Source organism: Brevundimonas diminuta 3F5N (assembly GCF_900163625.1).
GTDB classification, from domain to species: Bacteria; Pseudomonadota; Alphaproteobacteria; order Caulobacterales; family Caulobacteraceae; genus Brevundimonas; species Brevundimonas diminuta_A.
Genome location: NZ_FUIE01000045.1, coordinates 1 through 89,994 on the forward strand (window position 1 = coordinate 1; position 89,994 = coordinate 89,994).

Annotated in this window: 78 protein-coding genes and 1 tRNA gene; 43 read left to right on the forward strand and 36 right to left on the reverse strand. The window is 65.9% G+C overall.

The genetic code is table 11. The annotated features are described in order from the left end of the window. The 10 genes from FM111_RS08510 to FM111_RS08555 all read right to left on the reverse strand — a co-directional run. A partial coding sequence (locus FM111_RS08510) for a FliI/YscN family ATPase (protein WP_087140534.1) occupies positions 1–1,090 on the reverse strand: 1,090 nt, incomplete at its 3' end. Next, the gene (locus tag FM111_RS08515) at positions 1,087–1,698 is read right to left on the reverse strand and encodes a FliH/SctL family protein (protein WP_087140535.1); all 612 of its coding nucleotides are present in this window, start codon (positions 1,696–1,698) and stop codon (positions 1,087–1,089) included. The genes FM111_RS08510 and FM111_RS08515, both read right to left, overlap by 4 nt. Continuing rightward, on the reverse strand, positions 1,695–2,231 hold the full coding sequence (locus FM111_RS08520; RefSeq protein WP_087140536.1) for a hypothetical protein: 537 nt from the start codon (positions 2,229–2,231) through the stop codon (positions 1,695–1,697). Before FM111_RS08520 ends, FM111_RS08515 begins: the two co-directional genes overlap by 4 nt. After that, the gene (gene sctJ, locus FM111_RS08525; RefSeq protein WP_087140537.1) at positions 2,228–2,950 is read right to left on the reverse strand and encodes a type III secretion system inner membrane ring lipoprotein SctJ; all 723 of its coding nucleotides are present in this window, start codon (positions 2,948–2,950) and stop codon (positions 2,228–2,230) included. Before sctJ ends, FM111_RS08520 begins: the two co-directional genes overlap by 4 nt. Before the next feature lie 11 nt (positions 2,951–2,961). Next, positions 2,962–3,360, reverse strand: coding sequence for a hypothetical protein (locus tag FM111_RS08530; RefSeq protein ID WP_087140538.1), 399 nt, complete (start codon positions 3,358–3,360; stop codon positions 2,962–2,964). A 26-nt stretch (positions 3,361–3,386) separates the two neighbouring features. Beyond that, complete coding sequence (locus FM111_RS08535; RefSeq protein WP_112999251.1) at positions 3,387–3,695, reverse strand: hypothetical protein; 309 nt, start codon at positions 3,693–3,695, stop codon at positions 3,387–3,389. A 24-nt stretch (positions 3,696–3,719) separates the two neighbouring features. Continuing rightward, complete coding sequence (locus FM111_RS08540; RefSeq protein ID WP_087140539.1) at positions 3,720–4,877, reverse strand: SctD/MshK family protein; 1,158 nt, start codon at positions 4,875–4,877, stop codon at positions 3,720–3,722. Positions 4,878–4,883: 6 nt separating this feature from the next. After that, a complete protein-coding gene (sctC, locus tag FM111_RS08545) occupies positions 4,884–6,803 on the reverse strand; it encodes a type III secretion system outer membrane ring subunit SctC (protein ID WP_087140540.1) in 1,920 nt (639 codons plus the stop codon). Positions 6,804–6,818: 15 nt separating this feature from the next. Further along, a complete protein-coding gene (locus FM111_RS08550; RefSeq protein ID WP_087140541.1) occupies positions 6,819–8,843 on the reverse strand; it encodes a flagellar biosynthesis protein FlhA in 2,025 nt (674 codons plus the stop codon). 53 nt (positions 8,844–8,896) lie between these two features. Beyond that, positions 8,897–9,391, reverse strand: coding sequence for a lytic transglycosylase domain-containing protein (locus FM111_RS08555; protein ID WP_179205059.1), 495 nt, complete (start codon positions 9,389–9,391; stop codon positions 8,897–8,899). A 491-nt stretch (positions 9,392–9,882) separates the two neighbouring features. Between FM111_RS08555 and FM111_RS08560 the strand changes: the two genes are divergently transcribed. From FM111_RS08560 to FM111_RS08600, 9 genes are all read left to right on the forward strand, one after another. Further along, positions 9,883–11,094, forward strand: coding sequence for an EscU/YscU/HrcU family type III secretion system export apparatus switch protein (locus tag FM111_RS08560; RefSeq protein WP_087140543.1), 1,212 nt, complete (start codon positions 9,883–9,885; stop codon positions 11,092–11,094). Beyond that, positions 11,091–11,489 (forward strand): flagellar biosynthetic protein FliO, encoded by a 399-nt coding sequence (locus tag FM111_RS08565; protein WP_087140544.1) that lies wholly within the window; start codon positions 11,091–11,093, stop codon positions 11,487–11,489. Before FM111_RS08560 ends, FM111_RS08565 begins: the two co-directional genes overlap by 4 nt. A gap of 88 nt (positions 11,490–11,577) precedes the next feature. Beyond that, positions 11,578–12,240: a hypothetical protein gene (locus FM111_RS08570; protein ID WP_087140545.1), complete on the forward strand. Its 663-nt coding sequence runs from the start codon at positions 11,578–11,580 to the stop codon at positions 12,238–12,240. A 97-nt stretch (positions 12,241–12,337) separates the two neighbouring features. Continuing rightward, positions 12,338–13,096, forward strand: a complete 759-nt coding sequence (locus tag FM111_RS08575; protein ID WP_087140546.1) for a DUF6683 family protein — start codon at positions 12,338–12,340, stop codon at positions 13,094–13,096. A 276-nt stretch (positions 13,097–13,372) separates the two neighbouring features. Beyond that, positions 13,373–14,401: an Ldh family oxidoreductase gene (locus FM111_RS08580; RefSeq protein WP_087140547.1), complete on the forward strand. Its 1,029-nt coding sequence runs from the start codon at positions 13,373–13,375 to the stop codon at positions 14,399–14,401. A 49-nt stretch (positions 14,402–14,450) separates the two neighbouring features. Next, positions 14,451–15,890, forward strand: a complete 1,440-nt coding sequence (locus FM111_RS08585; protein WP_087140548.1) for an aldehyde dehydrogenase family protein — start codon at positions 14,451–14,453, stop codon at positions 15,888–15,890. 73 nt (positions 15,891–15,963) lie between these two features. Beyond that, the gene (locus FM111_RS08590) at positions 15,964–16,893 is read left to right on the forward strand and encodes a dihydrodipicolinate synthase family protein (RefSeq protein WP_087140549.1); all 930 of its coding nucleotides are present in this window, start codon (positions 15,964–15,966) and stop codon (positions 16,891–16,893) included. Positions 16,894–16,905: 12 nt separating this feature from the next. Further along, the gene (locus FM111_RS08595) at positions 16,906–17,904 is read left to right on the forward strand and encodes a 4-hydroxyproline epimerase (protein ID WP_087140550.1); all 999 of its coding nucleotides are present in this window, start codon (positions 16,906–16,908) and stop codon (positions 17,902–17,904) included. A gap of 83 nt (positions 17,905–17,987) precedes the next feature. Continuing rightward, positions 17,988–18,674, forward strand: coding sequence for a GntR family transcriptional regulator (locus tag FM111_RS08600; protein ID WP_087140551.1), 687 nt, complete (start codon positions 17,988–17,990; stop codon positions 18,672–18,674). A gap of 10 nt (positions 18,675–18,684) precedes the next feature. Here FM111_RS08600 and FM111_RS08605 read toward each other — a convergent pair whose 3' ends face one another. Both FM111_RS08605 and FM111_RS08610 read right to left on the reverse strand, forming a co-directional pair. Then, entirely contained in the window at positions 18,685–19,572 is an 888-nt protein-coding gene (locus FM111_RS08605; protein WP_087140552.1) for a sulfite exporter TauE/SafE family protein, read from the reverse strand. Positions 19,573–19,675: 103 nt separating this feature from the next. Next, positions 19,676–20,485 (reverse strand): AraC family transcriptional regulator, encoded by an 810-nt coding sequence (locus FM111_RS08610; RefSeq protein ID WP_087140553.1) that lies wholly within the window; start codon positions 20,483–20,485, stop codon positions 19,676–19,678. A gap of 115 nt (positions 20,486–20,600) precedes the next feature. Between FM111_RS08610 and FM111_RS08615 the strand changes: the two genes are divergently transcribed. Next, positions 20,601–21,782, forward strand: a complete 1,182-nt coding sequence (locus FM111_RS08615; protein ID WP_087140554.1) for an MFS transporter — start codon at positions 20,601–20,603, stop codon at positions 21,780–21,782. 6 nt (positions 21,783–21,788) lie between these two features. Here FM111_RS08615 and FM111_RS08620 read toward each other — a convergent pair whose 3' ends face one another. Beyond that, on the reverse strand, positions 21,789–22,436 hold the full coding sequence (locus FM111_RS08620) for an HAD-IB family hydrolase (RefSeq protein ID WP_087140555.1): 648 nt from the start codon (positions 22,434–22,436) through the stop codon (positions 21,789–21,791). Positions 22,437–22,632: 196 nt separating this feature from the next. Between FM111_RS08620 and clpX the strand changes: the two genes are divergently transcribed. The 5 genes from clpX (at position 22,633) to FM111_RS08645 (ending at position 28,997) form a co-directional block, all read left to right on the forward strand. After that, the gene (clpX, locus tag FM111_RS08625; RefSeq protein WP_087140556.1) at positions 22,633–23,901 is read left to right on the forward strand and encodes an ATP-dependent Clp protease ATP-binding subunit ClpX; all 1,269 of its coding nucleotides are present in this window, start codon (positions 22,633–22,635) and stop codon (positions 23,899–23,901) included. Positions 23,902–24,177: 276 nt separating this feature from the next. Next, positions 24,178–26,577: an endopeptidase La gene (gene lon, locus FM111_RS08630; RefSeq protein ID WP_087140557.1), complete on the forward strand. Its 2,400-nt coding sequence runs from the start codon at positions 24,178–24,180 to the stop codon at positions 26,575–26,577. A 119-nt stretch (positions 26,578–26,696) separates the two neighbouring features. Further along, positions 26,697–26,972, forward strand: a complete 276-nt coding sequence (locus FM111_RS08635) for an HU family DNA-binding protein (RefSeq protein ID WP_087140558.1) — start codon at positions 26,697–26,699, stop codon at positions 26,970–26,972. Between the two features lie 46 nt (positions 26,973–27,018). Then, positions 27,019–27,095: transfer RNA gene (locus tag FM111_RS08640), tRNA-Val, on the forward strand. Between the two features lie 333 nt (positions 27,096–27,428). Further along, positions 27,429–28,997 carry a tyrosine-type recombinase/integrase gene (locus tag FM111_RS08645; protein WP_087140559.1) on the forward strand — a complete coding sequence of 523 codons (1,569 nt, stop codon included), beginning with the start codon at positions 27,429–27,431 and terminating at the stop codon, positions 28,995–28,997. A 33-nt stretch (positions 28,998–29,030) separates the two neighbouring features. Here the strand turns inward: FM111_RS08645 and FM111_RS16190 are convergent, their stop codons facing one another. Continuing rightward, a complete protein-coding gene (locus FM111_RS16190; RefSeq protein ID WP_143276068.1) occupies positions 29,031–29,852 on the reverse strand; it encodes a CC0125/CC1285 family lipoprotein in 822 nt (273 codons plus the stop codon). 240 nt (positions 29,853–30,092) lie between these two features. On the opposite strand from FM111_RS16190, the gene FM111_RS08650 reads away from it, so the two are divergent. From FM111_RS08650 to FM111_RS08670, 4 genes are all read left to right on the forward strand, one after another. Continuing rightward, positions 30,093–31,589: an MFS transporter gene (locus FM111_RS08650; RefSeq protein ID WP_087140560.1), complete on the forward strand. Its 1,497-nt coding sequence runs from the start codon at positions 30,093–30,095 to the stop codon at positions 31,587–31,589. 89 nt (positions 31,590–31,678) lie between these two features. Next, on the forward strand, positions 31,679–33,670 hold the full coding sequence (locus FM111_RS16535; RefSeq protein ID WP_256968164.1) for a hypothetical protein: 1,992 nt from the start codon (positions 31,679–31,681) through the stop codon (positions 33,668–33,670). A 49-nt stretch (positions 33,671–33,719) separates the two neighbouring features. Next, positions 33,720–34,799 carry a DNA polymerase IV gene (dinB, locus tag FM111_RS08660; RefSeq protein WP_087140561.1) on the forward strand — a complete coding sequence of 360 codons (1,080 nt, stop codon included), beginning with the start codon at positions 33,720–33,722 and terminating at the stop codon, positions 34,797–34,799. 202 nt (positions 34,800–35,001) lie between these two features. Beyond that, complete coding sequence (locus FM111_RS08670; protein WP_143276069.1) at positions 35,002–36,270, forward strand: hypothetical protein; 1,269 nt, start codon at positions 35,002–35,004, stop codon at positions 36,268–36,270. 65 nt (positions 36,271–36,335) lie between these two features. On the opposite strand, the gene FM111_RS08675 is transcribed toward FM111_RS08670, so the two are convergent. Both FM111_RS08675 and FM111_RS08680 read right to left on the reverse strand, forming a co-directional pair. Continuing rightward, positions 36,336–37,664 (reverse strand): type II toxin-antitoxin system HipA family toxin, encoded by a 1,329-nt coding sequence (locus tag FM111_RS08675; protein WP_087140564.1) that lies wholly within the window; start codon positions 37,662–37,664, stop codon positions 36,336–36,338. Continuing rightward, positions 37,664–37,915 (reverse strand): helix-turn-helix domain-containing protein, encoded by a 252-nt coding sequence (locus FM111_RS08680; RefSeq protein ID WP_087140565.1) that lies wholly within the window; start codon positions 37,913–37,915, stop codon positions 37,664–37,666. The genes FM111_RS08675 and FM111_RS08680 overlap by 1 nt, the downstream gene beginning before the upstream one ends. Before the next feature lie 176 nt (positions 37,916–38,091). Between FM111_RS08680 and FM111_RS08685 the strand changes: the two genes are divergently transcribed. From FM111_RS08685 to queE, 3 genes are all read left to right on the forward strand, one after another. After that, positions 38,092–38,418, forward strand: a complete 327-nt coding sequence (locus tag FM111_RS08685; RefSeq protein ID WP_087140566.1) for a hypothetical protein — start codon at positions 38,092–38,094, stop codon at positions 38,416–38,418. A 43-nt stretch (positions 38,419–38,461) separates the two neighbouring features. Then, complete coding sequence (locus FM111_RS08690) at positions 38,462–39,124, forward strand: hypothetical protein (protein ID WP_143276070.1); 663 nt, start codon at positions 38,462–38,464, stop codon at positions 39,122–39,124. A 97-nt stretch (positions 39,125–39,221) separates the two neighbouring features. Further along, positions 39,222–39,857 (forward strand): 7-carboxy-7-deazaguanine synthase, encoded by a 636-nt coding sequence (queE, locus tag FM111_RS08695; protein WP_087140568.1) that lies wholly within the window; start codon positions 39,222–39,224, stop codon positions 39,855–39,857. A 145-nt stretch (positions 39,858–40,002) separates the two neighbouring features. Here the strand turns inward: queE and FM111_RS08700 are convergent, their stop codons facing one another. Together FM111_RS08700 and FM111_RS08705 are read right to left on the reverse strand one after the other, a co-directional pair. Next, on the reverse strand, positions 40,003–40,770 hold the full coding sequence (locus FM111_RS08700; RefSeq protein ID WP_179205061.1) for a hypothetical protein: 768 nt from the start codon (positions 40,768–40,770) through the stop codon (positions 40,003–40,005). A 151-nt stretch (positions 40,771–40,921) separates the two neighbouring features. Continuing rightward, positions 40,922–42,343 carry a hypothetical protein gene (locus FM111_RS08705; RefSeq protein WP_087140570.1) on the reverse strand — a complete coding sequence of 474 codons (1,422 nt, stop codon included), beginning with the start codon at positions 42,341–42,343 and terminating at the stop codon, positions 40,922–40,924. Positions 42,344–42,800: 457 nt separating this feature from the next. On the opposite strand from FM111_RS08705, the gene FM111_RS08710 reads away from it, so the two are divergent. Then, positions 42,801–42,995 (forward strand): hypothetical protein, encoded by a 195-nt coding sequence (locus FM111_RS08710; protein WP_087140571.1) that lies wholly within the window; start codon positions 42,801–42,803, stop codon positions 42,993–42,995. A gap of 18 nt (positions 42,996–43,013) precedes the next feature. Here the strand turns inward: FM111_RS08710 and FM111_RS08715 are convergent, their stop codons facing one another. Both FM111_RS08715 and FM111_RS16370 read right to left on the reverse strand, forming a co-directional pair. Continuing rightward, complete coding sequence (locus tag FM111_RS08715) at positions 43,014–43,922, reverse strand: TerB family tellurite resistance protein (protein WP_179205062.1); 909 nt, start codon at positions 43,920–43,922, stop codon at positions 43,014–43,016. After that, complete coding sequence (locus tag FM111_RS16370; protein ID WP_179205063.1) at positions 43,919–44,299, reverse strand: hypothetical protein; 381 nt, start codon at positions 44,297–44,299, stop codon at positions 43,919–43,921. The genes FM111_RS08715 and FM111_RS16370 overlap by 4 nt, the downstream gene beginning before the upstream one ends. A gap of 194 nt (positions 44,300–44,493) precedes the next feature. Here FM111_RS16370 and FM111_RS08720 point away from each other — a divergent pair, with 194 nt between their 5' ends. Together FM111_RS08720 and FM111_RS08725 are read left to right on the forward strand one after the other, a co-directional pair. Next, positions 44,494–44,952, forward strand: a complete 459-nt coding sequence (locus FM111_RS08720; protein WP_143276071.1) for a hypothetical protein — start codon at positions 44,494–44,496, stop codon at positions 44,950–44,952. A 35-nt stretch (positions 44,953–44,987) separates the two neighbouring features. Next, positions 44,988–45,449, forward strand: coding sequence for a hypothetical protein (locus tag FM111_RS08725; protein ID WP_143276072.1), 462 nt, complete (start codon positions 44,988–44,990; stop codon positions 45,447–45,449). A 46-nt stretch (positions 45,450–45,495) separates the two neighbouring features. On the opposite strand, the gene FM111_RS08730 is transcribed toward FM111_RS08725, so the two are convergent. Next, positions 45,496–46,320 carry a hypothetical protein gene (locus FM111_RS08730; protein WP_087140575.1) on the reverse strand — a complete coding sequence of 275 codons (825 nt, stop codon included), beginning with the start codon at positions 46,318–46,320 and terminating at the stop codon, positions 45,496–45,498. Between the two features lie 253 nt (positions 46,321–46,573). On the opposite strand from FM111_RS08730, the gene FM111_RS08735 reads away from it, so the two are divergent. The 8 genes from FM111_RS08735 to FM111_RS08765 all read left to right on the forward strand — a co-directional run bounded on the left by FM111_RS08735 (position 46,574) and on the right by FM111_RS08765 (position 53,280). Next, positions 46,574–48,103, forward strand: coding sequence for a DUF2779 domain-containing protein (locus FM111_RS08735; RefSeq protein WP_087140576.1), 1,530 nt, complete (start codon positions 46,574–46,576; stop codon positions 48,101–48,103). A 92-nt stretch (positions 48,104–48,195) separates the two neighbouring features. Beyond that, entirely contained in the window at positions 48,196–49,134 is a 939-nt protein-coding gene (locus FM111_RS08740; RefSeq protein ID WP_087140577.1) for a CsgG/HfaB family protein, read from the forward strand. Next, positions 49,134–49,439: a hypothetical protein gene (locus tag FM111_RS08745; RefSeq protein ID WP_087140578.1), complete on the forward strand. Its 306-nt coding sequence runs from the start codon at positions 49,134–49,136 to the stop codon at positions 49,437–49,439. The genes FM111_RS08740 and FM111_RS08745 overlap by 1 nt, the downstream gene beginning before the upstream one ends. Then, a complete protein-coding gene (locus FM111_RS08750; protein ID WP_087140579.1) occupies positions 49,436–49,801 on the forward strand; it encodes a DUF4810 domain-containing protein in 366 nt (121 codons plus the stop codon). Before FM111_RS08745 ends, FM111_RS08750 begins: the two co-directional genes overlap by 4 nt. Continuing rightward, positions 49,801–50,481 (forward strand): DUF799 domain-containing protein, encoded by a 681-nt coding sequence (locus FM111_RS08755; protein ID WP_087140580.1) that lies wholly within the window; start codon positions 49,801–49,803, stop codon positions 50,479–50,481. Before FM111_RS08750 ends, FM111_RS08755 begins: the two co-directional genes overlap by 1 nt. A 122-nt stretch (positions 50,482–50,603) precedes the next feature. Then, entirely contained in the window at positions 50,604–51,791 is a 1,188-nt protein-coding gene (locus FM111_RS08760) for a PDDEXK-like family protein (RefSeq protein WP_087140581.1), read from the forward strand. A 69-nt stretch (positions 51,792–51,860) separates the two neighbouring features. Then, positions 51,861–52,499, forward strand: coding sequence for a hypothetical protein (locus FM111_RS16195; RefSeq protein WP_143276073.1), 639 nt, complete (start codon positions 51,861–51,863; stop codon positions 52,497–52,499). Between the two features lie 106 nt (positions 52,500–52,605). Continuing rightward, the gene (locus tag FM111_RS08765) at positions 52,606–53,280 is read left to right on the forward strand and encodes a thermonuclease family protein (protein ID WP_087140607.1); all 675 of its coding nucleotides are present in this window, start codon (positions 52,606–52,608) and stop codon (positions 53,278–53,280) included. Positions 53,281–53,547: 267 nt separating this feature from the next. Here the strand turns inward: FM111_RS08765 and FM111_RS08770 are convergent, their stop codons facing one another. The 5 genes from FM111_RS08770 to FM111_RS08790 all read right to left on the reverse strand — a co-directional run bounded on the left by FM111_RS08770 (position 53,548) and on the right by FM111_RS08790 (position 59,462). Then, a complete protein-coding gene (locus tag FM111_RS08770) occupies positions 53,548–54,222 on the reverse strand; it encodes a hypothetical protein (RefSeq protein WP_143276074.1) in 675 nt (224 codons plus the stop codon). A gap of 24 nt (positions 54,223–54,246) precedes the next feature. Next, positions 54,247–56,274: a hypothetical protein gene (locus FM111_RS08775; protein WP_087140583.1), complete on the reverse strand. Its 2,028-nt coding sequence runs from the start codon at positions 56,272–56,274 to the stop codon at positions 54,247–54,249. Then, positions 56,274–57,809: a hypothetical protein gene (locus tag FM111_RS08780; RefSeq protein ID WP_087140584.1), complete on the reverse strand. Its 1,536-nt coding sequence runs from the start codon at positions 57,807–57,809 to the stop codon at positions 56,274–56,276. Before FM111_RS08780 ends, FM111_RS08775 begins: the two co-directional genes overlap by 1 nt. A 9-nt stretch (positions 57,810–57,818) precedes the next feature. Next, positions 57,819–58,343 (reverse strand): hypothetical protein, encoded by a 525-nt coding sequence (locus tag FM111_RS08785; RefSeq protein ID WP_087140585.1) that lies wholly within the window; start codon positions 58,341–58,343, stop codon positions 57,819–57,821. Positions 58,344–58,637: 294 nt separating this feature from the next. Next, positions 58,638–59,462 carry a hypothetical protein gene (locus FM111_RS08790; RefSeq protein WP_087140586.1) on the reverse strand — a complete coding sequence of 275 codons (825 nt, stop codon included), beginning with the start codon at positions 59,460–59,462 and terminating at the stop codon, positions 58,638–58,640. Positions 59,463–59,718: 256 nt separating this feature from the next. On the opposite strand from FM111_RS08790, the gene FM111_RS08795 reads away from it, so the two are divergent. Both FM111_RS08795 and FM111_RS08800 read left to right on the forward strand, forming a co-directional pair. Continuing rightward, on the forward strand, positions 59,719–62,028 hold the full coding sequence (locus FM111_RS08795) for a hypothetical protein (protein WP_143276075.1): 2,310 nt from the start codon (positions 59,719–59,721) through the stop codon (positions 62,026–62,028). Further along, the gene (locus FM111_RS08800; protein WP_087140588.1) at positions 62,025–68,378 is read left to right on the forward strand and encodes an AAA domain-containing protein; all 6,354 of its coding nucleotides are present in this window, start codon (positions 62,025–62,027) and stop codon (positions 68,376–68,378) included. The genes FM111_RS08795 and FM111_RS08800 overlap by 4 nt, the downstream gene beginning before the upstream one ends. Here FM111_RS08800 and FM111_RS08805 read toward each other — a convergent pair. From FM111_RS08805 to FM111_RS08850, 10 genes are all read right to left on the reverse strand, one after another. Further along, entirely contained in the window at positions 68,375–69,070 is a 696-nt protein-coding gene (locus FM111_RS08805) for a hypothetical protein (protein WP_087140589.1), read from the reverse strand. The genes FM111_RS08800 and FM111_RS08805 overlap by 4 nt on opposite strands. Next, the gene (locus tag FM111_RS08810) at positions 69,067–72,318 is read right to left on the reverse strand and encodes a hypothetical protein (RefSeq protein ID WP_087140590.1); all 3,252 of its coding nucleotides are present in this window, start codon (positions 72,316–72,318) and stop codon (positions 69,067–69,069) included. The genes FM111_RS08805 and FM111_RS08810 overlap by 4 nt, the downstream gene beginning before the upstream one ends. Next, a complete protein-coding gene (locus tag FM111_RS08815; RefSeq protein ID WP_087140591.1) occupies positions 72,311–73,192 on the reverse strand; it encodes a hypothetical protein in 882 nt (293 codons plus the stop codon). Before FM111_RS08815 ends, FM111_RS08810 begins: the two co-directional genes overlap by 8 nt. Further along, on the reverse strand, positions 73,189–75,678 hold the full coding sequence (locus tag FM111_RS08820; protein WP_087140592.1) for a DEAD/DEAH box helicase: 2,490 nt from the start codon (positions 75,676–75,678) through the stop codon (positions 73,189–73,191). The genes FM111_RS08815 and FM111_RS08820 overlap by 4 nt, the downstream gene beginning before the upstream one ends. A 170-nt stretch (positions 75,679–75,848) precedes the next feature. After that, entirely contained in the window at positions 75,849–76,541 is a 693-nt protein-coding gene (gene queC, locus FM111_RS08825; protein WP_087140593.1) for a 7-cyano-7-deazaguanine synthase QueC, read from the reverse strand. Further along, positions 76,538–76,909, reverse strand: coding sequence for a 6-pyruvoyl trahydropterin synthase family protein (locus FM111_RS08830; protein ID WP_087140594.1), 372 nt, complete (start codon positions 76,907–76,909; stop codon positions 76,538–76,540). Before FM111_RS08830 ends, queC begins: the two co-directional genes overlap by 4 nt. Before the next feature lie 50 nt (positions 76,910–76,959). Then, positions 76,960–78,063: a DGQHR domain-containing protein DpdB gene (dbpB, locus tag FM111_RS08835; RefSeq protein ID WP_087140595.1), complete on the reverse strand. Its 1,104-nt coding sequence runs from the start codon at positions 78,061–78,063 to the stop codon at positions 76,960–76,962. Beyond that, a complete protein-coding gene (gene dpdA / locus FM111_RS08840) occupies positions 78,060–79,346 on the reverse strand; it encodes a tRNA-guanine transglycosylase DpdA (RefSeq protein WP_087140596.1) in 1,287 nt (428 codons plus the stop codon). The genes dbpB (FM111_RS08835) and dpdA overlap by 4 nt, the downstream gene beginning before the upstream one ends. After that, positions 79,343–80,443, reverse strand: coding sequence for a DGQHR domain-containing protein DpdB (gene dbpB, locus FM111_RS08845; RefSeq protein WP_087140597.1), 1,101 nt, complete (start codon positions 80,441–80,443; stop codon positions 79,343–79,345). The genes dpdA and dbpB (FM111_RS08845) overlap by 4 nt, the downstream gene beginning before the upstream one ends. Then, positions 80,440–81,354 (reverse strand): hypothetical protein, encoded by a 915-nt coding sequence (locus FM111_RS08850; RefSeq protein ID WP_143276076.1) that lies wholly within the window; start codon positions 81,352–81,354, stop codon positions 80,440–80,442. Before FM111_RS08850 ends, dbpB (FM111_RS08845) begins: the two co-directional genes overlap by 4 nt. 236 nt (positions 81,355–81,590) lie before the next feature. On the opposite strand from FM111_RS08850, the gene FM111_RS08855 reads away from it, so the two are divergent. From FM111_RS08855 to FM111_RS08890, 8 genes are all read left to right on the forward strand, one after another. Further along, a complete protein-coding gene (locus FM111_RS08855; RefSeq protein ID WP_087140599.1) occupies positions 81,591–82,259 on the forward strand; it encodes a JAB domain-containing protein in 669 nt (222 codons plus the stop codon). Positions 82,260–82,267: 8 nt separating this feature from the next. Next, entirely contained in the window at positions 82,268–83,227 is a 960-nt protein-coding gene (locus tag FM111_RS08860) for a toprim domain-containing protein (protein ID WP_256968165.1), read from the forward strand. A 28-nt stretch (positions 83,228–83,255) separates the two neighbouring features. Beyond that, positions 83,256–85,469 carry a ParB/RepB/Spo0J family partition protein gene (locus FM111_RS08865; protein WP_087140600.1) on the forward strand — a complete coding sequence of 738 codons (2,214 nt, stop codon included), beginning with the start codon at positions 83,256–83,258 and terminating at the stop codon, positions 85,467–85,469. A gap of 122 nt (positions 85,470–85,591) precedes the next feature. Further along, entirely contained in the window at positions 85,592–86,002 is a 411-nt protein-coding gene (locus FM111_RS08870; RefSeq protein ID WP_087140601.1) for a hypothetical protein, read from the forward strand. Between the two features lie 32 nt (positions 86,003–86,034). Further along, entirely contained in the window at positions 86,035–86,451 is a 417-nt protein-coding gene (locus FM111_RS08875) for a single-stranded DNA-binding protein (protein WP_087140602.1), read from the forward strand. A 123-nt stretch (positions 86,452–86,574) separates the two neighbouring features. After that, the gene (locus FM111_RS08880; RefSeq protein WP_143276077.1) at positions 86,575–87,078 is read left to right on the forward strand and encodes a GcrA family cell cycle regulator; all 504 of its coding nucleotides are present in this window, start codon (positions 86,575–86,577) and stop codon (positions 87,076–87,078) included. A gap of 306 nt (positions 87,079–87,384) precedes the next feature. Continuing rightward, positions 87,385–88,332: a DUF2493 domain-containing protein gene (locus FM111_RS08885; protein WP_087140604.1), complete on the forward strand. Its 948-nt coding sequence runs from the start codon at positions 87,385–87,387 to the stop codon at positions 88,330–88,332. Positions 88,333–88,879: 547 nt separating this feature from the next. Beyond that, positions 88,880–89,899: a DUF3363 domain-containing protein gene (locus FM111_RS08890; RefSeq protein ID WP_256968166.1), complete on the forward strand. Its 1,020-nt coding sequence runs from the start codon at positions 88,880–88,882 to the stop codon at positions 89,897–89,899. The last annotated feature ends 95 nt before the right edge of the window (positions 89,900–89,994 follow it).

The window sequence follows — 89,994 nt, forward strand, 5'->3', positions numbered from 1 at the left end:
CGCGCGGGAAGACGCGGCTCAGGCTCGTCAGCGGATCGATGGCCGGATAGTGGTTCGCCTGCGCCAGCTTGCGCGACAGATAGACGTGGCCGTCCAGGATGGAACGGACCTCCTCGCCGATGGGGTCGCCGCCTTCCTCGTCCTCGATCAGCACGGTGTAGAAGGCGGTGATGGAGCCGCCCTCGATCGCGCCCGCCCGTTCGAACAGTCGAGGAAGTTCGGCGAAGACCGACGGCGGAAAGCCGCGCCGCACGGCCGGTTCGCCGACCGACAGGCCGATCTCGCGCAGCGCGCGGGCGAAGCGGGTGACGGAGTCCATCTGCAGCATGACGCGCAGGCCCTGGGCGCGGAAGCCTTCGGCGATGGCGGTGGCGGCGTGGGCGGCGCGGACGCGCTCCATCGCCGGGCGGTCGGAGGTGGCGACCACCACGACCGAGCGGGCCAGACCTTCCGGCCCCAGGCTGTCGTCGAGAAACTCGCGCACCTCGCGCCCGCGCTCGCCGATCAGGGCGATAACGTTGACGTCGGCGGCGCAGTGGCGGGCGAACATTCCCATCAGGGTCGACTTGCCGCCGCCGGCCATGGCGAAGACGCCGACCCTTTGCCCCACGCCGACGCTCAGCAGCGTATCGACCGCGCGCACGCCGGTCGGGAACAGGGCGCTGATCGGCGGCCGGGCCAGCGGATTGGGCGCGTCGGCATAGACGTCGCGCATGGCGACCGGCCCCGCGATGGGGCCGAGGCCGTCCAGCGGGCGGCCGAAGGCGTCGATGACCCGGCCCAGCAGGCCGGGGCCGCTGGGGACTTCGGTCCGGTCGTCGGCGGCGATGACCTCGGCTTCGGGGCCGAGGCCGTTCAGGCTGGTCAGGGGCGTCAGTATGGCCGCGCCGTCGCTCAGGCCCACGACCTCGGCCTTGACCACGGGGCCGCCGGCGGGATCGCGGATCTCGACCTGCTGGCCGATGCGGGCGTTCAGCCCGGTGGCGCGCACCGTGGTGCCGAAAGCCTGAACCACCCGCCCGCGCCGGTCCAGGGTGCGGGCGCGGCGCAGGGCGTCGTGCAGGCGCAGTTCGACGGCGTCGTTGCTCATGCGGCGCGCCCTCGCTCAAAGGCGCGCTCCAGGGCGGCGAGCTGGACTTCAAGCCCGGCGTGGCTGCGTCCGGCTGCGGTTTCGATGACGCAGTCGCCGGGGGCCAGGGCGTCGTCGGGCCGCACCTCGATCGCCGCGCCGATGGGCCACAGCCGGGTCGAGACGGCGCCGACGCCGTCGGGCGCGACGTGAACCACGACCGGCGCCTCGGGCAGGACGTCCTTCACCGCGCGCTCGGCCAGGGCCGCCAGCACGGCCTCGGGCGCCAGTTCGGCGGCGATGCGGCGCACCACGTCCAGCGCGAGGCGTCCGGCGGTCTCGCGCAGACGCTCGCGTTCGGCCTCCATCTCGCGGTGCAGACGGGCGGCGCGTTCGGCGACGTCGCGGGCGGCGGCGGTCAGCCCGGCCTCATAGCCGGCGGCGTAGCCGTCGGCGCGGCCCGCTTCGCCCTCAGAAGCGCGATGGGCTTCGACTTCGGCCAGCCGCGTCTGGGCCTGGGCCAGAAGGTCGAGGGCCGTCTCGACGACGGCGCGCTCCTCGCGGCGAATAACGGGGCGGTCGGTCAGCAGGGCCGCGTCGGGCGCGGCGGCGATCAGGTGAAAGCTCATGCGGCGACCCCGCAGATTGTCAGGGCCTGACGGCGCGCGGCCTGGGCCTGGTCTGCGTCGAGGCGCAGCAGGGACGGGGCCAGGCCGTCAGCCAGCCGTCGGGCCGTCTCGCCCGTCAGACCGGCCAGCAGGGCGGCGGTGCCCAGACCTTCCAGCGCGTCGGCGTCCAGCGCGCTGACCGGCGGCGTCTCGAGCCGCTGGGCAGGGGGCAGTGCCAGAACGGCGTCCAGCGCGTCTTCGCCGATGCTGCGCCCGACGACGCCGAGCATCCGTCCGTCGATGCTGGCCGCCAGCCGTTCGGCCAGCAGCACGGCGCCGCAGGTCGCGGCCAGACGGCGGCGCTCGTTCAGGGGCAGGGCGGACCAGGCGGGCGCCTTGAGGATGGCGGCGTAGTCCATCGGCGCGCGCGGCGGCGTCAGGCGGTGCGCCAAGGCACGAGCGCGCGGCGAACGCGCAGCATCATCCGCGCCGTCCAGGGCGCGGGCCCGGCGCCACAGGGCGGCGCGTTCGGTCCTGGCGGCGCCCGACGTCAAGCCTCGCCTCGCTTGACGTCTGCCTTGGCGCGCGGTTTGGGCCGCCGATAGAGGCCGTAGATGCCCAGCCCCGCCGCGCCCAGGATCAGAACGCCCAGCGGCAGGCTGAGCTGGGTGACGGCCGGCGCCTGCGGCTGGGTCAGGACTTCGGACGCCGGGAAGGCGACGACCGTGACTTTGTCGTAGGGCAGCCCCTCGATCGAGTTGACCACCAGGGCCTTGATCGAGCCGGTCTGGGCCGAGATGTCGTAGTCGGGCCGGTGCTTGATGAAGACCGAAGCGGAGGAGGGCGGCTTCTCCTGCGCCAGCGGGTCGCTTTCCGGCACGGCGATATGGACGCGCGCCTGCACCACCCCATCGATGGAGGAGATGGTCTGACCCAACTCCTGCTGCAGCGCGTACATCATGCGCATGCGCTGCTCCATCGGCGAGGAGACGAAGCCTTCCTTCTGGAAGACCTCGCCCATGCTGGCGAAGTTCTGGCGCGGATAGCCGCGATCATGCAGCAGGGCGACCGCGCGGGAGAAGTCGCCGCGGTCCGCCTTCAGCACCCAGTTGTCGCCGTCGCGGGTCTTGGAGGCGTCCAGCCCCTGAGCCTTGAGCACGGCGACCATTTCATTGGCGTCGCGTTCCGTCAGGCCGCCGTAAAGCTCCTGCTGGCCGCAGGCGGCGAGCAGGAGGGCCGCGCCCGCGAGGGCGGCGAGCGATCGGATTCGCATGACCGCCTCCCTCAGGACTGTTGCCGGAACAGCTGCTGCAGGCCGTCCGAGGTGCGGTTGGCCATGTTGGAGGTGAGCTGGCAGTTGAACATGAACTCGTGCGCGCGGACGGTCATCATGACCATCTCGCCCGGCGTCATGCCGCCGGCCTTGCCCTCGGCGGCCTGGGCCAGGGCGGCGAGGTCCGAAGCCTGGCCGTTCACCTGTTCCAGGGCGCCCATCATGGTCTTCATGACGCCGTTGGGCTCGGTCGGGGCCGCCGGGGCTGACAGGGGCGTGACGTGCAGCAGGTTCTGAAACTGCACCGCCTGGCTGAGGGTGGCGTTGTAACCGACGTCGATCTGCTGCGTCTGGGGTTGCAGCATCTCGGGCGGCATGACCGCTGCGGCGGCCGAAGCTTCGAAGGACATGAGCCCCTCCTGTTGAAATGAAGGGCTCAGTTCTTGCGAGCCATGGTCTCCAGCGCCTTGCCGACGGAGTCGGTCGAGGTGGAGGAGGAGTTGGCCATGAAGTTCATGCGCATCGACTCGGCGGTCAGCATGGCCATGGTCGAGGGCTTGTCCTCGCCGCCCGGCCCGATCTGTTCGGACAGTTCGACGATGCGGCCGGCCTGGGCGTCCAGGGTCTGGCCCCAGGAATGGGCCATGGCCTCGAACCATGAGCCGGGACGAGCCTTGTCGCGTTCGCTGTTCAGGCCGGGCGAGACGGCCAGCATGCCGAGGCCGTTCAGACTTTGGGATGACATGAGTATTCTCCTTTTGGGCTGGGGTTAGAAGTTGAGTTCGGAACGGGAGCCGTTGCGCTCGACCAGGACGCGGGTGTCCTCGATCGAGACGATGCGGTGGCCGGTGGGCAGGACGGCGCCGGGGAAGTAGCGGGCGCCGTCGGCGGTGGTGACGTGGCCGCGCTCGCCGCCGATCACCGACACCACCCGCTTGCCGCCGCCCTGCTGAATGTCTTCGAAGCGGCCGCCCTCGTCGGCGCCGGGCAACATGCTGACGTCGATGCGGCTCAGGCCCTTGATCTCGCCCATGGCCAGCCGCTCCAGGCGGGCGGCCTCGTCGGGGTCGCTGCCGGTGACGTCCAGGCGCACCATGCCCGCGCCGACCGAGCGCGCGGCCGCCTTCACCCCGTTTGCGAGGTAGAGCTCCTCGACCTGACGGGCGATGCCGTCGTGGGTCTGAAGCTCCAGGCGGGGTCGCCATTCGCGGGCGGCCAGGATGCGTTGCAGACGCACGCGTTCGGCGTCCGAGGCCAGCATCCCCTCGATGCGCAGGTCGCCGGCTTCAGTCTTGGTGACGACCAGCTTGTCGAAGCCTTCCTCTGACAGGACGGCCTGGACCTTGGCGGGCTTGGGCTGCGACTTGGGCCAGGCGGGGACGCCTGAGCTGATAGCGAACAGGGCCGAGATGGTGACGACGGCGATCAGCAAAATCGGAACGAACTTGGCCGAGCGCGACACCAGGGCGTTGGTGTTGTTCAGCAGGTATTGCCAGTTGCGGCCGTCGTTGACCGAGTCTGCGTCCTCATCACCGTCATCATCCGGCAAGGGGCGGGCGGCGGCCAGGATGCGTTCGGCTTCGCTCCAGCGCGGGCTTTCGGCCTCGCCGATGGCGACGGCGTTGTCGCCGATCAGCAGCGGCAGATAGAGGGGCAGGATGGCCTGGGCCGGGGCGGTCAGCTCATGCCCCAGCAAGGTCACGGACCCGGACGTCAGGTCCAGGTCGGCGGCGTCCGCCCGCGCCTTCAGCGTCAGCCGCACCCCCTCGGCGCTGGCGTCGCGCAGCACGATGTCGGCGTCCAGGTCATGGCCCACGGCGATGACGCGGCCCCGTTCCAACGGCGCCGAGGCGCCGCGCACGCGCCCGGCCATGACGCGAAGGACCAGGCTTTCGATCTCGGGTGCGGCGACGGCGTCGGCGGGCATGGCGGATCAGTCCTTGGCCGGTTCATAGGGGGTGAAACCGGGCGGCGGCGCTTCACGCACGGCGACGACCGGCGTGGCGGCCGGGGCGGGCAGGGGATCGTTCGGCGCCGAGCCCTGGTTGAAGCCCATGCGTGGCCCGCCCTTGGGCAGGGCCGGGGCGGCGGGCAGGGGCTGGGCTTCCGGCGAGCCGGGGTCGGCGCCGAAGTCCAGGCGCGGCGCGGGCGTCTCCTCGCCGATGGACGCCAGGCGCGGGGTGATCAGGAACAGGCGCTCGATCCGTCCGGTTGACCGTTCCGAGCGCCGGAACAGCAGGCCCAGCGCCGGGATATCGCCCAGCACCGGCACCTTGGTCACGGCGTTGACGTCCTGCTGCACCACCATGCCGCCCAGCAGCAGGCTCTGGCCTTCAAGGATCATGGCCTGGGTGTTCAGGGCCGCGCGCTGCACGACCGGAATATCATCGACGTCGGCGTCGGTCAGGGATCCGTCCTCGATCTGGATCTGCATCCGGATGCGGGTCTGGTTCTGGTCGCGCAGGACGTGGGGCGTGACCTTCAGCGTGGTCCCGGCGGTGACGTTGTAGAGGTCGACGTCTCGCTCGCCCTCCAGGCCGACGTAGAAGCTGCGGGTGTTCTCGAACAGGGCCTGGACGTTCGACAGGGTGACGATCTGCGGCCGCGAGACGATGCGGGCGACGCCCTCGTCCTCCATCGCCGTGATGCGCGAAACGAAGTAGTCGCCGTTGCCGATGATGGTCGAGATGGCCAATCCGTTGTTGCGCGGGGTGATGTCCTGACCCCGGCGCAGGCGGTCGTCGTTGCGGGTGCCGTCGCCGAACAACACCCCGCCGCGTCCGTCGTCAAAGCGCCAGGTGATGCCCAGCTGGCGGGCGCGGGTGGTGTCGATGTCGATGATGGTGGCCTGGATTTCGAGAAGCTGCGGCTCCTTGTCCAGGGCGGCGATCAGCGCCTCATAGGCCCCCATGCGCTCGGCCGTGTCGCGCACGATGACGGCGTTCAGCCGCGTGTCGGCCTGGATGCGCGCATGCTGGACCGGCGCGCCGCCCGCCATCTGTTCGTCGGCCAGCGCCAGACCGAGCGTGTCCGGCGTCGGAGTGAAACCGCCTTCGGCGTAGCTGGCGTCCATCAGGCCATTTTGCGCCGCGCCTTGCGAGGCCAGACCCTGACCGCGCAGGCCGCCGACGCGCGGCGAGCGGCGCGTCTCGATGCGGCGAGCGACGGCGCCGTTCGGGTCGTTGCTGACCATGGCGCGCAGGATGGAGGCGACGCCTGGAATGGTGACTTCGCTCTGGGCCGTCTCGAAGGTCACGTCGTCAGCCCAGGCGTAGCGCAGGGTGAAGACGCGGTATTCATAGGTCGGCTGGGCGGCTTCGGCGCGGGCGCCGGGGCCGGCGCGGGCGATCTCGTCGATCTGCTGGATGAAGCGGCGGGTGCCGTTGGCGACCAGCATCTGTCCGGCGGGCTGCAGGGTGTTGCGGCTGTCCAGCAGGCCCATTTCCTGGGCCGTGGCGCGCACGCGGCGCAGCATCTGCGGCGAGGCGGGGATCGACTGGCTGGTCAGCTCGGAGGTCTGATAGATGTAGACCGCCCCCCCGTCGTAATAGGCCACCAGATCGAAGGCGTCCGCCACCTGGCTGAAGATGGTCGAGGCCGGACCGCTGAAGGCGCCGTTCACCGTGCCGCGCAGATTGGGGCTGATGATCACCGGCATGCCTAGCTGGCCGAAGAAGCTTTGCAGGAACTGACCCACCGGCTGTTCGCGCGGGGCGATCTGCAGGGTCTGGTTGCCGATCGGCGGGTCGCCCGCCGCAGCGGGCGCGGACAGTCCGAGCAGCGTGGCCAGGGAGGCCATGGCCAGGAGGGCGGTCTTGAAGCTCTTGCGGGCGGTCGGCGTCTTGATCGTCATGCAGGGTCCGTCGTTTCAGGCCGCAGCGGCCGTGGAGGCGGGGGGAGCGGAAGGGGCGGTCGGCGTCGCGGCGGCGGGCGCATCGACGTCAGGCAGGGCGACCCGACCGACGATCTCGAGCTTCAGGCTGGGCAGCAGCTCGTGGAACGACAGGGCGGGCGTATCGAACAACTCGGGCTCGACCAGCTTGCGGATGTGACGGCGCAGGTCGATGGCGGCCAGCACGGCGTCGGCGTCCGTGTCGCGCACGGTCTTCTGCACCGCCTCGATGATCTGGCGGGCCATGTCCGGCTCCAGCGCCAGTTGCTGACCGGCGCCGCCGACGCGGATGGATTCGCGCAGGTGCTTTTCCAGCGCGGGCTCCAGCACGGCGGCCTTCAGCACGCCGTCAGGGGCGTAGCGGTGGCTGATCTGGCGACGCAGGGCCACGCGGGCGAACTCGGTCAGGGCCAGAGGATCCTTCTCGCGCTGACCGGCGTCGGCCAGGGATTCCAGGATGTCGCGCAGGTTGCGCAGCGGCACCTCTTCCTCGGCCAGGCGGCGCATGATCTCGGCGATGCGGGCCAGGGGCAGGGCGCGGGCGACCTCCTTGACCACTTCGGGATAGCTCTCGCCCGCGCGGTTCAGCAGGATCGAAGCTTCCTGAATGCCGATGAACATCCCCGCGTTGCGGCGCAGCAGTCCGCGCACCCCGGCCAGGGTCGCATCCAGAGCGTCCTCGACCGGGCCGGGATCGCCCGCGCCCAAGGGCGCCTCGAACGCCATCAGCCGCCAGCGGTCCGCCGCCTCAGCCGGGCCGTAGCGCACCGTCACGCGCGGCAGGGCCACGCCCAGCGAGGCTTCGAACTCGTCCAGCAGGGTCTCCAGGACGGCGGTCAGTCGCTCGGGATCGGTCGCACGCAGGGCGCGGCCGTCGATCTCCAGCAGCAGAGGCGTCATGGCGGCGCCTTCGGTCGGCCGTGTCTGGGTCGAGGCGATCGGCCCTTCGGTCTCTGCGGACGAGCGGCCGGTCAGAGCCCTCATCTTGCGCCCGGCGGACTTGCGCCAGCGCGGCTCGATCATGATGGAGGCGGTCATGGCCGCCGCGCCCAGCAGCAGGAACACAATGGTCGGAAAGCCGGGCACCAGGGCCAGCAGCCAGCACATGCCGCCCGCGACCAGGAAGACCTTGGGCTGGGCCGACAGCTGACGGTGCATCGAGGCGCCCAGGTGGGCGTCGGTCTCGGAATCGCCGCCGCGCGTCACCAGCAGACCCGCCGACATGGCCGCCAGCAGGGCCGGGATCTGCATCACCATGCCGTCGCCGATGGTCAGGATGGAGTATTTCTGGACCGCCGCGCCGAAATCCATGCCGTTCTGCAACATGCCCACGGCCAGGCCGCCCAGCAGGTTGATCACCACGATGATGATCCCGGCGATGGCGTCGCCCTTCACGAACTTCATCGCGCCGTCGAGATTGCCGTTCAGCTTGCTCTCCATCTCGAGCAGGCGGCGACGGCGCTTGGCCTCGTCCTTGTCGATCAGGCCCGAGCGCAGGTCGGAATCGATCGACAGCTGCTTGCCCGGCATGGCGTCCAGGCTGAAGCGGGCGGCGACCTCGGCCACGCGCTCGGCGCCCTTGGCGATGACGATGAACTGCACGACGGTGATGATCAGGAAGACCACCAGGCCGACGACCAGATTGCCGCCCGCCACCATGTTGCCGAAGGTGTTGATGATCGCCCCGGCGTGGCCTTCCAGCAGGATCATCCGCGTCGTCGCGATCGACAGGGCCAGCCGGAACAGGGTCGTGATCAGCAGCAGGCTAGGGAAGACCGAGATGTCGACGATCGAGGCGATGTAGATCGACACCAGCAGCATCACCACGCCCGCGCTGATGTTGATGGCCACCAGGGCGTCGATCGCCAGCGACGGCAGGGGCATGATCATCATGGCGATGATCGCCGCCACGCCCGCCACCAGGAACAGGTCCGAGTAGCGGCCGACTCCTCCGCCGTTGTGGCGCAGACTCAGCAGTTTCAGCGGGCTGGCGAAGGACATGGACGCGCTTTGAGGCTGCCGGCGGATCAGGCCGAACGGGAGATCGGTGAGAACTATCGGAAGGAGGAACGGCGGGCGGTGAGGAGCTGGTCGTAGCGAGCCATGACCTTGCGGACGTAGTCCTGGGTCTCGCGGTAGGGCGGGATATTGCGGCCGTAACGCTGCACGGCGCCTTCGCCGGCGTTGTAGGCGGCCAGCACCAGGCGCAGGTCGTTGCCGAACATGCCCTGCAGGGTTTTCAGGTAGCGCGAGGCGGCGCGGATGTTGGTCTCCGGCTCGTGCAGCCGCATCTCGTCGGCGACGCCGAAACGGCGGCCGGTGGCGGGCATCACCTGCATCAGACCGCGCGCGCCGACGGGTGATCGGGCGTTGGGATTGTCGGCGGATTCCACGCTGATGATCGCCTGCAACAGGGCGGGGTCGATGTCGTGTTCGCGCGCCGCTGCTGTGATCAGATCGCCGTGCGGCGGCCTGCTGCGATGCGGTCCCGCGTCGGCCGTGAAACTTCCCGACCTGTAAAAAACAACGGTTTCCGAGGAACCGATCACCTCGGTCGGCGACTCATTGTCGTAGATCAGTAGTTGCTGGGCCGCCCGCGCCTCTCGCTGGGCGTGTGTCGAACAAGGCCCTGATCCGAGCGCTCCGCTTCCCAGCGCCAGGGAAAACTGGCTGACGGAAGCCGCTGAAGCGACCAGCTGCGACGAGGTAGCGCTACAGTCTTCCGCAATTGCGGAATGATTCCATGCAGTAATTATAAGTATTACTGTGCTTGTTACCGAGCAAAATTGTCTCACTTCGCATTTCGCCCGAAGCTATGTGAATTTCGATCTTGTGTGACAGCGATATTATTGCTCATGAATGTTGTCAACGAGATCGGGAATGAAAATTTCTGCCAGTAGGGTTAATCCTAGCTTGTTTTTATTCTGAAGTGGTCAGGGTGCGGATAAGGAATAAGCTTGACCATAAGCTGTGCCGTTTCTGTATTCGGCAAAGCTTGTTTCTGATGTTTTTCATACCTGTTCGATGAGGCGGAGCGCGCGTGGCGGAGAAGAACGACGGCGGCGACAAGACAGAACGGCCGACACCGAAACGGCTTCAGGACGCGCGCAAGAAAGGTGATGTCGCCAAGAGCAAGGACGTCGGCTCCACGGCCGTGCTGCTGGCCTGGCTGCTGGTCGGCCTGATGCTGGCGGGGGCGGTGTTCGAGAACTTCGCCGCTCTGTTCGACGACGTATTCCGCGTGATGGATCAGCCGTTCGGCGACGCCTTCGAACAGGTCGCCTGGTCGGCGGCGCGGCGGTTCGTCTATCTGACGGCGCTGTTGCTGCTGCCGGTGGCCCTGTTCGCGTCGCTGATGGAGTTTTTGCAGACGGGGCCGGTCTTCACCCTCGAAAAGATGACGCCCAAGCTGGATCATCTGAACCCCGGCGAGGGGCTGAAGCGGATGTTCAACACCGACAACCTGTTCGAGGTGGCCAAGTCGCTGGTGAAGACGGCTCTGCTGCTGGGGCTGGCGGGGCTGATCCTGTTCGGTCAGTTCGACCGCATCCTGCGTCTGCCCGCCGCCCAGCCGGGCGAGGTGCTGGGCGCGTTCGGCGCAGCGGGATTTCATCTGCTGGGCTGGACGCTGGTGGTGTTCGTCTTCGTCGCGATCCTGGATTCGGCCTATCAGCGCTTCAGCTTCATGAAGCGGCTGCGGATGAGCCGACGCGACATCCGCCAGGAAGCCAAGGACATGGAGGGCGACCCTACGGTCAAGGCGCGGCGCCGTGAGCTGGCTCAGGAGTGGGCGCAGTCCAGCGCCGTCGGATCGGTGCGTGGCGCCGCCGCCCTGGTGGTCAACCCGACCCACATCGCCGTGTCCCTGGCCTATGATCCCGGCGAACATGTCGTGCCCGTGGTGGCAGGCAAGGGCGACGGCCTGATCGCCCGCGCCATGCGCGGCATGGCCGAGCGCGAAGGGGTGCCGATCATCCGCAACGTTCCCCTGGCCCGCGCCCTGCACGAACAGGTGCCGGTCGAGGCTGTGGTGCCCGAAGACATGTTCGCCGCCGTCGCCGAAGTGATCCTGACGGCGCGGCGCCTGCGCGACGAAGCGGCGCGCGGCGAGGCGCTCAGCCCAGTCGACCTGACGGACGAAGGCGAAGGGCAGGGCGACGACGCCGAGTCCGAATCCGCTTCCGCCCGCTGCGCCCCCCTCTTTCCCGCCATGCCGGACGACGGCGTGGCTTCCGCCTCGGAGACCCGATGACGCCGTTCGCCTTGCTGATGGACTTCCTGACCGTTCTGGTCGCCCTGGCCCTGGTGCTGGGTTTGGCCTTCTTCTCGATCCGCATGTTGAAGAAGGTCCAGAGCGGCGCGCCCAGCGGCGATGAGATCCGCTTCATCCGCTCGCTGCCGCTGGGAACGCGCGAGCGGGCGACGGTGGTGGTCTGGCGCGACGAGGTGCTGCTGCTGGGCGTAACGGCGGGCGGGATCAGCGTCCTGGACCGGCGCGCTCGCACGGCGGAGGAAATCGCCGAGGACGCCGCCCGCGCCGAAGCCGCGCGGGCCCAGACGGCGGCTGTCGCCTCCCGTGTTCCGCCGCGCCTGCGCCGCTGGCTAGGGAAGTCCCTAGCTGGGGAACGGCCTGACTACCGAGGATAGGGGACGGGTGGTTTCGTGAGGTCGTCGGGTTTTCGGGCGAGGCGCCTGGCCGGCGAACCGGAAACGCACACTTATTCGGAGAAAGATCATGTTCGGCATCGGCGGCGGCGGCTTCAACATCGGCAGCCTCATCAGCCAGGCGGCCCTGGCGGTTGCGACCGGCGGCACCTCGGCGCTGGTCCAGGCGGCTCTGACTCAGGTCGTGTCGTCCATCGGCCAGCAGGTTCTGCAGCAGGTCGGTCAGGCTCTGGGTCTGCCGCAGTCGGTGATCGATCTGTCGATCGGCGCTTTCGCGGCGGCGACGGGCAATACGGGCGGCGCCTTCCAGAGCATCGGCGAATCTGCAGCCGGTCTGGCTCAGGCCACCGGCGGCGGCGCCTTCGAGGCCGGCGGCATCGAGCGTCAGATGAACGACATCGTTCAGGATCTGGTCGACAAGACCCTGGAGAAGGCCCGCACCGGCGGCCGCGATGAAGAAGGCAACGCCGTTCCCGGCGGTCTGAACGGCAAGAGCTTCATGCTGCGTCTGGCCCTGGCTCTGGGCAGCGTCCTGGACGCCAAGATGGAGCGCATGGCCGAGATCGGCGAGAAGATCGACGCCGAAAGCCAGAAGAAGAAGCCCAAGATGGGCAGCCTGTCCGCCGAAATGACGGCTGTCGGCAAGGAGTTGGACTTCGTGTCCCAGGCCCTGAACAACGCCCTGAAGTCGATCGGCGAATCCGCTTCGACCCTGGCTCGCAAGCAGGGCTAAGGCCGAAAAGGCTGATTTGTGGGACGGCGGGCGAAACTTTCGCCCGCCGTTGTGCTTTTGAGGAATGAGCGTTTTTCAGAGTGATGGAGAGGCGGAGATGAGCGGCAAGCAGGTGTTTCTGGCGGGAGCGGTCGCAGCGGTTCTGCTCTGTGCGTCTCAGACTCAGGCTCAGGACTACGCCTTCCAGGGCTTCGCGACGGCGGACGCGATGAACCAGATGCACGCCGCCATGCGCGACAACATGATGGAGTCGTCGTCTGATGCACGCCCCTCGTCGCGAGGCGGGGTCGCTGCGGGCGCGGCGGCATCGGAACGTCGCGCCGCCGCGTCCGGCCGCACGACCTATCAGTCGTCGCCAGCGGTCACGCAGCGCGTCAAGCGCCAGTTCGCGGACTTCGTGAGTTCGACGGGCGGGGACGGCCCGGGGATTGCGGCGGCGATGGATCAGCAGGACTTCTTCGCCCGTTGGGGGCGGCACGTCGCACAATACGGCCTGCGTCGCGGCGACGTTGCGGACGCCATGACCGCCTACTGGATGCTGAACTGGCAGATCGCCAACGACGTGCGAACCGTGAGCAGGTCTCAGGTTCAGGGCGTGCAGGCTCAGGTTCGAAACATTATGGGCGGCAACCCGACCTTCAGCGGCCTAAACAACGCCCAGAAGCAGGAAATGGCTGAAGTCCTGATCCTGAATTTCATCGTTCAGAGCGTCGCCTATGAAGACGCCATGCGGGACAATGACGCGACGATGCAGCGTCGTTTGCAGAGCGCGGCGACGACGCGGTTTCGCAATGAGATGAACGTGGATCTGCGCCAATTGCGTTTGGGCGGCAGCGGGTTCACAGCCGCTTCTTGAAAGGGGCAGGGCGAGAGCCCGGAGGCCAATCCTTCAACTGAACCGCCGGCGACGCCTATGGGCGCGCTGGTTTTCGGCGCCGCGGGGGCGGGCGCCGGTCTGACCGCTTTGGCGCTTTGGGCCATGAGGCGGCGGCGAGGTCGACAATAACATGAGCGAACTCTCCTAGGCGTCGGTCGACGATGTGGAGCGATGAAGCTGATCTGAACTGATCGGCCTTGATGTTTCTCGCGCATCCCGGCAACATCGTATACGATTCAAGGTCGGGAGAGCGGTGTGAGCGTGTTTGAGGCCCAGGAGACGGTCGCCCTGTCGATTGACGAGGTGTTCGCCCTGTCGCGGCGGGTGCTGACGGGGGCGGGGCTGTCGGTCGCGCACGCCGAGGCGGTGGCCCGCGTCATCACGGCGGGCGAGCGGGACGAGTGCGCCTCGCATGGGCTTTACCGGCTGCCGGGCTGCGTCATGACGATCCGCTCGGGCAAGCTGTCGCTGGATGCGGAGCCGGTGATCGAGGATGCGTCGCCCGCTCTGGTGCGGGCCGATGCGCGTCATGCCTATTCTCTGCTGGCGTTCGAGCGCGCGGCGCCGCTGTTGGCGCAGAAGGCCAAGGCGGTCGGTGTGGCGGCGCTGGTCATCAACAACTGCTTCCATTTCTCCGCCCTGTGGCCCGAGATTGAGCAGTTGACGGAAATGGGCGTGGCCGCGCTGGCCATGACGCCCAGCCATTCATGGGTGGCGCCGGCGGGCGGTAACAAGGGGCTGTTGGGCACCAATCCGATCGCCTTCGGCTGGCCGCGTCCGGGGCCGTATCCTTATGTCTTCGACTTCGCCACCAGCGCGATCGCGCGCGGAGACATGGCGCTGCACGACATCGCTGGAAAGCCGATCCCCGAGGGGTGGGGCGTGGACGCCGAAGGGCAGCCGACGACGAATGCGCGGGCGGCGCTGGACGGGGCCATGCTGACCTTCGGCGGACATAAAGGCTCGGCCCTGTCGACGATGATCGAGCTGATGGCGGGGCCGTTGATCGGCGATCTGACCAGCCGCGAGTCGATGGCCTTTGACGACGGCGCCAAAGCGGCGCCCATGCATGGCGAGCTGATCCTGGCCTTTGATCCGGCCATCATGGGGGGCGGCGACGTCGAGGCGAACGCCGCGCGGGCTGAGGCCCTGTTCGCGGCCTTCGCCGATCAGGGCGCGCGTCTGCCGTCGCAGCGGCGCTATGAAGCGCGGACGCGCAGTCTGAAGCATGGGGTGCGCACGCCCAAGGTGCTTTATGATCAGATTCAGGCCCTGGGCTTCTGACTTCTTTCCTATCTTCTGACGATACCGACGCACGGACGAAAGACACGCTATGACCGCGACCATCGAACTGAGCCACTGGATCAACGGCGAGCGCCGGGGGGCCGGAACGGTCGAGAGCCTGAACCCGTCCGACACGCGCGAGGTCGTGGCGTTGACGCCCGAGGGCGGCGCGGCCGAGGTCGATGAGGCGGTGGCGGCGGCCTCGGCGGCGTTCGACGGCTGGGCGGGCGCCTCGCCCGAGGTGCGCTCGGACGTGCTGGACCGGGCCGGGACGCTGCTGATGGAGCGGCGCGAGGCGGTCGGCCGCCTGCTGTCGCGCGAAGAGGGCAAGACCCTGGCCGAGGGCGTCGGCGAGACGGCGCGCGCCGCCCGCATCCTGAAGTTCTTCGCCGGCGAGGCCCTGCGCCTGCACGGCCAGAACCTGGCCTCGACCCGGCCTGGCGTCGAAATCCAGACCTATCGCCAGCCGGTCGGCGTGTTCGGACTGATCACGCCGTGGAACTTCCCCATCGCCATTCCGGCGTGGAAGGCGGCGCCGGCGCTGGCCTTCGGCAATACGGTGGTGATCAAGCCCGCCAGCCATACGCCTGCGACGGCCGAGGCCCTGGTGGCCATCCTGCATGAGGCGGGGCTGCCCAAGGGCGTGCTGAACCTGGTCATCGGCGGCGGCCGGGTGGGGCAGGCCATCGTCGACCACAAGGATGTGGCGGGCGTCAGCTTCACCGGCTCGCAAGGGGTCGGCGCGGGCGTCGTCGCCGGGGCCGCGGCGCGTCAGGCGCGGGTGCAACTGGAAATGGGCGGCAAGAACCCGCTGATCGTGCTGGACGATGCCGATCTGGAGCGGGCGGTGAACATCGCGCTGGACGGCAGCTTCTTCGCCACGGGGCAGCGTTGCACGGCTTCCAGCCGCCTGATCGTGCAGGATGGCATCCACGACCGCTTCGTGGCGGTTCTGGCCGAAAAGGTCGCCGCCCTGCGCGTCGGCAATGCGCTGGATCCCAATACGCAGGTCGGCCCGGCCGTCAGCGAGGCCCAGCGTGAGACCTCCTATCGCTACATCGACATCGCTGCGTCCGAGGGCGGGCGCGTCGCCACCGGCGGCGGTCGTCTGAACCGCGAGGCGCCCGGCTGGTATGTCGAACCGACCCTGATCGTCGACACCGATCCGGCCATGCGCATCAACAATGAAGAGGTGTTCGGTCCGGTCGCCTCGACCATCCGGGTCAAGGATTATGAAGAGGCGCTGGCCGTCGCCAATGGCGTCGAGTTCGGCCTGTCGGCGGGCATCGTCACCCAGTCGCTGAAGCACGCGCGTGATTTCCAGCGCCGCGCCAAGGCGGGCATGACCATGGTCAATCTGGCCACCGCGGGGGTCGATTATCATGTGCCGTTCGGCGGCACGAAGGCCTCGTCCTACGGCCCGCGCGAGCAGGGCTTTGCGGCGGCCGATTTCTTCACCCTGACCAAGACCAGTTACAGCGCCGGATAGGCGAACTTCGCTTGACTTAACTCCAGATCAGATATCGTATACGAAAATAAATCTGCTTTAGGAGGAGTAGCGTATGGCTGGGGCGAAGTTGGACTGGACTGGGGTGATCCCGGCGGCGACCACGCAATTCGATGAGGCGCTGGCGGTCGACCTGGACGCCACCCAGAAGGTGCTGGACGGTCTGATCAAGGACGGCGTCGACGGCATCATCGTCATGGGCACGGTCGGCGAGAACAACTCGCTGGAGCCGGAAGAGAAGCGCGCCGTGCTGAAGGCGGCGGTTGAAGTCGCCGACGGCCGCGTGCCGATCATCACCGGGGTCAGCGAACTGACCACGGCGCGGGCCGAACGCTACGCCAAGGACGCCGAGAATATCGGCATCGACGCCCTGATGGTGCTGCCCGCCATGGTCTATGTGCCGACGCAGGCGGAGCTGGAGGCGCACTTCCGCGCCGTGGCGGCGGCCAGCGGCCTGCCCAACATGCTCTACAACAACCCGCTGATGTATCGGCAGACGCTGAACAACGACGACCTGCGTCGTCTGTCGGACGTGCCGAACATCGTGGCCCTGAAGGAAAGCGCCCCGGATTCGCGGCGCATCACCGACATCTTCAACGAACTGGGCGACCGCTATTCGGTCATGGTCGGCCTGGACGATGTGGCGCTGGAAGGCCTGATCCTGGGCGCCAAGGGCTGGGTCTCGGGCCTGACCAACGCCTTCCCTGAAGAGTCGGTCGCCCTGGTCAAGGCGGTCAAGGACGGCGACATCGCCCGCGCGCTGGAGATCTATCGCTGGTTCATGCCCCTGCTGCACCTGGATTCGGTTTCGGATCTGGTTCAGTCGATCAAGCTGTCTGAAATGATCATGGGCCGGGGCAGCGAGCGGGTTCGTATGCCGCGCATGCCGCTGGCGGGCGCCCGTCGGGCCGAGGTCATCGCCATGGTCGAGAAGGCGGCGGAAACGCGCCCGATCGGCTCGGGCAAGGCCGTGAAGATCGTCTGATCGGGAAACTGAATGCGCGACGTCTTCTTCTGCATTGACGGTCATACCGCCGGCAACCCGGTTCGCCTGGTCGCCGGCGGCGCGCCCCTGTTGTCAGGGGCCAGCATGGCCGAGCGGCGGCTGGATTTCCTCAGCCGCTATGACTGGATCCGCACCTCATTGTGCTTCGAGCCTCGCGGCCACGACATGATGAGCGGCGGCTTCCTGTATCCGCCGACCCTGCCGGACGCGGACGCGGGCATATTGTTTATCGAGACCAGCGGCTGCCTGCCCATGTGCGGCCACGGGACCATCGGCATGATCACCTTCGGCATCGAGCACGGCCTGATCCGGCCACGCACGCCGGGGCGGCTGAAGGTCGAGGTTCCGGCGGGCGTTCTCGACATCGCCTATGAGACTGAGGGCGACAGCGTGACCTCGGTGCGCATCCGCAACGTCCCGGCCTATCTGGCGGCGGAGGGGATTGAGATTGACGTGCCGGGCCTCGGTCCGCTGAGCGTCGATGTCTCCTACGGCGGCAACTACTACGCCATCGTCGAGCCGCAGGGCGCCTACACCGGATTGGATGATCTGGGCGCCAGCCGCATCATCGAACTGAGCGGCCTGGTGCGCGAGCGGGTGCGGGCGGCCTTCCATCCGGTCCACCCGGACGAGCCCTCGATCAACGGCGTCAGCCACGTCCTGTGGGCCGACAGGTCGAAGGGGCAGGGCGCCGACGGCCGCAACGCCGTCTTCTATGGCGACAAGGCTATCGACCGCAGTCCGTGCGGCACCGGCACCTCGGCGCGGCTGGCCCATCTGCACGCCAAGGGGCGGTTGAAGGTCGGCGACGCCTTCGTCCACGAAAGCTATATCGGCAGCCGCTTTATCGGCCGGGTCGAGGACGAGGCGACGGTTGGCGGCCACAAGGCGATCGTGCCCTCGATCGAAGGCTCGGCGATCGCCACGGGCTTCAACACCATCTGGGTGGATCGACGCGATCCCTTCTGGGCCGGCTTCCAGGTGGTGTGACGTATTCCACATCGTAATTGCGGACATTGCGAGTTATGGCTGGGCCGGGCGACCGGCCCAGCCTTTTCCATTTGATGAACCGCATGGCCGCAGCCCCGCTTGAAGTCCGTACGCTGTCCGACCGCCTGATGGAGGTGGTGCGCGACATGATCCTGTCCGGTGCGATCGCGCCTGAGGTGCCGATCCGGCAGGACGCGCTGGCGGCTGATCTGAACGTCTCCAAGATTCCCCTGCGCGAGGCCCTGGTGCGGCTGGAGCAGGACGGCCTGGTGGTGTCGCACGCCAACCGGGGCTTCTTTGTGCGCGGCATGAGTGCGGCCGAGGCTGAGGAAATCTATGAACTGCGCCTGAAGCTGGAGCCGGAAGCGGCGGCCCAGGCCTGCCTCATTGCTGACGAGTCTCAGCGCGCCACGGCTCAGCGCGTGCTGGCCGAACTGGACGCGGCGGCTGCGGCCCGCCTGCCCAGCGTCGGGCCGTTGAATCGCGCCTTCCACATGGCCCTGGTTCAGCCGGGCCAGCGGGTGCTGACGGCCGAGATCACCGCCCGCCTGCACGTCATGGCGGACCGCTACGTCCGCAAGCACCTGGAGCACAAGGGCCGTCACGTGACGGCCGAGGCCGAGCACCGCGAGATCCTGCAGGCATGGCTGGACCGGGACGCCGACGCCGTGCGTCGCCTGGCGAACGCGCACCTGGAACACACCCTGCGCGACCTGCGCGAGGAGTTCGAGCTGGAGGCGGCCGAAGCCGCCGGGCGCAAGGCCTCCTGAGCGAAGAAGCTCAGGTTTCCTTGACGTCTGCAGGTGCGGCGGCGGGCTGCGTCGATTTGAACGCGGTCGTCAGCAGGCTGGCGGCGGCGTAGAGGACCACGACCACCACGCCCCAGCGCAGCACCGTCAGCGGCAGGGAGGTGATGACGAAGGCGGCCAGCAGCACGGCCGGTATCCCGCCGATCGCCATGCCCAGCACCAGGCGCAGGTCGATGCGCTCGCTTCGGATGAAGCGCAGGCTCGATACCGGCATCAGGAAGGCGCAGGCGCCCATCATGATGGGAAAGGCCGCCGTCGGGTTCATGCCCATCAGGCTGAGCATGATCAGGGACGGCGCATAGAGGCCGATGCCGAAGCTCATCAGCGCGCCCATGACCAGATGCGCCAGCACGGCGACGATGAACAGATTTCCCTCCAGAGACACCGCCTCGCCGCCAGCGGGCATCAGGTTCAGATTGGTCATGGCGTAGAGGGCGGCGGCGATCAGCAGGGCCGCGCCGACCACCGTCTGCACCGCCCGCACAGGCAGGCGCAGCACGATGGGCGCGCCGATCACCGCGCCCAGGATCGAGGCGCCGATACAGGCGATCAACAGCACCGGATCGACCTGGATCAGCTTCATGAAGACCAGGCCCTGCATCACTGTCGGCAGGCAGTGACCCGCGTTCAGCACGGCGGGCAGGAAGCTGTCGGGGACCAGCTTGCGGAACCGCAGCCAGGCCGTCGTCGGCGCAAATGACCCTATGCCCAGGGCGTCGAAGAAGTTGGCGACGGCACCGATGGCCACGCCCTCGGCCTTGGGTCTGAGCTCACCGCGCGCCCTGGCCGTGCGGACCAGTTGCACGGCGTAATAGGCGGCCAGCAGCGCCAGCACCGTCAATAGAACGGCTACGATCATGTTTCCCTCCCCCGAGGTCTCGCCGCTCTTGCCGGACGGTCCGAGCCTAAGGAAAACATGCCTGTAAATCAGATACAATATACGTTGAAAGCTTTGTCCGTGCTCAGGCCTGATCCAGCGGGCGCCGGTCGGCCTGCGCGATATATCTGGCGGGGGGCTTACCCATGACGGTCTTGAACATGGTGATGAAGGCGCTGGCGGATTCGTAGCCTAGGTCATAGGCGACGCTCTGGACCGAGGCGCCGGATGACAGTCGCTGCAAGGCCAGGACGATCTGCAATTGTTGGCGCCAGCGGCTGAAGTTCATGGCCGTCTCGCGCACGACCAAACGGGTCAGGGTGCGTTCGCTCATGGCGACGCGGCGCGCCCATTCGCCCACGGTGGATCGGTCGCCGGGGTTCTCGATCAGCGCCTCGGCGATGCGGCGCAAGGCGGGGGAGGCGGGGATCGGCAGATGCAGGGCTGCGATTTCCGTCCGCCGCAGCTCTTCCAGAACGACCTGGGCGATCCGGTCCAGATGGCTGTCGGGCGCATAGTCGGGCGTGGGCTGGCGGGCGAGGTGGCGGATCAGCTCGATCAGCATGGGGCTGAGCGACAGGGTGCAGCATCGGTCGGGCAGGCCGGGCACGTCCGGCTCGACGAACACCATGCAGACGCGGCCGTTGGCGGTGACGCGGTTGCTGTGCGGCGTGCCGCCGGGCGCCCAGACGCCGCCGCCCAGGGGCGCCATCCACAGGCCGTCCTGCGTCCGGCACATGACTCCGCCCTGCAGCGCGACGACCAGCTGGGCCTTGCGATGAGTGTGCAGGGGCAGTTCGACGTCATGGGCCGATCCGCCCAGGCTGACGGCGATGGCGTCCTGAGGAAAGGCGTCGGGATCGAAGCTCTGGAAGCAGGCGTGCAGCGAGGTCATGGCGGTCTGACCGATAATCGAAACTTCATGCCTGAATATCCGAAGTTCGCCGATCGCTCCATCGCTAGTGTGGACTGGCCTTTCTCCCCGAGGCGTCTCTCCCTGGCGGCCTGTCATGACTTCGCGTTCCTCACTGCATCCATTCTGGGTCATCGCCGGCGTTCTGTTGGTGGCGGGCACCCTGCGCGGAACTTTCACCGGGGCGGGGCCGCTGCTCGGCGATATCGGCCAGGCGTTCGGTCTGGGGGCGAGCCAGGCGGGGTTCCTGATCACCCTGCCGCTGCTGGCCTTCTTCGTCGTCTCGCCGTTCGCGGCGCGGCTGGCCAGGGCTGTAGGGCTGGAACGAGCGATCTTCCTGGCGCTGGCGGCCATGATCGCAGGCGTGGCGATTCGGTCCGCCGGACCGTTGTGGACGCTCTATCTAGGGTCGTTCGTGCTCGGGGCGGGCATCGCCATCGGCAACACCCTGCTGCCCAGCCTGTTGAAGCGGGACTTTCCCGATCAGATCACCAAGCTGACGACCCTTTACGCCATCACCATGGGCGTGGCCTCAGCCGGGGCGTCGGCCGTCATGACGCCGCTGGCGCAGGCGTTCGACTGGCGGCTGGCGCTGGCGGCGTTGGTCGTATTGCCGACGGCGGCGGCTCTGGTCTGGATTCCGCAGTTGCGTCGTCGGTCTGCGCCGGGGGCTGCGCCAGGGGCCGAGGCGGCGGCGGGCGTAAGCGGCGTTTCGGTGTGGCGGTCGGGCCTGGCGTGGCAGGTGACGCTCTTCTTCGGCGTGAACTCCTTCGTCTACTACGCGGTGGCGGCCTGGCTGCCGTCGATCCTGACGAGCGCGGGGGCGTCGGCGGAAGCGGCGGGCGGCCTGCACGGGGTGATGCAGCTGGGCACGGCGGCGCCGGGTCTGGTTCTGGTCCCCCTAGTCCGCCGGTTGAAGGATCAGCGGGCGCTGGCGGCGGGCTTCTCCCTGTTGGGTCTCGTGTCCTTGACGGGCCTGTACGTCGCGCCGGGACTGGCGATGATCTGGGTCGCCCTGTTCGGGTTCGCCATCGGCGGCGCCTTCATCCTGGCTCTGGCCTTCATCGGTCTGCGGAGCCGTTCGGCCGAGCAGACCGCGCAGCTTTCAGGCATGACCCAGTCGGTGGGCTATCTGATGTCCGCCTGCGCGCCCGTTTCTATTGGAGCCCTGCATGACGCGGTCGGCGCCTGGGCTCCGGTCCTGGCGGTATGCGGCGCCCTGTGCATCCTGATGGTCGCGCTGGGGCTGGGCGCCGGGCGTGATCGCCAGCTCGCCTAGGCTCGCTCAGGGCCGAGCGGTGAAGACGCGGTAGCCCTTTTCCTCCGCCGCCGCGATCATCTGGGCGTCGCCCGAGGTGTCGCCATAGGCGGCGGCCAGCTGCATGTCGGCGCCGTAGGCGGCGCGCAGGCGGTGCATCTTCTCCTCGCCCCGGCAATTGCCGCCGACGAAGGTTCCCAGCACGCGGTCCTGGTCGTCGAAGGCCAGGCGGGTGCCGATCAGGTTCTCGGCGCCCAGTTTGCGGGCGAAGGGGGCGACCGTGGTTTCAGGCGAGGCGGTGACGATGACGCGGTGGGCGCCGCGACGGCCCCAGTCTTCCCATGTCGCCAGGGCGTCCGGGCGCATGAAGCGCGGCCAGATGTCTGTGGCGAAGCGTTCGGCTTCGGCTTCCAGCGCCTTGCGGTCGGCGTCCATCAGGAACTCGCGCACCGAGGCGACCTTGATCCGGCCGCGATCCTTGTCGCTCAGATAGGCGAAGACGGCCGGGATCAGCCGCGCCAGGCCCTGAACCCAGCGCAGGGGACCGGCCCGCCACTTCAGGAACTCGGTGAAGCTGTCGCGAATCGTCAGGGTGCCGTCGAAATCGAAGGCGACGATGGCCTGGCCGGGGGCAGGGGACTGGTGAAAGGCTTTTTCGCTTCCCATGTCAGACATTAGCCGTGATCCCCATATTATCTGTCCTGTCCGATCCCCGAAGCACGCTGCGGCGCCGCAACGGGGTTGTGGCGGAACGTGTGATGGGTGATTGTCATTTTTTGAAGACCTTCGATGATAGATTCCTTGGATCGATCGTGAAGGAAGCGCCTTTCGTCCCAATGTCGGGGCGGATCGCGGATAGTGAGAAGGGTCTATGACCAAAGCCGCCGGCACAGACGCCAAAAGCACGCTCTACTGCTCGTTCTGCGGCAAGAGCCAGCACGAAGTCCGCAAACTGATCGCCGGACCGACCGTTTTCATCTGCGATGAATGCGTCGAACTGTGCATGGACATCATCCGCGAAGAGCACAAAATCGCGTTTAAGACCTCCAAGGACGGCGTACCCACGCCCAAGGAGATCCGCGACGTCCTCGACGATTATGTGATCGGGCAAAGCCACGCCAAGAAGGTGCTGAGCGTCGCCGTTCATAACCACTACAAGCGCCTGAACCACGCGACGAAGAACAACGACGTCGAGCTGGCCAAGTCGAACATCATGCTGATCGGGCCGACCGGCTCGGGCAAGACGCTGCTGGCCCAGACGCTGGCGCGGATCATCGACGTGCCGTTCACCATGGCCGACGCCACGACCCTGACCGAAGCCGGTTATGTGGGCGAGGATGTCGAGAACATCATCCTGAAGCTGCTTCAGGCGTCGGACTACAACGTCGAGCGGGCCCAGCGCGGCATCGTCTACATCGACGAAATCGACAAGATCTCGCGCAAGTCGGACAACCCGTCGATCACCCGCGACGTGTCGGGCGAAGGCGTGCAGCAGGCCCTGCTGAAGATCATGGAAGGCACCGTCGCCTCCGTGCCTCCGCAAGGCGGCCGCAAGCATCCGCAGCAGGAGTTCCTGCAGGTCGACACCGCCAACATCCTGTTCATCGTCGGCGGCGCCTTCGCCGGCCTTGAAAAGGTGATCTCGGCGCGTGGGGCGGGGGCTTCCATCGGCTTCGGCGCCAAGGTCAAAGAGATCGACGAGCGCCGCACGGGCGACATCCTCAAGGGCGTCGAGCCGGACGATCTGATGCGCTTCGGCCTGATCCCCGAGTTCATCGGCCGTCTGCCTGTCTTGGCGACGCTGGAAGACCTGGACGAAGCGGCGCTGATCACCATCCTGACCGAGCCGAAGAACGCTCTGGTCAAGCAGTACAAGCGACTGTTTGAGATGGAGAATGTCACCCTGACCTTCACCGACGACGCCCTGTCGGCGGTGGCCAAGAAGGCGATCACCCGCAAGACCGGCGCCCGCGGCCTGCGCTCCATTCTGGAAGGCGTGCTGCTGGAGACCATGTTCGAACTGCCCACCTTCGAGGGCGTCGAAGAGGTCGTGGTCAACGCCGAGGTGATTGACGGCAAGGCGCAGCCGCTGCTGATCTATTCGGAAACCAAGAAGAAGACCGCCGACGGCGCCGCCTGACGCCACGGTCTGATCCAAGCGAAAAAGGGGCGGCTCGCCACGGGCCGCCCCTTCATCGTTTCAGGATCGGCTAAACAGCTCGTCTGAAATCACACGCTTTTTCACGCTTCTGTGGGCCGCCGCCCCGTTACGCTTGAACCGCGTCCAGACAGAACCACATACTCACACGAAAGCCGCTGAAAAATAGCGGGTCGAGTCGAGACGAGGCGGCAGTAACGCCAAGTCGGATCGGTTCGGCGGGTCTGAGATTCACGAAGGCCCCGGAAAGTACGCATCATGACCGAGAGCAAAATCCTCCCTGTCCTGCCGCTGAGAGACATCGTCGTCTTTCCGCACATGGTCGTGCCCCTGTTTGTCGGGCGCGAGAAGTCCGTGCGCGCCCTCGACGAGATCATGAAGGGCGAGAAGCAGATCCTGCTCGCTACGCAGAAGAACTCTGTCGACGACGATCCGGCGACGGACGCCATCTATTCGACCGGCGTGCTGGCGACGGTGCTGCAACTGCTGAAGCTGCCCGACGGCACCGTGAAGGTGCTGGTCGAGGGCAAGTCGCGCGCGCGCCTGACCCGCTTCACCGACCGTGAGGACTATTACGAAGCCGAAGCCGTCGAGATCGACGACGAGGCCGGCGATCCGTCGCAGAGCGAAGCCCTGCTGCGCGCCGTGATCGAACAGTTCGAAAACTATGTGAAGCTGAACAAGAAGGTCCCGCCTGAGGCCCTCAGCGCCATCCCTCAGATCACCGATCCGTCCAAGCTGGCGGACTCGGTCGCCGCCCACCTGTCGGTCAAGATCGCCGACAAGCAGGCCCTGCTCGAAACCGTGGTCATCCCGACCCGGCTGGAGAAGGTCTATGGCCTGATGGAAGGCGAGATCAGCGTCCTGCAGGTCGAAAAGAAAATCCGCAGCCGCGTGAAGCGGCAGATGGAGAAGACCCAGCGCGAGTATTATCTGAACGAGCAGATGAAGGCGATCCAGCGCGAGCTGGGCGAGACCGACGACGCTCGTGACGAACTGCTGGAGCTGGAAAAGCGCATCAAGAAGACGCGCCTGTCCAAGGAGGCCCGCATCAAGGCCGAGGCGGAGTTGAAGAAGCTGCGCAACATGTCGCCGATGTCGGCGGAATCGACCGTGGTGCGCAACTATCTCGACTGGTTGCTGTCGATCCCGTGGTCCAAGACCAAGCCCAAGGCCATCGACCTGCAGAAGGCCGAGGACATCCTCGAAGAGGATCACTACGGCCTGGAGAAGGTCAAGGAACGGATCATCGAGTATCTGGCCGTGCAGGCGCGCACCGGCAGCCTGAAGGGCCCGATCCTGTGCCTGGTCGGCCCTCCCGGCGTCGGCAAGACCTCGCTGGCTCAGTCCATCGCCAAGGCGACAGGGCGTGAATACGTCCGCATGTCGCTGGGCGGCGTGCGCGACGAGGCCGAGATCCGCGGCCACCGCCGGACCTACATCGGCTCCATGCCCGGCAAGATCATCCAGTCGATGAAGAAGGCCAAGACGACCAACGCCTTCGTTCTGCTGGACGAGATCGACAAGCTGGGCGCCGACTGGCGCGGCGACCCGTCTTCGGCCCTGCTGGAAGTGCTGGACCCGGCCCAGAACTCGACCTTCGGCGACCACTATCTGGAGGTCGATTACGACCTGTCGCCGGTGATGTTCGTCACCACGGCCAACAGCCTGAACATGCCCCAGCCCCTGCTGGACCGCATGGAGATCATCCGCGTCTCTGGCTACACCGAGGACGAGAAGGTCGAGATCGCCAAGCGCCACGTCCTGCCCAAACAGCTCAAGGACCATGGCCTGAAGGACAGCGAACTGATCGTCCCCGACGATACGATCCGCGACCTGATCCGCTACTATACTCGCGAAGCCGGCGTGCGTTCGCTGGAGCGCGCCCTGGGCGGTCTGGCCCGCAAGGCGGTGCGCGAGATGGCCAAGACCAAGACCGCTTCGATCACCGTGGATGCAGCCAAGCTGGCCGAATACGCGGGCGTGAAGAAGTTCCGCTACGGCGAGACGGATTCGGAAGATCAGGTCGGCATCGTCACCGGCCTGGCCTGGACCGAGTTCGGCGGCGACATCCTGACCATCGAGGCCCTGAAGATGCCGGGCCGCGGCCGCATGACCGTGACGGGCAACCTGAAGGACGTCATGAAGGAGTCGATCTCGGCGGCGGCGTCCTACGTCCGCAGCCGCGCCCTCAGCATCGGCGTCAAGCCGCCGGTGTTCGAGAAGACCGACATCCACGTCCACGTTCCGGACGGCGCCACGCCCAAGGACGGTCCCTCGGCCGGCGTGGCCATGACGGTGGCCATGGTGTCGGTCCTGACCGGCATTCCGATCCGCAAGGATATCGCCATGACCGGCGAGATCACGCTGCGTGGCCGGGTCACGGCCATTGGCGGCCTGAAGGAGAAGCTGCTGGCGGCCCTGCGCTCGGGCGTGAAGACCGTGCTGATCCCGCAGGAGAACGAGAAAGACCTGGAGGACGTGCCGGAAAACGTGAAGGCGGCCCTCGAGATCGTGCCGATCTCCACTGCCGACGAGGCGCTGAAGTGGGCCCTGACGGGCACGCCGACTCCCGTCGAGTGGGACGAGGCGGCCGAGCCCATGTCGCCGACGCCTCCGGCGCCGACGGCGGGCGAGGGAGCCAGCGTCAGCCACTGACGCCCGCTCTCTGACCAGATGAAGGAAGGCGGTTCGGGGCGACCCGGACCGCCTTCTTTTTGACCTTCATGTCGACAGGGCGTTAAGTGCGCGCTTCGTTCGCGCGGGGAGGTGCAGACATGACCAAGACGGAACTGATCGGGCGGATGGCCGAGGCGGCGGGCATAAGCCGCGACCAGGCCAAGCTGGCGCTGGAAGCCTTCACCGATCAGGTGACGGGCTCTCTGGTTCAGGGGCGCGACGTGCGCCTGGTCGGCTTCGGCAGCTTCGTCGTCGTGGACCGCAAGGCAGGCGTGGCCCGAAACCCCCAGACCGGCCAGGAGATCGCCCGCCCGGCCTCGCGCACCGCGCGCTTTCGTCCCGGCGAAGGTTTGAAAAGCGCCTTGAACGGCTGACCGCCACAGGGCATGAAGCCTGTCCCGACGATGAGTCGGATGATGTGGGCGGCTAGCTCAGCTGGTCAGAGCATCTCGTTTACACCGAGAGGGTCGGCGGTTCGAACCCGTCGCCGCCTACCAAATTTTCCGAATAAAATCATAATCTTAAAAATGCTCTACGCTCCGTGTGCGGAGCATTTTCTACTTAGTTTTGGCGTTCTGGGGCGATTCTGGGGCAGTTTGCGCGGTGATTGACGGCCGCCATGGCGCGTGCAGCGTCATGAAATGTGCGGATTGCGTCAAAGGGCCGCAATGAGCTTTCCAGGGCTTTTCAGGGCGTTTCACCTGGCCTGACCGCGTCTGGAAAACCGGTTGTATCGACCGGTCAACCCGGGCTCGGATCCGCGATGCGCTCTGCAGCACGCGGTTATCCGGTGCTAGAATCAATGGTCGTTGATTTGCAGCGATGAGCGCATGGAGCGCGACTTGGCGGCGGGCACCCTCACGACGGATCGACAAATCTCGAGTCTGAAGCCGGGATCGACAGCCTATGAGCGAGCGGTCAGCGGAAGTCAGGGCCTGTTCGTTCGCGTGGCTCCCACCGGGACCAAGCAATTCCAGTACCGGTACATCGCGACAGGGGGCGCGCGCCGACGCCTGGTCCTGGGATTCTATCCCGGACTATCGCTCGCCAAGGCCAGAGCGGCTGGCGCTGCGGCGAGGATGGCCGTTCTGGAAGGGACCGATCCTGTAGGGGAACGGGCCCTGGTTCGGGATCGAATGCGGACGGGCGAGACCCTGGACGAACTTGCCGAGGCCTACTGGGCGGCTGCCGCCGTGGGTCTTCATGGAGGTCGCCGTCGTCCCAAGCGGGCGATTTCAATCCAAAGGGAAAGACACACCTGGAAGAGGCATGTGAAGGGGCCATTGGGCGGACGCGTCTTTGCCGACATCCGTCGCGCCGACATCAAGGTCTTTATGCGGGACCTGGTTGTGGATGGCCGCTTTGCGCCCGCGACGATAGCGACCGTGGGCGGGATTCTTCATGCCGTCCTAGGCTTTGCGGTTCTGGAGGAGCGGATCGAGGTCAATCCGGCGACCGGCCTCTCACGACCTCTGGCGTTGACCTCGCGAGAGCGGATGTTCGACGATGGGGCTTTGAAGGCGATATGGGACGTAGCGGTTCTGGCCTCCCAACCCCGAGGGCCGAACGAGAAGACCTCTGGAATTTATGCGCGCCTCGACCCTGCCATGGGGCTGGCGATTCAGTTCCTGATGCTCACCCTGACGCGGCGTAGCGAAATCGCCGGCGCTCGGAAGGTGGAGGTGGACCGAGCGGCGGGGCTCTGGATCATCCCCTCGGAGCGAGCCAAGGCGCGACATCCGCATGTGGTCCCCTTGGGCGCACAGTGCTTGGAGGTGCTCGACAAGGCTTGGGCTCTTGATCCGGATAGTCCTTTCATCTTCCCATCTCCGCGCTCGCCGGATCAGCATCTTGACCCCCAAGCCATTACTCGGGCGATTGCGAGGACCTGCGCTCGAAAAAAGCTGCCCTTGGGGTCGCCTCATGACGTCAGGCGGTCCGGGGCGACGACCCTGACGGGGCGTTACGGGGTCACGCGCTTCATTGTCGGCCTTGTCCTTGGGCATACCCCGAGTGATGGGGCGGCGGTCACAGGGGTTTACGACCGGCACACCTATGTTCCAGAAAAGCGGAAGGCGTTGGAGCTATGGGCGGGCCATCTCTGCGGAGAGACGGTCTCGGACTCGGTGAAAGCGGTGTCTGTCGATGCCGAGGAGAGACCGACGGCCACTGCGGTTCTGGATGAGCTTGCTGTTTATGTGGGGGCGGCCAAGTCCCGTGCTCTCGCTTTGTGCGAGGTCGGGGATCTTCATTCGGCGGTGTTAAGCCTGTGCATGGACCTTTCGCGCCGTCCCGAGACGGCTAGCAGCCATTTGGAAATTCTCGCGCGTGGCGGGCTTGATCTGGCGATTTCCGGCTCGAGAGAAGGCGTGGAGGCTTGGGTGAATGGATTTCGGTGAGCCGAAGGCGGCGGCTCACCGAACCGCCTTGCTCTATTGGCCTCGAGCCGGGCGCCAGCCTTGGGGTGTTTCCACCCAGACATCGTCGGCGTTTGCCGATGACTGCGTCTGGGGCGCATATCCCTGCTGAGGGGAGTCGATCTGAACCGGCGATATGCGTGGGTAGACCGCCAGGGGCGCCGGTTGCGAAGCGGGTGCGCTCGTGGCGAAGGTCCGAGTTGGAATCGGAACGACAGGGCGTTGAGCGGCAGGCTCGTAGGAGGCGCGAGGCGCAAGATTGGGGGGAGGGAGCAGGTCGACAGGCGCGGATGCAACGGCCTGGGGCATGCTTGCGCAGGCCTGTTGGTGAACGACTTGTCGTTTCGACCGGGTGACCCGGGATCCGGTGTAGGTGATGACGTCCTGCGCGGAAAACAGATCCGGCGACGGACGGTAGCCGGCTGAAGGATTGACCCCCTGGATGTAGAGGTCGACGCCGGGTTGGACGAAGGTGAACTCTTGGCCTGGGCTATAGACCGTCGACATGGAGCCCGAGCCGCGTCCGCCATTGTAGCTGGAGGACCAGTTCGTCGTGCTTGAACTGGGCGAAATCCAATTGCTCGTCGTGGTGCGATTGTCTGAATCGACGATTCTGAAGTGGCTGAAGCAAGCCGCTGCAGCAGCTTCTGCGGCCTGCAGGAGGGCGTAGTCCGCCGCCACGGTCTTGTCGGTGAAATGGTTTGCGCGTGACTTGATGCGGAAGGTATCAGCGCTCATTCGTTCAGCGGCGACCCCGCCTGAAAAACCCATCTCGCCGTAGGCCGTCGCGCACCCAGACAGGGCGAGTGCGGAAATCGCTGAAATTAGGATACGCATCTTGGCTCCCTCCGAGTGACTTTGCAGTCTTCGTAAGCTGGACCGTTAAAGGACGCTCTAAGCGGTACAGTTAACGGACTGGTCCATTCAGCGGTGAGAAGAGCGGAAGCCTGAGGCGCGTCGGCGGAGTGTCCGCTTTCGTAGCCGGCAGGCAGCATCAGTTTGGGTTGTGAAGCCCAATGAGAGATATTGATGCTCTTGGGGTTTGGCCTGGCGTCAGGCTTCTAGCGGAGCGCTGTCATGTCCATTCGCGGCCCCTGCGACGCTGGTCAGGTTCAGAGCGCCCTTGCGCCCGTCCAAACTCTTAGCGCCGCACGCAAGCGTTGGGTTCTGATCGCCACGGTTCTGGGCTCCAGCCTGACCTTCATCGACGGCTCGGCGCTGGGCGTGGCCCTACCGACCATCCAGCACGATCTGGGAGCGGGTCCGGCCGCCGCACAGTGGATCTCCAACGCCTATCTGCTGATGCTCGGCGCGCTGGTGCTCATCGGTGGCGCGGCGGGCGACAGGTTCGGACGCCGTCGGGTTTTTCTGATCGGCGTGAGCATTTTCGCCCTCGCCTCGATTGCCTGCGGTCTGGCGCCGACCGTCGAGATCCTGATCGGCGGTCGAGCCTTGCAGGGCATCGGGGCGGCGTTGCTGACGCCTGGCGCTCTGGCTCTCATCGGTTCGGCCTTCCCGCCGGAGGAGCGCGGCAAGGCTTTCGGAACCTGGGCGGGGGCCGGAGCGCTTTTTGGGATGGTCGGGCCGCTTGTCGGCGGCTGGCTGTCAGACCATGCAGGCTGGCGCTTCATCTTCTGGATCAATGTTCCGCTGGCGGCCCTGACGATGGCGGTCGGCGTGCGGGCCCTGCTCGAGAGCAGGGATGGCGACGCGCGCGGGCTCGACGGGCTGGGGGGGCTTCTGGCCATGACCGGCCTCGCCGCCCTGACGTGGAGCCTGATCTCCGCGCCGGATCGGGGCTGGGACGATCCAGCCGTCGTCATCGGGCTGATCTGCGGCGGCGGGGCCCTGGCCGCCTTCCTGCGGGCCGAGGCCCGCGAACGCTATCCCATGATGCCGCTCGCCCTGTTCCGCTCGCCGGTCTTCAGCGGCATGAACCTGCTGACCCTGTTGCTCTATTTTGCGCTGGGCGGGGCGATGTTCTTCCTGCCCTTCGACCTGATCCGGGTCCAGGGCTTCAGCGCCACGATGGCGGGGGCGGCCATGTTGCCCTTTGCGGTGATCATGGGGCTGTTCTCGGGACTGGCGGGACGCCTCGCCGACCGGTTCGGGGCGCGGTTGTCGCTGGCTGTCGGGCCTGGCCTCGCGGGGATCGGCCTGGGCCTGCTCGCCCTGCCCGGGCCAGGTGCGGGCTATGTGGATGGACCTCTGGCGGGAATGACCGTGCTGGCGATCGGCATGACCCTCGCGGTCGGGCCGCTGACCGCGGCGGTGATGGGGGCGGTCGAGCCGGCGCGCGCCGGGGTGGCCTCTGGCGTGAACAACGCCATGGCGCGCATAGCGGGCCTGCTGGCCGTCGCCTTGCTGGGCGCGCTGATGTCATCGGTCTTCGTCGACCGCGTGGGCGGCACCGACGCCCGGATATTGCTCGGAGAGGTGATGGCGGGCGGAACGTCACCTTCAGGCGCCGTCGAAGCCTTCCACGCGTCTTTCCGCGTCGTGATGCTAACCTGTTCAGCTTGCGCGGTAGCGGCCGGAATAGTCGGAGGCCTGACCGGGCCGAAGCGGCGCTAGTCGAGGCTGGGGGGCAGGCGAGGTCAAGTCCTGTGCGCTGCAATAGATAGCGGTCTATCCAAACGCCATCTGGGCAGGTCTTCGGTTTGATGCCGGCGAATATTCCTGCCTGCGTTAGGGATGGGCGCCTTCCAAACCGTCTCTCCACTGACCGCCTGAAGGCGGTGTTTTCAGTGGAGTTTTTTGTGCCTCGTTCAAACCTTGTAGGTCCCTCGCCAGTTGGCGCGTCGGTTCAGAGAAAAAGGGGCCGCCCGGCGCTGCCCATCGTCACCCATCCCGTCAGCCTGTGGGAGGTTCATGAAGAGCCACGGGATTTTCACGCCGCGCTGGATCTGCAGATCCGTCGACATGGCGAAAACTCTCATCGTCTGCACCGGGCGATCATGGCCGCCGGCGGATTGACGGACCGGACCACCTTGGCGGCCTGGCGGCGCGGTTTGAAGGTCCCGCAGACGCCCGCGAGCCTGAAGGTCCTCGACATCATCGAGCATCGCTATCGGCTGGAAGTCGGCTATCTGCGGTCGCGGCTGCAACGGCGGCGCGCGCTCTCAGGTCTGGTTCCGCCGGAGGTGCGACATGCGGAATCGCGTCGTCTGGCCTGGCACCTCCCAGACGACTTCGATGAGAGGTCAGCGGAGGAACAGGAGGAAATCCTGGCCTGGGTGCGTTCGACCATCCTGTCCGGCGGCACCGCCTATCATCGCTATCATTCGACCGTGTCGAAGCATCGGTTCGCGCTTCGCTTTGATGGAAGCGGGCCTGCCGAACTGGCGGCCCCCGCGCCTTTGAAGGCTGAGATGAACGCCCTTCTGCGTTTCAAGTCGGCGACGCTCACGGATATCGGCTACCAGCGCTCAGGCGTCTGGGGCGCGGAGACTGCGGCCCAGCGGGAGGAGCATTTGGCTCTGCTGTTCGGCGCCCTGGCCGCCCCGCCTGACGACGAGGTCAGCGGGTTGGGCGTGCCCCGGGAGGACCTGACCTTCGGGCTGCTCGTCCTGCCGGCAGTTTGGGACTGGTATGTGCAGTGGCGCGAGCGGCGCCGGGGCTTCTTCACCGGCTGGGAGAGCGAGATGCTTCTGCTGGGCGCGGCCTTCTCGCGCGGCCAGACGGGGTGGCTGAGGCAGAGCCCGTGGCTGGCGGAGCGGCTTCGTCCCGTTCAGGGCATCGTCGCGCAGGAGGAAATCGATCGGATCCGTGAGGATTGGGACAGCGCCTGCGAGCAGGTCCATCGCCATGCCCTGGCCAGGTCCAAGGAGATCGAGCGGGTCGCACGGGTTCACCGGGATCCGTTCGAGCCCATCCTGCCCATTCTCGAAGCGGCGAGCCCAGTCGGCGAGTATCGCAAGATCACGGAGGAAATCCTGCGCCGCATGCCGGAAGAGAGGCGCTATCCCCGGGCCGCCGCCGAGGCGGTCCGGTCCTTCCTTATGTTAAGGCTGGGTCTGCACCTCGGCGTCCGGCAGAAGAACCTGCGGCAACTCCAACTGCGTCCGCGGGGGAGCCCGCCGACGCCCGAGAGGGAACTGGAGGTCCGGCGGTGCGGCGAACTGCGCTGGAGCGAGAGGGAAGGCGGCTGGGAGGTCTTCATTCCCTGCGTGGCCTTCAAGAACTCCGGCTCGGCCTACTTTTCCAAACGCCCGTTCCGGCTTCTGTTGCCGGACCTCGGCGGATTGTATCGCTGGATCGACGCCTATGTGGGACGCCATCGACCGGCCTTGCTGAACGGCTCGCGCGATCCAGGCGCCTTCTTCGTCAAGACCGTGAAGACCTCGAGCCGCGACGCCGCCTACAACCAGCACACCTTTTACAGCGCCTGGCGTCAGGTGATCCAGCGGTACGGGATCTACAACCCCTACACGGGGAGGGGGGCGATCCCGGGCCTGCTTCCCCACGGGCCGCACAATGTGAGGGACGTCCTGGCGACCCACGTGCTGAAGCTGACCGGGTCCTACGAGCAGGCCAGCTACGCCATCCAGGACACGCCGGCCACGGTCGCCGACCACTACGGTCGCTTTCTCCCGCAGGACAAGGCGGCGCTGGCGGCCCAGGTCCTGAACCGGGTCTGGGAGGCGGCCGCATGACAAAGTAGACGTGTTTCTATTTTGTTCTCTTTTTGCTAGGCGTGGGTCCATGGACATCGCCGCGCCGCGCAAGATCATCCATGTGGATATGGACGCCTTCTTCGCCTCGGTGGAGCAGAGGGATGATCCCGCCCTGCGCGGCCGCCCCGTCGCCGTAGGCCACGCCGCTTCGCGCGGCGTGGTCGCCGCGGCCAGCTATGAGGCGCGGAGGTTCGGCGTGCGGTCGGCCATGCCCTCGAGCACCGCCTTGCGGAAGTGCCCGGAACTGATCTTTACGCCGCCCCGGTTCGAGGTCTATCGCGCCGTCTCGGCGCAGATCCACGCCATCTTCGCCGACTATACGAACCTGATCGAACCCCTGTCCCTCGACGAAGCCTATCTCGACGTGACCGCCAATATCCGGGGTCTGCCGACGGCCTCGGCGATGGCGGAGGAGATACGCGCGCGCATCCTCGAGGCGACGGGTCTGACGGCGTCGGCCGGAGTTTCCTACAACAAGTTCCTGGCCAAGCTGGCCTCGGACCAGCGCAAGCCGAACGGCCAGTTTGTCCTGCCGCCGGGACGAGGAGAGGCCTTTGTCCAGGACCTGCCGGTCAAGCGCTTTCATGGCGTCGGCCCGGTGACGGCGGAGAAGATGAATCGCCTGGGCATCGAGATCGGCGCTGACCTGAAGCGTCAGTCCCTGGCCTTCCTGCAGCATCACTTCGGCAAGTCCGGCGCCTGGTACCATGGCGTGGCGCGGGGAGAGGATCATCGCCCGGTCAATCCAGATCGCGAGCGCAAGTCTAGCGGTTCAGAGACCACCTTTGCCCAGGATCTCGTCGAGCCGGAGGCGATCGAGGCCGGGGTCGAGGAAATGGCCGACGAGGTCTGGGCCTGGTGCGAGAAGGCCGGCTCGCTGGGCCGGACCGTGACGGTGAAGGTCAAATGGGCGGACTTCCAGCAATCGACCCGCAGCCGGTCCTTCAATGAGCCGGTCGCCTCGAAGGTCCGCCTCCGGGAGGTCAGCCGCCTGTTGGTGCGTTCGCTCTATCCGCCGACCAGGGGAGTGCGTCTGGTCGGGGTCACAATCTCCAATCTCGAGAAGGCGACGGCTCAGCCCACCGTCGGCGAACTGGGCCTGTCATGACGGCGGTTCAGACCAACCTTTGCGGTTATGCATGGCGCTGGCGGCTGCAGAGCGAGGTTCTGCCCCTGCTTCTTCGGCGTTTTCCCCTTTCTAGGCGGTCTATCGCAAGCGCCGCCCACCCCTTAGGTCCTCGCTTGTCGTCGCAAGCGTGTGGCGAAGAGGGCGAGGTCTCTTCGCTAGATCTTCTCATCTCGGCCCGGTCATGAAATCCATCAAGCGATCCGAACTGTATGCGCGCGTCTGGTCGACGCCGATGAACCGCTTGGCGCTCGAACTCGGCGTCTCCGCGACCCGATTGGTCGATGACTGCCGGCGCAACTCTGTTCCGACGCCGCGCGCCGGGTATTGGTCCAAGCTGGCGCATGGCGCAGCAGCGACAACCCCCGCCTTACCTGAGGGGGAGGACGTCGATATCGCCCTCGAAGGCCCGCGGCCGAGGACCGCCGTCGTCAAGCCGCCGAAGCCCCTCAAGCCTGAGCGTTTGCCCGTTTCGAACTGGAAGGAGGCGTCGCCGAGCACACCGGAGTCTGAACCCGTTCCGGCTGCTGAGCCTGTCTTGAAGGCTCCATCGGCCGACGCTCACCGGAAGACCATCAAGACCATCACGAGTCTGCTGTCGGAGCGCGGTGAGGGCCTGCGACAGGTTTCGGGCGCTGGCCGCTTCAGGGTGACGGCGAGCGCCGCATTAATCGGTCGAGCGGAGACCATCCTCAGCCAACTGGTTCATGGCGTGGAGGGGATCGGAGGAAAGGTGGTCGAAGGCGAACGGGGATTTTGTCTTTCGCTCGACCATGAGGTTCTAGGCTTTGAGCTTGTCGAGCAGACTGATCGGTTCGCTTATCGCCTGACCGAGGCGGACTTGGCGAAGAAGGCGGCCTGGCATGTTCGGGTCGCCGCCGCCCGACGTACGGGCGGGTGGGTGTCATCCTATGACGCGCCCAAGTTTCCCGACTGGGACCATCGGCCCAACGGCAAGATGTCTCTGAAGCTCGACGATGCGGCGGGCTATCTCGGCGTCCGCAAGACCTTCTCCGACCGCAAGTCCCAGCGGGTCGAAGATCTGCTCCCCCTGATCGTCGAGACGCTCCAGGCCTATGTGGCGGCGGTGGCGGATCGCAAGGCCGAACAGGAGCGGCGACGGATCGAGGCGGAGGAAGCCGAGCAGGTGAGGCGCAAGGCGCAGAAGCGGGCCGAACTCGAGGCTAAACGGTTCGAGTTTCTTGACCGCCAATTGGCGCGGATTGAGAAGGCCGACCGCATCGACGCCTTTTTGCGAAGTCTGCCTGATGACATGGAAGACGACTCCGTGCGTCGTTTTCGGGATTGGGCTTCCGTGCAGAGCGAGCAGTTGCGGCAGGCCGTCGGTCCAGAAGCCCTGGCTCGAAAAATCGCAGCCACGGACCTGATGAACGACGAAGCCGTCATCTCATCCTGGATCGATGTGGAAACCGGGCAGTACGGGCAAGTTTGATCCGCGACCGACCGGCTTCAGTTGCGTTTTGCTCGAGGCAGATGCGGCCAGGGTTCAGACGAGGTTCAGAGCGCCTCGAAAGCCGTCTGGAGCCTCTCGATACGGGCGTTGATCGCGCCCATGACCGTCGTGTGGATGTCGGTGTGGAAGTCAGGCGGCATGGCGGCCAGGGCCGTGTTCGGCGCCGTGGCTGCGCCCGCGAAAATTTCATCGACGGCTTGGCGAATGATCGTCGAACCGAGACCTGCGGCCTGGGCGGTTTCCACGAAATGGCGACCGTGGACATCCAGGATTTTGTAGTGGGGCGTGGCCCCTGCCGACATGGCCAGCTTGTACTGGGCATGGGAGATTTGCTTGGCGTTGAAGGCCTGCTGGACGGTCAGGACATCGTAGAAGGGCGTCAGGACAAAGCGCCCGCCTGGACGCAGGGCGAGGCTGAAATTCTTGCCGTGGCCGTCGGTCGCGCCGATCAGCCAGAACAGTATTTGGCTCTTCAGGAAGTCGGTTTGGTCGCGCAGCGGATCGTCGGAGCCTTGCAGGAGTTTTAGGATGTCCACCGCGCCGGGGCCGCCCTGGTTTTGGTATTTCCGACCGGGCGGAATGGACAGGGCCTGGCAGCAGTCTTCCTGCGGCAGGCGGATCAACTGGTCAGGGCCGCGCCAGAGACGGTCGAAGCGCTCGACAACCAGAACCTTCTTCGCGCCGAAGGTCGCGATCTGGGTGTTCGCCGTCTTGAGACCGAAGGCCCGGAGAAGTTGGAGGCAATAGTGTTCGTTATCGACGCTGTTGGACATGTCGACGAGGCCGGAGGCCGTCGGGATCTCTCCGATCTGCGGCTTGAGGATGTGGGTCGTCGCCGTGGCGCGCAGCGGCCGTTTCCACTGCCCCTCATGGAACAACAGGGCGGTCTTCTCCTGGGCGCCGGCCACCGAAATGCGGAAGTCGTTGTCCTGGTCCATGCCGAGCGGCGCGCGCGCGAGATTGGCCAGAAGCGCCTCGATATCGGCCTCGCTGATAGGCTCGGCCTCTATGGGCGTCATGGCGTCGAGGTCGACGCCCTCGGGGAGGACTTGCAGGGCGCCGACGCAGTCCCTGCCGATCTCGGCCAGCAGGCTGTAGGCGTCGGTTCCTGCAGCCCCGGTGCGTTCGGCGACCCGTCGGCGGACGTCGGCGTTGTCGGGCAGGAGATTGTCGAACATCGCCGTCACCGTCTCGCCCCTATAGGCGGTCGGGCGAACGGGCATGGAAAGCGAAATCGGGAAGTGCGGCGGCCAGTCCAGCCAGGCCGGATCATATTGGAAGGTGACGGCGCCGCCGGCTTCCTTATCCAGTCGCCCGACCCGCCGGTTGTTGATCATGACCGCCAGGGGAGCGTGAGCCTTGCGACGTCCCATTAGAACAGGTCCGCGAGGTCGGCGGCTGAACGGGTCGATCGCGGCCCGAGGGTCAGTTCCAGGTCGAGGGCGGCCATCAGGGCGCAGATGGCCGCGATCTTGGCGCTCTCATGTCCGGTCTCGATCTTGGAGATCATCTCCTGGCGGATGCCCGATAGCTGGGCGAGTTCGGTCTGGCTCAGGCCTTTCTGTTTGCGAAAACGTTGGATCAGGCCGCCGATTTGGCCTGGTGAGCGGGCGATGGGGTTCATGGTCGGTCGCCTCTATGTCCGGAGTTGCATAACCTTCTTGTATGCCAAAATGAGCATAAAGTAAAAATATACCGTAAAGCGCATAAATTCGCTTTATGTTCCTTGCGGCATAGAAGGTTTCATTCCGAATCGCTGATAAGGTTTGGGATTGCGCGGTTCATTCAAGGACGGAAACCATGGCCAAGCCTGTGGGGCGTCGAGGCTCTTGGTTCGCCGACTGGAAGGGCGAAAGCCTGCCTTGCGTGCATGAATGCTGGTGTCGGCCCGGCAAGGGGACGCTCTCCTATCTGGATCCTCATGTCGGCGACGATCCGAAGTGGTCGCCCTTCATCGCGGCCATCCGGTCAGGCGAGAAGGTCATTCTGACCCGAGATGAACTGGGGGCCGACGGGCAACCGTTCCGCCGTCTGTCCTATATCGCGACCTATGGAGTGAAGGACGTCCAGGTCGAGGGGACGAACCTCGCCTTCCAGTTCGTCGAGCGTCTCGACAATTTCACCTGATGCGGGCGCAACGGGTGACGCTCGAAGGCGGATGGTTTTGATTATGTCTTTCGACGCCAAGGGCCCGGACACAGGCGACGCCCCCGGCAGGGAAGAGATCGCCTTGTTCGCCGCAAGCCTGCCTCGCCTACATGATGCGGCTTTGCATTTGATCCAGGGCCGCAAGACCTCGCCCGTCGGCGTTTGCGTGGCGTTGGCCCGATCCGTGGGGGCCGTCGACCTGACAGCCGAGGCGGGGCAGGACTTTCGGCGACGGTTCAACGGCTTCTACGGCGTCCGCCGGAACGGGGCCTGGCGGGAGGCCTTCTACAGCGCATTCGAAGCCATGAAGGCCGAAACGGGCTCAGCGGACATCTTCTTTGACGGGATGCTGGCTGCTGTGTTTGACCGAACGGGGCGGACCGAAGCCTCCTTTGTCAGCAAGGCCGTGGCGGTCCTTCGGCCAGAGAGCCCGATAATCGACAGCGTGGTCCGAGCTCGATTGGCGAAGCGAATAAGCGCTCCGCCGTTCGGCGGCGGTCTGGAGAATGCGTCGGCCTACTACCGATGGCTTTCCGACGTATTCGAGAGCCTCGGACGTACCGAGGAGGCCGGCGCCTGGTCAGTCGTTTTCGACGAGGCGTTCGCCGATGTCCCGGGAGCCGCGTCCCTGCATATCCATCGAAAGCTGGACTTTCTGATCTGGGGCGGCACAAGCGTCGATTAGGGAGCCGATGGCGCCTATATCCTGCGGCAAGGCCCTGTCGCCTTGTTGGGCATGACCAAAGGGGCGAAGGCGTGATGGAAGGCTGTCGGATGGCGCGATGACATATGCGGTCAAAGAGGCTTTCCTGACGGTGCAGGGCGAGGGCGGGCAAGCAGGCCGCTCTGCCGTGTTTCTGCGCTTTGCAGGCTGCAACCTATGGAATGGGCTGGAGCGGGACCGGGCGAGCGCGGTCTGTTCCTTTTGCGATACGGATTTCGTCGGCGTTGACGGGGACGGCGGCGGCAAGTTTAAGGACGCCGAAGCCTTGTCAGACCATGTCGCCTCCTTGTGGAGAGGCCGCGTGGGCGATCCCAAGCTCGTGGTCTGCACCGGCGGGGAGCCGCTCCTGCAGCTGGATCCCGTCTTGATCGCGGCGCTGAAGAGGCAGGGCTTCGATATCGCGGTGGAGACGAACGGCACGGTGGCGGCGCCCGACGGCATCGACTGGATCTGCGTCAGTCCCAAGGCCGACGCGCCGGTCGTGCAGAAATCGGGGCAGGAGTTGAAGCTGGTCTTCCCCCAGGCCAAGGCCATGCCTGATCGGTTCGAGGGGCTCGATTTCGAACGCTTCTGGCTGCAGCCCATGGACGGGCCGGACCAGGTCGCGAATACGGCGGCGGCGATCGAATACTGCCTGACGCGCCCCCAGTGGCGGCTCAGTGTCCAGACCCACAAATACATAGGCGTTCGCTGAGGAACGGCTGGCTGACCGGCGGAAGGCCCTGCCTGTTCGGCGGAGCATAAAAAGGACAGGAGGGAGTCCCTTGGGGCTCAACCTCCTGCCGAGTTTGTGGTCAGGAAAATCATGAAAACCTGACCAGGTGGGGCGGGCTTCTGGATCAGGCGTCCAGTGCGGCGACCTGGCGCAGAAGCGTCGTTCGCGCCGCGTCGATCTTGTCGGCGTTGGTCTTCACCGAGAGTTGGTCGCGGGATTTACGGCCAAGGAAGTAAGCGATGCGCTCGGCGTTGGCGCCGCTGGGATGGGGCAGGCCGCTCAGAACCCGTCGGCTGTCCAGGGCGCCGCGCGCTGCGAGGTGTTGAAGGCTAGCTTCGGCGTGACCGCCCAGGGGAACCCAGATCGCCTTGGGCAGGGCCGCCGCTTCTTCAGCCAGATGGGTTTCGATCAGGGATCGAAGCGCCGGTTGGGCGAGGGGGCTAGGCGCGCCGGAGTAGTTGTCGCCATTGGCCAGGTAGACGGGATAGCGCAGGGCCGAGGTGAAGTGGACGAGATCGCTGTCGGCGATGAAGAAATCCTGGGCCGATCTGCGTCCGAATTTTTGAGGAACGCCCACGGCGTCGAGCATGGCCACGAGGGCGTTTCTCATCGCGCCGCTGAAGCTCGCCGTTGATTTGGCGATCTTGAGGGCCTCGTCCTGGCTCTTGCCGGACGCCAGGGCCTTTTGAAGCGCTTCGATCGCATTGGCCGCCTGGGTGCGTCCCGGGGTCAGGCCGACCAGAACCAGTTCCGCGGAGCGATTGATGAAGTCGAACGGCGCATAGGTGATGGAGAAGGCGTCGTGGTTGCTGATGGTCAGGTCGGGAGGGGGCCCTCCCTGGCGATAGGCGGTCAGGTCGATGGCGCGAGCGGCGTCGATAAGGGTCTGCACGAAAAGGGTCTCCGGGTGGGTGTCGGCGCAAGGCGGAGCGGGCGTCGAACGAAGCGTAGCGACAGCCAGTTGGGGAAATGCAGGGCAGGGTGGGAGCCTCGTCGCCCGGTGTTCGAGCGGCGCAACGAGGCTCAAAGGGCTCTGGCGGGTGTCAGGAGGCCGTGGTCAGGTGATCCAGGACGTCTTGAAGTTCGCCAAGGCTCGCTGGTCGAAACGCCAGCAGTTCTTCGTTCTTGAAGGAGGGGATGGAGTTCAGGTTGCTGTTTCGGCCGGAAGGCGCGCTGTCCACGAGACGAGCGCGGGCCACCAGGCTGGGCGAGGTCTCGCCGTCCTGGCGCGCCACATAGATGACGGGCGGACCCTTCCTGGACTCGACCGCGATCGCCTTGCCGGTCCTCAGGTTATGGAAGCGGAAGAGCTTGCGGCTGTGGCCGATCGCAAGGGGTCGAAAGCGGGCGTCGCCTTCGATAAGGTTGACCACGTCCGCCGTGGGGCCCTCGACGCTCAGGTCGGACGGCTCCAGGGCTCTGGCGAGTTGGGCCTCGATCTCGCTGCGGGGAATGCGAACCCAGGCGTCCTCGCACGCCAGGGGGCCCAGGGCGGCGTGGGCCCGCGGGTGCCGGAAGCGGGGCGTGCGCATCTGGCCCAGTCGCTTCAACGCCTCCCAGTAGTCGCTGACGGATTCGGAACGGGCGCCGATCAAATAGCCGTCCTCAAACCGGACGTCGGGGCTGAAGGGCTTGCGTTCGGCATGCAGGCTGGCTGCGGCGACGGGCACGAGAACGAAATCCTCGATCTCGTCCTCGAGGCCGGCTTCTCCGACGGGCTCGGGCAGGGCCCACATCGACGGGAAATAGTCGGGGGCCTGCTCGTGCAGCCAGGCGATGGCAGAGGTTGCCGAAATCAGCCGATCGGGTCCGACCTCGAGGGACTTGCCGCCTGACTTGCCGAGCGCTTCCGCAATCAGGTTCTGTACCGTCTTGCGGACCCGCTCATAGGTCCCGGTCGAGGCCGAGCCGGGGGTCTTGGCAAGGGCGGACAGGGCGGCGAGCTGATCGCCGGTGATGGGGCGATTGTTGTCGAGCGCCCAGCGCGCATTGGCGCTCTTGGTGATGAGGCGGAAGAAGTCGAGAGGGTGAACCGTGGGAGAGACGCCCTTGTCGATCTGATTGGCGCGTTTCAGCCATCCCTCGATCCAGACCTTCATCGTCTCGGCGGAGGTGTCAGGGCTTGAGGGCTCCACCATCCCGCTCGACGCATAGCAGTAGAGGAGGTGGGCGAAGGCGCCCAGTTCGAAGTGCAGGTTGTCGATCTGGCTGAGGCTGTTCCTGAAGAAGACAAGAGGGGCTTGGCCCTGGGTTTGTTCGAGGCGCTCTGCGCCGGTTCCATAGGCCTGTTCCCAGGCGCAGGAATCCAGTTCGCGCAGAGCTTCGCAGACATGCGCCGCGGCATCGGCCGTCAGCAGGGACGACATGGCCTCATACTGGCTGGCCAGGGCGTCCAGCAGTTCGTGAGTGTGGTCGCTCACGTCGTGCTGTTCCACCCAGGCGTCGAAGATGTTGTGGTCGATCATGTCCAAACTCAAAACTTGTGGGAGAGATGCGCTCCCTGATGTGGACTCTTATGTCGATTGTCCATTTTTCTTTCAATAAGGAATATCGCTTTCCTTGGTTTGGATATTTTGTGCTTCGCGCCATTCCTGGTTAGCGTAATCCATATAAAACAAAGGGTTGAATGGACGTTTGGACGCTGTGCGGGTGAGGCGCCATCGCTGGTGGTGAGGGATAAGAGGAGATTTGATGGGGCTTTGACCGTCGGTATCGGTCGAGCGCCCCATGCGAGGGAATGGGAGGCTTTGAGGAACCTTGGTTTTTAAGTCTCGCCCAGGCCGCAGGATTGTGTCCCTATGCGGGGGCTGGTTCTCTCATGGATCAGCAAGCAGCCCGGCGAGCGGACCGCGCCCACGCCCCCCGTACGGCCAGTTCCCTGCCGGGCTGTTCTTTCTTCGTCAGGCTCGACCAGGACGGCGGATGGACGGATACACCTTCTACACCCTGCCCGTGTCGGCGAGCGGGCGCGCTTTCAGCCCGGCGACCCTGCCTTCCGACGAGATCGCCATTGCGCGCGCGACAGCGGCCTTGCGCGACTGTCCGGCGACAAGGGAGGTGGCGATCTGGAGGGGCTGGCGGTTCGTGGCCAAGGTCAGCAAGGATCCGGCGGACTGATCGTGAGCCCGCCTGGGGCTAGGCGTCGACCTCGTCCGTCGATTGTCCGCCAAAGCGTTTGCGCAGGCTGCTGACGGCCGATCCGGTCTTTTCTCCAAGGCCCGAAAACGTTCGGCCGACCTTGGCCAGGGTGAGCGCTCTTTCCTTTTGAAAGACGTCGGCGACGGCGTCGATCGCGAGTTCTTCGCGTTCATCAAGCACGCCGTCGGCCTCCATCACTTCGCGAAGGAAGATCAGAAGTTCGGCTTGCATGGCTTCGGCATTGCAATCCGGGCTGGCGGCCTGGAACTGGGCAAGGGCCGTGGCGACGGCCTTGACGCGCGTCTGGTCGGAGGCGGCTTCGAGGATGTCGAGAGCCGCGGCGACATAGTCGTGGCTGTAGCCCCATTCCTCGGTGAAGTGACGCTGGATCGTTGCACGTTCCTCCGCCGCAACAGCGCCGTCGATCCTCGCCACCCGCAGCGCCAGCGCGCCGAGGAGGTCGAGTAGCTGCATGCCGAGGAGGTCGATGGGGGTGTTGATGAAACGAGGAATGGTGTCGACAAACGCCGCCTGCTGGCGCCGAACCAGGCGGTTGACGCCGTAGTAGACGCCTCCGGAGGCCGCCGCGGCGGCAAGCACCCACCCCACCGGCGTGGCTGCTGCGGCTCCGATGCCGAGCGCCGACAAGACGCCGCCCGAGGCGGTCGAAGCGAAAAAGGTCGTCGCCACGACCTTTGAGGCGGCCACCGTCGCGCCGGTGGCCGCGACCCCGCCCGTGTCCCAAAGCGATTGAAGGCCATTCTTCAGGCGCAACACGGCATAGGCGTCTTCGCCAATCCGCAGCCTGCGTTTGAACTTGAGAGGATCCGCGATGACGCCGTCCACTTCGGCGAGGCGCGCGAGTTCGTCGCGATCCTTGGTCTTGTCGTCCAGCCTGTCGCTCATCGCATGCCGAAGCTGCGAAACTGGGCTTCCACGCCCGCCATCTTCACCTTCATGGAAACATCCATCATCTCGTTGAGGGCGCCGAGGCCGATGCCGAGGATGAGAAGGATGGGCGTCAGGAAGGGCGACAGAATAGGCCCGAGGCCGGGAATGGAGTGGACGAGGAATGACATGACGAGGGCCGCCGCCACGCCAAGGGCTATGCTGGGGTAGGCTTTCGCGAAGTCGAAGACGACCTCCAGGATTTTTGACCCCACCTGGATGATCTTGTCGCCGACGACCAGGGTCGCCTCGAGCAGTTTCTCTAGCAGAACCTTGATGTCGGCAGGCGCATCCAGACGCTCGATGCGCCGCCTTAGGACGGCCTTGTCGACCAAGGGTGTCGGGTCTTGCGGGGGTAGCATGGCGAGTTCCTGGATATCGGCGCTCAGCGAGTTTAGCCTTGTCCGACTTCCAAGCGCTACTGTGCGGTTGAGCCATGCACAACCTGGATCAATCGGCATGACGGCGTCAGGTCCGCTGGGCGAAAAGAGAGGCATGTCATGGATGAGAGTTCTGTACGGGGGAGGATGTGAGGCGAACCTATACGTTCGAAGAGCGCTATGAGCGGGCCTGCCTTCGCGCCGCGATGAACATCCGCGGGCTCTGGGAGGAGAAGGGGAGTTCGGACACGCGTTTAATCGAGGGGTTGCTTCTTCCTGATGAGTTCACGGTCGTTGGTCGTTCGCTCGCCTTCAGCGAGCGGGGGCGGCGCGAGCACGTCATTCCCAGGCTGATTGTGATCAAGGCGGTTCACGACATGTTGGAGCGCGGCGCGACAGATGCTCAGATCGCCGGCTTCATCCGTGATCACGTCAAGATCGTCATGATCTCCGACGAGGAATGTTCACGGCTCGATCGAAAGGACCAACTCGGCTTGCGTCAGCGCATGCCGGCGGGGTGGGTTTTCGGCGACGACATATTCGCCCGGCTGACAGCCGCCGAAATCGCATGGGCGTCGACGACCGAGGTTGACGTCTTGGTCGGTTAAAGGGCGAGGTTGAAGACGTGGAAGGGAAGTCGGTGATGGGGGAGCGAATGCTCGCGGGCGGATGGACCTATGAGCGCTTGGCGGCCAAGACCGCCGAGGAGCGCTTTAATGTGTGGCTGAACGCCAAGGCGAAGGACGCCTTTGACGCTCAAGAACTGGCCCGATTCATAGAGGATTCGGGCTTGGACTATGCGCCGACGGGCGGGATCAGCATGTCTGATCCGCGTGTTCTGGAAATGCGCGACGTCATTGAATCGCCGGAGGGCGTCGCCGCCTGCCTCAGGGCGACCGCTGACGGTCTGCCCGCCCTGGCTGGCGTCGAGCCGATGATCGTCGCGCGGATGAAGACGCGCTATGGTTCATTCAGCCAGATGACGGTTACGGCGGGATCGATCGTCGGCGAACTCATGCTCGGCAAGGGCTACAGGATCGCTTCGCAGAAGAAGATGCCGGTCGGGTCCGTGGCCAAGACGGCAGCCTTTTGGGAGATCCGCTAGGGAGTTTCGGCGAACTCGGCGCGAATCTGGTTCACGTCGTATTGCTCTATGGCCACTGGAAGCGTGCGATCGCTCGAGCGACCGTTGCGCAGTCGTCGGGCGATCGGCCCGACGCTTGTTGTTGAGCATGGTATTGGCCCTGTTGCGTCAACATCGGCAGCAGCGTCCGCTGCGCAGCGGAACCGGGGGGCGCCACGCGGTCGAGCCAAACGCCGACGCGTCGTGCGGGCTCAGAGACATCGACGCCGCAAGCCGCGCCTCGGCCAATCAGCACGGCGTAGGTGCTGACACGATCAATGTGATCATACATCGGATCAGAGGCGGAGGCGGGCGCCGCCATATTCGAGAGGGGCTGGGCTTCGTGGCTGGCAGGAAGGCGAGTGTCCCGTTCCGTGCGCGCGATTTCCCAAGGCACCGCCTGACCATTCCGCACCAGCGTGAGACCTTCGGCGCAGTCGGCAGGACCGTTAGAAATTGTATGCTCAATTGGAGCGTTTGACCAAACCACGATTGAGAAGGAACGAGCGGGGCCTCCAGTCTTTGGTTGCGCCGTGCCGCAGTACTCGGTTCGCTGGCTCCCAGACGTATCGACGGCGTCGATGACGGTGAGGGGGGATCCGTTGCGCGCCGAAAGAAAGGCTTCGATCTGGCGCTGAATATAGGCGCTGTCAGCTTCCACCCCTGCAGGCGGTTCGCTTCCGATCTCAACGAGGTCAGGCACCCCATCTGAAGCGTGGATGGGTTGAACGATGGGCGCTGCCGTGGCGGCCGGGGACGGCTCGGCGGGTTTCGGCAGGACTAGCAGGGCCGCCACGCCGACCACGGCAAAAACGCCTCCACCATAAATCGCGAGTTCCTTGAACGAAATCATGAGCCCCCTCCGTTATTCGTGCAGGTTGCGCGGCATCCGGTAAGGCGGCGTCAATGGCCGTGGTTAATCCCCGGCTGGTTGGAGCAAACTCCCAAGCGTGGTTCACCCGGGTGGCTGCTTGATTCAGGATCTTGCTCGGCATGCGTCCGAAGGTGACGCAGTTATGTCGGACTAGGAATGCTTGGTTGAGCCGCCGGGTCTCTCAAGCATCGTTGAGCGACTTGGTCCGGGTCGGGGGAGGGAAGCTGGGAGCATGGATCAAGTTACGGATGCTGTAGGCGGGTGTGGTGCAGTTCAGTCGAACGAGCGCCGGCGTTACGGGCTGTCGAAGTCAAAGATCGCGGCCTTTGAGCAGTGCCCGCGGAAGCTTTGGCTGGCTAGGCACAGGCCGGACCTGGCTATCGCCGATGACGGGGCTGAAGCCCGCTTCGCCACCGGCCATGAGGTCGGCGAACTCGCCTGCGGCCTGCTGCCGACAGGGGTGATGGTCGAGGCCGAGCCTGACCTGGCCGCCGCTGTCGCGCGGACGCGCGAGCTCATCGACGGCGGTTGGTCCGAGCCCATCTTCGAGGCGACCTTCGAGCACGACGGCGTGCTGGTGCGGGTGGACGTGCTGTCGCCTGGTTCGGACGGTTGGGCCATCGCCGAGGTGAAGAGTTCGGCGGGGGTGAAGGATTATCATCTTGGCGACTTGGCGACCCAGGTGTGGGTCGTAACCCAGGCCGGGACGCCGGTGTCGTCAGCCTGCATCCGTCATATCGACAGCCACTTCCGGCTGGAACGCGAGGGCGAATACGAAGGCCTGTTTCGGGACGCCGATTGTCTCGCGGCTCTGGGGGATCGCATCGCTGATCGCTCGAGGATCGTCGCTGAAGCGAGGGCCGTGCTGGCGGGCGACGAACCTGACGTCGGCACGGGCGAACACTGCAGCCGCCCGTTCGTCTGCGAGTTTTCGAGCTACTGCACCCGGAACGACCCGCCTGGACCTGAGTGGCCGATCAGCCTCTTGCCGCGTACGGGCAGGGCGGCGGCCGCGGAGTGGGCCCAGGAGGGCCTGTATGATCTTCGAGACCTGCCGTCGGGCGCCTTGACCAATGCAGTGCATGAGCGCGTGCGTCAGGCCACGGTGACGGGGGAGGTCTATCATGATCGCCAGGGTGCGATTGAAGCGACGCGCGGTTGGGCCTGGCCGCGGGCCTATCTCGACTTCGAGACCATAGGACCGGCCGTGCCGCGCTGGATCGGCGCCAGGCCCTTCCAGCAGATCCCGTTTCAGTTTTCGTGTCACATCGAGTCCGAAGCCGGCGAACTCGCCCATTCGGGCTTCCTGTCCATCGACGGCGGCGATCCGCGGCGGGCGTGCGCCGAGGCTCTGGTCGCGCTTCTGAGCGGCGAACGCTGCGGTTCGATCATCGCCTATAACGCCTCGTTCGAGAAACGCTGCGTCCGAGACCTGGCGGAGGTCTTTCCCGACCTGGCCGAGGCCCTGCTCGAGATCGAAGCCAAGATCGTCGATCTCCTGCCGGTGACGCGCAACTTCTATTATCACCGTGATCAGCGCGGGAGTTGGTCGATCAAGGCGGTGTTGCCCACGGTCGCGCCTGAACTCGCCTATGGCGATCTCGAGGTGAAGGACGGCGGCGCGGCGCAGCAGGCCTGGTTCGAGGCGGCCGGGCCCGAGACCAGCGAGGCGCGCCGGGAGCAGTGGAGGGCGGGCTTGGAAGCCTATTGTGAGCGCGACACCCAGGCGATGATCGTCTTGCTGACGCGGCTGACGGCCTAGGCCGCGATCGACGGACTAGGAGAAATACTTACAGACTTGCCACTTGCAGCTGCGCTGTGGCACATCGAGCGTTGCTATTTCGGGGTGCAATAATGACAATTTTTCAAAAGGTTTGCGCCGCATCCGCGGCGCTGGCCTTGGCGACGGGCGCAGGCCTGGCCACGCCTGTTTGGGCGACGGATGCGGCCGCCGTTCAGGCCGAGACGGTTCAGCGAGCAGGACTCAAGCGGCGGGTCGCCGTGGGGCGCTTCACCAACAGCACCCCCTATGGGCGGCTGCTGCAGTCACCGGGCCAAGCGGATCCGATCGCGACCCAGGCCGGCGACATGCTGGTCAACGCCTTGACGGCGTCGCAGCACTTCTTCGTCTTCGAGCGGGCCGATCTGACGGCCTTGAACGCCGAGCGGGTGATCTCCGACGCGACCGCGCAGAACCTGGTGGGCGTCGACGCCCTGCTGCTGGGGTCGGTCACCCAGCTGGGGCGTCGCAACGAGGGCAAGGACGGGTTCCTGAACTCACAGCGACGCCAGGCGGTCAACGCCACCGTCGAGATCCGACTGGTCGACGTGAGGACCGGACGCGTCTTCTTCTCCACCTCCGGGTCGGGGGAAGCCACGACCGAGACCGGCGAGGTCGCCGGCTTCGGCACGCGCGCGGGCTACGACTCCACGCTGAACGACCGCGCCATCGCCGCGGCGATCGCCGACACCATGACCAATGTGATCAACCAACTGCAGCAACGCGCCTGGTTTACCGACGTCCTGCGGGTATCGGGCGACACGGTCTTCGTCAGCGGCGGGCCCAGCCAGGGCCTTCGTGCGGGTGATCGGTTCCGCGTCGAAACGCCGGGCGAAATCGTGGTCAGCGGGCAGTCGGGCCTGCCCATCACCCTGCCGGGCGCCGTGGTGGCCGAGATCGAACTGACCGGATTCTTCGGCGACAGCCCCGATACGGAAGGCGCTACGGCACGCGTGGTCAGCGGCGCCCTGCCTCAAAACATCACCGGCCTGCGGGTCACGGAGTTCAAATAATGATGATGAAGAATGCAGCCATCGTCGCGCTCTGCGCGGCGATGTTGAGCGGCTGCGTGCAGAACTACGCTACACGCGAGGTGGCCCAGGGCGCAGCGGCCGGCAGCCTGACGGTCGCCAACGCCCCTCAGGATGCACGCCTCTTGGTCGATGGGCGCGATCTCGGATCCCTGGCGGAGCTCAAGGGGGGAGCCGCGCTGACGCCGGGCCGCCATGAAGTCGTCATTCAACAGGCGGGCCGACGCCTGCACGCCCAGGTCGTGATGGTGGCGGCCGGCGCCCGGGTGGAGGTCGTAGTCCCATGAGGAAGCTTGCAGGCATTGCGGCTCTGGCCGCGCTCATGGCCGTGGCGGCGTGCGCGCCGACGACTCGGTTCGAATGGGGCGCCTATGAGCCGGCGCTCTACGCCTATGCTCAAAACCCTGAGCGCCGGGACGTCTACAAGACGGCCCTGGAGCAGGCGATCGAACGCGGCCGTGCGCGGGACGCGGTAGCGCCCGGGCTTCTGGCTGAGTTGGGCCACCTGCGCCTGGAAGAGGGCGACACGGCTGAAGCCGTCAAGCTGTTTCAGGAGGAGCGCACGCGCTTCCCTGAATCGGCGCAGTTCATGGACCGGATCATCGCCCAGGTCGGCGATGGAACCGCAGCGGCCGGGGGGCGAAACTGATGCGACTTCGCAAGATGATCACGGTCGCCGCCGTGGCGACCGGCGCCGCCCTGCTGACGGCTTGCGTCACGGCCCCGACGCCCAAGAGCTATGCGAGCTTCAGGGCCGCCAATCCGCGCAGCGTGCTGGTTGTTCCGGCGCTGAACTCGACGGTCAATGTGGACGCGGCGGACTACTTCGTCTCGACCATTTCCCGCCCGGTGGCGGAGCGCGGCTACTACGTCTTCCCCGCCCATATGGTGAAGCGTTTGCTGGATGACGAGGGCCTGTCGGACGCGGGCCTGGTGCACCAGGCGGACGCCTCTCAGTTCGGGGCCCTGTTCGGTTGCGACACGGTGATGTTCGTCGAGATCCAGAAGTGGGAGTCGCAGTACGTCGTCATTTCGACCTCCACCAATGTGGAGTTCGCCTACACCCTGAAGAGCTGCCGTACCGGAGAGGTCCTGTGGTCGAACAACCAGGCCCTGTCCTACAGCCCGCAAGCTTCGAGTTCGGGAAATCCGCTCGCTGATCTGCTGGTCCAAGCCATTGTTTCGGCGATCGAGAAGGCCAAGCCTAATTATATTCCCTTGACCCAGCAGGCCAACCTCCTGGCCACCCATGTGGTCGGGCAGGGCTTGCCAGCGGGACCCTATCTGCCGGCTCAACACCAGACTGACCAAAAGTCTTTCCCCAACTAGGGGAGGACGGGGCCGATCCCTTGAGGATCGGCCCTCTTGGTTCAATCTCGATTTTGATGGCTTGAGGCCGCTCCGGGCGGCTGGCCTTTGGCGCTGTCTGGGCCGAGTAGGAAGAGGATGCTATGAAGCTCCAGCTTCTTGAAGAAGTCAGTACGCGCCTGGTTGCGCTTCGCCATGCCAGGGCGGCCTTCAGCCGTCGCCTAGCGCCGGACTTCAGCGTGTTCGACTTCATTCAGAAGAACGAACTCATGCTGTCGCGGATGCTCGCTTGGCTTCTCGATCCGCGGGGCTCTCACGCCCAAGGCCCGGTGTTTCTCAACGAGTTCGTGCGGCTCGTTGCACCCGATCTCGAGGTCGATCCGGTCGCGTCCGGCTCGGTGCTCTTGGAGGCCCAATGCGGCGATCGCAGGCGTATCGACATCTTGGTGGAATACGGCCGCTCGGCGATAGCGATCGAGAACAAGCCATACGCGTCCGATCAGGACGGTCAGTTACAACATTACCTGACCTACCTCCGGGGCTATGACGACGGCAGGTTGATCTATCTTACGGGCTCCGCCGAGCGTCTGCCGGGTGAGCATAGCCTCGGAGCTAAGGCGCGAACGGCCTCCGTCGAGGACGGCCGACTCATCATCATGAGCTACGCGGACCTACATCCCTGGCTCGCAGCTTGCCGCGGCCTTTCAGAATCGGAGCGCGTGCGAAGTTTTATCGATGATTTTCAACGATTTATTCTGACTCAATTTGAAGGTGTGACAGATATGACTGAGCAGGCGATGTTGATTGAACAGATGACCTGTGACGCTCAGCGTGTCGCCGCCGCCGCTAAAATCGCCATCAGTTGGCGTGAAGCCCAGCGCGTTCTGGTCGATAAGTTGCGAGATCAGGTGGCGCATGCCGTTCCTGAGGGCTGGACCGTTTCTGGCGAATGGTCTCGAGCAAAGAACTCCCATGTCGATATCATGAACCCCGAATGGGCGCCGCTTGCCTTCCGGGTCGTGTTCGACGCGGGAAACTTCAACGAGTTCGCCTACGGGCTCATCAGGCCGAAATCTCGTAAGCCCGTCTTGGAGGCGCTTAAAGGAGTTCTGGACGCCCAGGTGGGCGAGGGAAGCCGGCATGCGCCAGTCGATGAGTGGGCTTGGTGGCGCTACACATCGACGGATGATCCGATGCTGCCCGTCGCATGCAACTGGGATACGGCCAGCGAACCGTGGCAGGGCGTCGCCGATGGCAGTCTGGCTGGCAAGATCGTTGCAGCCGGCAAGCGCGTGCTTGATGTCGCGAGAGCAGCGCCGTTGGGCGGTTAGCAGCGAGAAACGGTCCACACGTGCGGCGGTTCTTTTCGCCGCCAGAACAGAAATCAAAGAGTAGAAAGTATGATTGTGTTGCGACGAGCCGTTTTTGTCGCCCTCGTATGGTCGCTATTCGGATCTGCCGCCCATGCAGAAGGCTTCGTGGATCTGTTGAGAGGGCGTTTCATTAGTGAAGACCATGACGTTCGTTGGGCCCCGCAAGGCTGGCTTCATCTAAACGGCAGGAATTCGATCCGGCAGGCTGGAGAGATCGTGACGTTCGCTAATGACGAATGTTCGAAAGCCGGCGGACGGTTTGATCGAGTTCTCAACGAGACGTCTGAGGCCTATGAGCGAGACGAGTACGTGCGCGATGGGCTGTACAGTTGCGGGTTGGGCGATCATGTTCTGTTTGATCTGTCGGTATCGCGAATGAACTTGGCTGGAAGCATTGTCTTCTGGATTGCTCCGGAGAATGGTCGGAGCGAGAAACACCGTCAGCGCTGGTCGGATAAGCTTGAAGAACCGGAACGGCGAGCCGAAGAGCGTGCAAGGCAAACCATGGCTCTAAGGGAAGGTCTCAAGCCTGGAAGCGAGGTCTGCTATTTCAGCAAGATAGCTTTGGTGGTCGAGGTGCGGGCGCCGCTCGCCCAACTGCAGATGCCGGGCGCCAACCTCGAGTGGGTGAAGATCGACGATCTTTACCCGAAGACTGGTTGCTAGGGGCGTCCTCATGACGGTTCGTCGGCTCTTGGCTGCTGATCGGATGGAGATTATGGGGCAGGTTTGGGCGGCGCGGCCTCTGAGGTTTCAGCAAAGACGCGCGACGATGGCGAAGGCTGTCATCGCGGCTCTGGCCCTGGGGGCTTGCGGGGCCAGTCCAGTTGTTGAAGCGAGGGCTGGTGCGCCAATCGTTGTCGATGGCGACACCCTGACGGTTGAAGGGGTTAGAGTCAGGCTTTGGGGCGTGGATGCGCCGGAACAGGACCAGAGCTGCCTACGCGACGGTCAGGCCTATCGCTGCGGTCAGGTCGCCAGTCAGGCGCTGCGCGAATGGATTGGCCGGAGGCCAGCCGTCTGCGTCGAGGTCGAGAAGGATCAGTACGGACGCAGCGTCGCCAGGTGCGCGGTTGACGACCAGGACATCGGCGCCTGGTTGGTGTCGCAGGGCCAGGCGTTGGACTATCGGCGTCATAGCGGCGGAGCCTATGCCGGAGAGGAGGCGTCCGCTCGAGCGGCGGCCAGAGGCATGCATGCCGGGACGTTTGAGCCCGCATGGGATTGGCGAGCGGCGCGAAGGAACAAACGACCGGAGCAGGCGCCGCCCCGGTCGGCCTGCGCCATCAAGGGCAATATCAACGCCAAGGGCGCGCGCTACTATCATTCGCCGGGCATGAGATCCTACGCAAAAACCCGTATCGTCGAGGCGGCCGGCGAGCGCTGGTTCTGCTCTGAGGCGGAGGCGAGGGCCGCGGGGTGGGAAGCGCCGCCCGGCAATCCCTGATCGCGTCGCACAAACGATCTATCGACGAGGTCTGAAAAGCGGCCTTGGGCTAGGGCGTTTCGCTCGTCGCGCGGAAGCTCGGTGCTCCGAAGAAAAGATGGTGTCGCCTCGATAGTCCACGCCGTTTCAACGGCGCTGCCGTGCCGTGAGAAAACGCACGGCGTTCCAGGGGGATCAAAAAGAAGCTCCGACGCCGGGGGCGTCGGAGCGAGTGTGTCTTTAAAATTCCACGCCGGATGATCAGGCGATGGATTGGTTCAGGAGAGCTCAGAGCTCGATGGGCTTGGCGCTCGACGCCGTGGCGTTGGCGGGGACTTCGACGCCGCCGCGGCTGAGCAGGGTGCGCATCGGGCCGACCATGGAGCGGGTGGCCTGGACTTGATCGCCGAGCAGGCCGGCGGCTGCGCGCAGGCTGCCCAGCTTGGTGGCTTGCATGGGGTTGGACTGCAGGCCGCTGATGAGGGTCGGCGCCTGTTGGCCCAGTTCAACGTTGCGCATCATGCCGATGGTGAAGTTGTAGGCGGCGTTGAGCATCAGGGTGCGCTGGTTCGCGCTGGCGTTGTCGTACTTCGCCTGCAGGGCTGCCGCGTCCTGCGCATTGGCGTTCACGGTCGCGACATTGGCCTCGAAGCTGGCCTTCTGAGCCTGCAATTCACGCAGCGACGACGCGCCCTGGATCGCCGCGAGTTGGGCCCGGGCCTCCTCCTGCTTGCCGTCTTCATCAACGGCGTGCGCCAGAAGCGTCGCGGCGCTCCAGACCAGCTTGGTGGTCTCGAGCGTCTCGCTCAGGAAGGCGTCGGGGTCGCCGGCCGTGGCCTGAGGTTGACCGCCGCCAGGCGCCAGTTTGCGCAGGCCGCCCAATTGGGCGTGTGCGGAAGAAGCATAGCCGGAGGTGGCCAGAGCCGCCGTCAGGGCGACAGCCAAAAGGGAAGAAGTCTTCATGTGAAGCTCCAATAGCAGGGTGGGTTAAGGGGTGGGGTTCAGGGCCTTGGCCGCGCGCAGGGCGAGGTCCGAGGCGAAGTCGGCCAGATCAATCTGGATCGACTGGTTCTGATGCGCAGCGTCGGCGTCAGCCGGGACGGCGGTGGCGGTGAGGGTTTGTTGCAGGCCCTGGGCGCTGACCCTTTGGTCGTTGCGCTTCAGCACATAGCCTACCGTCAGATCATAGGTGTTCTGGACGAAGCTCCGGCCCGAAGGCTTCTGGCCCGTGTGCGCGAGGTTGTGGACGGCTTCGAAGCACAGATCGGCGGGGCGCGCCGTCAGCGCCTTCACCTCGCGATAATCCGGCGCGATGGAGGCGAGCCCCAGGGGCGCGGCTTCGTCAGCGAAACCGGAAGCCTGAACCGCGCCCGGGAAGCCGGCGGCGAAGCGGTTGAAGCTGAGCGCGCGAAACAGCGGCTGTTCCATGCCGCGGAAGGCGACCGCCGGGGCGCATGGGGCGTAGCGGAAGCGCGAAGCCGACAGGGAGCCGACCGTATCGTGAGCCACCTGGTCGCCTCGACGGACCCGGGCGATCTCGACGCCGGATTGCCGCGCCGTGGCGGCTCCTTCTCCGAAACCGGTCACTTCAAGAGAAGCGACGGGCACCCAGACATCCCCCTGAACGCCGGAGACGCGGCCGATAGAGCGCACCACATGGGCGTTCTGTCCCATGCCGAGCGCGCCGGTTGGGTCGGTGATCGAAACCTCGCCATCGTCCGCCGAAGCCACGGCCAGCCTCACGCGTGCCGGCGTGAAGCCGGCCTTGAGCGCTTGGGCGGCGCGCAGCATGGCGTTGCGGACCGCCACGTCGCGGCGCTGAGCGGTCGAAGGGGCCATGCCGTTGGCGATCTCATCGACCTGCTGGTCCTTGCCTTCGACGGCGAAGACCACGCGGCCGCCTTGGTCGATGACCTCCAGGAAGACCCGGGCGTCCTGCACCCGGCGCTCGACGCCGCGCACATTGGTGACGGCCTGGACGGGCTCCAGCGGGGCGACCGTGGCGCGTAGGAAGTAGTCGGGCAGGGCGGGCGGGCGGCTTTCAACGCCGGCCGCCGTCAGGAGCGGGGCGCGCAGGGCTGAAGCCGCTGGATTGATCTGAACCAGGGAGAAGCCGCCCGCGGCGGACAAGGCCTCTTCCATGATGACGGCGGCGTAGCCGGACGGCACGTCGGACGGGGTCTCGGCCACCACGACGAGCAGGGAGGGCCGGCTTAGGGCGTCGAGGGGTTGGGCCACAAAGCGTGACAAGGATTGCCCGACGCTGAGCGTGTCGAGGGCCGGTTTGACCACGGCGTAATGGGCGTCAGCGAAAACCACCCGGGCGTCGGCGCCGATCTGGTCGCCAAGGCGCAGGCCTTTTTGCAGGCCCGCATCGACGACGTAGAGGTCGCCGCTGCGGCTGCGGACCTGGGTCGTGACGGCGCTGGGCTGGAACCGGGCCCTGGCCTCATCGACCAGACGCACCAGGGCGGCGTCAAAATGGTCGTCGAACTGAGCGGCCGCTTCCGATTGGAAACGGTTGCGATCCATCAGTCCCTGCACATTGGTCGAGACCGAATGAGCGAACATGACCTCGCCCGTCAGGACATTGGTCATCAACAGGGTGACCGTGATGGGCATGTGAGCCTCGACCACGCTGGGGCGCGGCACAGTCCACAGGTCGGCGCGCGACACATGCAGAGAGGCGACGAGGGTGCGCGACATCAGGGTCTCGCGCGTCATCCCCGAAGGCGGCGGCGCCGAGAGGTCGCGCGCCACCTGTTCGGGGCCGAAGCGGTCGGCGATCAGGGCGTCGAAGCGTTGGCCCCAATACTGGCGGCGCTCGATCGGCGCGAGCTTGTCGCATAGGGCGGGCGAGATCAGGTTGCGGACTTGGCCGGATGCGCCGCAGGCGGAGTCTTCCGGGCCGAACAGACCCGGGATCGGGTGAAGGCGAAGGCCGTCGTCGCTAGCCGACGCGGTCGTCGGCGCAGCGATCGCCGCGGCCAGCAGCAGGGAGGCGAGGCGAGGCATCAGCAACCGTTCAGGCAGAGGATCACTTGCTGCGGCGCCGTCTGCGACTGCATGGCGGCGAAGGCGGGGTTGCTCCGCAGGCGCTGGAACAGCGCCAGGTGCAGGGGCGTGGACCCGGAGTATTTGACGTGGATGTTGATCTGGCGGGCGTCCTGCCCGAGGAAGGCGTGCTGATCCACGCCTTGGATGGCGCCGAGGGCGTCCAGGAGATCGGCTTGAACCCCCATGTTCAGGTCATTGCCGCGCACGGTCAGGGTGTATTCGGCCGGGGCCGAGGCGGATTGGACGGCCGAGGTCTGGGCGCGGCTGACGTTGCGCCATTCGCGCTGGATTTGCGGGCCGAGGGCAGCGGCGACCTGGCCGGCTAGAACCGTGGTCAGGCGGTTCTCGCAGTCGGAACTGTTGCGGCCGGTGCCTGTGGCCTCGCGGAAGGCGGAGCCGACGTTCTGGCCGGTGGCGGTGCTATAGGCGTCGGCGTTGAAGGCGCCGGTGCATTCCACCTCGCCGGTGGCGGGGTGGCGGCCGCCGTGATTGATCTCCAGGGCCCCCGACATGAAGAAGGGCGCTGACTGGCTCTGAGCATATTGGAAGAAGGCGTTCAGCTTGCCGCTGGCTTGAAGCTCGGTGAACAGAGGCGTCGGTCCGGGCTGGAAAGCCGCCATCAGCGGCGTGACGCTGGAGGTCCCGATGTCATAATTGACCAGGCCTTCCGTCAGGGCCGACACGGCCGCGCGGCCCGTGGCGCTGTCAGCGGCGGACTGGAAGGTGATCCGTTGGCGGAAGCGGACGTCGTCGTGGGTGCTGGCCTCGATGTTGGTGCGGTCGATCAGCGAGGTGTCGCTGGAGGATGCGGACGACGAACGCGAGCGCTGGGCGCTGGAGCTTCTGGCCGATCCGCTGACGGCGACCGAGCCGCCCCGACCGCTTGCGGCGCCGGCGTAGCGGCCTTGCGAGGACTGGCCCGAGGCGGAGGAGGACGAGGAGCCCGAGCGTTCGCGGTTGCTGTAGGCCAAAGCCGATTTGTCGCTGTAGGAGGAGCCGCTGTCGCGGTCATATTCGGTGACGATCTCGGCCGGTTGGCTGAAGTCGGGCGCGACGCCGATGGCTTCGTCGATCATGACGACGATGCGCTGCTGTTGCCCGCCGCCGCGGCGCGAGGAGGAAGCGACGCCCAGGTCATCCAGAGCGCTTTGGAACCACTGACGATCGATGCTGGCCGACAGGGTGACGTTGAAGGCGTTTCCGACCCGTTCGGAGGAGCGATCCACGATCATGTCGTTGCGGATCTGGACGGCCAACTGGTCGACGATTTCCGGGGTTAGTTCGCCCATGCGTTCAGCGCCGATGACCTGACGGGCGAAGGCGCGGACCAGATCGGCCTTGGCCAGGGCCTCGGCCTGGGCGCGCACCGCATTCGCATCGCGGGTGACGGGAGCGGAGCCGCTGCCGGAGACGACATTGCTCGATTGGGCGAAGGCGACGGAACTGATCGCCGCCATGGCGACAGCGGCGACGCAGGAAGACTTGAAGGTCATGGGAAGCTCTTAGTGACGGGTGTCGAGTACGACGTCGCCGGCGCGGATGACGTCGCCATCGGCGCTTTCGATGATCTCGACGTCGCCGGCGCGGATGTGGCTCGTAGGCTGCCGGTTCGGCGTCGGTTTGGCGGCGAGGCGGGTGCGATAGGAGGCAAAGGCGCGGTGATCGCGCACGGCGTCGAAGGCCGGTTCCGCCAGAACGTCGGCGGCGTTAGGGAGGCCGGCGGCGACGGCGCGCTGCAGGGCCGCGGCCGAGGCTTCGGCGTCGCCCAGACGGGCCTGGGCGCGGGCGGCGGCGGCGTGCAGGCGGTGATCGCCGGGGAAGCGGGCCTGGGCCTCGGCCGCCAGACGGGCGGCTTCGCCATAGTTCATGCTGGCGAGGCTGTTCTCGACGGCGCCGAGCAGGGCGTCGGGCGTCGCCTCGGCGGCCTCCGCAACGGGCGGCGTTTCGACCTTTTCGCAGGCTGCGGTCAAGGACGCGGCCAGGGCCGCAGCGCAGAGGCCAGCGTAGAGGTTGAAACGAGATTTCATGTTGAAAACCAGGCCTTTATATCATTTGAGGCGTCTTCTTGAGACAAGCTTGACGGTAAGGTCTTAGCTTGACGTTACGATGAAGACCAATGTTCTTTTGATGTGATCCACAGGGCACTAGGAGCCTTGAGGCGTGGTCGTGATCGGCTGCCGGGATCGTGCCGCACAGGCGCAGACGAGGGCTGAGGCGGCGCGAGATAGGGCCTATCGGCGGGCCGACTTCATCGTTCGAGTCCAGGCTGTCGGCGCCAGGCAGAGAGCCAGGGTCGGCAGGCGGCCCGGGCGCTCGCGTCTCTAGTCATACTGCGGCGGCAAACAGCCCGATGAAGGCGTAAGACGCCCCTGCGACCATTGGACCCGTCTTTGGCTCTGCGGGTCGTCGCATTCGCCGGTGAAGGTCTGGGCCTGAATGGTCTGGGCATCGACAAGGCGGGCGTAGTTCAGCAACTGGCCTTCGAAGCTTCCGTCGCTTCGCGACACAAGCAGCTTGGAATAGTTGGCGTTGCCGGCGCACGGCGACATCGTGGTGCGGCCGACGCCGATCAGCCAATCCGGACGCGTGTCTCGATTGATGTCCAGGGACTGCATCGTCATGTCCGCTGTGACGTCGACCGCGCATTCACCCAGACCGGCGATGATTTCGCGCGATTCATCGGGCGACAGGTCGCGAAAGGCGACGGTTCTGACTTGCGGCTTGATCGTGTCGGGAGCGGGCGACGGCTCCTGGTGCAGGAGTTCGGCGGCTTCGCCCGCAAGATCGACATTGGGATCAAGGGGGCATCGAACCAGATTGAGATCGCCCAGGCTCATCGCCTCGCCGTCCTTGGAGAGGCGGGCCTGCAAACGATCATCGATGGTCTTGGCGTCCTCTTCCATCCCGGAAGAGGTGAAATGAACCTGGGCCTGGCCATCGCCAGTGGCGCGCCATGTCCCGGCCATTTCCCAACCGACGGCTGATCCGTCTTCCGCAAGAAGCAGGCTGTCAAAGCCGGCGCCGCAGTCTGCCCGGCTTTGCGCCCACATCGCGACAAAGCGGGGCGTGGAATCGCCGGCGGGCGGCGCGGCGGTCGTGGCTTTGGCCGCAGGTTCGCACGCCGCCAAAAGCGTGAGCGAGGCCATGGCCGCGGCTCGAGAAATCCCAGGCTTGCGCACCGCCGCCCCCCCTTTGGTCGCCTCGCCCTAGGGTTGCGCAGGCGGCGGTCGAACGCAAGACGGCGTTCTCTCTTGAGCTATGAGGCTGAGCATGGCGGGGCGCGCATAGAGGCGCGAAGATAGGGAGGGGAGGCGCTCGTCCTTCGTGGCGACTTGACCGCTGAAGCGGCGCAGGACAGCCTCCACCTTGGCGCCCGTGGGGGGCGGAGGAGCCGTCAAGGTCTTGAAAAGTTTCAGTGCGTCCACGGTTAAGTCGTGGTTCCAATACGGTTGCGAACGCAAGGTCCGGTACGAATTGTCCAGCGACACCGAACTCGCTGCGGTGCCGGTGCTGAAGGATGTCCGAGAAGCCGCTTGGGCCAAACTCGGCAATGAGTTCGAAGATCGGGTTGTACGCCGTCTTGCGGCCGAGACCTCGGTTTTACAACCGTCGCCGGGCGACAAGGTGCTCTCCGAACGTTTGACCTTGGCGTTTCTGCGGGGCGAACGTGCAGAGACCTATGCCGCACAAGTGAACCTGAAACCGGCCCGCACGCCGAGTTTTCTTCAAGGGACCGGCCTCGACCTGAACCGCAACATCGCGGACCTAGTGCGCCGGACAATCCTGCCTGACGGCCGGGTTCAGTTCACGGTCATCGATATCAAGGCCACACGGCGCGCGACGGCTTTCCACAAGAATCAGATCGCTTTCTATGTAAGGGTTCTCGAGGAGCGTCTGGCTGAAATCGACCTTACCCGGCACGTCGTATTGGACCGGGAGGGGGAGGTATGGCGCATCCCTAATGACGGCACGGCGGACGGGGACCGCGCTCAGGCGGAGGTCTTCGCTCTGCGTCCCTATCTGCGGCAGGTCGACGACTTTTGCCGTCTGAAATTGCCTGGGATCGCGAAAAAGGGGATCGGAGCGGGCGGCTTCGACCAGACCTTCTTCCACCTCTATTTCAAATGCGAACAGTGCGCGTTTCTTGAGCACTGCGAACAAGCGATAGCCCCCGTGCTTGGCGCCGCGCGTGACGTGTCCGCCGTCCCCGGCGTGACCCATGAATCGAAACGCGTTCTGGCCCAGCTCGGCGTTACGACTGTCGGCGGCCTGGCCAAGGCTCACGGCTTGGCGAAGGCGCCGGGCGCGGGATGGTCGCTGACGCGTAACGCCCCTCGTCTGACCGCCCGCGCACAAGCCCTGGCCCAAGGCGCCATTCTGCGGACTGATGAAGAGCATAGCTTTCTCATGCCGCCACGCGCTGACGTGAGGTTGTTCCTCTCGCTCGACTACGATCCCGTCGATGATCGGATCGCCGCCGTGGGCTACCGTCGCGTCGAGGACGGACAAACCTTAAGCGCCGCCGTCAGCGTGCCGCAGAGCGCCTCACTGCAGGATGAGGCGGACGCCCTCATCTTCGTGATGGGGCGGTTGATCAGCGATCTGGCGGGGGTGGACCAGGACAATCGCAAGGCTCAGGAGGTTGAAGACGAGGCGGCGCTGAAGTACGCCCACATCTTCTTCTATGAGCCGTCTGAAGCGCTCAATCTTCAGAAGGCGCTGGGGCGCCACCTGGATGACCCGCGGGTCCGCAGCGGGCTGCTGCATCTCGTGCGCCTCTTCCCGCCGGACGACGTGGTTCCCGAGCCCGAGTTCAAGGGGGCTCACCATCTGCCCGCCACCGCATTGCGCAGCGTGATTGAACAGCTCTACGCCCTGCCGGTCGCTGTGGCCTATGATCTGCGTCAGGTCAGCCAAGCCTTGGCCGACCAGGGCGCTGCGACGCCCTATCATCCTAGTCGGGGCTTTGAACGACCCTTCTCATCGCTCTTGTCGATCGACGTCATTCGCGGGCTTCGCGATGGTGCGGCGGGCGCTCCCTCAGCGCACGACATCGAGACCGACGTGTCGGCGCGATTGGACGCTTTGCAGGGGGCTACCGCCTGGCTGTACGCCCAACACGCGGCGGCGGCGGATAGGGGCGCGCCGCTCTTGCGGCTGACCAAACGACCGTTCCGCTTCCATGAGACTTTTGATCCACTTGATGCGGCGGACCTGGACGTCCTGCTTGCTTGCGAACTGCTGGAGAACCGCGCGAGCCTCTTGGAAACCCTGGTTGGACTGGCCCAGCCCGCTGCCCGCCGCCGTGATGCTGGGCGTTGTATGGCGGGATTGGAGCTGATGAGAGTGTCGAACTACGGGCCGCGCAAAAAGCTGCTTGTGTTCCGGGCGCCGCCAGCCAGCCAAGAGACAGATCTCGGGCCAGGCGACTTCAAATTGATTCTGACTGACGACAATCCGGACCTACGGCTGGATGCGACCCAGTGGGCTCTGGTGAATTGCAGGATCAAGACGCCCGACGAAGACGATCTGTCCCAGCCTCACATCGTGAAGGTCGTGATGGACAAAGACATCTTTGAAGGTTCAGTGATGCAGGCGTTGCTCAAATCCACCCCCAGGGACGGATGGCACCTCGATCGGCCCTTCTTCGATGTGAACACGGACAAGGCTGAGCGCTTCCTGCGTCACCTTTCGGCAGGGCAGGCGGCATGAGCGTGCGTGAACACATCCTTCGTTTCCTCACGGAACCTGGCGTCTTTGCGCGGGACGCGAGCGATCCTGACGTCTGGCTGGAAGCGATGACCGAGTTCACCGCCCCCCTCCTGGAGGCGGGTGGCGGTTCAGCTTTAAGGGAAGCCCAAGAGGCGGCCTGGCGAGGCCTCGCCCCGGCGAGGGCTGGCCTCATTCTAGGCCCCCCCGGCACCGGCAAGACCCATCTGCTGGCCTGGTTGATTGTCGGCTACATTCTAGCGCGGCGCCGCGCAGGCTTGCCGGCTCGTGTTTTCGTCAGCGCGTTCACGCGCAACGCCATCGGAAACCTCCTGGACGGGGTGGCGTCTCGCGTCGCCCAATTCGCGCCGGAGGCGTTCGAAACCCATTATCTCGGCGCTGCGCCGCCAGCCGGTCTTTCGGATCGCGTCAAGCATCGCGTCTCCGTGACCAAGGAGGAAGGCGAAGCGGCTTTTGCTGACCTGTCGGCCGAGGCGGTGGTGGTCGGCGCCTCTGTTTGGCAACTTCACCGTCTGATGAGCCATAGGAAGGCGCCGGGCGACGGGGTGGTCGCGCCCGTCTTTGATCTCGTCTGCATAGATGAGGCTTCTCAGTTGGTCCTGAGCCAAGGTTTGATGGCTCTGGCGGGATTGAGGCCTGGAGGGCGCGTGGTCGTGGCCGGCGATGATCGCCAGCTTCCGCCGATCCGCTCGGGGCGAGACGTGGACGTCGAAGGCCGTCAACTCGGAGGCTCCCTTTACGCCTTCCTGAAATCGGCGGGCGTGCCTGAGTTTCCGCTCGAAGAAACCTTCCGGCTGAATGGGCCGTTGACGGTGTTTCCAGAGAAATCCTTCTATCCAGGCCAGTATCGATCTGCGGATCCGGTGAAGGACGCGCGCTTGGCGTTGAAGTCCGAATGGCGTGAAGGGCTTGAGGCGTGGGAGGCCTTCGCGCTCGATCCGGACTGGCCGATCGCCGTCCTCGTGCATGACGGGCCGTCCGCCGCCAGCAGCAATCCGTTCGAGGCCTGGGTAGGCGCGCGTTTGATCCAGCGATTGGCGGAGCGCATGGAGGACGTGCATCTGCATGACGGCGCCTATGCGCCGGAGCTCTGGCGCGAACGTTTGGCGGCCGTCAGCCCCCACCGCGCCCAGAACGCAGCGATTAGAAGCGCCCTGTCCACGGCGTTGAAGCCGAACGCCTTCGTTGAAACGGTCGATCGGATCCAGGGCAAGGAGCGCGACGCCATTGTCTTCTCCTACTGCGTGGCCGATCCGGAATTCGCTCTAGCTGAAGCAGACTTCATTTTCGCGCCGGAGCGTCTGAACGTTGCCGTGACCCGGGCGCGTCATAAGCTGATCATGTTGGTCAGTCGCCGTCTGCTGGAAGCGGCGCCTGCCGACCAAGAACAGATGGACAAGGCAGAACTGGTTCGAGAATTCGTTTTCAACGCCGACCTGAAGCGTGAACTCGAGATCGTCGACGGCGCCGGACAGCGGGTGAAGGTCCAGGTTCGTCTGGCCGGCTTCGCCGATGCTCCCGAACTGGTCGATCCGCCGGTCAAGGAAGCGCCGTCTGCTGGACCAGCGGACGCCCTTTTGGATGAGGACGCGCATCTGCTTCAGGCCGTCCGGGATATCGCGCTCTCCAACGCCTTTGGCACGGCCGCCAGTTTCGCCCTGGAGGCCCGGATCGGACGCAAGCCAGTCCTACCGGGACTGGCGCGACTGCAGTCTCGAGGCTTGATCGATCTACGTCAGCAGCAAGGGCCACGAGAAGCCTTCTGGGTCGCTCGACCGTTGGATCCGCAGCGAAGAGTCTATCAACCTGACTATGAAACGGTTCGAGCGCGCGCTGAGGAAGTCGTAAGCCAGGCTCGTCGTGGGCGAAAGGCGCCCCTGTATGATGACGTACGCCGCCAGTTCGCCTGGGTTGACGCTCAAGGCAACGACGTGGTCCGCGTCAGTTTCGACAGATTGCGCGACGAAAATCTGATCCGCTTTACGAGCGATGACGCAAAGCTCCGGGTCGAATGGATAGGCGAGGAGGAGGCTGAGCTCCTGCCGGCGCCGCCTGAGCCCATCTTGTCTGATGCAGACTTCGAGGTGCTCAACGCCCTTGAGACCCTTGAAGCCAAGCGGATCAACTTCGGCGTCTTTGAGGGATGGACGTCTGCGGCCACCCTTGCAGACAGCGGGCAATGGCCGCGGGCGCGAGTGGCGGAAGCCCTGGGGCGGTTGTCAGCTTGCGGATGGGTGCTTCTAGCCGGCGAGGGCCGGGTGCGCAGTCGCATGGCGGAACTGGCGCGCGAGGTGCGTTATGTCAAACAGCGCTTCCGGCGCGATGATGCGGATGAGCGGCCTTTCCTGGTCCGAAGCCTGAAAATCGAGTTGCGTGACCGAGACAAGCCAGTGCGTGAAGAGCCCCTGGGGGCTGTGTTCGACGCCCTGGCGACTGAGGTCGGCGGTTCTCACGCCGCAGCCTTGCGCGCCCTGTCGAAGGGTTTGCAGGACGCATGGGGCCAGGACGCCGCAATCGCGGGCTTCCAGCGTCGAAGCTTGGAGGCCCTGACGCGCGCCTGGGCCGGATCTGGACCTGACGCGGTCGTGGTCTCGGCCGACACCGGAGCCGGCAAGACCGAGGCGGCCGTCCTTCCATTGATTGCGGGGGCGGCCGCCGACCGATTGGAGGGCATTCAAGGCGTTCGAGCGCTATTGGCCTATCCCCGCATCCGTCTGGCCACCAATCAGGCCCAACGTATTGTCCGCTACGCTGCGCTTCTGGCGGCCCAACCGGGCGCTCCCACGCTGACGGTGGGCATGCAGTTCAAAGGAACGCCGACACGCCTGGATAGCCTGAAGGCGTGGGATCTCGAGGAAGGCTGGCGGGCGTTTGGCGGCGGAGAACTGGCGTTTCCGCTGTTTGGCTGTCCGAACTGCGACAAGGATCTTCATCTCGGGTGCGGACAGGGGGCGTCCGGCGCCGATCGTCTCTATTGCCTGACCTGCGATTGGTCTTTCGCAGGATGGATCGGCAGCAAGACAGGCTTGCGTGAAACGCCTCCGGCTCTGTTCATCAGCACGACGGATTCGCTCCACCAATGGCTGCATAATCCGGCCGCCGGCCGATTGTTCGGCGACGATTCCGCGTTTGCGCCGCCGCGTGCGGTGATGGCCGATGAAATTCACCTCTATTCCCATGTGCACGGGGCCCAGGTGGCGCTCGCCCTCCAACGCTTGGCGGGGCGAGTTGCAGTCAATCGGCCTGATGCGCCGCCTGTCTTGATGGTGGGCATGAGCGCCACGCTCGGCGATCCAGCCCAGACCTGGGGGCGTCTGGCGGGGCGCTCCGACGTGCTTGCTGTGTCCGCGCGGCCGGAAGAGCGGCGTTTGAACCCCCGTGGTCGCGAGTATTTCTACTTCATCCAGCCTGAAGTGGAGTCGAGAGGCGCCGATGTCGCCGGCGCTTCAACCACGATCCAAAGCCTCATGTGCCTCGCGCACGGCATGCGGCGGCGGACGGATGAGGACGGGGGCTTCCGTAGCGTCGTCTTTCTGGATTCGATCGACAAGGTCCGGCGATTGCATGGCGACTACGCCGACGCGGAGGAGGGGAGCAAGCTCGCGGCCTATCGGACTCGCCTCTACCCCGAGGATCCGGCGACGGGAGACCTGCCGACCCATTGCTGCGGCGAGCCGTACGGCTGCGATCGGTTCCAAACAGGAGAATGTTGGGTCTTCGCCGCCACAGACGCCGGTCAGGTCGGGGCGTCGGGGCAAAGACGACCCGGCCGGCCCTTGGCCGTTATTGATCGACCTGTCACTTCCGCTTCGACCGGAAGGGTCGAGGACGCCATCAAGGCATCGGATGTGGTGTTCGCGACATCTTCGCTCGAGGTCGGATATGACGACCCCGACATCACTCTGGTCTATCAGCACTACGCCCCTCAAAACTTGGCGAGCTTCATCCAGCGCAAAGGGCGGGGCGGGCGCGGCACCGACGATCGCCCGATCACCGCGGTGACCTTGTCGATCTACTCGAGCCGGGACAGTTGGTGGTTCCGCCGCCCCTGGATGATGTTGGAGCCCGCCGGTTTCGACAGCCCGCTGAATCCGGACAACTACTTCGTGCGAAGGGGGCAGATTCTCTCGACGGTCCTCGACGCCATGGCGCGCTTCCAACGCCGGCATGGGGTCTTCGATCTGACCTCGCCGCCTGTTGGGGTCTTTGCCGAAGCTGAAACCCTGCTGCGACAGGTCTTCGGTCGAGACGTGTGGCAAGACTATGCGGCCGACCTGCCGAGTTTCTGGGACCTGGCCGTGAAGCGACTGCCGCATCAGACCGGGGCGTGGGATGTTCCAGACCTGCGTCAGGCGTTGGAATGGGCGCCCAATCTCCTGTTCGATTCCATCAATCTGCCCCAACTGGATGTGCGGCGCTCTGGAGAAAAGGATCCTCGACCGGAGGACATCTCGCTCGCCGCAGCCTCTGTGGCGCCTGGGAACGCGACGCGGCGCTATCATCCTGTGGAAGTGGATTGGCGTCCTCCGGTCGCCGGCCTGGCGCCTTGGTTGGCGGCGGAGGATTATGAAGCCGCTCAAACGCCGTCGCCGTTCGGCGATACCGCCGAGGGCTGGCTGAACCGCTTGCCGCTCGAAGCGCGGCCCTTGCTGGCCGGCCTTTCGCCTCACTACGTGCGGCCACGCCAGATCACTCTGCAGCGCCTTGGGCAGATACATGGCGCGACCTGGGTTGCGGACTGGGCGCTGGATGACGCCAACCAACTGAGGCCTTCCTCAGGCGCGCCTCAACATCGACAGGTCGGCCACCAATCGCATGGCCATTTGCGCGGCTTCCCCATCGTCAAGCCGAATGAAGAGGCGGCGCGGTCGGCTGATGCGGCGCCGTTTTCACCATGGGTGGAGCGTGTCGACGGCTTCCTTGGGGATGGCGTCGGCGGCAAGACCACAGGGCTGGCGCTTGCACGGGTGTTTTGGGGCGCCGACGCGGAATTGGTTCTGACAGGACCTCCGCGCGACGTGATCCCAGTTTCTCAGGTGTTCAGCCAACCCGGACACGGTCCCACCCTGCATGGCTATCATGTGCAAACTGAAGGCGCCCGCTTCCGCCTTCACGCGGGGCGACTGGACGCCTTTGTCGCGGATCAGGCGACTCGGCTCGAGACGGAGACAGCGGAACGCAAGCGTGTGACCGCCCAGTTGGTGCGTTTCAAGATCGAAAGCGGGGCCCAGGCGCTGGGCCTGAACATGTTCCAGATGCGTCGAGCCGCCGAGTTGATCGTCAGCGCCGTCGCCGTACCAGCCTATCTGGATCGGCTGCGCCGGATCGCCTTCCTCTGGACGGTGAAGGACATCGCCGCCCTGTTTGAAGACGTGCGTGCGGACCTCTTGTCATGCCATCCCATGTTGTCGAAGGATCGCGTCGCCAAGGTCGCTGAAGCCTTCGGCGACGATCGTTTGAAGCCGATCTTGACGAGCGCCTTACGGGCGGTCGACGAACCGGCCGAAGTCGCAAGCTGGCTGCGCAGCTCTGTTCTTCACAGTTTGGCGCTTCGGTTGAAGGACAGCTTCGTTCAACTCGGGCATGGTGACGAAAGGCAAATCCTCGCCCATGTCGTCCTGCCATTGCAGTTCGGCGTAGGCGCAGATGCGAACCACCCGGATATCACCCTGTGTGAAGTCGGCAGCTATGGAGACGGAACCACGCGAGCCTTCCTGGCCCGCTTGGACGTCGCCGCAGGCCATTGGCGTGACGGGTTCCTTGGCGATTGCCCGAACGCCCGGGAGGATGCGGCCTTGGACAGCCTCTTCGCCCAACCCGAACATCATGCCGCTTGGCGAGCCCTTGATCCTCATGATCCAGCGGCGCTCGCCGGCCTGGCCGAACCGCTGGGCTTGGATCCCGCCGAAGCTCTGCCGGCGGCCGTGCTTCGCGTGCTGTACGGCGTGGAGGCGATCGGAGGCGATCGCGTGGATCTCTATGATCTCGCCGTGGCCGTGCGGGAGGTCGACCGCGCGCTTCAGACGCGTTTGGGTCGTATTCCGTCGGCGTGGGAGGTTACGAGCGCTGCAGTCCGCAACGCCGAATCCGCTCCAGAGACGGCGCTTGGTCGTCTGCTCGCCGCCTATGGGGGCGTGGATGAGGGTGTGCAGGAAGAGGGCTTGAGCGCTGAAGGCCGCCTAGCGGATCAGGTCTACCGCTTGAGCGCACGCCTTTGCGTCGACGGATGCCAAGCCTGCGTGCAACGTCCGAGCAATCTGATGAGCGAGGGCTTGATGGAGGCTTCAACCAGCCGAAGCCTCCTGACGCGTTTCCTGTGCGAAGCTGACTAGCTTCGCACGCGGAAGGCGTCCAAGGCCCCATGGTCCTTCAGCCAGGCTAGAACCCTCGGCGTTACGAGTTCGAGGGTCGCGCGCTGCTGGATCACGCCCTGAAGGAAGGCGTCCACCTCCGCCTCGCCTGTAAACGCACGCATGGCGTCGAGGGTCAGGGCGCGCCGCGCCCGCAGGGCTGCTGCCGCGGCGGCGAGTTGTTCCGCCTGAGGGTCGGTCGCCGCCAAGGCTTGCGCCTGTTGCCCAATCTGCTTGAGATCGGAGCCGATGGTTTCTGCTCCGGAGATCTTCAGCAAGAGCTCTCCCACGGCCGGCAGGTCGGCGAAATCCCTGGCGACGATCTGGGTCCAGCGGGTTCTTAAACTGTCGAGCGCCCGGACGATCTCAGCCGCTACGCCGGGATAGTCCGTGGCGACGGCCTCGAGCTCGTCCGCCGTTGCAGCGGCTTCGAGCGCGCCCCCTACATCTTCGGCCTTGTCGATAGCGCCTTCCAGGCGCTGGCGTAGACCGGGGTCCGACAAGCCGTCGAGTTCCTTGGCGCAAGCCACCAGATGAGCGAGCAGGGCGGCATGGCGAGGGGCCTGTTCCACCGGTTTGCGCGCCTTCTCGACGGCGGAACCCAAGGCAAGGCTCTGTTTCGCGGAAGCGACGAGGGGATGCAGTTGTTCCAGTTCAGCCAAAAGATCAGTCATTGCGCCCCCTCCGTCAGTTGTCGGCGTGCGGCCTCCGCGGCATCGGCGAGCGCGCGACCCGCCTCGTGAATATCGTCGATGTTGACGCCTCGATCAGCTTCTTCGACGAGATCGCGAACATGAGGAAGGAGGGCGGCCACCGCCGTTTCTCCGCACCTGAACAACTCGAGCGTGTTCGCTAGGTCGGCCGCCGGCGCAGCGATCAACCAGGCTAGGCCTTCAGCGCCGGTCGGTGGCGACTGTCCATACTCTGGCGATAGGCGCCAGAGCAGATCGATCAGACGCTCATGGGCGCCGGCTTCCAGCACTCGGCCCTGGCGCCGACGCTCGACGTGCCACGCCTGAACCTCCGTATTGGCCCTGCCGATCAGGTCGGAAGAGACGGCATCGATGATCTGCTGAAGGCGCGCGTCGTGATCTTGCGGCGCCTTGCCGCGAAGCAGTGTGAGCAAGCGCGTGGCGCGATCTTGGAGCATGTCTTGCTCGCCCTTGGAGATGCGCGGCAGACTAAGGCTCATCCTGTCGGCGACGAGGCGAATGCCCTGCCAACCAAAGGGCGGTTCGCGGTCACTGGCAGGCAGGCCGGGAGCGAAGGCGAGCGTGCGCCTCAAGTCTGCAAGAGCGAAGGCTGTAGCGCTCGCGTCGGCTAGGCCGAAACCCGCGGCGTTGCCCTGCGGAAGGCTGATCATCTGGCGAAGCGCGAGGCGGATCTCGTCGTGACGCTTGTCGCCGGCGGTCAGCGCATCCTGCCAAGGCTGAGTGCGCGCGCTGGGACCGGTGGTCGGTTCAGCCTCGTCGCTGAGCAAGGCCTTCCACTGGGCGGCGCTGCTGTCGGTCGGCGAGGCGCCGCCGCGCAGCCAGGCTCGAGCCAAAAGAACTTGAGCCGCGGCATAGGCCGGATTCCAGAGTTCTCCGTCCGTGCGCCGGGGCAAAAGACGCCTGACATGCCTCGTCGCAAGTCGTTCAAGTCGGCGGCTCAGAGCCGTCAAACGGCGGCGGTGGAACTCGACCTGCTCGCCGGTGAGGTCTTCGTCGGTCTTGAGGCGCGCATAGGCCTCCAGCCCCTCTATCAGCCACTCCTTGCGAGGCACGACGAAATGGGTGTCGCGGACCTGTCCGGTGCCGGCGATCTTGACGTTCTCGGCGGTGAAGACCTGTTCCAAGGTGCGGCGATCCGCGCCGATGCGGCGTGGGTCGAGCAGGGTGACCACATCATAGACCGCACGGTTCCAAATGGTCGCATTGGGAACAACACCATCGCCGCGCAGTGCGTTGATCTGTTCCAGGAGGCCTTGCAGTTCTTTCTTGGAGGCCGATCGCGGTTCACTGGTCGTGCGAGGCGTAGGGCGGGGCGTTCGCTGCGTCGCGGGCGTCAGCGGGGAAGGGGTTGTTGTCGGGGCTGCCCGCACCGCCTCGGTCGCTTCACGAGGACGCGGCGCCGGACTGGCATCTAGCTGGGACACCGCCTGGCCTTCGCCGACCCATGGAAGGGCGAAGGCCTCAAGGACGCTGCGCGGCACGTCGCCGAAGCGTTCGCCATTGTCCGACTGGGTGACGGTCGGCCTACGATCGCCCCAATAGCTCAGCACGCGGCTGAGACGATTGCGGGTCGCTTCATCCTCCACGCGGTTGCGAAGCACGGTCCGCATCGCCGTGTCGAGGAAGGGGCGCTCCAGATAGCGGGACTCGATCTCCGGTCCCGGATAGGACGCCGTTTCCAGCCTTCCGGGATTGAGAAGGGTTGGATTCAGGACGCCTTGCAGCATGCCGCGAGGCGTACGGTGGGTCTGTCCCAGGTCGTTGGCTTTAAGATTGTCGTAGAAGCCGTCGACGGCTTCTGGAGTGAAGGGGTAGAGGCCGACATTGTCTACCGAGCCGAAGGCCTGGAAGCAGGGCTCCAGGCGGGCGCACTGCAAGCAGGGGTTCGGCGGCGGGCGGTTGGCGTCGAGGCGATAGTCCTCGCGCCAGGCTTGCAAATTCTCGACGCCGGCGCGCACGGCTGAAAGATATCGAGCGACAAACTTCTTGCGGGATGCGGCGTCGAGCGCAGCGATTTCGCGCACTTCTCCTTCCGCATTCAGACCGAGGCGGACCGAGTGGGTGATGCGTTGTTGATAGTTGGATTTGAGTTGGCGGAAGTACTCCGTCGTCAAGCCGATGACGGAGATCAAAGGGCAGAGATCATCGTCGTCGCGTAGTTCGGCGTCCGCCACCAGGGCGTCGATCAGGCTGTCGTCCAAGCCCTCCCACATCGTGACGTCCTCGAGAAGGAGCACGAGGCGGCGTCGTTCCGAAGCGGGCTTGTCCTTGTCTTGCCGCGCCAGTTCGGCGCGTAGTTCCATGAAAATGCGTTTGAGCGCGTCCGCGGATACGCCGATCACCCCTTGAACAGCGTGGTTTCGCCGAGCGTTCAGCGCCTCCGCCATTTGCAGAATATGGGGAATCTGGTCGGCGTCTTCGGTGCGGATTTCATCAAGCGTACGGCCTTCGGCCAGAGCCTCTTCGATGAAGGTGCTCTCCAGAGACAACTTGAGGCCCAGACGCTTGGCCTTTTCCGAGTCGCCCGCGTCCAGGGTTTCCCAAAGGGTCGCGAGTTCTCGGACGTCGGAGATGTCGAACGTGGCCGATGCTGAGTTGCGTTCCGCACCGCCGCTCATGATTTCCAGAACGCGACGCGGGCCGTTCCAATTGTCGCGAACCGCGGCCGAGAGAATGAGCTTGTCGGGCTCGAACTGCCGGCACCAGTCGATGTCTTCAGGCGGGGCGTCGAAGTAGTCCGGGGCCAACATGGTGCCCAGGGTGGTCAGGAATAGAGCCGATCGTCCGCCCAGGCCCGCGGCATGCTGCTGTCCGAGGCCGTCAAACAGATAGCCCAGTTCAGGCGGGAGCTTGGACTTCAGTTGCTTCAGCGCGCCGACAAGCGAGCCGTCGGCGCGTTGAATCAAGAGGCAGAAGTCCCGCTGAACAGGCCAGTTGACCTGAAGCCAGCGGATCAGATGGGATTTTCCAGAGCCCGGTTCGCCTTGGACGACGCAAAAGGCATGACGCCGATCTGGTGCGGACAAGGCCTGTAGCAGGCCCTCCTGCGTCGGTTCGCCGAGGTCGAATTTTTCCGACCAGGCCTCAAAATCCCGGACGGGGCTGTGAGTCGCCAGGAAGATGGCGTCCTGGGCCGCCAAAGCCTGCGTCTGAAGAACCGCGTCGGCGTTCGCCTTCGTCCAGCAAGGCGCAGTGAGGAGATCAGTCATCTTGGCTCCCCGAAAGGGTGATGGTCAGAACGGATTGCACCGGATGGAAGGGATCGGGTGAAAGGTCGACATAGCCGGTGGCGTCGCCGCGGCTGACAAGTTCGATCACGCCCTCATCATGGAGGTCTCGCAGGGCGTTGCTCATGAGGCGCGACACGCGGGCGGGATCGTTCGCCAGCCCGCACCGCGCGGCGATGTCGGCTCGCAAGGTTCCGCGATCCAGATAGGGCATCCGCCGACCGATCGCTGTCATGACCTCCGTCGCCGGTAGGGGAGACCCGACCGGTAGTTCCGCCCGTTCCAGTTCTACGCGGAGACGGTCGGCGATGCTTGGATGGAAGCTGAGCCGCGTCGGGAGCTCCACCGCCAGGCCGAGGAGACGCATCCAACGCCGCCATTGAGCCTGCTTGGTCGAATTGAAGCGCCGCGCGCCCTCCGCCGCCTTGGGGTCTCCAAGCGCCGCCTCCACCTGATCCGCGAAGTCGCTCGCGGCGGCCCATTCCGTGCCGCGAATGTCCGCCGCAAGACCGAGCCAGGCGTAGGTTTCGAGCATCAGGAAGTTAGGGTCCTCGCGTCCCGATGCACAAAGTCGATCATGGACGTCGTCGGCGAAGGCGGCGTAGTCGGTCGAGACCAGACCATCGAGAACATAGTGGCCGGCTTCCAAGGTCAGCAGGCCTAGGCTAGAGGCCGCCCCCACCGTTTGCCGGTGAGCGTCGCCGATGACCTGGCGGGGCTGTCCGTTTTGGATGAAGTCCGGATTGAGCCAGGCCCAAAGGTCGTCGCGGCTGATCTTGCCGCCTTCGGCCGCCGTGACGCACACCGCCGACCACACCCGTTCGGGGGTGCCTTGGGTGTCGGTAAGCAGACTCATGAGAGGCCTCCAGGATCCTGTTTCTGGAAATTATCGAGCGCGTCTTCATCATAGGGCGCGTGAAGCGAAGCGATCTGCTGGAGCAATCGCCCCTCCACTCTTTGGCCGGGATCAGCCACGACGATGAAGGTCTGATGCGGACGTTCCGCCGCCAGTCTTTGGAGTTCACGCAGCCAAGCCGGCAGGGCGTCGTTCCTGGTCGGCAGGAAGGCGGTCGGGAGATCTGGCAGGACGCCGTCGCGTTGGATCCAGTCCTCGGCAGATTGGACAAAGCCGAGCCTGGCCCCTGCCTTCTCAAGTCCGTGGGCTACTGGCCCGGCCTCTCTCTCCGTCGTTACGATCTGGTCTATGCCGGCCTTGGTCAGGCGGTGAAGCAGTTGCTCCGATGCGCCGTTGTCCGGCGCCACAAGCAGGACGCCTTTCGGCAGTTCGGTGCTCGCTGCGGCCAGCGAGGGCCAAGCGAAAAGCGCCGAGCGGGGTCGAAGGGATGAGGGCGCGGAACGCCCTCGAATGCGGCAGGCGGGACAGCGACCGCAAGCGGAGGCGAAGGTGTCCGGTTCGATCAAGCGGTAGGCGCCAAGCAGAAGACACTCTCGCTCAGGTCGACGCAGGAAATGAACGAACTCTCGCAGTTCGCGCCTCGCGGTGGCGACTTCGGCGTTACGACCGGTAAAGACGGCGTCCCAGGTCGACCGCCACGCGTCGGTTTCTACGGGAGCGAGGAGGCCGGCATCACGGATGACGGCGCGCCAATGGAGGGGGAGTGTGTCGTCATCGAAGGTGTCCGCCTCAAGGACAAGCGCGCCTTGTCGCTGCAGCAGATTGAGAAGGCTGCGATTCCAACCGCGATTGCGTTCTCCGGTGTAGCGCGCGTCCATGCCTTCTCTGGCGGCGTCCAGCGGGAGTATCAGTCGAGGTTCTCCCGACTCGGCGCGTGTGTCTGCACGTGCGCCCTTCAGCAGTGCGAGCCAGCGTCCTTCGGCGAGTTCGCGAGAAAGCCATCCGCCGCCGGCCATAGACTCCGCATCATCCTCGTCGGACTGGAAGCTATCCTCCTCCTTGTCCCTACGGCGTTGCTGACCATGGCCGCTCTTTTCCACCCAGAGCGTGACCCCGAGTCCCTGGTGGCCGTCGCGTGAAGCGCGCCCGACCTCCTGATACCAACGTGGCGCTCCTTCGGGCAGACAGGCGTGGATGACCGTTCGGACATTGGCCTTGTCGACGCCGAGGCCGAAGGCTGAAGTGGCGACCACGAGGTCAAGGTCGTTCTTGGCCCAGGCCTCCACGATCCGCTTGCGCTCATGAGCATTGGAGATCGCGCCTGTGAACAGGGCTAGGCGTTTGTAGTCGCGCTCCTCGGTCAAAAGCTCATGGAGCGCTTCGGCTTGGTCCACCCTGGTCGTGTAGACGACGGCAGGCCGGGGGGCCCGATCGATCAGGCGAAGAAGGGCCGCGTTCCTGGAGGCCAGATCAGGGAAGGTCGAGGCTGAAAGATCGAATTGGTAGCGCGGCGCCTCAGCGTGGATTTCTCCCCAATGGGCTCCCTCGCCGTAGTCGGAGCGCAGGACCTCACGCGCAGCGGGCGTGAGCGTGGCGGACAACAATACGGTCCTGATGGCGGGGTTGCGGGCGCGGAACTCCCTGACCAGGGCGGGCAGTCGCTGGAAGTCTGGTCGGAAGCTACGTCCCCAACTCTCGATGATATGGGCTTCGTCAATGAAGACCGCCGCAAGCCGACCTTTCTGGCCGTATTTGTCAGCCGCTTCGGCGGGTAAAGCGCTCTGGAGAAGGTCCGCGCGCGCGGCCCCGAAAGCCGCTTCGGGCGATAATAGGAGAATAGGGACTTCGCCATTGCGGAAGCGGGCGATCACCTCCTGTCGTTCGTCGGAGGGGGTTGAGCCGCTGAGGGCTCGGCAGGCCTCCAGGCCTGGCATGGCTTGCAAGGTGCGCTGATGATCTTCTGCAAGCGCGATGGTCGGAACGATCACGATCACGCAGGCGCCGGGATCGGTCTGGCGCCACCACAGGACGGGCGCTTGGAACAATAGGCTTTTGCCGGCGCCGGTCGGCATGGACACCATGAGACCGGCGCTATCGGGCATGGTCAGGATGGATTGGACAGCCGCTTTTTGAGTTCGACTGCGGTAATGACTATGGGGCGTCAATCGCAACAAGGCGGCGTCTGGAGGGGCAGGCTCGATGCCGCCGCGCGGTTCGGCGTCAATTCGCATGGCCTCCGACAGGCCAGGCGCGATGTCCTCCAGGTCTTCATCCAGAATGCGAACGGCGCCGTCTGAAGATCTGGCTATCCCGAAGCGAGGGAACAGGGGGGCAAGATCATCAGGGGGAGCGTGAGGCGGCGGCATGGCGCGGCCTCCGTTAAGTCGCGCCAATTCTCTAAGCAGGGCCAGTCGGTCGCCAGGCGCGCTCGCGCAGAGATAGGCGGCGGTGGTGTCCGCGATCGCCTTATCAAGCCAGGTGTCCATATGGCGCGAGGCTGGGATCGTCACAGCACGCGCCCGAGGGCGACCCTAGGCGATGACGAGCAATTTTGTACCGTAAGTATTGGATTTGTCACGTCTTCACCCCCGAAGGGATTGAAGCCTACGGGCGCTGGTTTTGCAATCGCCTGAAGGGCTAATATTTCGTCGTTCCGTCAGGTGGCGGCGCGCCACCGTTCAAAGCCGTTGCGGCGAAGGTCGCAGGCCGGGCATTCGCCGCAGCCGCGTCCCCAGGGGTTCTGGGTTTCGGCATCCCCCTTGTAGCAGGTCAGGGTCTCGGCGCGGATCAGTTCGACCAGATCCGGTCCGCCGAGCTGCTCGGCCAGGGCCCAGGTCTGGGCCTTGTCGATCCACATCAGCGGGGTCTCGAGGACGAGACGTGTCTCCATGCCGAGGTTGAGCGCGACCTGGAGCGCCTTGATGGTGTCGTCCCTGCAGTCCGGATAGCCAGAGTAGTCCGTCTCGCACACGCCGGTGACCACGTGTTTGAGCCCTCGGCGGTAGGCGATGGCGGCCGCAAAGGTCAGGAAGAGCAGGTTACGGCCGGGCACGAAGGTGTTGGGCAGGCCGGAGGCGGCGGTGGCGATCGCCATGTCCTGGGTCAGGGCGGTGTCGCTGATCTCGCCGAGGACGCCGAGGTCGAGGATGCGGTCTTCGCCAAGGCGGCCGGCCCACTGCGGGAAGATCTGAATGCGGTCAAGGACGGTCTTGCGGGCGTCGAGCTCGTTCCGATGGCGTTGGCCGTAGTCGAAACCGAGGGTCTCAACCCGCTCGAAGCGGTCCAGAGCCCAGGCCAGACAGGTGGCCGAGTCCTGGCCGCCGGAGAAGAGGACCAGGGCGCCGCTCATGCGGATGCGGCGCCGAAATAGGTCACGCGGTCTTCCGTGGAGTCGCGCAGGACCGCGACGCTGTGAAGGTTGGAGATCTCGTCCTCGAGTTTGCGCCAGATGTAGGCGCACAGATTCTCCATCGTCCCCGGGCCGAGATCATTGATCTCGTCCAGGAAACGGTGGTCGAGGGCGTCGCGGGCCTGTTCGAGCTTTCGGGCCAGCAGAGCCGTGTCGATGATCATGCCGCTGGCGGGATCGGGACGGCCGCGCAGGGTGACCTCGGCGCGATAGGAATGGCCGTGGATGCGCCGACTGCCCTCGGCGTCGATCGTGCGCTCAAGCGTGTGAGCGCAGTCGAAACGGAATTGCTTGGTCAGTTCATACATGGCGCAGCCGAGAGGAGATCATGAGTCGGGCGAGGTGAGGGAGGGGCGCCTTAGGCGGCTTCCGTCTCCGCGAGCTTGGCGCGGCGCGCGCGGACGTCGCGACGGACAATGCCCTCCAGATGGCGGGCGAGAAGGGAGACGTCGGTCGGTGTGACGTTGATCGCCTTCCAGTGACGTACGTCGCCGTTGCCGAAGTCCCAGGATCCCTCGGTCCAGGCGGTACGGCCTTCCAGGCAGGCGAGGCCGCGGGCGAAGTCGCGCCAGGTTCGGGCGTCGTCGAGGAGGGCCAGGGTTTCCATGACATAGCCCATGGCCTGAATGCCGGAGCCGCCGACCAGGCGCGAGGTCGCCGACTTGTGGCCCCACCAGGCTTCGGGGAAGACATTCTGGACGGCCTTGTAGAACTCGCTGATCAGGTCGAAGCACTGACGCTGGCCGTTGATCTCCTTGACCATCGCCCGCATGACGCCGTCGCTGAGCGAGTTCATCAGCACCTTCTGGATCGCCGTGTCCTTGATGACGCCGGATGGATTGGTGTGCTGGTGGATCTGACCCTGCAAGGAAGAGGAGGCGTTGAAGTTCAGCCGCTCGGTCAGTTGGGCGGCGAGCTGTCGGCTCTGCATCCGGTTCGGCAGGCCGTCGACCGTCGGCAGCAGTTCATAGATCAGCGACTTCGGCAGGGGGCGGGTGTTGTTGATCAGGACGAACTGACGTCGCAGTTCCGCCTCGTCTCGGCAGATGAGCAGGGAGACGAACAACTGGAAGTCCTTGCGCGTGGTCTGGCTCAGGGCCGTCAGACGCTGTTGGCCGTCCACGACCAGGCCCTTGGGCGCGTCGGCGCCCAGATCGAGGGTGATGCGGCAGATGCCCCCGTCGAGGTCTTCGAGGGTCACGCCGTTCCCCTCGATAAAGGCCACGACGATGGCGTTCGGGAGGACGGCGACGTCCGTCTCGAGATAGTCGCGGATCTCGCGGATATGTCCGGCGATCTGCGGGCGTTGGAAGCCGCTGAGGGAGCCCTGCGCGTCTCGTCCGACCCGGTCGATCTCGGAGAAGGACAGGACCTGATCGGCCGTGGCGGCGAAGGTCAGGACGTCGTGCTCGACGCTTTGGCGTGCGCGCGCGGCCAGGAAGGTCAGGGTTTGGGCGGTCATGGGACGAGGTCTCCGGGGGTGGAGAGGGCGTCCACGACCGTCTTGAAGACGGACAGATTGTGGATGCCCCGGCGTTTGTTGCGGTTGCTGGCGCGGAAGATGGCGACCTCGATGCCGACATCGCGGCAGATGCGGCAGTCGCAGCGCCGCCATGGCTTGTCGGCCAGGGTGGCGCGGTAACGACCGCGCAGCTTCTCCATCACGGGGGTGTGGCGGACGTCTTCATAGGCCTGTCCTGTCGCCAGGATGGCGTTGTAGGTCAGGACGGTTTCGAGCACGCCCTCGAGGTCGAGATCGTCGTGGTCGTAGGCGCGCAGGGCCCCCAAGGCGGCCGTTTCCATGGCGGTGAGGGCTTCGGCCTTGAAGTCGCCCTGGCGGACGTGGCGCTGCAGGCGCGGATTCTCGATCGCCTGGGGCACGCGGATGGCGGTGTAGTAGTCCATGCCGCCGTTCTCGGTCAGCCAGTAGTTCTGCTTGTCGTCCTTGAAGGCGCGCAGCAGAGGCGAGGTCGTATCGATGCTGGTGATATGGAAGGGCGCGAACTCGTGGATCTCATTGGCCTTGGCGAAGCCGAGGATGTGAAGACGCGTGCCGGCTGGGATCGCCTCGCGAATGGCCGCGAGGCAGGCTTTGATCTGGGCTGACTTCAGGGGAACCATGCCGCCGATGGCCAGATAGTCGTAGCCCATGGCGACCAGGCGGCGCGCCGCCTCGGCCATGCTGGCCGGCGACCAGCCCTGAACCACGCCCATCGGCGTGAAGCCGCCGCTCTGGGCCGCCTCGCGACGGAAGACGTCGGCGTTTTCGAGGGTCAGATCGAAGCGACGATGGGCCTCGGCGCTTCCGCCCTCCATGCCGCGCACCGTCTCGTCGAAGTCGAAGATGATGTGGTCGACCGAGCAGCCGTGCGTGAAGCCGCAGTCGTCATAGAAGGCGACCGTGTCCGCGGGCGTGTAGGGCGGAACGTCTTCCTTGACATAGGTGAAGGCGCCGCAGTCGCCGAACAGGGCGAGATCCTTGAAGGCCGGGGTGTTCAGGCGCAGGAACTCGCGGGCGCCGACGCGGCGGAATCGCATGGCCTGGGCGTCGGTGTACTTGCCCTTCACCGGGCCGTCGCCGACGATGCCGCGCGACACCAGCATCCCGTGATAGGGCGCATAGCCGAGGATCTCGTGCGGATAGGCGTCGTCCCAATAGGGCTTTCGCTCCGGCGCATTGCGATCATTGATGAAGTCGTAGCCGGGATCGACGAAATCGAGGCTGTCGGCGAATATGAATTTCATCGGTTCGGCCTGGAAAGCTCTCGATCCAACTTGAGCAGATACTCGCTCAAGCCCTTGATATGTTTGGGTGTGGCTTGGAGATCGTTCCAGGCCCAGTTCAGTTCTTCCCAGTCGCCGTCGACCCAGCGACAGCGCGGTGCGATGCGCGCGATCGCCGCCGAGACATGGGCGGTCGGGTCCTGGGCGGCGTCGGCGCGGGTCCAGATCGGATCCATCAGCGCGCCCATGGCGCGAATGCCGACCGAGTGCATCAGGCGGCTGGCGCCTGAGGGCTTGCCCCAGGCTTCGGGGAAGGCGTCGCGGACCGCGCTCCAGTAGGTCGTCAGAGCCTGGTAGGCGGCGTCCAGGCCGGTTTCAGGGTCATAGGCCCCCAGGGCGCCGCCGGGCCTCAGATTGAGGGCGATGGCGTTGGTCAGGGCCGTGTCGGTGATCACAGCCTCCGATCCTCCGGCCTGGGATTCGCGCTTGATCAGGCCGTGGAAGGGCGAGGCAGGATCATCGTTCAGGGCCGTGCAAAGGGCGCTGGGGAGTTGCCTGGCCTTGAGCGAGCGCGGCAGAGCGACCGCCATCGCCGGCAGGAGTTCGTCGATCAAGCGCGAAGGCAGAGGCTTGGCCTTGTTGACCAGGATGAACTGCTCGCGCTGGACCGAGACGTCGTCGGAGACGAAGGCCACGACCGGCACGGGAACGCCGGTCTGGCCCGCCTTGGCCAGGGCGAGGGATCTTTGCTGGCCGTCGACGATCCAGGCGGCGCGCTGGCCTTCCGGCCGAACAGGAATGGTGAGTTCGCCGCTGCGCACCAGTTCGTCCTCGCCGGCGGGGCCTCGGGCCGACTTGAAACGGACCTGGGGCGACAGGGCGAGGATGATGGCGTTCGGGAAGAGGACCGGACCCTGGCTGAGGAACTCGGTGATCTCAGAGACGTGGGCCTTGATCTCCCGGCGCTGAAAGCCCTCGAGATGGCCGTCGCCGCGCCGCAGTCGGCTGATGTCGGCGATCTGGGCCACCTGATGGCCGGGAAGAAAGAAGGCGTAGACGTCGATGTCGGAGCCCTGGCGGGTCCGCAGCGCGCGCACGGTGACCTTGCCGGGGATCATGACGTCGCCTCGAGGCGGCGGGCGGCGGCCGCTTGCTTGAAGAGGTCCTTGAAGCGAGCCTGTTCGCAAGCGAAGCCGAGGGCGCCTCTCAGGTGCCGCAGCATGGCTCCAGAGCGGCCGCCGACGGTCTCCCAGTGCGCGTTGATGAGTTGCAGGACGGCGTCGTCGGTCAGGCGATGGCGCACCGGCGTGTTTCGAGCCTGGAGCCCGTCGAGGGCGCCGAGGACCTTGTCGCTGTCGTCAGCGGCGTCCGAGGAGCCGCCGATGGCGACGGCGAAGTGCCGCAAGGCGCGTTGGGCGAAGTCGCCCTGGGTGCCGGCGAGGTCCGATCCCACAGCGTCCAGGCGGTCGTCATAGGGCATCCAGGAGGCGGCCAGGGCCTCGGCGGCTCCAGATGGGCATTCCTTGCTGAAGATGCGCAGGCGAGCGCGCCGCTCGGCGGGCCAAGCGCTCCATTCGTCGGCCACCATGGACAGATAGGGGGCCGAGAGGCCGGCGAGGATCAGGCCGGTTTCACGGGCGGGCGCCGAACTTGAGAAGGGCGAGGCGGCTTGGAGCGCGCTCCACCAGGCGGAGGCGCTTCCCCTGGTCTTGGCCAGCACGCTGTCGGCGTCTCGCGACGCGGTCGTCAGGCTGTAGGAGGGCGCGAGCGTCGTCGCCTCGACCAATCCCAGTCCGGCGGAGACCACGGCGAGATCAGCTTCCAGATGAGCGGCCGCGCGTCGCGCTTCGAGAAAGCCGCGCCCGGCGTAAAGATCGCCGGCGGGGACCTGCGTCGGCGCCCTGGCGAGACGGTCGCCCCAGGCGTTCGCGACAGCCTGCGTGTCGTCGGCGTCCAGGTCCCTGGCGTAGAGGGCGGAATCCGCTTCAGCGCGTTTGCGCTTGCTGCACATGACGATGACGAGTGTCACGGTTGGAAGGACCTTTAGCGAGGCGACGGCCTACAGTTTTTGCGCAAATCATCCAAGCGCGCTGTGTAGTTTTCCATCGGATTTCTCCAAACGCTAGGCTAAAAGGGAGTGTGCCCGTCTGGGCCCGCAGCGGCGACGATTGAGCTGCTTCCTTTAAGCCGGGCGTCCCGGCGAAGGGAGAAAGGAAGGGCGGTCGGGGGCGCTCCGATTCGGAGCGAGCAGCCCAGGAGACCGCCGTGTCGCCATCCTCGTCGCCATCCGTTTCCGCCCTCCGCCCGTCCTTGTCGCCGAACTCGACGACCGACGCCGATATCGACCTGCTGGTCGGTGTGTTGGAACGAAGTCTGTCCTCGCCCGCCGCCCGGGCGACCGCCATCGGCCTGGTCGACGCTTTCGGAGGGCTGGCCGGGGTCGCCGCCGCCGATGCGGCGGCCTTGCGGCGCGAGGGACTCTCGGAAGCCGGGATCGCGATCTTGAGCCGGGTACAGGCGCTGGCTGTCGCCATGGCGCGCGCCGAAGCCTGTCGGCGGCCGGTCCTGTCGTCCTGGACCGCCCTGACGTCCTATCTCCGTGCGGCCCTGGCCCATGCGCCGAGGGAGCAGTTCCGAACCCTCTACCTGGATCGGCGCAACATCCTCATTCGCGAGGAGTTGCGAACGGACGGAACCGTGGATCACGCCCCCGTCTATCCTCGGGAGGTCGTGCGGCGGGCGCTTGAGCTCTCGGCCTCGGCCATGATCCTGGTGCACAACCATCCCTCCGGCGATCCGACGCCCTCGCAGGCGGATATCGAGATGACGCGCCGGATCATCGACGCCGCCAAGGTCTTCGACATCCAGGTCCACGACCATGTGATCGTCGGTCGAGAGGGGACAAAGAGCTTTCGCGCGCTCGGCCTGATGTGAGCCCGGCCATGACCTGCCCTCTCAATCGCATCCTGAGCCTTCGTGAGATTGTCGCCGCCCTAGGCGGCGATCTTCATCACGGCGGCCAGGGCGCCAATGTGCCGGCGCCGGGCCACAGTGCTGCGGATCGGTCCGTCTCCCTGCTGCTCGACCGCGACCGGTTGGTGATCCACGGCTTCGGTTCAGCGGATTGGCGCGCCGTCCGCACCCATCTTCATGGCCTGGGCCTGATCGACGCCGCGGGCCGTATGACCGGCGCGTCGGGGGCGGTCTCGAACAGGGAGGCGGCCTCGCCAAGGCCGCCGCCTCGCAGCCGCATCGCCGTCGCCCAGGCGCTCTGGACGGAAGGCCTCCCGCTCGCGGAGGGCGATCTTTGCGATCGCTACTTCCGCCTTCGGGGCGTCCGCCTCAGATCGGCGTCCGAGGACCTGCGCCGCCATCCGGCCGCGCCGGTTTCGGTGTTTCGCCAGACCGGTCTGACCTGTCCGGCCCTGATGGCGGCGATCCGAACCCCTGACGGCGCGATTAGCGCCGTGGAGATCGCCTATCTCGATCGGGACGGACGAGCGGCGCGCCGCCTTCGCCTTCCCCGCAAGACGGTTGGGTCGATCCCGGCCGGGGTGGCGGTGCGCCTTTCGCCGCCGGAGGCCGAGATCGTCGTGGGCGAGGGGGTCGCGACGACGCTCTCGGCCATGGCGCGCTTCGACCTTCCTGGTTGGGCCCTGCTGTCGGCGGGCAACCTGGCGCGCTGGTCGCCGCCTGAAGGCGTTCGCCGCGTCCTCATCGCCGGCGATCGGGGCCCGGCCGGCGAGATGGCGGCCGCTAAGCTCTGCTTTCGCCTCAGAGCCGAAGGGGCGGCGGCCCGTATCTGTCTGCCGCCGGCGCCTTGCGGGGACTGGAACGATGTCGCGGTCGCCGATCGGGAGGAGAAGGAAGGGCGGGGCGGGGCGCCGGACGAGCGGGGATAGGCCCCGCCAGACCGGTGGGAGAAGACCCATGACTCGTTCTGCCTTGAGGGCCGCCGCCAAGGCGCCCGCTTCGACGCCCGCTGTTTCGACGCCGTCCGCGCCAACGCGCCATATCGTCGTCGTGCGCCTCGGCGATCTGGACGTCGCGCCCGAAAACCTGCGTCACGGCGAAGCGCCCGACGACGATATTTCGCAACTGGCGGAGACCATAGCCGCCGCTGGTCTGCTGCAGTTTCCGACGGTCCGACCGGGCCGAAGCGACGAAGCCGCCCATATGGTGCTGGACGGACGACGCCGTCTGCTGGCCTTGCGGTTGCTGCGCGACAATGGCGTCATCGACGACGATCATCCCGTCGAAGTCTTCGTCGAGACCGACCGGGCGCGCCAGGCCGCGGCGGTCGTCCTGACCAACACCGCCGTGCCGGTCCATGTCGCGGATGTCGTCGCCGCCATCGGCCGAATGCTGAAGGCGCGCCTTGGCGTGAAGGCCATCGCCCGCGCTCTGGGCTATGGCGAGGTCGAGATCCGGCGGCTGGCGGCCCTGTCGGCCCTGCCGGCCGTCGCCCTGGAGGCGCTCAAGAGCGGCCGGATCACCCTGCGCCAGGCCAGGCTCCTGGCCCGACTGAAGGACGCGGACGCCCAGGCGGAACTGGCCCAGGCCGTTTTGGACGGCCACGGCCTGCCCGAGTGGCGGATCCAGGAACAACTGGGAGAGGGGCGCATCACGGATCGTGATCCTCGCTGCGGCCTGGTGTCGCCGGATCTCTATGCGGCCGAGGGCGGCCGGACGGAGGCCGACCTGTTTGGGGAGTTGCCGCCTGTCCTGCTCGACCCGGAAGCCCTGACCCGCGCCTGGCTCAAGCGGGCGGCGGAGGCGGCGGCGCCCTTCGAGGCGGAGGGGCTGACCGTTCATCTCAGTGCGGGCGATGAGGGGCCGGACCTGCCCGACGACCTGGAGCAACTCTACTACGCCTATGGCGGCCTTTCTGACGAAGCGACCCTTGTCTATCGCGCAGCCCGCGACCAGGCGCAGGCGGCGGGCGAGGTTGTGGCGGCGATCAAGCCCGAGGCGCCTGACGACGACAGGGCTGAAGCGGTTGAAGCCTTTGTTCGGGCGCGCGTCGCCCAGGACCAGGCGGGCGCCGGACAGCGGTTGGCCACGGTTCTGGTGCTCAGGCCGTCGCTGCGGACCGGTGTGGAGGTGGACTGCTACGGGCCGGCGGAAACGGAGATCGACTTGGCCAGGCCGACAGATGACGAGGCCGAGGAGGTGGATCCCGCGCTGGAGGCGGCGAGGCCCCCTGTTGCTCGAAGCGCCTATGCGCCGCCTCGCGCTGAAGCCCCGGCGCCCGAGGTGGAGGGCGTCAGCCACGTCCTGCACGCGACGCGCACGGATACGGCGACGCGTGGCCTGATCCGCGCCCTGGCGGAGGCGCCCGAGGTCGCTCTGAGCGTACTGGTCGCCCGCCTGTTCGGGGCCATGTCGGTCTGGCCGCCGATCGGACGGTCTGAAGCGGCCTTGGCGATCACCGCCTCGGGTTTCAATCCGACGGGAGGGCGGATCATCGACGCGCTCGACGGTGCGGTGCGGGAACGTCTCGACGAGCGACGCCGCGCCTGGGAGGCGTCGGGGATGACCATGATCGCCTGGATCCACGCCATGGACCAGGCCGACCGACTGGGCCTTCTGGCGGCGTTGACGGCTCTCAGCCTGGATCTTCGCGAGGACCGAACCAGTCTGATGCGCCGGGTCGCGCGGACCGAGGCCGCTGAGATCGCGGACCTTTGCGAAGCGGATATCGCGCGCTGGTGGACGCCGGACGGCGCCTATTTGCGCCCGCATTCCCGCGAGCAACTTCTGACTATGCTGGAGCAGATGGGGGCGGAGACCGACGCCGCCGCCCGGTTGAGGAAGGGTGACCTTGTGGCCTGGACGGAAGACCAGGCGAGGGCGCGCAACTGGGCCCCGGCCTGCCTGTCGTGGAGGCTGGCGTCTGATGGCGCCGCGGACATCACTGACGCTGAGGCCGCTGACGCCGACGCCTCCGACGCTGCGGGGCGGCCTGACCTGGGGGACGGCCTTGGCGACGACGCGGAGGCCGGCGATCAGGCGGCCGATAGCGAGACGGTCGCCGGAGAAGCCCGCGGGGGCGTCGGGGTCTTCGTAGTGACGCCGGCCGGGGAGGCGGCCCTGGTCGCCGCTGAAGTTGTCGATGCCGTTGCGGATGACGCGGCCGCCTGACCGGAAAGCCGGTTTCGTCGGGATGCGCCCGGCGGAACCGGTCTGGAGAAGGAGGAAGGGCTCGTGGAGGCGAGGTGAAACGGGGAGAGGGTCTTCCCGGCCTCTGGACCAAGGAGACTGACATGCAGACCATGGTGTTCACCGGCCGTCTCGCGGCCGACCCTCAGATCAGCCCGGACTTCGCCAAGGCGGTGTTCAGGTTGCTGGAGAAACGCGGCGTCGACCTCGCAGGCAAGGACCGCATCGTCGGGATCAACTGCGTCAGTTGGGCCAAGGGGCTCAATGAGAAGGTCATCGCTCGCGGCTTGGCCAGGGGCTGTGAGGCCCTGGTTGTCGGGGCCTTTGTCGACACCGCCTACACGGCCCGCGACGGGACCGAGCGCGCCGCCAAGGAACTGGTGGTGAACCGGCTGACCGTCCTCGATTGGGCCGTCGACAAGGTCGCGGACGCGGAGGCGGAGACAGCCGTTGATGCGCCCGCCGAAACCACGGAGCCGACGCGCCTGCCTAAGGGCCGTCGCGCGACTGCCTGACCGCTCATCCCTCATTTCCAAGGAGACTGACCATGCAGACCCTCGTCATCGAAGGCTATCTGGCCGCAGACCCGTCCATCCTCTCCGCCCAGGGTTCGGGCCGAAAGCGCGCCAGCTTCCGCGTGCTCGAGACCACACGCTATCGCCGCGCCGACGGCGAACCGGGTGAACGGACGACCGGCTTCAACTGCGTCTGCTTCAACGAAGCGACGACGGAGAACTATGTCGCTCCCTATGCCCGAAAGGGCAGCCGTGTCGTCATCCAGGGCCATGTCGAGAACGACAGTTGGACCGGCAAGGACGGCGTCGAACACTTCGACCTGCGGGTGATCGTGGAGGACATGCGGCTGAAGAACCGACGCGCCGCCGGCGCGAGCGAGGCGGACGCGGATGACGCCTATGTCTCGGAGGCGGGTGCGTCCGTCCTGGATGACGACATTCCCTTCTGAGTTCATCGGCGACCTCTCGATCCATGGGCCCGGCGCATATGCGCCGGGCCTTCTTTCGTCCGGGAGGGGAAGGAAGGGCGGAGGCGGGCGAGCCGATTGGGCTTGCTGACTGAGAGCGTCGCCATGACCTCCGCCAAATGGACCCCCGAGAGAACCCAACAACTGATCGCCCTTTGGAAGGAGGGGCGGACGGCCGCCTGGATCGCCCACGCGCTGGGACCCGACGTCTCCCGTTGCGCGGTCCTGGGCAAGGTCTATCGCCTGGGTCTGGCCCGAGAACCGGAGGCCCGACGCGTGCGCCCGGCGGCGCCGTCCCGTTCGAAGTCGCGTCGGACGAAGGAGACGGCCTCACGAACCGCCTCGCGTCCGTCAGGGCCGCCTGAACCTGGGACGGCGGCCGCGCCTTTGGCCGTTGCGATCGCATTGCCATCGCGTCCGACCGCGACCCTCCTGTCGGTGAAAGCGGGTCAGTGTCGCTGGCCCTATGGCTGTTCCGGCGAGGCGGGGTTCGGTCTGTGCGGGCGCACGGTTGCGCGCGGCGCCTTTTGCGCAGCCCATGCCGAGGTGGGCTATCAGAAGCGGATCTGTACGACCGAGAGCCTTCTGAGATTGGTCGGCGCCGACTGAGGTCGGCCATGGTGTGCAACACGACGGCCGCAGGCCGTCGTCGCGGTCCAGGGCGATGGACATGTCTTCGGTGGCTGTCGGCGCGACGGCGCCGAATGGCGTCCTCGTCCAAAGAAGGACGAGGACATGCCCCCACACAACGACTTCCCATCCTGACACGTCACCCCGGCCGTCAACGGCTTCGCCGTTTCCCTTCGCGGCCCTCGAGAGGAGGGCCGCTGCGGTGACCGCCCGGGACCCCGACGTGGCCAGGGATGGGGTCGTTGCGCATGGGGCGCTTCGGCGTTTCAGAACTGGAATGATACGATGCACAGCTCCAACCTCGCCTTCTCCTCGGTCTTCGCGGCGAACGCCGCCTGCGCCATTGATGATCTGGCCGAAGCGCTTGGCGATCAGCGTCCGCAGGCCTCCGAGGAAGCCCTGGTCCAACTCGGGCGAGCGCTCATGACCGAACTGCTGGACGTGATCGCGGACACGGCCCTGGAGGACTTCCAGACGCTCCTTGGCGAAGCCCTGATCGGCGCCTTTCACTCGGCGGCCGGACGGATCGAACGGGAGGCCGACCGGGCGCGCGACGTGATGCGCCGGCTCGATCGCGACTTCGACGGATCGGAGGCGGCGGACGTCGAGCTTCAGGAAGCGACCGCCAAGGCGCGAGCCGGAGATGCGGCCACGCAGGCGGCCGAGAGGATCAGGGATGCAGCCTCCGACGCCTGGACGGTCGCCACTGGCGAGGTCTGGACGGCCTGGCGGGGCAGCCGCCGGGGGAGCTTCCTGACGGCGGCGCAGTTGGAGGCCAAGCAGGCCATCCGCGCGGTCCGCCACCGGAAGGCGGAGGATGCGCATCATGCAGGACCGGTCGTGGCCTTCCGGGGCGCGCCGACGGCCGATGCGGCGGAGGATGCGGTGCGTATCTTCGACGCCCTGAACTGGGCGCTAGCGGAGTGGCCGGACATGGCGCTGGCGACGACCGGAGCGAAGGGCGCGGAGAAGTTGGCGATCCGATGGGCCCAGCAGAAGGGGGTGACGCTCATCCTCGCCCGGGCCGACTTCGACGCCCACGGCAAGGCCGCGCCCTTCAGGGCCAACGACGAACTGATCGCGCTCGAGCCGACCTGCTGCCTCACGCTCTCGCGGTCTCTCGACGAGGCGAGGGCCGTGGACGGACGTCCGTTCGGGCCTGCGCTCAACCTCGAACAGAAGGCGATGGAGCAGGGCGTCCGGCATCTGGCGGTTCGGTCGCGCTCGCACTGAGAGGCGACCGTCGCCTAAGCTTTCGATCTGACCCGCTCGGCTTCGGCCGGGCGGGTCTTTTCGTGTCGCCTGGAGGGCTGGGTAGAGGGACGAGGTGTCGGCGAAGGGGCTGTCGGGTCTCGTTTGCGGAGGTTTGATGAGGTGCGAGGGGTGTTGACGGCGATGTCCGGAAATCTGCGAAAAGGGGCTTAGGGCAAGATAAAAGGAGGTGTTGGCGCGACCTTCTTTTTCCTATCCTTTCGGTGGGTTAGTCGATGAATGTCGGGCTCTGGATGACTTGCGGAGAGTTGTCGGGTTCGGCCGGACCGGCGGCCCTTTCGGGAGACGCGACATGCTCATCCGCGAGGCGATCGAAGGCAGGTTGGCCACGGGCCCGGCACGAGACCTCCAGGGCGTCGAGGTCCGCCTTCCCCTGTCCCTGAAGACTGACCGTGTTCCAGTTCGGATAGGCATGATTCGGCGGTTAGCGGCCTCGCGGCAGTTCGCCCTGGGTGATCGTTCGGGCGTGCTCAGGGCGGCGCAGGGACGGTCGGGCAGGGCCTTCCGCATGGACGTTCGTCAGCGGGTGATCGTGAAGGCCCTGGTGTCGCGCCATGTCGGGAAGGCCGCAGCTCGGGCGGGGGCGCTGGCGGCGCACGTCGCCTATCTCGGGCGGCCGGGGGCGGGCGCCGAAGGGGCGCGGCCGGACTTCTTCGACCGTACGGACGACGGCGTGGGGGCGTCGCTTGAGACGCGGGGCTGGAGCGCGGATCGCCATCATTTCCGCTTCATCATCTCGCCGGAGCACGGCGATCGGATCGCCGATCTGAGGGGCTATGTGTGCGAGGTGATGGCACGGGTGTCGGCCGATCTGGGCGAGCCGGAACTGCGCTGGGTGGCGACCTGTCACTACGACACGGACCAGCCGCACGCCCATGTCCTGGTGAGAGGACGGCGTGGGGATGGACGGGACCTGGTCATTCCGCGCGACTACATGGGCTACGGCTTTCGGGCGCGGGCGCAGGAGGTGGCGCAGGAGCGACTGGGCGACCTGTCGCGCGTGGAGGCCGAACGGCGGGTCTGGAAGGAGACCCAGGCAGATCGGTTCACCGGGTTGGATAGAAGGCTGCTGGCGGCAGCGGATGCGCGCGGAATGATCGATGACGGAGTGGAAGGAGGCGCCGCCTGGGCGGCGCTGAGCCGGGGGCGGCTAAGGCATCTGGAGGGGCTGGGGCTCGCAGTACGGGTAGGGCCGGGGTACCGGCTCGACCCTGAGATGGAGATGAAGCTGCGGACGCTTCAGGTGCGGCGGGACATCATCAGGACGATGAACCAGCGTCAGTTGGACGGCGCGCGGGAGGTGCGGGTTCTGGGGCGCGAGAAGGTGGCAGGGGTGGTGGTGAAGGCGGGCTTCCATGATGAGGCGGGGGCGGCGCCGTTTGTGGTGGTGCGGGATGCTCAGGGTGTGGAGCACTATGGGCGGCTGAAGGTGGGCGGGCAGGCGTTGGCGGTCGGGGAGGCGGTGGCGTTGGCTTCTGGCCCGCAAGGTGTGGAAGTGATGATGAAGGGGCAGAGGCTGGAGCGTTGAAGGCTCGTCGAGAGTAAGCCTTGTATGGCTGCTTCTGACTGAGGCCGTGTAAAAACGTGCTGAGCGACGGTGGGGCGGAGGTTGAGACGAAGCGC

Coding starts and splice junctions, on each gene's coding strand:
- FM111_RS08515 (WP_087140535.1), bottom strand. CDS start 1,698: ATGAGCTTTCACCTGATCGCCGCCGCGCCCGACGCGGCCCTGCTGACC.
- sctJ (WP_087140537.1), bottom strand. CDS start 2,950: ATGCGAATCCGATCGCTCGCCGCCCTCGCGGGCGCGGCCCTCCTGCTC.
- FM111_RS08530 (WP_087140538.1), bottom strand. CDS start 3,360: ATGTCCTTCGAAGCTTCGGCCGCCGCAGCGGTCATGCCGCCCGAGATG.
- FM111_RS08535 (WP_112999251.1), bottom strand. CDS start 3,695: ATGTCATCCCAAAGTCTGAACGGCCTCGGCATGCTGGCCGTCTCGCCC.
- FM111_RS08540 (WP_087140539.1), bottom strand. CDS start 4,877: ATGCCCGCCGACGCCGTCGCCGCACCCGAGATCGAAAGCCTGGTCCTT.
- sctC (WP_087140540.1), bottom strand. CDS start 6,803: ATGACGATCAAGACGCCGACCGCCCGCAAGAGCTTCAAGACCGCCCTC.
- FM111_RS08550 (WP_087140541.1), bottom strand. CDS start 8,843: ATGTCCTTCGCCAGCCCGCTGAAACTGCTGAGTCTGCGCCACAACGGC.
- FM111_RS08565 (WP_087140544.1), top strand. CDS start 11,091: ATGACGCCGTTCGCCTTGCTGATGGACTTCCTGACCGTTCTGGTCGCC.
- FM111_RS08570 (WP_087140545.1), top strand. CDS start 11,578: ATGTTCGGCATCGGCGGCGGCGGCTTCAACATCGGCAGCCTCATCAGC.
- FM111_RS08575 (WP_087140546.1), top strand. CDS start 12,338: ATGAGCGGCAAGCAGGTGTTTCTGGCGGGAGCGGTCGCAGCGGTTCTG.
- FM111_RS08585 (WP_087140548.1), top strand. CDS start 14,451: ATGACCGCGACCATCGAACTGAGCCACTGGATCAACGGCGAGCGCCGG.
- FM111_RS08590 (WP_087140549.1), top strand. CDS start 15,964: ATGGCTGGGGCGAAGTTGGACTGGACTGGGGTGATCCCGGCGGCGACC.
- FM111_RS08595 (WP_087140550.1), top strand. CDS start 16,906: ATGCGCGACGTCTTCTTCTGCATTGACGGTCATACCGCCGGCAACCCG.
- FM111_RS08600 (WP_087140551.1), top strand. CDS start 17,988: ATGGCCGCAGCCCCGCTTGAAGTCCGTACGCTGTCCGACCGCCTGATG.
- FM111_RS08605 (WP_087140552.1), bottom strand. CDS start 19,572: ATGATCGTAGCCGTTCTATTGACGGTGCTGGCGCTGCTGGCCGCCTAT.
- FM111_RS08610 (WP_087140553.1), bottom strand. CDS start 20,485: ATGACCTCGCTGCACGCCTGCTTCCAGAGCTTCGATCCCGACGCCTTT.
- FM111_RS08615 (WP_087140554.1), top strand. CDS start 20,601: ATGACTTCGCGTTCCTCACTGCATCCATTCTGGGTCATCGCCGGCGTT.
- FM111_RS08620 (WP_087140555.1), bottom strand. CDS start 22,436: ATGTCTGACATGGGAAGCGAAAAAGCCTTTCACCAGTCCCCTGCCCCC.
- clpX (WP_087140556.1), top strand. CDS start 22,633: ATGACCAAAGCCGCCGGCACAGACGCCAAAAGCACGCTCTACTGCTCG.
- lon (WP_087140557.1), top strand. CDS start 24,178: ATGACCGAGAGCAAAATCCTCCCTGTCCTGCCGCTGAGAGACATCGTC.
- FM111_RS08635 (WP_087140558.1), top strand. CDS start 26,697: ATGACCAAGACGGAACTGATCGGGCGGATGGCCGAGGCGGCGGGCATA.
- FM111_RS08645 (WP_087140559.1), top strand. CDS start 27,429: ATGGAGCGCGACTTGGCGGCGGGCACCCTCACGACGGATCGACAAATC.
- FM111_RS16190 (WP_143276068.1), bottom strand. CDS start 29,852: ATGCGTATCCTAATTTCAGCGATTTCCGCACTCGCCCTGTCTGGGTGC.
- FM111_RS08650 (WP_087140560.1), top strand. CDS start 30,093: ATGTCCATTCGCGGCCCCTGCGACGCTGGTCAGGTTCAGAGCGCCCTT.
- FM111_RS16535 (WP_256968164.1), top strand. CDS start 31,679: ATGCCGGCGAATATTCCTGCCTGCGTTAGGGATGGGCGCCTTCCAAAC.
- dinB (WP_087140561.1), top strand. CDS start 33,720: ATGGACATCGCCGCGCCGCGCAAGATCATCCATGTGGATATGGACGCC.
- FM111_RS08670 (WP_143276069.1), top strand. CDS start 35,002: ATGAAATCCATCAAGCGATCCGAACTGTATGCGCGCGTCTGGTCGACG.
- FM111_RS08675 (WP_087140564.1), bottom strand. CDS start 37,664: ATGGGACGTCGCAAGGCTCACGCTCCCCTGGCGGTCATGATCAACAAC.
- FM111_RS08680 (WP_087140565.1), bottom strand. CDS start 37,915: ATGAACCCCATCGCCCGCTCACCAGGCCAAATCGGCGGCCTGATCCAA.
- FM111_RS08685 (WP_087140566.1), top strand. CDS start 38,092: ATGGCCAAGCCTGTGGGGCGTCGAGGCTCTTGGTTCGCCGACTGGAAG.
- FM111_RS08690 (WP_143276070.1), top strand. CDS start 38,462: ATGTCTTTCGACGCCAAGGGCCCGGACACAGGCGACGCCCCCGGCAGG.
- queE (WP_087140568.1), top strand. CDS start 39,222: ATGACATATGCGGTCAAAGAGGCTTTCCTGACGGTGCAGGGCGAGGGC.
- FM111_RS08705 (WP_087140570.1), bottom strand. CDS start 42,343: ATGATCGACCACAACATCTTCGACGCCTGGGTGGAACAGCACGACGTG.
- FM111_RS08710 (WP_087140571.1), top strand. CDS start 42,801: ATGGACGGATACACCTTCTACACCCTGCCCGTGTCGGCGAGCGGGCGC.
- FM111_RS08715 (WP_179205062.1), bottom strand. CDS start 43,922: ATGAGCGACAGGCTGGACGACAAGACCAAGGATCGCGACGAACTCGCG.
- FM111_RS08725 (WP_143276072.1), top strand. CDS start 44,988: ATGGGGGAGCGAATGCTCGCGGGCGGATGGACCTATGAGCGCTTGGCG.
- FM111_RS08730 (WP_087140575.1), bottom strand. CDS start 46,320: ATGATTTCGTTCAAGGAACTCGCGATTTATGGTGGAGGCGTTTTTGCC.
- FM111_RS08735 (WP_087140576.1), top strand. CDS start 46,574: ATGGATCAAGTTACGGATGCTGTAGGCGGGTGTGGTGCAGTTCAGTCG.
- FM111_RS08740 (WP_087140577.1), top strand. CDS start 48,196: ATGACAATTTTTCAAAAGGTTTGCGCCGCATCCGCGGCGCTGGCCTTG.
- FM111_RS08745 (WP_087140578.1), top strand. CDS start 49,134: ATGATGATGAAGAATGCAGCCATCGTCGCGCTCTGCGCGGCGATGTTG.
- FM111_RS08750 (WP_087140579.1), top strand. CDS start 49,436: ATGAGGAAGCTTGCAGGCATTGCGGCTCTGGCCGCGCTCATGGCCGTG.
- FM111_RS08755 (WP_087140580.1), top strand. CDS start 49,801: ATGCGACTTCGCAAGATGATCACGGTCGCCGCCGTGGCGACCGGCGCC.
- FM111_RS08760 (WP_087140581.1), top strand. CDS start 50,604: ATGAAGCTCCAGCTTCTTGAAGAAGTCAGTACGCGCCTGGTTGCGCTT.
- FM111_RS16195 (WP_143276073.1), top strand. CDS start 51,861: ATGATTGTGTTGCGACGAGCCGTTTTTGTCGCCCTCGTATGGTCGCTA.
- FM111_RS08765 (WP_087140607.1), top strand. CDS start 52,606: ATGGCGAAGGCTGTCATCGCGGCTCTGGCCCTGGGGGCTTGCGGGGCC.
- FM111_RS08770 (WP_143276074.1), bottom strand. CDS start 54,222: ATGAAGACTTCTTCCCTTTTGGCTGTCGCCCTGACGGCGGCTCTGGCC.
- FM111_RS08775 (WP_087140583.1), bottom strand. CDS start 56,274: ATGCCTCGCCTCGCCTCCCTGCTGCTGGCCGCGGCGATCGCTGCGCCG.
- FM111_RS08780 (WP_087140584.1), bottom strand. CDS start 57,809: ATGACCTTCAAGTCTTCCTGCGTCGCCGCTGTCGCCATGGCGGCGATC.
- FM111_RS08785 (WP_087140585.1), bottom strand. CDS start 58,343: ATGAAATCTCGTTTCAACCTCTACGCTGGCCTCTGCGCTGCGGCCCTG.
- FM111_RS08790 (WP_087140586.1), bottom strand. CDS start 59,462: ATGGCCTCGCTCACGCTTTTGGCGGCGTGCGAACCTGCGGCCAAAGCC.
- FM111_RS08800 (WP_087140588.1), top strand. CDS start 62,025: ATGAGCGTGCGTGAACACATCCTTCGTTTCCTCACGGAACCTGGCGTC.
- FM111_RS08805 (WP_087140589.1), bottom strand. CDS start 69,070: ATGACTGATCTTTTGGCTGAACTGGAACAACTGCATCCCCTCGTCGCT.
- FM111_RS08810 (WP_087140590.1), bottom strand. CDS start 72,318: ATGACTGATCTCCTCACTGCGCCTTGCTGGACGAAGGCGAACGCCGAC.
- FM111_RS08815 (WP_087140591.1), bottom strand. CDS start 73,192: ATGAGTCTGCTTACCGACACCCAAGGCACCCCCGAACGGGTGTGGTCG.
- FM111_RS08820 (WP_087140592.1), bottom strand. CDS start 75,678: ATGGACACCTGGCTTGATAAGGCGATCGCGGACACCACCGCCGCCTAT.
- queC (WP_087140593.1), bottom strand. CDS start 76,541: ATGAGCGGCGCCCTGGTCCTCTTCTCCGGCGGCCAGGACTCGGCCACC.
- FM111_RS08830 (WP_087140594.1), bottom strand. CDS start 76,909: ATGTATGAACTGACCAAGCAATTCCGTTTCGACTGCGCTCACACGCTT.
- dbpB (WP_087140595.1), bottom strand. CDS start 78,063: ATGACCGCCCAAACCCTGACCTTCCTGGCCGCGCGCGCACGCCAAAGC.
- dpdA (WP_087140596.1), bottom strand. CDS start 79,346: ATGAAATTCATATTCGCCGACAGCCTCGATTTCGTCGATCCCGGCTAC.
- dbpB (WP_087140597.1), bottom strand. CDS start 80,443: ATGATCCCCGGCAAGGTCACCGTGCGCGCGCTGCGGACCCGCCAGGGC.
- FM111_RS08860 (WP_256968165.1), top strand. CDS start 82,268: ATGACCTGCCCTCTCAATCGCATCCTGAGCCTTCGTGAGATTGTCGCC.
- FM111_RS08865 (WP_087140600.1), top strand. CDS start 83,256: ATGACTCGTTCTGCCTTGAGGGCCGCCGCCAAGGCGCCCGCTTCGACG.
- FM111_RS08870 (WP_087140601.1), top strand. CDS start 85,592: ATGCAGACCATGGTGTTCACCGGCCGTCTCGCGGCCGACCCTCAGATC.
- FM111_RS08875 (WP_087140602.1), top strand. CDS start 86,035: ATGCAGACCCTCGTCATCGAAGGCTATCTGGCCGCAGACCCGTCCATC.
- FM111_RS08880 (WP_143276077.1), top strand. CDS start 86,575: ATGACCTCCGCCAAATGGACCCCCGAGAGAACCCAACAACTGATCGCC.
- FM111_RS08885 (WP_087140604.1), top strand. CDS start 87,385: ATGCACAGCTCCAACCTCGCCTTCTCCTCGGTCTTCGCGGCGAACGCC.
- FM111_RS08890 (WP_256968166.1), top strand. CDS start 88,880: ATGGACGTTCGTCAGCGGGTGATCGTGAAGGCCCTGGTGTCGCGCCAT.